At 59.8% G+C, this 115,343-nt stretch carries 95 protein-coding genes and 2 pseudogenes (2 of these 97 running past the window's edge); 39 read left to right on the forward strand and 58 right to left on the reverse strand.

The features are described from left to right. The 3 genes from B0G75_RS12025 to B0G75_RS12035 form a co-directional block, all read left to right on the forward strand. A protein-coding gene (locus B0G75_RS12025; RefSeq protein ID WP_106305006.1) for a xanthine dehydrogenase family protein subunit M crosses the window boundary here: on the forward strand, positions 1-890 show its 3' portion. The gene continues 112 nt to the left of window position 1, outside the view; only the last 890 of its 1,002 coding nucleotides appear in the window; its start codon lies off the left edge, out of view; its stop codon occupies positions 888-890. Beyond that, positions 887-3,109 (forward strand): xanthine dehydrogenase family protein molybdopterin-binding subunit, encoded by a 2,223-nt coding sequence (locus B0G75_RS12030; protein ID WP_106305009.1) that lies wholly within the window; start codon positions 887-889, stop codon positions 3,107-3,109. The genes B0G75_RS12025 and B0G75_RS12030 overlap by 4 nt, the downstream gene beginning before the upstream one ends. 124 nt (positions 3,110-3,233) lie before the next feature. After that, complete coding sequence (locus B0G75_RS12035; RefSeq protein WP_106305012.1) at positions 3,234-3,821, forward strand: NTP transferase domain-containing protein; 588 nt, start codon at positions 3,234-3,236, stop codon at positions 3,819-3,821. 102 nt (positions 3,822-3,923) lie between these two features. Here B0G75_RS12035 and B0G75_RS12040 read toward each other — a convergent pair whose 3' ends face one another. Continuing rightward, positions 3,924-4,469, reverse strand: coding sequence for a PaaI family thioesterase (locus B0G75_RS12040; protein ID WP_106305015.1), 546 nt, complete (start codon positions 4,467-4,469; stop codon positions 3,924-3,926). Between the two features lie 355 nt (positions 4,470-4,824). On the opposite strand from B0G75_RS12040, the gene B0G75_RS12045 reads away from it, so the two are divergent. From B0G75_RS12045 to B0G75_RS40600, 3 genes are all read left to right on the forward strand, one after another. Continuing rightward, entirely contained in the window at positions 4,825-6,465 is a 1,641-nt protein-coding gene (locus tag B0G75_RS12045; RefSeq protein ID WP_106305018.1) for a UdgX family uracil-DNA binding protein, read from the forward strand. Positions 6,466-6,934: 469 nt separating this feature from the next. Beyond that, the gene (locus B0G75_RS12050) at positions 6,935-7,639 is read left to right on the forward strand and encodes a PIG-L deacetylase family protein (RefSeq protein WP_106305021.1); all 705 of its coding nucleotides are present in this window, start codon (positions 6,935-6,937) and stop codon (positions 7,637-7,639) included. A gap of 100 nt (positions 7,640-7,739) precedes the next feature. Then, entirely contained in the window at positions 7,740-7,892 is a 153-nt protein-coding gene (locus B0G75_RS40600) for a hypothetical protein (protein WP_165614491.1), read from the forward strand. Between the two features lie 33 nt (positions 7,893-7,925). On the opposite strand, the gene B0G75_RS12060 is transcribed toward B0G75_RS40600, so the two are convergent. The 3 genes from B0G75_RS12060 to aepX are packed head-to-tail and all read right to left on the reverse strand — an operon-like array spanning position 7,926 to position 11,914. Continuing rightward, the gene (locus tag B0G75_RS12060; RefSeq protein ID WP_106305027.1) at positions 7,926-8,993 is read right to left on the reverse strand and encodes a 2-aminoethylphosphonate aminotransferase; all 1,068 of its coding nucleotides are present in this window, start codon (positions 8,991-8,993) and stop codon (positions 7,926-7,928) included. 15 nt (positions 8,994-9,008) lie between these two features. Then, positions 9,009-10,172, reverse strand: coding sequence for a phosphonopyruvate decarboxylase (gene aepY, locus B0G75_RS12065; RefSeq protein WP_106305030.1), 1,164 nt, complete (start codon positions 10,170-10,172; stop codon positions 9,009-9,011). Beyond that, complete coding sequence (gene aepX, locus B0G75_RS12070; RefSeq protein WP_106305033.1) at positions 10,169-11,914, reverse strand: phosphoenolpyruvate mutase; 1,746 nt, start codon at positions 11,912-11,914, stop codon at positions 10,169-10,171. Before aepX ends, aepY begins: the two co-directional genes overlap by 4 nt. A gap of 605 nt (positions 11,915-12,519) precedes the next feature. Between aepX and B0G75_RS12075 the strand changes: the two genes are divergently transcribed. The 3 genes from B0G75_RS12075 to B0G75_RS12085 all read left to right on the forward strand — a co-directional run bounded on the left by B0G75_RS12075 (position 12,520) and on the right by B0G75_RS12085 (position 16,857). Next, on the forward strand, positions 12,520-14,061 hold the full coding sequence (locus B0G75_RS12075; RefSeq protein WP_106305036.1) for a methyl-accepting chemotaxis protein: 1,542 nt from the start codon (positions 12,520-12,522) through the stop codon (positions 14,059-14,061). Between the two features lie 413 nt (positions 14,062-14,474). Further along, a complete protein-coding gene (locus B0G75_RS12080) occupies positions 14,475-15,098 on the forward strand; it encodes a trimeric intracellular cation channel family protein (RefSeq protein WP_106305039.1) in 624 nt (207 codons plus the stop codon). A 25-nt stretch (positions 15,099-15,123) separates the two neighbouring features. Continuing rightward, positions 15,124-16,857, forward strand: coding sequence for a penicillin-binding protein 2 (locus tag B0G75_RS12085; protein WP_106305042.1), 1,734 nt, complete (start codon positions 15,124-15,126; stop codon positions 16,855-16,857). A gap of 181 nt (positions 16,858-17,038) precedes the next feature. Here the strand turns inward: B0G75_RS12085 and B0G75_RS12090 are convergent, their stop codons facing one another. Next, positions 17,039-18,154, reverse strand: a complete 1,116-nt coding sequence (locus B0G75_RS12090) for a diguanylate cyclase (RefSeq protein WP_106305045.1) — start codon at positions 18,152-18,154, stop codon at positions 17,039-17,041. 274 nt (positions 18,155-18,428) lie between these two features. Between B0G75_RS12090 and B0G75_RS12095 the strand changes: the two genes are divergently transcribed. Next, positions 18,429-18,686: a DUF2866 domain-containing protein gene (locus tag B0G75_RS12095; RefSeq protein ID WP_012427844.1), complete on the forward strand. Its 258-nt coding sequence runs from the start codon at positions 18,429-18,431 to the stop codon at positions 18,684-18,686. Between the two features lie 39 nt (positions 18,687-18,725). Here the strand turns inward: B0G75_RS12095 and B0G75_RS12100 are convergent, their stop codons facing one another. Continuing rightward, positions 18,726-19,364, reverse strand: a complete 639-nt coding sequence (locus tag B0G75_RS12100; protein ID WP_106305048.1) for a 2-hydroxychromene-2-carboxylate isomerase — start codon at positions 19,362-19,364, stop codon at positions 18,726-18,728. Positions 19,365-19,673: 309 nt separating this feature from the next. Between B0G75_RS12100 and B0G75_RS12105 the strand changes: the two genes are divergently transcribed. Then, positions 19,674-20,042: a hypothetical protein gene (locus tag B0G75_RS12105; protein ID WP_106305051.1), complete on the forward strand. Its 369-nt coding sequence runs from the start codon at positions 19,674-19,676 to the stop codon at positions 20,040-20,042. 51 nt (positions 20,043-20,093) lie between these two features. Here the strand turns inward: B0G75_RS12105 and B0G75_RS12110 are convergent, their stop codons facing one another. Beyond that, positions 20,094-20,720: a LysE family translocator gene (locus B0G75_RS12110; RefSeq protein ID WP_106305054.1), complete on the reverse strand. Its 627-nt coding sequence runs from the start codon at positions 20,718-20,720 to the stop codon at positions 20,094-20,096. A 298-nt stretch (positions 20,721-21,018) separates the two neighbouring features. Between B0G75_RS12110 and B0G75_RS12115 the strand changes: the two genes are divergently transcribed. From B0G75_RS12115 to B0G75_RS12125, 3 genes are all read left to right on the forward strand, one after another. Further along, complete coding sequence (locus tag B0G75_RS12115; protein ID WP_106305057.1) at positions 21,019-21,603, forward strand: YigZ family protein; 585 nt, start codon at positions 21,019-21,021, stop codon at positions 21,601-21,603. A gap of 266 nt (positions 21,604-21,869) precedes the next feature. Next, the gene (locus B0G75_RS12120; protein WP_106305664.1) at positions 21,870-22,373 is read left to right on the forward strand and encodes a hypothetical protein; all 504 of its coding nucleotides are present in this window, start codon (positions 21,870-21,872) and stop codon (positions 22,371-22,373) included. A 113-nt stretch (positions 22,374-22,486) separates the two neighbouring features. After that, the gene (locus B0G75_RS12125) at positions 22,487-23,107 is read left to right on the forward strand and encodes a LysE family translocator (RefSeq protein WP_012427851.1); all 621 of its coding nucleotides are present in this window, start codon (positions 22,487-22,489) and stop codon (positions 23,105-23,107) included. Between the two features lie 13 nt (positions 23,108-23,120). On the opposite strand, the gene B0G75_RS12130 is transcribed toward B0G75_RS12125, so the two are convergent. From B0G75_RS12130 to B0G75_RS12185, 12 genes are all read right to left on the reverse strand, one after another. Beyond that, on the reverse strand, positions 23,121-23,540 hold the full coding sequence (locus B0G75_RS12130) for a serine O-acetyltransferase (RefSeq protein ID WP_106305059.1): 420 nt from the start codon (positions 23,538-23,540) through the stop codon (positions 23,121-23,123). Positions 23,541-23,584: 44 nt separating this feature from the next. Then, positions 23,585-24,319 (reverse strand): WecB/TagA/CpsF family glycosyltransferase, encoded by a 735-nt coding sequence (locus tag B0G75_RS12135; protein ID WP_181309232.1) that lies wholly within the window; start codon positions 24,317-24,319, stop codon positions 23,585-23,587. A gap of 61 nt (positions 24,320-24,380) precedes the next feature. After that, positions 24,381-25,082 (reverse strand): polysaccharide lyase, encoded by a 702-nt coding sequence (locus B0G75_RS12140; RefSeq protein WP_258194399.1) that lies wholly within the window; start codon positions 25,080-25,082, stop codon positions 24,381-24,383. A 101-nt stretch (positions 25,083-25,183) separates the two neighbouring features. Next, entirely contained in the window at positions 25,184-26,350 is a 1,167-nt protein-coding gene (locus tag B0G75_RS12145) for a glycosyltransferase family 4 protein (protein WP_258194400.1), read from the reverse strand. Beyond that, positions 26,340-27,647, reverse strand: coding sequence for an O-antigen ligase family protein (locus tag B0G75_RS12150; protein WP_106305068.1), 1,308 nt, complete (start codon positions 27,645-27,647; stop codon positions 26,340-26,342). Before B0G75_RS12150 ends, B0G75_RS12145 begins: the two co-directional genes overlap by 11 nt. Next, the gene (locus B0G75_RS12155; RefSeq protein WP_106305071.1) at positions 27,640-28,467 is read right to left on the reverse strand and encodes a glycosyltransferase family 25 protein; all 828 of its coding nucleotides are present in this window, start codon (positions 28,465-28,467) and stop codon (positions 27,640-27,642) included. The genes B0G75_RS12150 and B0G75_RS12155 overlap by 8 nt, the downstream gene beginning before the upstream one ends. Next, positions 28,464-29,738, reverse strand: coding sequence for a flippase (locus B0G75_RS12160; RefSeq protein ID WP_258194401.1), 1,275 nt, complete (start codon positions 29,736-29,738; stop codon positions 28,464-28,466). Before B0G75_RS12160 ends, B0G75_RS12155 begins: the two co-directional genes overlap by 4 nt. Positions 29,739-29,803: 65 nt before the next feature. After that, positions 29,804-31,048 (reverse strand): UDP-N-acetyl-D-mannosamine dehydrogenase, encoded by a 1,245-nt coding sequence (wecC, locus tag B0G75_RS12165; protein WP_106305074.1) that lies wholly within the window; start codon positions 31,046-31,048, stop codon positions 29,804-29,806. 139 nt (positions 31,049-31,187) lie between these two features. Then, complete coding sequence (locus tag B0G75_RS12170) at positions 31,188-33,398, reverse strand: polysaccharide biosynthesis tyrosine autokinase (RefSeq protein ID WP_106305077.1); 2,211 nt, start codon at positions 33,396-33,398, stop codon at positions 31,188-31,190. Between the two features lie 3 nt (positions 33,399-33,401). Then, complete coding sequence (locus B0G75_RS12175; protein ID WP_106305080.1) at positions 33,402-33,839, reverse strand: low molecular weight protein-tyrosine-phosphatase; 438 nt, start codon at positions 33,837-33,839, stop codon at positions 33,402-33,404. Continuing rightward, positions 33,836-34,990 carry a polysaccharide biosynthesis/export family protein gene (locus B0G75_RS12180; protein ID WP_106305083.1) on the reverse strand — a complete coding sequence of 385 codons (1,155 nt, stop codon included), beginning with the start codon at positions 34,988-34,990 and terminating at the stop codon, positions 33,836-33,838. Before B0G75_RS12180 ends, B0G75_RS12175 begins: the two co-directional genes overlap by 4 nt. Before the next feature lie 200 nt (positions 34,991-35,190). Further along, the gene (locus tag B0G75_RS12185) at positions 35,191-36,606 is read right to left on the reverse strand and encodes an undecaprenyl-phosphate glucose phosphotransferase (protein ID WP_106305086.1); all 1,416 of its coding nucleotides are present in this window, start codon (positions 36,604-36,606) and stop codon (positions 35,191-35,193) included. Between the two features lie 445 nt (positions 36,607-37,051). Between B0G75_RS12185 and B0G75_RS12190 the strand changes: the two genes are divergently transcribed. Then, positions 37,052-38,029 (forward strand): 2-dehydropantoate 2-reductase, encoded by a 978-nt coding sequence (locus B0G75_RS12190; RefSeq protein WP_106305089.1) that lies wholly within the window; start codon positions 37,052-37,054, stop codon positions 38,027-38,029. Positions 38,030-38,135: 106 nt separating this feature from the next. Here the strand turns inward: B0G75_RS12190 and B0G75_RS12195 are convergent, their stop codons facing one another. From B0G75_RS12195 to oxlT, 3 genes are all read right to left on the reverse strand, one after another. Then, entirely contained in the window at positions 38,136-39,587 is a 1,452-nt protein-coding gene (locus B0G75_RS12195; protein ID WP_106305092.1) for an aldehyde dehydrogenase family protein, read from the reverse strand. Between the two features lie 66 nt (positions 39,588-39,653). Continuing rightward, a complete protein-coding gene (locus tag B0G75_RS12200; protein WP_106305095.1) occupies positions 39,654-40,625 on the reverse strand; it encodes a LysR family transcriptional regulator in 972 nt (323 codons plus the stop codon). Between the two features lie 29 nt (positions 40,626-40,654). Next, positions 40,655-41,998 carry an oxalate/formate MFS antiporter gene (gene oxlT / locus B0G75_RS12205; RefSeq protein ID WP_106305098.1) on the reverse strand — a complete coding sequence of 448 codons (1,344 nt, stop codon included), beginning with the start codon at positions 41,996-41,998 and terminating at the stop codon, positions 40,655-40,657. 407 nt (positions 41,999-42,405) lie between these two features. On the opposite strand from oxlT, the gene B0G75_RS12210 reads away from it, so the two are divergent. Further along, entirely contained in the window at positions 42,406-43,353 is a 948-nt protein-coding gene (locus B0G75_RS12210; protein ID WP_012427868.1) for a LysR family transcriptional regulator, read from the forward strand. 96 nt (positions 43,354-43,449) lie between these two features. Next, positions 43,450-43,755, forward strand: a complete 306-nt coding sequence (locus tag B0G75_RS12215) for a hypothetical protein (protein ID WP_106305101.1) — start codon at positions 43,450-43,452, stop codon at positions 43,753-43,755. Positions 43,756-43,817: 62 nt separating this feature from the next. Here B0G75_RS12215 and B0G75_RS12220 read toward each other — a convergent pair whose 3' ends face one another. From B0G75_RS12220 to B0G75_RS12240, 5 genes are all read right to left on the reverse strand, one after another. Further along, positions 43,818-44,729, reverse strand: a complete 912-nt coding sequence (locus tag B0G75_RS12220) for an NAD(P)(+) transhydrogenase (Re/Si-specific) subunit beta (RefSeq protein ID WP_106305104.1) — start codon at positions 44,727-44,729, stop codon at positions 43,818-43,820. A 64-nt stretch (positions 44,730-44,793) separates the two neighbouring features. Then, complete coding sequence (locus B0G75_RS12225; protein WP_106305107.1) at positions 44,794-45,612, reverse strand: fumarylacetoacetate hydrolase family protein; 819 nt, start codon at positions 45,610-45,612, stop codon at positions 44,794-44,796. Positions 45,613-45,640: 28 nt separating this feature from the next. Further along, positions 45,641-46,888 carry a formyl-CoA transferase gene (gene frc / locus B0G75_RS12230; RefSeq protein ID WP_106305111.1) on the reverse strand — a complete coding sequence of 416 codons (1,248 nt, stop codon included), beginning with the start codon at positions 46,886-46,888 and terminating at the stop codon, positions 45,641-45,643. Positions 46,889-47,272: 384 nt separating this feature from the next. Continuing rightward, on the reverse strand, positions 47,273-47,992 hold the full coding sequence (locus B0G75_RS12235; protein ID WP_012427873.1) for a GntR family transcriptional regulator: 720 nt from the start codon (positions 47,990-47,992) through the stop codon (positions 47,273-47,275). Beyond that, positions 47,970-48,188 (reverse strand): hypothetical protein, encoded by a 219-nt coding sequence (locus B0G75_RS12240; protein ID WP_106305114.1) that lies wholly within the window; start codon positions 48,186-48,188, stop codon positions 47,970-47,972. Before B0G75_RS12240 ends, B0G75_RS12235 begins: the two co-directional genes overlap by 23 nt. A gap of 365 nt (positions 48,189-48,553) precedes the next feature. On the opposite strand from B0G75_RS12240, the gene shiA reads away from it, so the two are divergent. The 3 genes from shiA (at position 48,554) to B0G75_RS12255 (ending at position 51,770) form a co-directional block, all read left to right on the forward strand. Beyond that, positions 48,554-49,873, forward strand: coding sequence for a shikimate transporter (gene shiA, locus B0G75_RS12245; protein WP_106305117.1), 1,320 nt, complete (start codon positions 48,554-48,556; stop codon positions 49,871-49,873). Between the two features lie 354 nt (positions 49,874-50,227). Further along, a complete protein-coding gene (locus tag B0G75_RS12250; protein ID WP_106305120.1) occupies positions 50,228-51,631 on the forward strand; it encodes an OFA family MFS transporter in 1,404 nt (467 codons plus the stop codon). Between the two features lie 10 nt (positions 51,632-51,641). Beyond that, entirely contained in the window at positions 51,642-51,770 is a 129-nt protein-coding gene (locus tag B0G75_RS12255) for an oxalate:formate antiporter (RefSeq protein ID WP_106282486.1), read from the forward strand. 110 nt (positions 51,771-51,880) lie between these two features. Here the strand turns inward: B0G75_RS12255 and B0G75_RS12260 are convergent, their stop codons facing one another. The 4 genes from B0G75_RS12260 to B0G75_RS12275 all read right to left on the reverse strand — a co-directional run bounded on the left by B0G75_RS12260 (position 51,881) and on the right by B0G75_RS12275 (position 58,525). After that, complete coding sequence (locus tag B0G75_RS12260) at positions 51,881-54,772, reverse strand: YadA-like family protein (RefSeq protein ID WP_374956891.1); 2,892 nt, start codon at positions 54,770-54,772, stop codon at positions 51,881-51,883. Between the two features lie 433 nt (positions 54,773-55,205). Then, positions 55,206-56,426: a sensor histidine kinase gene (locus B0G75_RS12265; RefSeq protein WP_106305126.1), complete on the reverse strand. Its 1,221-nt coding sequence runs from the start codon at positions 56,424-56,426 to the stop codon at positions 55,206-55,208. Positions 56,427-56,709: 283 nt separating this feature from the next. After that, positions 56,710-57,135, reverse strand: a complete 426-nt coding sequence (locus B0G75_RS12270; protein ID WP_106305129.1) for a DUF3830 family protein — start codon at positions 57,133-57,135, stop codon at positions 56,710-56,712. A 478-nt stretch (positions 57,136-57,613) separates the two neighbouring features. Then, entirely contained in the window at positions 57,614-58,525 is a 912-nt protein-coding gene (locus B0G75_RS12275) for a helix-turn-helix domain-containing protein (protein ID WP_106305673.1), read from the reverse strand. A 182-nt stretch (positions 58,526-58,707) separates the two neighbouring features. Here B0G75_RS12275 and B0G75_RS12280 point away from each other — a divergent pair, with 182 nt between their 5' ends. After that, on the forward strand, positions 58,708-59,709 hold the full coding sequence (locus tag B0G75_RS12280) for a LuxR family transcriptional regulator (protein WP_106305676.1): 1,002 nt from the start codon (positions 58,708-58,710) through the stop codon (positions 59,707-59,709). Between the two features lie 131 nt (positions 59,710-59,840). Here the strand turns inward: B0G75_RS12280 and B0G75_RS12285 are convergent, their stop codons facing one another. The 3 genes from B0G75_RS12285 to B0G75_RS12295 all read right to left on the reverse strand — a co-directional run bounded on the left by B0G75_RS12285 (position 59,841) and on the right by B0G75_RS12295 (position 62,259). Beyond that, positions 59,841-60,446, reverse strand: a complete 606-nt coding sequence (locus B0G75_RS12285; RefSeq protein ID WP_258194443.1) for an amidase family protein — start codon at positions 60,444-60,446, stop codon at positions 59,841-59,843. 128 nt (positions 60,447-60,574) lie between these two features. After that, on the reverse strand, positions 60,575-61,336 hold the full coding sequence (locus B0G75_RS12290) for an ABC transporter permease (RefSeq protein WP_012427884.1): 762 nt from the start codon (positions 61,334-61,336) through the stop codon (positions 60,575-60,577). Further along, entirely contained in the window at positions 61,333-62,259 is a 927-nt protein-coding gene (locus B0G75_RS12295) for an ABC transporter ATP-binding protein (protein WP_106305679.1), read from the reverse strand. The genes B0G75_RS12290 and B0G75_RS12295 overlap by 4 nt, the downstream gene beginning before the upstream one ends. A gap of 389 nt (positions 62,260-62,648) precedes the next feature. On the opposite strand from B0G75_RS12295, the gene B0G75_RS40605 reads away from it, so the two are divergent. Further along, positions 62,649-63,065, forward strand: coding sequence for a hypothetical protein (locus B0G75_RS40605; protein WP_181309235.1), 417 nt, complete (start codon positions 62,649-62,651; stop codon positions 63,063-63,065). 170 nt (positions 63,066-63,235) lie between these two features. Here B0G75_RS40605 and B0G75_RS12310 read toward each other — a convergent pair whose 3' ends face one another. The 3 genes from B0G75_RS12310 to B0G75_RS41255 all read right to left on the reverse strand — a co-directional run bounded on the left by B0G75_RS12310 (position 63,236) and on the right by B0G75_RS41255 (position 66,356). Next, positions 63,236-64,837, reverse strand: a complete 1,602-nt coding sequence (locus B0G75_RS12310) for a tannase/feruloyl esterase family alpha/beta hydrolase (protein ID WP_258194444.1) — start codon at positions 64,835-64,837, stop codon at positions 63,236-63,238. 65 nt (positions 64,838-64,902) lie between these two features. Further along, entirely contained in the window at positions 64,903-66,036 is a 1,134-nt protein-coding gene (locus B0G75_RS12315; RefSeq protein ID WP_106305142.1) for an OpgC domain-containing protein, read from the reverse strand. A gap of 191 nt (positions 66,037-66,227) precedes the next feature. Beyond that, complete coding sequence (locus B0G75_RS41255; RefSeq protein WP_258194404.1) at positions 66,228-66,356, reverse strand: hypothetical protein; 129 nt, start codon at positions 66,354-66,356, stop codon at positions 66,228-66,230. Between the two features lie 232 nt (positions 66,357-66,588). On the opposite strand from B0G75_RS41255, the gene B0G75_RS12325 reads away from it, so the two are divergent. The 6 genes from B0G75_RS12325 (at position 66,589) to B0G75_RS12350 (ending at position 75,702) form a co-directional block, all read left to right on the forward strand. Then, entirely contained in the window at positions 66,589-67,779 is a 1,191-nt protein-coding gene (locus B0G75_RS12325; RefSeq protein WP_106305682.1) for an acyltransferase, read from the forward strand. A gap of 206 nt (positions 67,780-67,985) precedes the next feature. Beyond that, positions 67,986-68,117 carry a hypothetical protein gene (locus B0G75_RS12330; RefSeq protein ID WP_258194405.1) on the forward strand — a complete coding sequence of 44 codons (132 nt, stop codon included), beginning with the start codon at positions 67,986-67,988 and terminating at the stop codon, positions 68,115-68,117. 1,587 nt (positions 68,118-69,704) lie between these two features. Continuing rightward, positions 69,705-70,970, forward strand: a complete 1,266-nt coding sequence (locus B0G75_RS12335; protein WP_106305148.1) for a tyrosine-type recombinase/integrase — start codon at positions 69,705-69,707, stop codon at positions 70,968-70,970. Further along, a complete protein-coding gene (locus tag B0G75_RS12340; protein WP_106305151.1) occupies positions 70,963-73,266 on the forward strand; it encodes a hypothetical protein in 2,304 nt (767 codons plus the stop codon). The genes B0G75_RS12335 and B0G75_RS12340 overlap by 8 nt, the downstream gene beginning before the upstream one ends. Beyond that, the gene (locus B0G75_RS12345) at positions 73,266-75,296 is read left to right on the forward strand and encodes a hypothetical protein (RefSeq protein ID WP_106305154.1); all 2,031 of its coding nucleotides are present in this window, start codon (positions 73,266-73,268) and stop codon (positions 75,294-75,296) included. The genes B0G75_RS12340 and B0G75_RS12345 overlap by 1 nt, the downstream gene beginning before the upstream one ends. Beyond that, a complete protein-coding gene (locus B0G75_RS12350) occupies positions 75,280-75,702 on the forward strand; it encodes a hypothetical protein (RefSeq protein WP_106305157.1) in 423 nt (140 codons plus the stop codon). The genes B0G75_RS12345 and B0G75_RS12350 overlap by 17 nt, the downstream gene beginning before the upstream one ends. Positions 75,703-76,267: 565 nt before the next feature. On the opposite strand, the gene B0G75_RS12355 is transcribed toward B0G75_RS12350, so the two are convergent. From B0G75_RS12355 to B0G75_RS42010, 6 genes and pseudogenes are all read right to left on the reverse strand, one after another. Further along, a complete protein-coding gene (locus B0G75_RS12355) occupies positions 76,268-79,324 on the reverse strand; it encodes a TrlF family AAA-like ATPase (protein ID WP_106305160.1) in 3,057 nt (1,018 codons plus the stop codon). 280 nt (positions 79,325-79,604) lie between these two features. Further along, positions 79,605-81,356, reverse strand: coding sequence for a DUF4236 domain-containing protein (locus B0G75_RS12360; protein ID WP_106305163.1), 1,752 nt, complete (start codon positions 81,354-81,356; stop codon positions 79,605-79,607). 111 nt (positions 81,357-81,467) lie between these two features. After that, on the reverse strand, positions 81,468-88,094 hold the full coding sequence (locus B0G75_RS12365; RefSeq protein WP_106305166.1) for a DUF3320 domain-containing protein: 6,627 nt from the start codon (positions 88,092-88,094) through the stop codon (positions 81,468-81,470). Positions 88,095-88,457: 363 nt separating this feature from the next. After that, on the reverse strand, positions 88,458-88,805 hold the full coding sequence (locus B0G75_RS12370) for a hypothetical protein (protein ID WP_106305169.1): 348 nt from the start codon (positions 88,803-88,805) through the stop codon (positions 88,458-88,460). Between the two features lie 603 nt (positions 88,806-89,408). Continuing rightward, positions 89,409-90,590 (reverse strand): hypothetical protein, encoded by a 1,182-nt coding sequence (locus B0G75_RS12375; RefSeq protein WP_106305172.1) that lies wholly within the window; start codon positions 90,588-90,590, stop codon positions 89,409-89,411. A gap of 96 nt (positions 90,591-90,686) precedes the next feature. Continuing rightward, positions 90,687-90,836 (reverse strand): annotated as a pseudogene (locus B0G75_RS42010) (competence protein CoiA family protein); the annotation flags it as partial. 534 nt (positions 90,837-91,370) lie between these two features. Between B0G75_RS42010 and B0G75_RS12380 the strand changes: the two are divergent. Together B0G75_RS12380 and B0G75_RS41260 are read left to right on the forward strand one after the other, a co-directional pair. After that, positions 91,371-91,679, forward strand: a complete 309-nt coding sequence (locus tag B0G75_RS12380; protein WP_106305175.1) for a hypothetical protein — start codon at positions 91,371-91,373, stop codon at positions 91,677-91,679. 53 nt (positions 91,680-91,732) lie between these two features. Continuing rightward, complete coding sequence (locus tag B0G75_RS41260) at positions 91,733-91,969, forward strand: hypothetical protein (protein WP_106305178.1); 237 nt, start codon at positions 91,733-91,735, stop codon at positions 91,967-91,969. A 187-nt stretch (positions 91,970-92,156) separates the two neighbouring features. Here the strand turns inward: B0G75_RS41260 and B0G75_RS41850 are convergent, their stop codons facing one another. Both B0G75_RS41850 and B0G75_RS12395 read right to left on the reverse strand, forming a co-directional pair. Next, positions 92,157-92,702 carry an H-NS family nucleoid-associated regulatory protein gene (locus tag B0G75_RS41850; protein ID WP_308705799.1) on the reverse strand — a complete coding sequence of 182 codons (546 nt, stop codon included), beginning with the start codon at positions 92,700-92,702 and terminating at the stop codon, positions 92,157-92,159. Further along, entirely contained in the window at positions 92,605-93,051 is a 447-nt protein-coding gene (locus B0G75_RS12395) for an Rrf2 family transcriptional regulator (protein WP_106305182.1), read from the reverse strand. Before B0G75_RS12395 ends, B0G75_RS41850 begins: the two co-directional genes overlap by 98 nt. Positions 93,052-93,203: 152 nt before the next feature. On the opposite strand from B0G75_RS12395, the gene B0G75_RS12400 reads away from it, so the two are divergent. The 3 genes from B0G75_RS12400 to B0G75_RS12410 all read left to right on the forward strand — a co-directional run bounded on the left by B0G75_RS12400 (position 93,204) and on the right by B0G75_RS12410 (position 94,962). Next, positions 93,204-94,109, forward strand: a complete 906-nt coding sequence (locus B0G75_RS12400) for an NAD(P)/FAD-dependent oxidoreductase (protein ID WP_106305685.1) — start codon at positions 93,204-93,206, stop codon at positions 94,107-94,109. Between the two features lie 228 nt (positions 94,110-94,337). Further along, positions 94,338-94,649 (forward strand): hypothetical protein, encoded by a 312-nt coding sequence (locus tag B0G75_RS12405; RefSeq protein ID WP_106305185.1) that lies wholly within the window; start codon positions 94,338-94,340, stop codon positions 94,647-94,649. Between the two features lie 52 nt (positions 94,650-94,701). Next, positions 94,702-94,962 (forward strand): hypothetical protein, encoded by a 261-nt coding sequence (locus B0G75_RS12410; RefSeq protein ID WP_106305189.1) that lies wholly within the window; start codon positions 94,702-94,704, stop codon positions 94,960-94,962. 438 nt (positions 94,963-95,400) lie between these two features. On the opposite strand, the gene B0G75_RS12415 is transcribed toward B0G75_RS12410, so the two are convergent. The 6 genes from B0G75_RS12415 to B0G75_RS12440 all read right to left on the reverse strand — a co-directional run bounded on the left by B0G75_RS12415 (position 95,401) and on the right by B0G75_RS12440 (position 103,004). Continuing rightward, positions 95,401-97,020: a hypothetical protein gene (locus B0G75_RS12415; RefSeq protein WP_106305192.1), complete on the reverse strand. Its 1,620-nt coding sequence runs from the start codon at positions 97,018-97,020 to the stop codon at positions 95,401-95,403. 373 nt (positions 97,021-97,393) lie between these two features. Continuing rightward, complete coding sequence (locus B0G75_RS12420; protein ID WP_106305195.1) at positions 97,394-98,479, reverse strand: porin; 1,086 nt, start codon at positions 98,477-98,479, stop codon at positions 97,394-97,396. Between the two features lie 94 nt (positions 98,480-98,573). After that, positions 98,574-99,824: a nitrate/nitrite transporter gene (locus B0G75_RS12425; RefSeq protein WP_106305198.1), complete on the reverse strand. Its 1,251-nt coding sequence runs from the start codon at positions 99,822-99,824 to the stop codon at positions 98,574-98,576. A gap of 100 nt (positions 99,825-99,924) precedes the next feature. Then, on the reverse strand, positions 99,925-100,881 hold the full coding sequence (locus B0G75_RS12430) for a PDR/VanB family oxidoreductase (RefSeq protein ID WP_106305688.1): 957 nt from the start codon (positions 100,879-100,881) through the stop codon (positions 99,925-99,927). 11 nt (positions 100,882-100,892) lie between these two features. Then, positions 100,893-101,672 carry an SDR family NAD(P)-dependent oxidoreductase gene (locus B0G75_RS12435; RefSeq protein WP_027803806.1) on the reverse strand — a complete coding sequence of 260 codons (780 nt, stop codon included), beginning with the start codon at positions 101,670-101,672 and terminating at the stop codon, positions 100,893-100,895. A gap of 60 nt (positions 101,673-101,732) precedes the next feature. Next, positions 101,733-103,004, reverse strand: coding sequence for an aromatic ring-hydroxylating dioxygenase subunit alpha (locus B0G75_RS12440; RefSeq protein WP_106305201.1), 1,272 nt, complete (start codon positions 103,002-103,004; stop codon positions 101,733-101,735). A 149-nt stretch (positions 103,005-103,153) separates the two neighbouring features. Here B0G75_RS12440 and B0G75_RS12445 point away from each other — a divergent pair, with 149 nt between their 5' ends. Next, complete coding sequence (locus B0G75_RS12445) at positions 103,154-103,912, forward strand: IclR family transcriptional regulator (protein ID WP_106305204.1); 759 nt, start codon at positions 103,154-103,156, stop codon at positions 103,910-103,912. Between the two features lie 384 nt (positions 103,913-104,296). Here the strand turns inward: B0G75_RS12445 and B0G75_RS12455 are convergent, their stop codons facing one another. Continuing rightward, a complete protein-coding gene (locus B0G75_RS12455) occupies positions 104,297-105,559 on the reverse strand; it encodes a putative Na+/H+ antiporter (protein ID WP_106305207.1) in 1,263 nt (420 codons plus the stop codon). 149 nt (positions 105,560-105,708) lie between these two features. On the opposite strand from B0G75_RS12455, the gene B0G75_RS12460 reads away from it, so the two are divergent. Further along, positions 105,709-106,173, forward strand: coding sequence for an RDD family protein (locus B0G75_RS12460; protein ID WP_258194409.1), 465 nt, complete (start codon positions 105,709-105,711; stop codon positions 106,171-106,173). 743 nt (positions 106,174-106,916) lie between these two features. Here B0G75_RS12460 and B0G75_RS12465 read toward each other — a convergent pair. Continuing rightward, complete coding sequence (locus B0G75_RS12465; protein ID WP_106305691.1) at positions 106,917-107,492, reverse strand: TetR/AcrR family transcriptional regulator; 576 nt, start codon at positions 107,490-107,492, stop codon at positions 106,917-106,919. A gap of 198 nt (positions 107,493-107,690) precedes the next feature. Here B0G75_RS12465 and B0G75_RS12470 point away from each other — a divergent pair, with 198 nt between their 5' ends. The 4 genes and pseudogenes from B0G75_RS12470 to B0G75_RS12485 all read left to right on the forward strand — a co-directional run bounded on the left by B0G75_RS12470 (position 107,691) and on the right by B0G75_RS12485 (position 111,283). After that, positions 107,691-108,395, forward strand: a complete 705-nt coding sequence (locus B0G75_RS12470; protein WP_106305213.1) for a glutathione S-transferase family protein — start codon at positions 107,691-107,693, stop codon at positions 108,393-108,395. A 108-nt stretch (positions 108,396-108,503) separates the two neighbouring features. After that, a pseudogene (locus tag B0G75_RS12475) lies at positions 108,504-109,100 on the forward strand (glutathione S-transferase family protein); the annotation flags it as partial. 315 nt (positions 109,101-109,415) lie between these two features. Next, positions 109,416-110,885: an NAD-dependent succinate-semialdehyde dehydrogenase gene (locus B0G75_RS12480; protein WP_106305218.1), complete on the forward strand. Its 1,470-nt coding sequence runs from the start codon at positions 109,416-109,418 to the stop codon at positions 110,883-110,885. Positions 110,886-111,064: 179 nt separating this feature from the next. Further along, entirely contained in the window at positions 111,065-111,283 is a 219-nt protein-coding gene (locus tag B0G75_RS12485; RefSeq protein ID WP_106305221.1) for a hypothetical protein, read from the forward strand. A 91-nt stretch (positions 111,284-111,374) separates the two neighbouring features. On the opposite strand, the gene B0G75_RS12490 is transcribed toward B0G75_RS12485, so the two are convergent. The 5 genes from B0G75_RS12490 to B0G75_RS12510 all read right to left on the reverse strand — a co-directional run. Next, a complete protein-coding gene (locus tag B0G75_RS12490) occupies positions 111,375-111,878 on the reverse strand; it encodes a hypothetical protein (RefSeq protein ID WP_106305224.1) in 504 nt (167 codons plus the stop codon). A 473-nt stretch (positions 111,879-112,351) separates the two neighbouring features. Continuing rightward, the gene (locus B0G75_RS12495) at positions 112,352-112,825 is read right to left on the reverse strand and encodes a benzoate/H(+) symporter BenE family transporter (protein ID WP_106305227.1); all 474 of its coding nucleotides are present in this window, start codon (positions 112,823-112,825) and stop codon (positions 112,352-112,354) included. A gap of 402 nt (positions 112,826-113,227) precedes the next feature. Further along, on the reverse strand, positions 113,228-114,460 hold the full coding sequence (locus tag B0G75_RS12500) for an FAD-binding oxidoreductase (RefSeq protein WP_106305230.1): 1,233 nt from the start codon (positions 114,458-114,460) through the stop codon (positions 113,228-113,230). Positions 114,461-114,520: 60 nt separating this feature from the next. After that, positions 114,521-114,874, reverse strand: a complete 354-nt coding sequence (locus B0G75_RS12505) for a RidA family protein (protein ID WP_106305233.1) — start codon at positions 114,872-114,874, stop codon at positions 114,521-114,523. 2 nt (positions 114,875-114,876) lie between these two features. Continuing rightward, on the reverse strand, positions 114,877-115,343 hold the final stretch of the coding sequence (locus B0G75_RS12510) for an amidase (RefSeq protein ID WP_106305236.1). Its footprint extends 1,063 nt past the window's final position; the window shows 467 of its 1,530 coding nt (coding positions 1,064-1,530); the start codon falls outside the window, past its right edge — the gene reads right to left on this strand; its stop codon occupies positions 114,877-114,879.

Consider the following 115,343-nt stretch of genomic DNA (forward strand, 5'->3'; position numbering starts at 1 on the left):
AGGGCGGCGTAGCGCGGCCGATGCGGCTGATCGATATCACGCATATCAGCGGACTCGATACGGTCACGACGCTGCCTGACGGCGGCATCCGGCTCGGCGCGCTGGTGCGCAATAGCGATGCGGCCAACCACGCGCTGGTGCGCGAGCAATACCCGTTGCTCTCGCAAGCATTTCTGGCGGGCGCGTCGTCGCAACTGCGCAATATGGCGACGGTCGGCGGCAATCTGCTGCAACGCACGCGTTGCGGCTATTTCTACGATACTGCCTTCACGCAGTGCAACAAGCGCTCGCCGGGCAGCGGCTGCGCGGCGCTCGAGGGCCACAATCGCACTCATGCGATTCTCGGCGCGAGTCCGCAATGCATCGCCGTGAATCCGTCGGATATGAGCGTGGCGCTTGCCGCACTCGATGGCGCGGTGCGCGTGAGCGGGCCAGCCGGCGAGCGGACCATTGCGTTCGCCGACTTTCACCGGCTTCCCGGTGACCGGCCCGATGTCGATACCACGTTGCAACCCGGCGAACTGATCACCGCCGTCGATTTGCCGCCGCCGCTCTTCAGCGCGAACTCCCATTATCTGAAAGTGCGTGACCGCGCCAGTTACGCATTCGCGCTGGTCTCGGTTGCCGCCGCCTTGCAGATGGACGGCGGCCGCGTGAAGACCGCGCGCATCGCGTTGGGCGGTGTCGCGCATAAACCGTGGCGCGCGAGCGTCGCGGAACAGATGCTCAACGGTCAGCCGCTCACGCAAGCGACACTGAGCAACGCCGCTGCGGCCGCGTTACGCGAAGCGCGGCCGCAGCACGAGAATCGTTTCAAGGTGCAGCTCGCGCAACGCGCGATCGTGCGCGCCGTGAACCAGGCCGCCGGCCGCGCGGGAGGTGTCGCATGAATCTGATCGGTCAAGCCGTCGACCGCACCGACGGTCTGCTGAAAGTCACCGGCGAAGCGCGCTATGCCGCCGAATTTCCGGAAGCGCGTCTCGCGCATGCGGTGCTCGTCACCAGCACGATTGCGAGCGGCACCATCGCCTCGATCGATGCGAGCCGCTCGCAGTCACTGCCCGGCGTGCTGCTCGTGATGACGTATCAGAACGCGCCGCGTCTGCCGAACGGCGGCAAGCCCGCGTTGGCGCCGCCGGCCGGACGCCGCCTGTCGCTGCTGCAGGACAATCGGATTCACTACAGCAACGAACCGGTCGCCGTGGTGGTGGCCGACACGCTCGAACACGCCATCGACGCCGCGCGTCAATTACGCATTACGTATCAGAGCAGCGCCGCGACCGTGGACTTCACGCGAGCCAAGCCGAACGCGCATGCGCCGGACAAACCGCAAGGCCGGCAGACCGACACGCAACGCGGCAGCTTCGACGACGGTCTGCAAAGCGGCGCAGTGCACGTGGACGCGACGTACACCACGCCGATCGAACATCACAATCCGATGGAGCCGCACGCCACGATGGCGCGCTGGGACGGTCCGCAACTCACGCTCTACGATTCGACGCAGGGTGTCAGCGGCGCGGCGCAGGCGATCGCGAAGACGTTCGGCATGTCACCGTCGGACGTGCGCGTCATTTCGCCGTTCCTGGGCGGCGGTTTCGGTTGCAAGGGGTCGTCGTGGTCGCACGTGTCATTGTGCGCGATGGCGGCGAAGCAGACCGGCCGCCCCGTGCGGCTCGTACTCGAACGGCCGCAGATGTTCGGGCCGGTCGGCGCGCGACCGCGCACCGAACAGCACTTCGTGCTCGCCGCCCGCCACGACGGCACGCTGACCGCGATGCGCCACGACAGCATCTCGAACACCTCGGTGATCGAAGATTGGACGGAGACCTGCTGCATGGTCACGCGCATGCTGTATGCGGTGCCGAACCAGGTCACCACGCACCGCCTCGTGCCGCTCAATCTCGGCACGCCGACCTTCACGCGCGCGCCGGGCGAAACGACCGGTTCGTTCGCGCTCGAATCGGCCATGGACGAACTCGCCGCGGCCTTGAAGATGGACCCGCTCGCGCTGCGTATCAAGAATTACGCCGAGGCCGACCCGCAGGAAAACAAGCCGTGGTCGGGCAAGTCCCTGCGCGAGTGTTATCAGATCGGCGCCGGGAAATTCGGCTGGTCGCGGCGCACGTCCGCGCCTCGCTCGATGCGCAACGGCGGCACGCTGATCGGCATGGGCATGGCGACCGCGACCTATCCGGCCAATCGCAGCGAGGCCAGCGCCATCGCGCGGATTTTGCCGGACGGCACCGCGGTGGTCGCTTCCGGCACGCAGGATCTCGGCACCGGCACCTACACCGTGATGACTCAAGTGGCCGCCGACGCGCTCGGCTTCGCGCCGGAAAACATTCACTTCGCGCTCGGCGATTCGTCGTTGCCCAGAGCGCCGGGGTCGGGCGGCTCGCAATCGGCGGCGAGCGTCTCGCCGGCCGTGCGCGACGCGGCGAACCAGGCGCGCAGCCAGCTGATCGCGCTGGCGCTCGCCGATCAGGCTTCACCCGTGCACGGTATCGCGCTGGACGACATCACCGTGGAAAACGGCTGGGTGATGAGCCGCTCGCAACCGGGCAAGCGCGATCCGGCGGCGGCGATCATCGCGCGCTCGGGCGGCAAGCCGATAGAGGCGAGTGCGACCGTCAAGCCTGGCGACGAAAAGCAGAAGTACTCGTTTCACTCGTTCGGCGCGGTGTTCGCGGAGGTGCATGTCGATGCCGATCTCGGCACGATTCGCGTGGCGCGCGTGGTCGGCGTGTACGACGTGGGGCGCGTGCTCAACCAGAAGACGGCGCGCAGCCAGTTGATGGGCGGCATTGTCTGGGGCATCGGGGCGGCGCTGCAGGAAGAGACTTCGCTCGATACGCGCTACGGCCGCTTCACCAATGCGAATCTCGCCGAGTATCACGTGCCGGTGAATGCCGATATCGGCTCGCTCGACATTACCTTTATTGACCGGCCGGATCCGTATATCAACTCGCTCGGGGTGCGAGGTATCGGCGAAATCGGCATTACCGGCGTGCCGGCGGCGATCGCGAACGCTGTCTATCACGCCACCGGCGTGCGCGTGCGCGATCTGCCCGTCGCGCTCGATAAGATGATGGGCGCGATGCAGGTTTGATGAGGGCGCTTTTGCGGTCGCGGCGCGCATTGAAGGCGGCAAGCGCCGCGCATTTATATTGGCGCTTGCCTGTGGCCGCGTTGCATCGCACAATCGACCTCATCCCTTCTACCGGTGCCCGCCCATGGCCTACGCCTCGCTCGCCACTGGCGTGTTGCTCGCTGCAGGCTTCGGTTCGCGCTTCGACCCGGACGGCCTGCACAATAAACTGCTGGCACGCATGCCCGACGGCACGCCGGTGGCACATGAAGCCGCGCATCGGCTGCTGCGGGTCGTCACTCAGGTGGTGGCCGTGGTGCGGCCGGGTTCGGAAGCGCTCGCGCGACTGCTCAACGACGCCGGCTGCGACGTGGTGTTCGCGGCCGAAGCCGAACGCGGCATGGGTGCTAGCCTCGCCGCCGGCGTCGAGGCTAGCGCGGAGGCCGAAGGCTGGATCGTCGCGCTCGCCGACATGCCGCGCATCGCCACCACCACGATCGAAGAGGTGGCGCGCGCGCTAGATAGTGGAGCTTCGCTGGTCGCGCCGTTTTACCGGGGGCAGCGCGGGCATCCGGTCGGCTTCGGCATCGAGCACCGCGACGCGCTGCTGGCGCTCGACGGCGATACCGGCGCCAGATCCTTGTTCATGTCGCAGCAGGTGACGCGGCTCGACGTCGACGATGCGGGTATTTTGCGCGACGTTGATACGCCTGAAGATTTGCGCGAGCTGTAGGCCGGTCGATTGCGCGAAGGTCGAAGCGCGGGACGCGCGTGGCGATGAAGTGAGCTACGCGACCGACGATCTGACGGGCAGCGGGCCGCGTGAAATCCCGACTTATCGGTTAGGTAACTCGAACACAAGGCAGGTCGTCGTGGCATGGGCGTAAAGCGTGCCGTCGGGGCCGACCAGACGCGCTTCCGCGGTCGCCAGTTGACGGCCGCAGTGGATCACTTTGCCTTCGGCGCGGACACGCTGCAGGCGCGGTGTCACCGCTTTCACGTAGTTCACGCTCAGTTCGGCGGTCGTATAGCCACGCCCAGGCGGCATCATCGTGTGCACGGAGCAGCCAAGCGCGGAGTCGAGCAGCGTCGCCATCCAGCCGCCGTGAACTGTGCCCAGCGGATTCAGATGCTGGGCGAGTGGCGTGCCCTGGAACACCGCGTGTCCCGCAGCGACTTCCATGAGGGTGAAGTCGAGCGTCTTTGCGATCGCGGCGTAGGGCAATTCGCCCGCGACGATCGCTTGCAATACTTCCAGTCCCGACTTGCCCGCAATCTGCTCCGGACTCGCCAGACCGGGTCCCGGCCCGGCATTGATTTTGGCAAGCACGTCCCGTTCTTCTGCAATCCAGCGTTCAAGGGTTGGTTCTTCGTTAGCCAATGCAGGTGTCCCCGGTGAATGAAAAGAGAGTGAGGCCGCCAATTACATCATCAATCGGCGACGGATGCTGCTTGCTTTATCGGGCGTAAGGCTGTGGGCGCCGCTTTGGCGAACGTTGGAAGGTTTGGTTTGCAGAAGGTCGATCGGCCAATGGCCGCTATCGGGCATGGTTCGATCATGAAGCGCCATTGGCCGTGACCTGGTTTCAGTGGAGGTATCCCGCTCACGAATTTCGTTTCCCTGCGGTGACACGCTTGATCTGGACCGACATTCAGGCGCATACTGTATATCCATACAGTATTTTCAGTCCGCACGGATTCATGCGCTTAGCTACGCAGAGCCGCGGCGCGTCCGCATGAAACGCATTTCTATCGAACCGTCTTTTGCCGCCTGGCGCCATGCGGCGCGGGAACTGCTGCGGCAAGGGGTCGAGCCGGAGCGGATCGAGTGGGTTGAATGCGATTCGTGCGATTCGGCCAGCTCGGATAGCGGCAACGCAAGCGCTCAACCAGGTTCCGCCACCGCTCCGGCCGCTCCCACGCCCGCCATTCCTCGTGAACTGCTCGCCTGGCTGAAAACGGCGGCCTGCTATTACGCGCCGGACCGCTGGTCCCTGCTTTATCGCATCCTGTGGCGTTGGACACACGGCGAACGCCACGTTCTCGATCCACAAGACGCCGACGGCGCGTTGCTCGATCAGCGCATCCAGTCGGTCGAGCATGAAACCAGTGATCTGGTGGCGCTCACCCTCTTCAGGCGACGCGATCCGTCCATGGGACCGCCGGAATTCGTCGGCTGGTACGAGCCGCATCATGATCTGCTGGCGCAGGCCGCCGAGCGTTTTGCCGAGCGCATGGGCGATTCAACGTGGATGCTGGCGACGCCGCAAGGCGCGGTGTTCTGGAACGGCATGTTGCTGCAAATCAGCCGGCCGGCAACGGAAGAAAACGGGCACGTCACACACGCTTTGCCGGCCGGTGAGTTGAACGAGCCAGCCACGCCATCATTACCGCCAGGCCAACGGAACGGGCCGACCACGCCAGCATTGCCGTCGAGCCAGCGGAACGGGCCGACCACGCCGACATTACCGCCGAGCCAGCGGAACGGGCCGACCACGCCAGCATTGCCGCCGAGCCAGCGGAAGGAGTCAACCACTCCGACATTGCCCTCCGCCGCCATGGCCGGCGAAGCCACGACCAGTGAACCCACCGAGGCGCTCTGGCTCGCCTACTACGCCAGCGTATTCAATGGCGCGCCGGCGCCCGTGCCGCTGCGTTACTGGAAATCGCCCCCCGCTGGTCCGCCGCTGCCAGCGCAACTCGCGCGCGAACGGAGCCGTCTCGGCGCGCAGAGTGGCACTGTCACCGTTCCGGCAATGCCGCCGCTCGAATATTCAGCGATGACGCCACCGCTGCGCGAGCCCACCGGCCCGCTGCCCACCTGCCGACGCTGCGCGTTGTGGCGCAACGCGAAGCAGGCCGTCGCGGGCGCCGGTCCGGCTCGGGCCGCGCTCATGGTAGTCGGCGAACAACCCGGCGAGCATGAGAACCAGCACGGCGTGCCATTCGTGGGCCCCGCCGGTCAACTACTCGACACGGTGCTCGCCCGCGCCGGCCTCGAACGCTCGGCGCTCTATCTGACCTATGCCGTCAAGCATTACAAGTGGGAAACGCTGGAACAGCAACGCGTGCACCGCACGCCCGCGCGGCGCGAGGTCGAGGCTTGCCAGTATTGGCTGGACCACGAGCTCGCGCAGGTCGCGCCGCGCGTGGTCGTTACGCTCGGCGCGACGGCGCTGAAGGCGTTGACGGGCGCGCACGTCAATCTGTCCGAATATCTCGGGCAGACCATCGATCACGGCGGCCGGCTGATCGTGCCAACGTGGCATCCGTCATATGCGCTGAAAATGGCCGATGGACGGTTGCGCGAGGATATTGTCACGGGCATGGTGGCAGCGTTCAGGCACGCGGCGGGGTTGGTGGCGGAAAGGGCGTAGCTTTTTTGCCTCGAATACCAAACGCTCGCCCGTTGAGATAATCCGCCCAACCGCTCACATGTGACTCCTTATGACGCTTTATCGCTCACATGTGCACGACTCACCCGAGTGGGGGCGCCGCTCAAAGGAAGCATCGCCCAGTCGCGCCAAGCGTTCCCACACGGGAGAGTCCCGCTAGCGTTTCTTGCGTGCGACAGCCGTCGGACCCCGAACAGCGGCGTTCGCATTTCAGTCTCAGCAAAGGTGAGCAAGTTCAGGAGCTGACAGTGCCATCACGGTGAGCTTCTCCGGGAACGCGCCACCAGGCGGCACCTTCAGGCACGCTGCTTGCACGTCACAAACCCGCCGCGCAAGCCGCGACGATTCCGCCTAAGCTGATGTGACGCCGCATTTTTCCATGCATCGGCGCGACACTCGGCCTCTACCCGCTTCGTCCACGGCCCGCGCGTCGCGAACCAACACACGCCCCATGAGCGAAACCAGCCCACGCCTTTTCATTGTCTCGCCCCATTTCGACGACGCCGTCTTCAGTTGCGGCGCATTGCTCGCCGCCCATCCCGACGCGGCGGTCTGCACCGTATTCGCCGCGCCGCCCGAGCACACGATGCATACCGAATGGGATAAAAAGTCGGGCTTTACGAACGCCCATCAGGCCATCCACGAACGCACGCTGGAAGACAACCGCGCACTCGAAGTGCTCGACGCAATTCCGCTGCGCATGCCGTTTCGCGACAGTCAGTACCTGGACTCGCCCTCGATCAGCAAAATGGCGGCGGCGCTCGAAGAAACCATCTACCGCACTACAGCCAACACCTTGCTGATGCCGCTCGGCCTATATCACGACGATCACGTGCGAGTGTTCGAAGCCTGCTGTGAAATCCTGCCGCGCCTGTCGCATCTGACCTGGTTCGGCTACGAGGAAGCAATTCACCGGCGCACGCCCGGCGTGGTGCAGGCGCGGCTCGCCGATCTCGCGCAGCGCGGCGTCGTCGCGACGCCGGCCAGTCCGAGCGCCGGCCACACCATCGACACGCAGCGCCGCGCGCAACTCAAACGCGAGGCGGTCTATGCTTATGAGAGCCAGTTGCGAGCGTTCGGCGCGGGCAATTACGACGACGTCTTCGCGACCGAGCGTTACTGGCAACTCAGCGTGGGCCGTCGCGTCAAAAAGTAGGAGACGCGGTGTGCCGGAAAGGCCTACGCTTGAAGAGAACGGCCGGCGTGAGTTCGACGCCGTCGCCGCACCGGCCTCTTCTCCACTCAAAGGTGCTGCCATGAGCTACGACATGCATACCAGTCCGATTCCCGACCCCAACGCCGATCCAAATCGCGACCCGGAAGCCGATCCGCTAGTGCCGCCGTCGCCTGGCCATCACACCGAGGAACCGCAGCGCCCCGATGGGCCGCCGGACAAAGACCCGGTGTGACCGCGTTGCGCGGCCAGCCACCAGAAGCGCGAATCAGTGCATCAGTTCGGTAAAGCCTTGCAACAGACGGTCGATGTCGGCGGCGTGAATGTTGCCCATCGTCGAGATGCGGAACAGTTCGGCCGATAAGCCGCCTTGCCCTGCATAGATGACGAAGCCGCGCGCCTTCAGCGCGTCGTGCAGTCGCGGATACGCAATGCCTTCCGGCAAGCGGTACGCGCGCAATACCACCGACGACTCTTCCGGCGGCAACACACTGCCGATACCGCGCTCGGCAAGGCCCGCCCGCGCCTGTTCGGCCAGCGCCGCGTAGCGTGCGTGACGCGCGCGCCAGCCGCCCTCGTCGGCGAGTTCGCGCAACGCTTCGACAAGTGCGTAATACGCATGCACCGACGGCGTGAACGGCGTGTTGCGCTGGTCCTGCAACTTCGCGAGACGGCCGAGATCCAGGTAATACGTGCGACTCGCCGCCTGCGCGAGCGCCGCGCGGCGCACCAGCACGAACGACGCGCCCGGCACGCCATGCAGACATTTGTTCGCCGTGGCGGCCACCGCGTCGAGACTGGCGTCGGCGAAATCGATCGTTTCCGCGCCGAAGCTGCTCACGCCGTCCACCAGCAGACGCAGTCCGCGCGCGCGGCACAATGCCCCGAGCGCCGCCAGATCGTTTAGACGGCCGGTGGTGGTTTCGTGATGAATCACGGCGACGTGCGTGAACGCTTTGTCCGCGTCGAGGCGTTCGGCGATCTTCGCGAGATCGGGCGCCTGCATCCAGTCGTGCTTCAGCGATTCATGCGCGATACCGTACTGCGCGGCGATCTGCGAAATACGCTCGCCGTACACGCCGTTTTCCACCACGAGCAGCTTGCCGTTCTGCGGCACCAGCGCGGCGGTCATGCTTTCGACAGCCGCCGTGCCGGAGCCGGTCATCAACACGGCCTGCCATTCGCCGGCGTCGAGACCGTACAGATCGACGAGGCGCGTGCGCGCCTCTTCCTGCAGATCGAAAAACTCGCTTTCGCGGTGGCACAGATCCGTCTGCAACAGGCTGTTGCGAACGCGCTCGGTGAGCGTCACCGGACCGGGATTGAGCAGCAGCATGAGCGTTCCTTGAGTTTAAGCAGCGCCGATGTGGCGCATCAGACGCGTCTTCACATCCGGCGGCGTGATGGTGGGACGCGGCAGCCCGTCGGGCGTGCCGCGGCGGATGGCCAGACGCACGAAGCGCGGGCCGTCGAGCGGCGCCGCTTCGAACAGGGCGTCGATCACGTTCACGTCGTCGCTTTCGACTGCCGACGCATAACCGCAAGCCGCGGCCACGCCCGCAAACGAAACCTGCGACGACACCGTCGCCTGACCGCCGGTCGAATCGTGCGCGCCGTTATCGAGCAGCACGTGCGTGAGATTCGACGGCCCGTACGCGCCGATGGTGGCGAACGCGCCCATACGCATCAGCGCGGCGCCGTCGCCGTCGAGCGCGACCACATGCAGGTCGGGACGCGACAATGCGAGACCCAGCGCGAACGGCGTCACGCAACCCATCGAGCCGACCATGTACAACTGGTTCGCACGGTCGTCGATCGCGTAGAGTTCGCGCCCGCAAAAGCCGGTCGACGCGAGCACCACCGTCGATTCGGGCGGCGTGTGCGCGATCACCTTGTTCAGCGCGTCGTGACGCGACGCCAGTTCGCTCGCCGCCACATTCGTGAATTGCGATTGCGGCGCGACGGGCGCGCGGCGTTCGTTCGCGCCGCTGTCCTTCAATTCATACGGCGCCACGCTGCCCTTCTGCATCACGAGCGCGTACGGGCGGCCAGTTTCATCCATATGTGCGATGGCGCGATCGAGCGCCAGGCCAATGGCGTCGGCTTCGGTCGGGAAGGTTTCCCACGGAATCTCCATGGTGTCGAGCATCGCGGGCGTGATCGGGCCCATCAGCGCGTGCTGCGGTTCGTCGGCGACGCCGGGTTGGCCGCGCCACGTGACGATCAGCAATTGCGGCAAACGGAAGGTCCACGTGAGCGAAGTCAACGGGCTGACGGCGTTGCCGAGCCCGGAGTTCTGCATCATGGTGATGCCGCGCCGACCGTTTTGCGCGCCGAGCGTGACGCCCGCGATCAACGCGACGGCGTCGCCTTCATTGGCCGCCGACACGTAATGCAGCGATTCGTCCTGCAACACGTAGTTGATGAACGGCGTCAGATACGAGCACGGCACGCCCGCATACCAGTCGAAGCCGCGCTCGCGCGCCGCCTCGACGAACTGTGCTGCCTCGATCATTGCGCGGCTCCGCTGGCAGCGTTCGTCGCGCCGTTGGCCGCCCCTTTATCCGCCGCACCGGCAGCGGCCGCGAACGGCGCCTGCGCATGCGCGAAGTCGCCCGCGCGACGGAAGTCTTCCAGATCGTTCACGCCGCGCCAGTGGCCGTGCACGTATTGCACTTCGATCGATTCGCCCGCTTCGATCAGCGCATTCAGCAACGCGGGCATGTCGAGCGACGCGAAATCCGCGCGCGCCTGCAACTGCTTCATCACGCCCTGCAAACGCCCACGGCCTTCGCCGCGCACGTTCAGCAAACCGACCCAGCGGCCATGCGGTGTTTGCGACGCGATCGCCGAGGATGCATCCTGCCCGCTCGACACATGACGCAGCACGACCTTATTGCCGAACAAACCACGGTCGTCGGCGGCCGAACACCATGCGAAGTCACGCACGCTGGCGTTTTCCGCGTCGGTCAACGACGAATCGACCACCACGCTGAACGCCGCTTCGCTCTCCACGAGATCGCGCAGAATGTAGCTGCGGAACAGCAGGTCGCCATACGACACCACCGTGTCGCCGGCCAGCTTATCGATCGCACAGGCGAGCGACGCGAGTTCGCCGGTTTGCGCATGCTGTTCATTGACGACGAGCTTGATGCCGGCCGTGTCGATCGCATCGGCGCGATAGCCGCCGACCACGGTAATGTCGTTCACGCCCTGCTTCTTGAACGCATCGACGAGCCAACGCAGCAGCGGCTTGCCGGCGATCGGCAGCATCACCTTCGGACGGTCTTCGGTGACGGCTTCAAGGCCCTTGCCGCGGCTTGCCGCGAGCACGACCGCGGAACCGGCCGCACGGCCGCTCGACAGATAACGGTCTTCCGCTTCCGAGTATTCGTCGGCGTCTTGCAGGCGGAAAATTTCGTTGACAGCGGCAATGCTGTCTTCCACATTGACGAGCGTTTCGCTCGTGTGGATTTCCTTGGCGACGGCTTGCATCGCCGAGGTCGCCGCGCGAATCAGATGGTTCGCCCAGATCACCGTGCTGATGCCGGCTTCGCGGAACACTTCGGTCGGCGTGCTGTAGTACTTGGTCGGCACGATCACGAGCGGGCCGCGGCCAGCCCATTCGCGCGCGAATTCGAGAATTTCGTCCGGACGCGACAGCTTGCTGTGAATCAGGATCGCATCCGCGCCGGCCCGGCGATAAGCCTCCGCGCGACGCAGCGCCTCGTCCATGCCCCAGCCGGCGATCAACGCTTCAACCCGCGCGACGATCGAAAAGTTCTCGTCGGACTGCGAGTCTTTACCGGCCTTGATCTTGCCGCAGAACTCATCCATATCGGCGAGCGGCTGCGCTTCGCCGTTGATGAAGCTGTTGGTCTTGGGGAATTGCTTGTCTTCGATACACACGCCGGCAATGCCGCGCTGCTCCAGTTTGCGCACGAGGCGGCGCACGTTGTTGAAGTTGCCGTAGCCGGTATCGCCGTCGAGCAGGATCGGCAGATCGCTGGCGTCGGCCATGAATTCGAGCGTGTCGACCACTTGCGTCCAGCTTGCTTCGTTGTTGTCGCGCACGCCGTATTGCGCGGAGATCGCGAGGCCCGAACCCCAGATGGCCTTGAAGCCGGCTTCGCGGACGATGCGGGCGGACAGGCCGTTATGGGCCTCCATCATGAATTCGAGTTCGTTGCTGACGAGCATCTGGCGCAGGCGCGCGCTACGGGAAGCGGAGACGAAAGCGGGTTCGCGGGCGTTCATTTTATGTACTCCTTGTGCCGGGCTTATTGATGCTCTTGTATTGCCCGACTGGCGTCTGGAAAATGGCGACTATAGCGGAATTTTTATTTATTTGTCTTTTTCGTGACAGCGGCTTCCTCCATTTGCGGATAAGTGGAAAAATGTGTCGTTTTTTGCAATCCGATAATGCCATAAACCGCTTGGATTTTATTGGCGTTTTGTGGAATCCTGACGCAACCGCATGGCCACGCTTCGATGGGCGGCGCCTCCGTTCGTTTTTGTCATCAGGCGATTGTGGCGATGTTGAGGTTTTAATATCCGTTTTTATTTACAGAAAACCTTAGCGCTTAATATCGATTCGCCAATCACTGCCATTTTTATACTGGCAATAAAGGGAAAGCCCAATTTAATCAACATGAAATAAATAAGCCAGTGCGAACGCAACATAAAAACGCCCTCACGACGAAAAAAAGCCTATTTGGTCAGACGAATAAAAATATCCGATAGCGGGTTTCCCCTGCCCTGCGCAGCCTCTGCCGCCGCGCCGTAAACACAGTCAGCGACAAGCCACTCGCCGCAAGCGAATCCAATCCCTGACCGACCACTGTGCGAAAGCAGAAACCGCTATGACTCTGAACAAAAAACTGGCCTCGATGATCGCCGTCCTCTGGATCGGCCTGATCCTGATCGGCGGCTTCGGCGCATGGCAAAACCGTGCCTCGATGATCTCGGATCGCCGCGATCAGTTGAAATCGCTGATCGACCAGGCCAACCACATCGTCGAGCGTTACTACACGCTCGCCCAGCAGCACACGATCACCGAAGAGGAAGCCAGAAAGCAGGCGCTCGATTCCCTCAAGGCGATGCGTTACGGCACCGATGGCTACATCTCCGTCAACAATTCGCAGCCCGTCATGCTGATGCATCCGTTCAAGCCGGCGATGATCGGCAAGGACCTGACGCAATTCACCGATCCGGCGGGCAACCATCTGTTCGTCGATATCGTCAACGCGGGCAATCGCGACGGCGGCGGCTTCGTCGACTATCTGTGGGCCAAGCCGGGCAGCGACAAACCCGTGGCCAAAACCAGCTATTCGCGTCACTTCACGCCATGGGACTGGTATATCGTCACCGGCATGTACATGGACGATGTGCAAAGCGCGTTCTACGCTAATCTGCTGCGCTGGCTCGTCATTACCGTCGCGCTCGGCGCCATCGCCACCGCCGTCATGCTGCTGGTGCTGCGCAGTATTCGCCGCACGCTCGGCGGCGATCTCGAAGTGGCCGTCGAACACGCGCAGTTGATGGCGCGCGGCGATCTGGCCACGCGCGTGCCGGTCCAGGCGGACGACGCCGGCAGCCTGCTGCATGCGCTTCAGACGATGCAGGCCGGTCTCGTCGAGACGGTGTCGCGCGTGCGTCTCGGCACGGAGAACATCAACATCGGCGCGACCGAAATCGCCGCCGGCAACACGGATCTCTCGCAACGCACGGAAGAACAGGCCGCCGCGCTCGTCGAAACGGCGTCGAGTATGGACCAGATGACGGTCAACGTGAAGCAGAACGCGGACAGCGCGCTGCAGGCCGCGCATCTCGCCGGCCAGGCCGCGGACGTCGCCACGCGCGGCAGCCGGGTGGTCGACGACGTGGTTCGCACGATGGGCGAGATCACCAACAGTTCGCGGCAGATCGGCGACATCATCGGCGTGATCGATGGCATTGCTTTCCAGACCAACATCCTGGCGCTCAACGCCGCCGTCGAAGCGGCCCGCGCGGGCGAACAGGGACGCGGCTTCGCGGTGGTCGCCGCCGAAGTGCGCAGCCTCGCGCAACGCTCGGCAACCGCGGCGAAGGAAATCAAGGCGCTGATCGAAACCTCGACGAACACGGTGGAAGCCGGCGCGTCGCTGGTCGCCAACGCCGGTTCGACGATGGGCGAGATCGTGCAGTCGGTGCGTCGCGTGAACGAGATTCTCGAAGAGATCAGCAATGCTTCGCGCGAACAGAGCGCGGGGATCGAGCAGGTCAATCGCGCGGTCGGCGAAATGGATCAGGTCACGCAGCAGAATGCGGCACTGGTTGAACAGGCTGCGGCCGCGGCGCATTCGCTGAAGGATCAGGTGGGTGTGCTGCGCGAAGCGATTTCGAGCTTCGCACTGCCGGCCTGAGCGTTTTTTGCGCCGCCTGACACCAACAGCGGAAAACAGCAGAAGCAGCCCACAAAAAAAGAAGGCGCTCAACAGGCAGGGAGCGCCTCTTTAACACGCCGCGTCGGAGTCGACGCATTAATCGAACGAAACAGCCGCGCGGATTTTTGAAGTCCGCGCGGTTTTTTTACGCCCGCGCGCTCCGTCTACCTCGGACCACCGCTTCCACGACATCTGGCGTCGGCTTGCTCAGCAAACGCTTACCAAGCGCCTAACCGCAACCAGCTTAAGCCGAATTTGGCATCGCCGAATTTTGCTTAAGGCATTTTCATGCTAACGGCACGCTTACGATAATGGCCGCTTTTTAACGCACGCCGCGCGGATGCGCTCCACGCCGGAGCCGTTCGCGAGCGCCGTTCCAGAGGCTCGCCGTCATGCTGCTCCATCTCCTCTACCTGCTCGCGATCGTCGCGGAAGCCATGTCCGGTGCGCTCATGGGCATGCGTCGCGGCATGGATCGCTTCGGCTTGTGCCTCGTCGGCACCGTCACCGCGCTCGGCGGCGGCACGGTGCGCGACGTCCTGCTCGGTCACTACCCTCTTGCGTGGATCTCGCATCCAGATTACGTTCTCATTACAATCGGGGCGGCGTCGGTTGCCGCGGCGTGCGCGAAGTGGCTGCGCAACTGGCAAAGGCTCTTCGTCACGGTCGACGCGATCGGCCTGATCGCCTTTACGGTGATCGGCTGCGACGTGGCCGCGACGATGGGCGTGAGCCCCGCCATTGTCGTGCTGGCCGGCGCGATCACCGGCGTGTGCGGCGGCATGTTGCGCGACGTGCTGTGCAATCAGATGCCGCTGGTGTTGCGTCAGGAGTTATACGCCAGCATCGCGCTCGGCGCCGGCGCCGCGTATGTAGCCTTGCAGGCGTGCGGCGTGGCGCCTGGACCGGCTTCGGTCGGCGTGCTCGCAGGCGGTTTCGCGGTGCGCATGCTGGCCGTGCGTTTCCGCTGGCATCTCAAAGTGTTCACCGCCGCCGATTCGGGCGGCGCAAGTTAATCGAGCTGTTCGTTATGCGCATCCAATGATCCAGAAGAAGAAATCGCAGTCGCACGATCCCTACGCGCCCGTCGCGAAGCACCCGTTGCTGGCCGCGCGCCTGCCGATGTGGCGTTCGAAATTCATCGTTCTGCTGGTGTTCGGCGCGTTCGCCTCGCTCGCGGGACGCGCGTTCTGGGTACAGGTGGTGAACCAGGACTTCTACGTCGATCAAGGGCAAAAGCGCTATCAGCGCACCATCGAGCTCGACGCGACGCGCGGGCGGATCGTCGATCGCAACGGCTCGATGCTCGCTGTCAGTCTCGCAACCTACGAGATCTGGGCTTCGCCCAAGCTGATCGACGAAGCCGCTGTCGCGCCGCTCTCCAGGCTGCTCGACCTGCCGCTCGCGGAACTGCGCCGGCGTCTGAACGGTAACAAGACCTTCGTCCTGCTCAAGCGTCAGGTGGATGCAGAGACCGCCGGGCATCTGTCGAAACTGGGCCTCGCGGGTATCACGCAGATCGCGGATTCGAAGCGCTTTTATCCTGAAGGCGAGTCGGCGGCGCACGTTGTGGGCTTTACCGATATCGAAGACAACGGCCAGGAGGGCGTCGAACTCGCCGCCAATGAGCAACTGCTGGGCGTGCCCGGCCAGCGCGAAGTGATCCGCGACCGGCTGGGCCGCGTGGTGTCCGAGACGCGGCCGCTCGTGCCCGCGCAAAACGGCGAAACCATCCACCTGACGATCGACCGGCGGATTCAGCAGCTCGCTTATGCGCAGCTCAAGGAAGCGATCGCCAGACATCACGCCGAAGCCGGCAGCGTGGTGGTGCTCGACGCGCGCAACGGCGAGATTCTCGCGCTCGCCAACTACCCGAGCTTCGATCCGAACGACCGCGCCCGCCTGACCGGCCGCCAGTTGCGCAATCGCGCGGTGGTCGATACCTTCGAGCCGGGCTCGACGATCAAGCCGGTAGTCGTCGCGCTCTCGATCGACGAGGGCAAGGTGCGGCCGCAGAGCGTGATCGATACCGCGCCCGGCTGGTACAAGATCGGGCCAGCAGTCATTCACGACACCTCCAATCATGGCGTGATGACCGTCGCCGAAGCCGTGCAGAAGTCGAGCAACATCGCGCTCGCCAAGCTCGCGCTGAATCTGCCGGCTGAGAAGATCTGGACCAAGTATCAGGAATACGGACTCGGTTTGCGCCCGGAACTGACGTTTCCGGGCGTGGCATCCGGCAAGGTGCGTCCGTACAAACGCTGGCGCCCGATCGAACAGGCGACCATGGCGTATGGCTACGGGCTGTCCACGTCGCTATTGCAGATGGCGCAGGTCTACACGGCCTATGCCGGCGACGGTACGATGCATCGCGTGAGTCTGTTGCGCAACGGAGCGGACGCGGCCGCGCCATCCGGCGACAAGGGCCACGCGGTCACGACGCCGGCCACCGCGCGCGCCATCCGCTCGATGCTGGAAATGGCGACCGGCGTGGGCGGCACGGGCCGCGCGGCGACGGTGGAAGGCTACCGGATCGGCGGCAAGACCGGCACGGCGCGCAAACAGGTCGGCGCGACATACGCGAAAAACCGCTACCGCGCGCTGTTCGTCGGCATGGCGCCGATGAGCGATCCGCGCCTGATCGTTGCGGTGATGATCGACGATCCGGCGGGCAAGGCGTTTTATGGCGGGACGGTGGCCGGCCCGGTTTTCAGCGGCGTGACGGGCGGAGCGCTGCAGTTGCTGGGTGTGCCGCCGGATGCGCCGGGCACTTGAACGCGACCTTCAAGCGGCATATGGGGAGCCAGGCGAGGCCCGCAGTTTCTTGCGCATGCCGTGCGGAAGATTGCCGCGTTGAGTTGCCAGTTGCGTCCAATTGCGTCCAAATTTCGTCCATCAGGCCGGTCATCCAGTCGCGCCGGTCAAGCGAACTCGGCGCGAGCTTCAGCGCCTCAGATCAACGTGCCGTTTCCGCATCGCCCGCTTTAACCAGCGCTTCGATGCGATTGCGGCCGTTGCGTTTGGCCTGATACATCGCGCGATCGGCTTCTTCCATCAGCGCGCCGCCCAGTCTGGCCGCCTCGGTCGGCGTACCGCTGATCGTGCGCGCCGCCACGCCGATCGACACCGTCAGGACGATGCGTTCGCCATGATCGTCCTGCAAAGCCAGCCGTTCGACCGCCAGCCGCACACGCTCGGCGACGGTAAGCGCGTCGGCCCGGTCGCCTTGCAGCAGCGCCGCGAATTCTTCGCCGCCATAACGCGCCACGGTATCGCCGAGACGCACCTGGTGCCGCACGCAAGCGGCCACCGCCGCCAACGCGCGGTCGCCGGTTTGATGGCCGTAGGTGTCGTTGATCCGCTTGAAGCTGTCGATATCGATGAACAGACACGCCACCGGCACGCCGTACCGACAGGCGCGCATGATCTCCTCACGCATCCGCTCGTCGAAATAGCGACGATTGGCGAGGCCCGTCAACGAATCGGTCATGCCCAGTTGCTTGAGCCGCTCGCGATGCGCGACGTTGTCGAGGCTCGCCGTCACGATGCTCGCGAAGCGCTCCAGAATGTCGGTGGCCATGCCCTCGGCGAAACGCGCCGGGTCGTCGCTGCCGAGACAGAGATAACCGCTCACGGCATCGCCCGCGGCAAGCGGCAGCACGATTGCGCTCGCGGGTGTTGCGCCGGCGCCGAAGAACGCACGCCGCGCCGAATCGCCCATGCCGTGCAGATTGCCGAGCCAAGGCCGCCCCTCTTCGCATAAGCCTTGCGCGGCAAGGCCGCCTTCTCGCGAGACCAGCAGCTTCCACTGATCGAGTGCGCGCAACGCGGCCGGCTCGAGCAGTTCGCGCAGCATCGGCGCGCGGTCGTCGAGCCAGAGCGTCACGCCCGTCAGCGCAAATTCGCGTGGTAATTCGGTGAACAGCGTCTCGAGAAACGATGCGAAGTCCTGAGCACCGATCAAACGCAACTCGACGTTCTGGAAGCGCCGCAGCGTGCGCTCGTTGTGCTGCACGGTAGCGACGAGCGAACGAAGGCGCTCGGAAAGCGGCGTTTGGGCGAGGTTCGTCACGTTATCAGGGGCGTGCCCGAAGGCGAAGCGGGGTTGGCGACCCCAATCGCTGTAATAACGGCGGATTTTGCGAGGGCTTGAGGGTCTGATCGCGGCAACTACGTTTTTACGCGATCCGCTTTTTGCGTTCTTAAGTCTGGCTTAATTCTTTGCTGCAACCATGAGGCACAACATCCCCTGTTGAAGCCGCCAGAACATCGGCGGCGCTTTTCCCCCCGGGTGTCGACAACGCGCCAGAAGATGGGCTGCAGGCCCGCGAAGAAGGAGTCAAACCATGGTTGAAGACACGGTATTCGAGCATCTGCGCGCCATGCCCGGCAACGAGTGGGTCAGCCAGATTCATTCATGCAAGGTATCGGACCCGCTCCAGCATCCTTGGGGCCGCTCGTACCGGCTCGTCGAATGGACCATGAAGCACACGCCCGAATCGAGCCGCCGGGTGGTGCCCGCAGAGAGCACGCCGTTAGAGATCGCGCAGGCTGTCGTGTCGCACGTGCCGGGCCGCCGGTTTTGCCAGGACGGCAACGAATAACACAGCGGGGCGCCGATCGCGCGCCGCGCATTCGACACCCTAGCCGCTCGCGGCGACCGACGCGCAGTAGTCCAACGCATCCTCCAGCCGGTCGTTGCCCCAGAACATTTCATCGCCGACAAAAAACGTCGGCGCGCCAAAAATGCCGCGAGCCGCGGCCGCCGCGGTCTGTTCACGCAAGCGCAGTTTGTTCGCGTCGCTTTGCGCTTCGGCGATGATCTCCCCCGCCGGCAAACCCAACTCATCGAGCGCTCCGCTCACCACTTCCATCGAACCGATATCGCGGTCATGCGCGAAGTTCAGCTGCATGATCTCGCGGCAGTAGGCGGCGATCCATTCCCGTTGCGCGCCGAGCAGCGCCACGCGCATCGCAAGAAGCGCGGCACGCGGGAACGTGGTGGGACGCTTCAGGGCAATGCCGTATTTGCGGCATTGCCGTTCCATGTCCTTCCACACGTACGCGCCCTTCTCCTTCTGAAGCACGAACGGCGAATTGTCGAAACCGAGGTCGCGAAACACCGGCCCCAGCAGGAACGGACGCCAGTGAATCTGCACGCCTCGCGCCGCGGCCTCCGCTTCGATGCGCATGACGCTGAGGTAGCTGTAGTTGCTGCCGAAGTCGAACCAGAAATCGATTTCCCGTGCATGCGTGGGCACGCACGTTGCTGTCCCGTTCATCTTTGCCCTCCAGTCATAGGTAGCCGGACCTCGTTTATGTCTTGCAAAGCTTAACAGTCGGACAGCGCACCTATCCCTATGATGGCCCTTCACACCGCTACGTCAGATGCTCATAACATGAACTATCCGTACGACATTCTCACCGCCGCGTGTCTTTTCATCATCGTGGTTTCCACGTCAATCATGCTCGCGCTGTCCTGAGCGATACACACCTCTTCCACCGCGCCGATGAACTGGGAACGCGCTCTACGCGTTCCCGTAAAAAGACGGGATATACTGTACATATATACAGTACTTTTTGTCTGAGCAATGCGCCTTCCACCTTTCGAACCTCCCACGCTCGCCGAGCTGCGCGCCTGGTGGCGCACGCGCGACGAGCAGGCCGTGCAGCGGCTCATCCTCGAAATCCAGCGGCAGCGGCTCACGCTGCTGGAACTGCGCAACCTGATCGACGGCGGCGTCCAGCAGGCGCGCGCCGCGGACCGCGCGCTGGTCGAGCGCGGCGAACCGTTGATGACACTGCGCATCAGAATCGCCCAGGAAGTGCTGCGGGTCGGCGAGATCGACGATACGCGGCAAATGAGCCGCGCCGAGCAGGAAAGGCTTGCGGTTCGCACCGAAGGCCAGATGGAATACGCGCGCGAAGGCCGCCTCAGGCGACAACGCCGCAATATCTAGCGCGGACGCACCCTCGCTGCCGTTGCGATTAAGCGAGGCCGCGCCATTCGATCAACGCGTTTGCGTGGCCACGCGCAGGCCGAGCGAAATGAACAGCACGCCGATGATCTTGTTCTGCCAGCGCGTCAGCCACGTCAGACGCTTGACGAATTTGCCCAGCGGACGAATCGTCAACACGATCAGCGTCGTATAGAGCGCGCTCATGCCGACAAAAATCAGCCCGAGCGTGGTGAACTGCAGAAACGTGGAACCGTGTTCGGGACGGACGAACTGCGGCAGAAACGCGAGAAAAAACAGCGCGGTCTTGGGATTCAATACTTCGGCGGGAATGGCCTGAAAGAACGCTTTCGAGGCGGACACCGGCGCGACGGCCGGCATATGCGCGCTGGCCTGTTTCTCGCGCAACGCTCGAACGCCCAGATAAACCAGGTAGGCGGCGCCGACGAACTTGACCGCGTTGAAGGCCAGCGCCGAAGTCATCAGCAGCGCCGAGAGGCCGACCGATGCGCCCAGCGTATGAATGAAATCGCCAACCGCAATGCCCAGGCCGGTGAGAATGCCGGCCTTGCGGCCGCCATGCACGGTGCGCGTCAACACCAGCAGCACGGCCGGACCCGGAATCAGAAAGAGCCCGAGAACAACCGCAACGAAAGTCCCTAACGTGGATAGGTCAAGCATGTTTGTTGTCTCCTCGATGACGCGCTGGTTTCAGCAAACAGGCACGCGCGTTCAGCGGAAGATTGTAGACGAATGGGTGATTTCTGATCGGCGCGCGCCGTGCCTTCCGCCCACGCATTGCCACGACTTACACGATGAACGTGCGACGAGCGGGCCGGCACAATGGACGCCGCTAACCCAGGCGCAGAGGCCGCGCAGGGTCGTCCCGGCGAGACTCCGTCGGCGGCCGCCGATCCGTTACCATGGCGGGCACGACGCCGCGTGCGGCCTGCATTTTTTATCAACCGAACTCCTTGCCTTGCCCACTTACACCCTGCCCGCGGCGTTGAGCGCGGAACTCGAGATACGCAAGAGCCGATTTATAGCGTACGCGATACCGGTTGCCGACCGCGACGCCGCGATGGCCGAATTGCGGCGCCTGCGCGACGAGCATCCTGCCGCCACGCACGTCTGCTGGGCGCTGCTGGCCGGCGGCCAGTCAGGCATGTCCGACGACGGCGAGCCCTCCGGCACCGCCGGCCGGCCGATTCTCGAAGTGCTGCGGCATCACGACCTGGACGGCGTGCTGGCCGCCGTCGTGCGCTACTACGGCGGCGTGAAGCTCGGCGCCGGCGGCCTCGTGCGCGCGTACACCGATGCGATCGCTTCGGCGCTGCTGGATGCGCCGCGTGTCGAGCGTATCGCGCAGATTTCGCTGACCGTCGAGGTCAGTTACGCCGACGAGGCGAAAGTGCGCCGATGGATCGATGCCGAAGGCTATGCGCTCGTGGACAGCGCCTACGCGATGCTGGTGAAGATGACGATCCGCTTGCCCATCAACGCAGTGGACGATGCGCAGCGAGCGTTGGTGGATATGACTCAGGGAAAAGCCGGCTTCTTCTGACGGCGTGGCGTGCCTCGCCCTTGGGAGGAGCCGAGTGCTACCCGATTAAGAGATGCCAGGGTCCGGGCCGCTGTTACCATGTCGGTTATTCCCCCGGAATGACTCAATCTAATAGGGTAACTCCTCTGACCTCGACCGCCGCTTTTTCCAGCACAGCGCCTGAGTCGCCGCATCGGAGCGCGTCTGTGCCGCAGTCGCTCAATGCCACGCGTTCACCGTTGAGCTCGACCGTCCTCAAGGGATGCGGCACGATCGCGCTGCCGTTGATGCTCTCCGCCTGCTCATGGTCGTGGTTCGGCCTGAATAGCTCGGCACGCGCGGTAGCGCATCCGACCGGCTGGCTTAGCGTCGCCCCTGCAAGTGACTTCGCCTACATGCCCGCTCGCAGCGGACAAGTTTCGCCGAACCGCATCGAAAACACGGCGATGACGGGCATCGTGCTCAAGAACGACATCAATGAAACCGTGCGCAACGGCATTGTGAAGAGCCTGCGGGTCGCCGGTTTTCATCTCGACGAGGGCAAGCGGGTCCTCAGCGGCAGCATCGAGAATTTCACGGTGGACGACGCGCGCTCGCCGGCGTTCTGGACATTGAAAATGCGTTATGTGGTGACCGACGCCGCGACCCAGAAGGTTGTGTTCTCAACCACCAAGACGGTCAAGCAAAAATCGCCGAAGTTCACCAGTAGCACCATCGCCATTGAAGATACGGTCAAGCTGAGCGTCGACGCGTTGATCGGCGATCCGGGATTTGTCAAAGCGGTGAATTAAGCGCACCTTCGACATCGGCATCACCAGCTTCGCTACAATCGCATGAGGGTGTCGCGCGCGCCGTCTTGCCGGGCGACTCGTCGCAATTGCGTTCTTTCTACTTGCGAGCCGTCATGTCCATTACCGCCTGGCTGTTCTTTCTGCCCGCCTGCTTCGCGATCAATCTCGCGCCCGGGCCCAATAACCTGCTGTCGATCAATGTGGCGGCGCGTCATGGTTTCATGACTGCGTTCGTCGGCGGCACGGGGCGTCTGGTTGCATTCGCGATGATGCTCGTGCTTGCCGCAACCGGTCTCGCCGTCGTGTTGCACGCATCGGAGTGGTTCTTTCTCGCGATCAAACTGGCTGGCGCCGGTTATCTGATCTGGTTGGCCATTCAGTTGTGGCGCAGCGATGCGCCCACGATCGACACGACGCAGCAGGAAGATGCCTCGCTCGCGCGGGTCGCACGGAGAGAGTTCCTCGTGGCTGCCGGTAACCCGAAAGCCATTCTGGTGTTCACCGCGTTTCTGCCGCAGTTTGTCGATATCGCGAAGCCGATGTTGCCGCAGTTTGCGGTGCTGGGGGCGAGTTTTCTGGTGTTGGAGTGGTTCGCTATCGCGTTGTATTCGTGGGCGGGGATGTATCTCGGGAAGTGGCTGGTGCGCGCGAGAGTCAGGCGGTGGTTCAATCGGTGCTGTGGGGGTTTTCTGGCGGCGATTGGGGTGGGGTTTTTGATGGTGAGGCGGGGGTGACGAACTCCGAAATTCAGACGCTTGGCCGCGGCTGGACAATTCGCGCCGGCACGCCCACTACGGTCACGTCCGGCGGCACATCGAACGTGACCACAGCATTCGCACCGATCTTCACGTTCCGCCCAATCGTCACCGGGCCCAGTATGCACGCGCCCGCGCCGATCAAAACGTTGTCTCCGATCACGGGCGCACCGGGCTGGCCACGGCCTCCAATTACAACGTTGGGCGAAATCACAATATCGCTACCTAGCACCGCTTGCCGGTGCACAACGATACCAAGCCCCTGATAACCGAAAACCACGTTGCGCCCAACTGTCACCGACGGCGGCAGCGATACGGAAAACACTACCCGGTTAAAAACCTTCAGCGCCCACGGTAGAAAAGGCACGCGCAATCGATGAAGCAAATGCGCGATGCGATAGATGTGCAGCATGAAGAACTTCCTTCCAATATAGCCGGCGCGCTCGGCCGTCCCCGCTACCGCGGAACCAACAAGGCCTTACCCAACATAACTGCGAACTTGCTGTTCGTGACAAGATAGCGGCGCCACATGCGACGCGGTTCTTGCAGAACACGAAAGAGCCACTCCAAACCTGCCGTTTGCATCCAGCGAGGCGCACGACTGACTTTCCCCGCTACCACATCGAAGGTCCCGCCCACGCCCATCACAAAATCGACGCCGAGCGATTCCCGCCATCGGTTAATGAAATTTTCTTTGGTCGGTGATGTGATGGCCACGAACAACAGCCGTGCGCCGGATTCGCGGATCTGGTCAACCACACCTTGGTGGTCGTCGCCGAAATAACCGTGGTGGTAACCGGCAATCCTAAGACCGGGATACCAGTCTGCGCATAGCATGGCCACGCGTGCCACAACCTCCTCGGTCGCGCCTAGCAGATACACGGGAAACTCCTGCCTTGCGGCTTCCGCCAGCAGTCTGTTGAATAGATCGACGCCTGCGACGCGTTCTGGCACAGCATGTCCAAGCACCCGGGCAGCCCACACGATGCCCATTCCATCAATACTAATCATGTCGCAGCAACGGACCGATTTTGCAAGTTCAGTGTCTGTCTGCATATGCACGAGTTTTGCGACATTGACCGCCACGTGCTGAGTGAACTTCCTTGCAGCAATGCGAGTTGAAATCTCGGCGACCGTTTCATCCATTGTCGCCGCGTCCATTGGACATCCGAATACTTCAATGCGCTTCATACAAACCATTCTCTATGTTCGTTTGCACCCGCCCGCGAATCGCACGCAGCAGATGCTGCGTTCATTTCTTCGATACGAAGACTGGTCCGAAGAAAAACGTAATCTCACCGACGTCGGATGGAGAACTTTTCCACGCCGATTTGTACAGCCCCATTTTCAGGTAGGCATCCTGAACACCAGGATAGGCATTGGGTATGCCCTGCAATGCAAACACTGAACGCCCGTCCTTCCACAGTTGAGTCGAAGCATGGTGACCGGAATCGTCGGCGATATAGCGCAGCGACCAGTTCACCCACTTGCCCTGGTCCGCGTCGGCGCAGCACAGCCATTTCCCTGCGGAAACGGTCGAAGTATTCGCCCCGCCGCGCTCGGAAATGGCATACCGATTGCCCTGCAGACTCAAAGCGATTGTTGGACCGCCCGTCCGCTCGCCCTGGTGCACCTGAGTAATGATGACCGCCTGTTTGTTATCGAAGGCGGCCCCGGCGGGTATGAACGTACTCCATCGCAGCAGATAATCCGGTCCCTGCGCAAAGCTCACTGCCGCGGGAAAAATCATCTCTGCCCGGGGAACACCGTTCGCGATCTTTGAAAAGTCTTCGGCTCGGTTCATATGAACACGCACGGCTTTTCGTCCGGCTACGACTGGATCATCGACCACGGTAATATCGCCGGCATTCGCCTGAATGGCAATGCCGGCATCAATGCCGCCGTTCCATTCCGTCGAGAACAGACTGTCGTACGTGCTCGCCAGCGCAGTCATTTTCGGCTCGGTCCAGGTAACGCTCACATCTTGCGCGACGGCAATACTACATACGATTCCCAAAAGACAAGTCAGTGTCCAGCGATACATCGGCATACAGCTCATATAACTGAATCTCCTTTAGATTTGCTCACTTTTCGATAACAGTGAACATACTGTCCGACGACTGCGTCGACGGAATAGCGACTCAGAGCTCTCGCGACGCCTTGCCGCCCCATCGTACGTGCGAGTTCGGGACTTTCCACGAGGTTGCGGATCCTCTCCGCAAGTTCGGCAACGTCCTCGCATGGGACAAGATAGCCAGTCACGCCCTCTTCCACCAGATCAAGGAATCCACCAATGCGCGTGCCGACCACGGGTCGACCGATAAACATTGCCTCGAGCGTCGAAATCCCGAATGCTTCGAAATGGCTCGGCATACAAAATAGTGCGGCGTCGCGATAGAACGCGAGCTTGGCGTCGCCCTGCAGCCACCCGACAAAGCTGACCTGGTCGCCAACGCCGTGTTCGATCGCTGCGCGCGCCCATCTATCCGTGTCGCCGGCTCCGGCCAGTCTCAGTTGAATCGTCAGGCCTTGCCGGTTCAGCAGCGCCGTCGCACGAAGCAATTCGTCGAGCCCCTTGCCTTCTGTAAATCTGCCGGCAAACGCGACGTATGGCGCCATGTCTGCGGCCTTCGCGTCGGAAGCCTCGCGCAAAGCCGCGCCTGCCGCCACCTCGGCGCTATACGCCGTGTTCCCGATCACATACAGATTGCGCGTAATGCCATGACTGCCTCGAAGTTCCGCCGCAATTGCCGACGAGACAGCTACTACGGCATCCGCTCCTCGAACGAAGCCATCCACCGCTTTGCGAGTAATCGATCCGCTGCCGACGTAAAACTTCAGGAAGTTGCCGGCGTGAAGATGAAAAATCGTTTTCTTACGGACAAGCCGAGCGAGAAGATACAGCGTAAATTTTCGATAAAACGACCCGCGAACCGACACATGGAAATGAATCAGGTCGATACCCGTAAGCAGCGCGAACAGAAAGCGTGGAATGTCGAGTAGCAGAAAGCACAACAGCGATCTCGCGCTCTGAAAACCATGCGTTTCGAAGATCGCTACCGCTATGCCTGCACGCTGGAACCTCGCTCGTTGCGCATCAAGTTCCACGAGAACGGATGCAATGCCGCCTCGCTGACCTTGTCCCGGCCCCACGTGCAGCACACGTAACGGCAGTGCGTCATAAGTCGCCTGCGTCGCTCTGTTTTCGCGCTTACTCATCATGTGGTCCTTCTATAAGATAGCGACGATTGTGCGCAGCACGCTTGATGAGTACGGCGATCATGGCCAGATATGGACTAACAATTGCGGACACCAGGATGTGCCCAGCCGTGCAAGCCGTTGCCATCAAGACGATAAAGAACCACTTGCCAAAGCGCGACTCAGCCCCGCCTTCACCGCAGACAAACGCCTTCCCTAAGTCCCCCAAGTAAAAGACACAAACGGGTAATCCCATTGCCAACACAAGATCCGGCACGTCAATTTCGACCAGATACCGCACCACCGGATAGCCACCGGTGAGCAGTGGGACATAGCCATCCTTCGCCACCTCGTCCCACACGTTCAAAAACTTGACATCGCGCCCGGACAAGACCATCGTGAGTATCCCGCCACTGTTCACGTGGTCATGCTGGTACATGAAATATTGAAAGCTGAGATCGGCGGCGCTTTGCACCCCCGGCAGTGAGAGATACGCAGCCGCCGCGAGGACAGCCAGCAGCCCAAGAAAGGTCAACGCACGCACGGTTGCTTGAGGGACGTTATGCCGGCAAAAGAAGTACGAACAGATCATTGCAATGGTTCCGCCCATTGCGGCTTTCGTGCCGACTAGACAGGAAGCCAGCACGATCGTTCCTACCAGCACGCCACTCCATGCCGACCAGCCGAACTTCAACACTCGCAGCAATCCGTAAGCCAGGCCCACGATCATGAGGGCAGACGCTTCGTTCTGCGCGTACACGATACCTTTGTAGCCGGACCGGATCTGCGTGTCGGCCCAGTAGCTGCGAAACAGGTCGATCGAAAATACCGCGCCCGTCACGATCGCCACCGCGTATGCCAACAGCGTGAGCCGCATAAATGGTTCGAGTTTCTCAAGTTGCCTGGCGCCCATTCCCGATAGGGCCGCAAGGCAAACAAAGAATGAGAACACCTTCAGGACGAAAACCGCCTGCTGCGCAAACTCTACGCTCGACATATCGGCGAACGCATATGTCGCGGCCGATGCCGTGATTGCCACCATCGCCAGAAGCGCCGTGCGCCAACTCGACAACCGGATCCGCCCACTCACCAATAGAAGCAGCAGCAGTCCGGCTACCATGGTTCCGCGCACGACCAGCGAGAAACGTGCGTCCCCACCCTCAGAGTCGAATCCATGCGCAGCCCTGACCGACAGGAAATCCGCGAGAGGTGACAGCGCGAGACCGCCGGCGAATAAAGCCCATGTGATTGAGGTTGAACTCTGAAGCGCCCACCGCGCTGTCGAAGCGCTCAGCCGCCGCGCAATAACGACGTTACTCATGACGTGCTCTCACCACATCGCTGCCAGATGAAAGCCGCTGCAATGCAACTACACCCCAGCGAACCGCTGTACGCACGAGACGGAGAGGCCAAAGTGCCACGACGTGCAGGGACGCGCGTGGCTTTATGCGTGCCTTGCGTTCTTGCTCGATACTGCTTGGTAGCCGCTCGAAGTCTTCCCACACTGCATAGGGACGCAATTCGGCGACGCGGGCGCCGCCCTCATCGCGATGCCACGGCCAGTCATCGAGCAATGCGCCGATTGCGCCTTCGCTGTATGCGAGAGCCTGGCGAGCGGCCTGCGCGGATATCCAGTAGCCCACGGACCCAGACGTCCATTGTTTGAACGGAACGCCGACCCGCAATCCGCCAACTCTCGCGCGCCACCTGAGCGGTTCATTGAGGTAGGTCCAAAATGACGCAGCGCGGCGCAACTTGGACCGCCCCAGCAGCACAATGCCAGCGACAGCCGCCAACTGAGACTCATCGGCATGCAACACACGTTCAAAAAAAGCCGGTTCGAGAATCGCGTCGTCCTCGAGGATCACTGCGGCGCATCCGTTGTCCACAATCTTTCGCCACACTGACCGATGACTCATGAAGCACGCTACCTCAGCGCTAGTCATCGAACGTCCGTAGCGGCGGCGAGCCGCGGTGTCGTCGTAGACTGCATTCAGTTCGCTATGCGTGAGCAAACGCCCATCGACTGCATCCTCGATACGAAATGCGACGCCGCGGCCGGACAACAATGCCGCGATCGCACCCCGGCGCCCCGAGCGAGGCAGAGATATGACGTGAACGGGTACCAGACTTTCCATCATCGATTCAGCAATTGTGTAAAGTGGTGGCGCAAAGCCGGCTTGCTCAGGATCATCGACACGTACGCGACCAGCAACATCGCCTCTGCGACAAGCAGCGATACCGCCGCGCCTTGAGCGCCGAAGCGCGGCGTCAGAACGATCGCCAGCCCGACGTTCAGCACACCTGCTGCCAGCATCGACAGCGACCGGATACGAGCGTTGCCGAACGGCACCAGTACTTGCAATCCCAGGAAATAAGCCAGATTGCCGAAGACAGTCGCAAGGCAAAGCATATTTAGGAGCGACGCGGCACCTGTATAGCCGCCGCCCAATATCAAGGTAGTAAGCGGTGCCGAAACGCGGCCGACAACGACCAGTCCGGCAAGCGTGACCAATACTGTGGCGAGCGCGCCGACCACCGTCAGCCGGGCGGCGGACCTGGGCTGCGCACTGAACAACGAAGTGATACGCGGGTAGCAAACCGTATTGATTTGAGCGGGCACCATGTTGGCGACGGTCTTGAGCTTGTCGGCGGCCGTATAGATACCCACCTGATATGGTGTCGTCATTGAAGCGAGGATGACCGCATTCGTCACGCCGAAAAGACTCACGGACGCCGACGAAACGAACATGTCGGCACTTTCCTTGATGCGCTGCATGACCGAGCGCGCCGAAACGGAAGGCCGTCGCAACACGCCCAGGCGCCGGGCGGCGACTAGCGAGAAGACGCCGGTGAAAACCGCCGCCCCTCCCTGGATTCCGGCTGCGAAAGCGACATCGTCACTGTGACGCACGAAGATGAATGTCAGCGGTAAAGCCGCGAAACGGCCAGCCAGTGCTACTGTCGCGAAGACCGGGAAGCGCTCCAACCCCTGCAATAGCCAGTTCAATGTAAAGACATTGCCGATGACCATCGGCCAGGCTGCGAGTACCACAGGAAATACCGAAGCCAGCTTGCGATCGTAGTGCGCAACGACAAGCAGCACGGAAAACGCGATCACACACAGACTCGCCTTCGCGGCCATCGTCGACCATACAAGTTCGTTCAGCGCCTCCGGATGCCCCCGGCGCTCGACCACCGCTTTGGGACCACTGAGGAAAAATCCCCATTCCGTCACGAGCATGCCGTATGTAGCAATCGCCGTCGCATAGCCAAGCATGCCGAAATTTTCGGCCCCAAGCACACGCGTCAGATACGGGAAGGACACAAGCGGTACGAGATAGTTGCCGATCTGCCAGACCATCATCGCGACGAAGTTCGTGCGGATACGGCGCGCGTTTGGCACCTGCATGTTGCCCCCAGCACCCCGATCACTCACGAACGGCCCCAATGGAGCTCGACGAGCGGAGCGGTCGATCACGCATGCGCCAGCACCCCACGCGTGTCGATCACCACCTTCGCCTGAAAGCGAACCGGGTCCACGCGCCGGAACTGCGCATGGTCGACCAGAATGACAATGATGTCCGCCTCCAGCAACGCTTCGTTCAATTCACAGAGACGGGCCCTGCCATCGAGCGAGGCCGGCAACGTTCTCACATTCGGTTCGACCACCACCACCTGGCCTGCGAATCTTTCCGCCAGTTCGGCGGCGATTTCGACGGCCGGGCTTTCGCGCAGGTCATCGATATTCGCTTTGAACGCTAACCCGAGACACGCAATCACCGGATCCTTGAAGCGCCGCGCCGCGCGTTCCACGCGGTCGACCACATAGCCCGGCTTTGCGTCGTTGACCGTTCGCGCGGTGCGAATCAGGCGAGCCTGGTCCGGCGCAGAGTCCACGATGAACCAGGGATCGACGGCGATGCAGTGCCCCCCCACTCCCGGACCCGGCTGCAGGATGCTCACCCGCGGATGGCGGTTCGCAAGACGGATCAGCTCCCACACGTTGATATCGAGCTTGTCGCAGATGATCGAAAGTTCATTCGCAAAGGCGATATTGACGTCACGGAATGAGTTCTCCGTCAGTTTGCACATCTCCGCTGTACGAGCATCAGTCAGGATGCATTCGCCTCGCACGAAGCTTTGATAGAGTTCACGCGCCAGTTCGCTACAGCGCGGCGTCATGCCGCCGATTACGCGATCGTTCTCGACCAGTTCGCGAATCACGTGGCCAGGCAGCACGCGCTCAGGACAATGCGCGATGCGGATCTCCGACTGCTCGCCCGCCTGTTGCGGGAAGGTGAGATCGGGACGGAGCTGTGCCATCCACGCTGCCATCTGCTCAGTTGTGCCGACCGGCGAAGTCGATTCGAGGACGACAAGGTCGCCCTTCTTGAGCACCGGCGCGATCGCGTGACTCGCTGCTTCGATGAAGCGGAGATCCGGCTTGTAGCCATCGGAGAAAGGCGTCGGCACAGCGATCAGAAACGCGTCCGCAGGCTCAGGCGTGATCGTTGCGCGAAGGTAGCCTTGCGTGACTGCCGCGTGTACCAGCATATCGAGCTCCGGCTCGACAATATGAATGGCACCACGATTGATGGTGTCGACCGCATGCTGACTGACGTCCACGCCAATGACATGTTTGCGGCGCGCCGCAAACACGGCCGCCGTGGGAAGCCCAATGTAGCCGAGGCCTATCACCGAAACAGTTTCAAAATCCATTTCTTTTCTATATCCGTAAACTGGGTGTGTTCGCTCAGACTGTCAGAGCCGGACCGAAACGTTCTTTTTAACTAGCACGCTCGCAATGCGAGCGCAGGAATGGCCGTCGCGTGGCGCCGTGACTAAATGCTGCAATCCGTCATGAGGATTTCTCAGCCCCGTATTCGGAGAACGCGCCGTACGCACTGGCCCGCTGCGGAACATCGTTCAGCAGAACGCCGTCGACGGCATGGCCGGCGCTACTCAGCTGACGCACGCTTTCCTGGAGTTCGGCGGCAGAGTGCCGCCCGTGACGACTCACGAGCAACGTCAGGCCCGCGTGCTTGCCGATCAGTACCGGGTCGGTCACGGCCAACACCGGCGGCGAATCAACGATGACCACGTCATACTGCTTGCTGAACTGTGCGAGCAAGCTCCCGAAGGAATCGCTCATCAGCATTTCGGCCGGACTCGAGGCAACGCTGCCACTCATCAGTACGTCGAGGTTGGGCAAGACCTGGTAGTGCACCGCGCTTGACGGTTCGACTCCGCCGATCACGTCGGACAAGCCCGGTTTACTCGGGAGCGAAAAGTATCTGTGCACGTCGCCTCGGCGCATGTCCGAGTCGACTAGCAACACACGTTTACCGCCAGCCGACAGCACTGTGGCCAGATTCACCGAGAGAAACGACTTGCCGACGTCCGGCCGTGGCCCCGTCAGCATCACGATATTGTTGTGCGATTTGAGCAAGCCGAACTGCAACGCCGTTCTCAAACTGCGGATGCCTTCCACTGCCACGTCATCGGGTTGAGCCACCGCGAGCACGTTCAGCCCAGACCCGCCGCTACGAGCCGACTGCTGCAAGGTCCGCTGCCGCGCGCTTCGAGACACGATCGCATACACCGGCACGCCGACCGCTCCTTCGATTTCCGATGGCGTCTCGAGTCCACGATTCAAAGTACTGCGCACAAATGCGATAGCGCATCCAAGCAGCACACCGATCAGGCCTGAGAGCGCGATCACCAGCGCTTTCTTCGGTTTGACCGGTTTTTCGGCCACCTCCGCGTAGTCGACCGTGTGGACGTTGCCCAGCTGGCCCGCTTTAAGCACACGCAACTGCTGCGTGCTATCCAACAGCTTGGTGTACAGGTCGGTGTCGACCCGCACGTCACGCATGAGACGCAGCGCCTGTTGCTGTATGTTCGGCAACGCCGCCACTTTCGCGCCGAAGGAGCGTTGTTGTTCCTGCAATTCGCCGATCTGGGCATCAATCGCCTGGATAGAGGGGTGTTCCACCGTGTATCGCTGCGCGAGCGCGGAGCGTTGCTGCTGCAACTCGATCAGTTTAGTTTTGCTGTCGACAATCGATTGCAACAGGAGCTTGCCTTCTGTTTCCAGATCGACAGTGCCGTTCTGCGTGCGGAACGCGTTATATTTGGCTTCAGCGTCGTCGAGGTCCGCGCGCAGTTGGGGAAGTTGGTCAGCGAGGAACTGCAGCATTTGCTGCGCTTGCGCGGACTTGCGGTCTACATTTCGCTGAACGTAAATGCTCGCCACACGGTTCACGGTAGCTGCGGTCCTCGCAGCATCCTCGCCTTCGAGCGAGACTGCGACTATGCCCGACTGTTTGGCCTTCTCGCTGATATTGAGCGCGCTTTGCAGATCCGCTGTCGTCAGTTGCGTCGAAGATTTCCTCAGATTGAACGATGTGCCGGCGCGCGCAATCATATGGTCCACTCTCAACCGCACCGCACCAAACCGTGTGACGCCCTGCTCCGCAATGCCCACGTGGCCGCACAGCACCGTATGGCCGTCTGCATCGCGCAATTCGAACGCCTGCCCCGCGCCGACCATCAATTTAAAAGGCTGATCGTAGAGCGCCGCGGGAACGTCGAATTGGGCCACGCCCAAAGTCTCTCCGCCCCAGGCGAAACTGTTTAGTCCCAGGAATGGACTCGCGGGACTGCCCACGAGTGCCTGCCGTGCGATCAGCGCGCCAATCAGCGGAAATCGGTGTGGCGTTGCGTTGACGTCGAGCTGCAAACTCCGGACAGTTTCTTCGACTACCATTCGCGAACGGATCAGTTCAATCTCCGCGTCGGTGGATGCCTTGCTTTGGAACAACGACGCGAGGTCGCCGAGCTTGTCGTTGAGCGTGTCGCTGCCGGAGTTGCTGTCGACCTGAATCATTACATCGGCTTTGTACAAAGGCGTGCCGAGAAATGCATAGGCAATGCCAAGAAATAGCATTGCCGCAGTGGTCAACGCGATCAAAAGCCGATTCTCGCTCAACAATGCGATGACCTCGGACAGCGTGATTTCCTTTTCGCCCAGCGCGTCGGCCGAGCGTTCCCGATCAAGTAATTTCATGATTCAGTGCATCAGCCCGACAATGTCATCGCACCATTTCAAAACGCCGTGCTCGATTTGCGTGAAGGCCAGTTCAAAAATGACACGATGCCGCTGATATGGATCCACAATATCGAACTGTTCGTGTTCGCCCAGACGAAAAACCTTTCCCCTTGCGGAAGGAAACCGATCAAGAATCAACGTGCGCTGGGTATTCGTCATGGCCAGCACGACATCCGCCGCGCGCACGTGTTCGTTGCCAAGCGCCTCGGCTACATGAGCACTGATGTCCATGCCGTGCTGGCATGCAACCTGAATTGCGAGTGGATCCGCGTGCCTGCCAACGAGTGCCCGCGTACCCGCGGAACTCACTGAGACAGCAGGCAGCGTCCGTTCAAGAATGGCCCGCGCAATCGGACTCCGACAAACGTTCCCCTCACACACCATCAAAACGCTAGTCATTTCGCAATGACTCCCGCCGTCAGACCAGTGTTAATCAACGGCATCAACAAACTCAGCACACGATTGAAGCGAACCAGACCGCTACCATCCACGTACACCACGTCCTTCGGCTGCAATTCGAAATCCTTCGCAAGCAGCATCGCGACCGGTGAATGACCATCGAGGTGAAACACCTGCGGCGTCCCGGTCAGTGAACCGCGGATCACGAACATCTGAGCGGCATCGGCAGTCGAGGCATTCACGCTGCCGGCCTGCAAAAGTGCGTCGGCCAATGTCATGCGGCCCGTTCGGCGCGGAATAGCCGAAACCGGTTTGTTCACTTCGCCCATCACATACGCATCGTTTTCATCACGCGAGACGACACGCAGCAGATCACCGGGGTTCAGATAGAGCCGCGACGGGCTTAATCCCTGAGCGAGCATCTGCGTCAGATTCACGCGATAAAAGTGATCGCCACGCACCAGAACGAGATCGCTCTGGTCGGCCGTTTCACTGAAACCACCCGCGCGGCTAACTGCTTCGTAAAGGGTCATGGGCACGTCGTTGACGGCCAATGCACCAGGACTACGCACTTCGCCGTCGACGTAGACCTGGTGCGCGCGATAGGACGCCATTCGGACGGTGACTTGCGGCTTGACGAAATATGTTGCGAGCGCGCTGCTCAGCCGTTGCTGAATCTCTTCGATACGCAGGCCCGCCACGTGTAGCGTGCCCGCATACGGAAACGTCAACCCACCGTTCTGGTCAACCACGAATCCAGACAGCGGGTCTCCCGGCTTCGTCGACGATTGTGTCTGCGAAGAGCCGAGTGCGGCAGCGAATTCCGGATGATCCCAAACGACAATTTGCAGCACATCACCGGGCCCGACAGCGTAGGGCTGCGGCACTCCGGAGAGCAATCGAGACAGCTCGTTCTGCTGCTGTTTTCCACGTTGTGCCAACTGCGAAATCAGCGCCGCGTCGACCTCTGTTATGGCGATGTCCGGCGTGCCATTCGTTGCACTTGCCCGTTCGCTGGCCACGCCTTCGCCGGCTTCTCCAGCAACGCTCGAAGCATTGGACGCACCCGTCATATTCTGCACGCGAGACGTCTCCATCCGCATCCCCGGCGCCACAGCGCACGCACTCGCCAACAAACTCACCGCCGTCATCAACACTCCAAGCCTGAAAGCCGGCCTGGTTAAAAATACCGCTAACATCGTGTTCAACCTATTCAAGCAAACGTGCCGAAGCGACGCTCTCGCTACCCGACATTGGGCAAATTTGATCCGTGTTCCATTCGGACACGCGCCTGTTCACGCGGAATACTGCATTACAAACAATTTGCTTGAAGTCAGTTATAGACCGCATTTCAATACGCATTTCGATGCAGCAACCCCTTCACCACCGTCGCCAGCACAATCCGCATATCCAACCCAAACGACCAGTTCCGCAAGTAGTACAAATCGTGCTCAACCCGCGCCTGCATCTTCTCAACCCGATCCGTCTCACCACGAAAACCATTCACCTGAGCCCACCCGGTAATACCCGGCTTGATCCGGTATCGATGGATATACCCATCGACAACGCCCCGATACTCATCATCATGTTCGATCGCATGCGGCCGCGGCCCAACCACCGACATTTCCCCACGCAACACATTCAGAAACTGCGGCAACTCATCGAGACTCGTGCGACGTAAAAACGCACCGACACGAGTCACGCGCGGATCTCCACGCCTCGCCTGCAGAACTACACCTGGCCGCGCCACGTGCTCACGCATCGAACGAAACTTGTAAATGCGAAAGACGCGCCCATCCGCACCCTTGCGCCGTTGGGTAAACAACACCGGCCCCTTCGAAGTCACTTTGACGGCCACTGCAATCGACAACATCACCGGCAACAAAGCCAACAGCGCCACACTCGCGAACAACCGGTCGAAGACCGCTTTCTGAACCAGCGCGTACGGCGTCATCGGCGAGGCCATCACATTGATGGCCGGCGCGCCGATCAGATCGATCACGTTGCGATCGAACATCGCGAGACTGCGCACATCAGGAATGAAACGCAAATTAACCAGGTCGCGACTGAATTCGTCGAGGACCCTCAGCACGGTCTCCTCTTCGGACATCGCCAGCGCAAGCCATACCTCTTCGATCCGTTCGCGGCGCACCCAGTCCGCGAATTCGCGGAACCTCTCGAACGACGGCAAGCCATTCAACTCAGACTCGCCATCCCGGCGCGTGTTAAAAGTGGCGACCGCCCGGAAGCCTGCATCCGGTGAACTCATGATGTTGGCCACCACCGCGTCGCGATGCGCGCCGGCGCCTACCACGGCAACCATTCGCAAGTTCCGGCCGCCGCGTCTCATCCGGCTGAGTACCGCATGCACCGCCCACCGCGACGAAACGAGCGCCACTGCCGCGATCACGGTCCAACTCACGCACCAAAGCCGGGACACCGACGCAGCGCGATGAAGCAGAAACAACATGGCAAGCCCACAGACCTGCACCGCGATCCAGCCGAACATCAGATTGACACTCAGACGCCATTTCGAGCGGCCACGCCACGAGTCATATACGCCGAACCACGGCAGCAGCAATACCGCGAACGCCATATCGAGCGCGACGAAAGCGCCTTCGAGAATCGAATGCCCCGAGCCGGGCACGAATAGCAGTTCGGCCAGCGCCGCCGACAACGCGATCAACATCGCGTCGAGCAGGCGCGCCAGGACGCTCTCCATCTCCGCCAAATCCCGGCCAGCGGTTTTACGAATCACCGTGTGCATGAGGTGTGGCCTAGCGCTGAACCGTCGATCCGACGCCACGCAACTCACACATAGATGCCACACGCAAGAACACGACGGGATAGCTCACATCAACCTTTGATTTCATGGCAGCACTCTCAATATCCTTTTTTGCGATGCCGCCCGTATGCGTAACTTCTTAAAGAGGCCGCATTCTGCGCCTACGACGATCGGGCAGGCCTGAGACATTTCCCAATCGATCGCCGCATTCGTCCCTCTTTCCACTTTGGCCTCCAATTCAGTCCAGTCCTATTCCCATGTTTCTCGGACGCCGCCTCATCCATAACCAATCCCTAATGCACCTCTCCACAAACTTTAACTATCTGCAATCCTCCCGCCCCCGTATGCTCGAACAATGACCCGCAAACCGTGCACGACGAGACACGGCATCGGGCAAGCGACTATTCATCGTCAGAGGAGGGGCATCATGAAGATCTGTGTCTTCGGAGCGGGAGCGATCGGCGGCTTGATGGGCGTGCAACTCGCACGCGCCGGTGCGGATGTGAGTTTCGTCGCGCGCGGTCCGCATCTCGCGGCAATGCGCGAGCACGGCGCGCGTCTGATCATGGACGGCGAGACGTTCAGCGCGCCTGTGCGCTGCACGTCCGACCCGCGCGAGCTCGGCGTGCAGGACTTCGTGATCATTACGCTCAAGGCACATTCGCTGCCCGGCGTAGTGGAAGCAATGCAGCCGCTGCTCGGCAAGCACACGGCCGTCGTCACGGGCGTCAACGGGATTCCGTATTGGTACTTCTATCAGCACGGCGGCCGCTTCGCCGGCACGCGTCTCGCGAGCGTCGACCCGGACGGCAGTCAATGGACCAAGCTCGGCCCCGAACGGGCGATCGGCTGCGTGCTCTATCCGGCTGCCGAAATCGTCGAGCCCGGCGTCATCAAGCACGTGTACGGCAAGAAATTCCCGATCGGAGAGCCGAGCGGAGAACGCACGCCGCGCATTCAACAGTTGCACGAAATCATGCAGGCGGCAGGTTTCGAAGCGCCGATCCGCGACAATATCCGCGACGAAATCTGGCTCAAGCTATGGGGCAACCTATGCTTCAACCCGATCAGCGCATTGACGCACGCCACGCTCGACGTGCTCACCAGCGATCCCGGCACGCGCGCGGTATCGCGCACGATGATGCTCGAGGCCAAGCGCATCGCGGAGCAATTCGGCGTGCACTTTCGCGTCGACGTCGAAAAGCGCATCGATGGCGCGGGCGCGGTCGGCGCGCACAAGACCTCGACGCTGGTCGATCTCGAGAATCGTCGACCGATGGAAATCGATCCGCTGTTGACGGTCGTGCAGGAAATGGGCCACCTCGTCGCCGAGCCGACGCCGACTATCGATGTCGTGCTGGCGCTCATCAAACTGCGTGAACGGATGGCATTGCAGGGAGATTGAGACTCCAGAGAGAGCGCACGATCAGAAACTCGTTCGCTCTCCCCCATATCGGCAAGCGCAAACATCAAAGGATCGAACGCCAACGCGTTCGATCCTTTTTTTAACGCTACTGATCGATGGCAAGCCACACAGCCTTAGGCTCGGTGAAGTTCTCGATCGCAACGTCACCGTGTTCGCGGCCGAACCCCGAGTCGCCGGATCCTCCCCAAGGCAGGCGCACATCGGTGTAGCCGTACGTGTTGATCCACACGGTCCCCGCCTTCAGATCGCGCGCAACCCGATGCACCCGGCCGATGTCCGCGCTCCACACGCCCGCCGCAAGGCTATACAACGTGCCGTTGGCAATCCGTATCGCGTCGGCTTCGTCGTTGAAGCGAATCACGCTCGCCACCGGCCCGAAGATCTCCTCCTGTGAAATGCGCATTTCATGCTCGACGTCGGCAAACACGGTCGGCTCGACAAAGAAACCACGGTCGCCCACCCGCGCGCCGCCGGTTACGAGCGACGCCCCTTCGGCGCGACCTGTCTCGACATAGCCCAGCACCGTCTTCATCTGCGCCGCGGAGATGAGCGGGCCCATCGACGTTTCGCGCGACGACGGATCGCCGACCTTGATCGATTTCGCACGCGCGGCGAGGCGCTCGACCACTTCGTCGTACACATCGCGATGGGCCAGAATGCGCGAACCCGCCGAACACACCTGCCCTGTATTGAAGAAAATGCCCGACGCCGCGGCGCGCACCGCGTTGTCGAGATTGGCATCCGGGAAAATCAGGTTGGCCGATTTGCCGCCGAGCTCCAGCGTGACGCGCTTGAAATTGCCGGCGGCGCCTTGCAGAATGCCGCGCCCCACGGAGGGCGAGCCGGTGAACGTCACCTTGTCGATGCCGGGATGCGCGACCAACGCATCGCCAACCACCCGTCCCTTGCCGGTGACGATATTCAGCACGCCCGGCGGCACACCCGCTTCGAGTGCAAGTTCGCCGATGCGCAACGCGGTCAGCGGCGTAATCTCCGCGGGCTTGACGATCAGCGTACAACCGCACGCGAGCGCCGGCGCGATCTTCCACATGCCGATCATCAGCGGAAAATTCCACGGCACGATCGCGGCGACCACGCCGACCGGTTCACGCAACGTGTAAGTCAATGCATCGGGGCGCACCGGCACGACCTGACCGTTGATCTTGTCGCACCAGCCTGCGTAGTATTCGAGCGTATCGATCGCGGCTGGAATATCCTGGCGCATCACGGCTGCGATCGGCTTGCCGGCGTCGAGACTTTCGAGTGCGGCCAGTTCCTCGAGATTCGCGCGCATCAGGCCGGCGAGGCGCATCAGGATGCGCGCCCGCTCGGCGGTCCGAATGCCGTTCCATACTTTCAATGCAGCGCGCGCGGCGCGCACGGCGGTATCCACGTCGGCGGCACTGCCTTGCGCAACCAGCGCGATCGGTTCTTCGGTGGCGGGGTTGATATCGACGGAATATTCGCCGGTGCCGGGCGGCAAGCGTTTGCCGTCGATCAGCAGATCATGGCGCCTGAGGTCGGTTTCAGTTTCCATCTTGAAGCTCCTTGCTTGGATGTTGCGTGGGCTGAATGCGTGCGAGCCGTTTTGGGGTAAAGGGCGTTAGGGCTCGTGGAGAACCGCGCCGTTGCGCGCAACGGTCGGCTTCGCCTGTATCTGCGAAGCGGACGGCGACACGTCGGTGGTCTGTGAAGTAGTGGAGAACTGTGCCCAGGCTGCTGCGGCGTTGGGTCGGAGGGAACGGTTGCGGCGATGCACGAGCAGTGTCGCCAGATTCATCACGGGCGCAAGCGGCCGGCTGACCAATGATGCGCCGATTGCAGGCCAATGCGTGTCGATGGGCAATATGCCGACGCCGAGCCCCAGTTCGACCATGCGCAGCACCGCCGCGACATGTCCGAGTTCCTGCACCGGCCGTCGTTTCACGCCGTTCGCATTGAAGGCGAGTTCGAGCGCCGCGCGCACACCCGTGTCGGCGTTCAGCGTGATGAGCGCCCATTCATGCAGCTCGCTCCATGTGACACTCGCGTGGCGGGCAAGCGGATGAGAAGGCGGCATTACTGCATGGAGGGGCGTCGTGAAAACCAGTTGCGCGTGCAACAGGTCGCCGGCAAACGGCTCGGCCGTCGAGACCACGCCGAAGTCCACCTCGCCTTGTTCGACGCTCGCGAGCACGCCGCTTTGCGGCTGATCCCTGACGCAGACGGCTAGCTCAGGAAAAGCCGCCGCGCAACGCGCGAGTCCCTGCGCCACCCAACCCGACGACAACACCGGATTGCTGGCGAGCACCACCACGCCGGTATGGCCGTCGTAAGCGGCCCGCTCTTCGCGCAGCGTGAGTTCGATTTCATCGAGCAGCCGGCCGATTCTTCGCTCGAGGCTCGCGCCCGCATGCGTCAGTTCGACCTGGCGCGTGGTGCGGTCGAACAGTTTCAATTCCACGGCTTCTTCGAGTTCGCGCACGCAACGACTCACCGCGGATTGCGTCAAGTCGAACTCACGCGCCGCGCGCGTAAAACTCCGCTCACGCGCGACGGCGACAAACACCTTGAGTTGCTGCAACGAAACATTCATGACGTCACTGCCGGGTGTAGGCCATTCGCCTATTCTCCCGTCTGCTCAGGCCAATGGCTCAAGCGCGAAGCCTTGCCGTTGCCGGCAACGGCAAGCACACCTTGCGGCTCGTTGTGCGTTTCGATCCAGCGCGAGCGCATCGGCGCGAGTACGAACTTCGCGGCGACGCCCGCGGCGATCGTCACGACCGCTGAGACGATGAACACGAGATTCCATCCGCCCGTCGCGGACAGTACCGACGCAATCGGCACCAGCAGTGAGGCTGTTCCCTTGGCGGTGTACAAGGTGCCCGCGTTGGCCGCGGCATATTTGCTGCCGAAAGTATCGGCACAGATCGCCGGGAAGATTGAAAAGATTTCGCCCCAGAACAGGAAGATCAGTGCAGCGAACGTCATGAACGCGTACGGGTTAGTGCCGTATTGCATCAGACCGAGCAACGCCAGGCCCTCGCCGATAAAGATCACGAACATCGTGTTTTCACGGCCGAGCTTGTCGGAGATGAAGCCGCACAGCGGACGCGTGAAACCGTTGCAGACGTTGTCGATGGAAAGCGTGGCCGTCAGCAGCGGCAAGGTCATGCCGAAGATCGTCATCGGGATGCGCGCGAGGCCCCAGTCTTTCGCGATCGGACCGATCTGCGCGGTCGCCATCAAACCGCCCGCAGCCACGGCGACGAACGATACGTAGATCACCCAGAAGACCGGCGTCTTGATCATCTGACCCGGCGTGAAGTCGACCTTCGACACGGCGAATTTCTTCTTCGGCGCCGCTTGCGAGCGCAGGTTCGGCTTCTTCAACAGCAGCGCGAGCGCGAGAATGCATCCGCCTTGCAGGATGCCGAAGAAGAAGAACGTATGCTCATAACCCGAACGCGTGATCATGTTGGCGATTGGAATCACCGTCACCGCGGCGCCTGCGCCGAAACCCGCAGCGGTAAGACCCGCGGCAAGTCCGCGCTTGTCGGGAAACCATTTCAACGCATTGCCCACGCATGTGCCGTACACACCGCCCGCACCGATGCCGGCGATGACCGCGGAGACGTACAGCATCGGCAGGGTCGTGATGTACGAGTTCATCACCCACGCAATGCCCGCGCAGATCGCGCCGCCCGCGACCACGGGCCGGGGTCCGAACCTGTCGACGAGCCAGCCTTCGAGCGGCACGAGCCACGTTTCAGTGAGGATGAAAATCGCGAACGCAAGTTGAATGGACGCTTCGCCCCAGTGATGGCGCGCGTTCATCGGCGTGACGAACAGCGTCCACGCATATTGAAGATTGGCCACGAGAGCCATGCACACCATGCCGATGACGAGTTGCCACCAACGGTTGCCCCAAAATGCGCGGCTCGTAGTCTGCTGACTGATATCGTCCATTCGCTTGTCTCCACTATTTATCTGGTGCAGCCGGCTAGCGTCCCGAAGGAAGTCGTCTCGGCGACGCGCCGCGCTGTATACGTCCCACCTTATGGTTATGACCCGAAAAGCCGTGCTCTTCGGGAATATTTGATATTTGCGTCTTTAATTCGCTGCTTTAAAAATAGACCCGCTTAAATCATCGCTTTTTGGGAAGCGCTTTATTCCGATCATTTAGCGCTTTTTAACCATGAGGCGTCGGCTGCTTCGTCCATCAGGCCTCAAATCCAAGCGTTAACCCGAGTTTTTCGCCAGGCGCTCCGGCGACAATTGCGCTTTCTTATATAGAACCATGCTAGGGTCATTGCTGAATTACTAATAATTAAAGTTTGTTATTATGTTGATTCACATTTGCTTATACATCGGTCATGACGATGCGGAATGCGACTCTGCGGCAACTGAAGGTTTTCGAAACGGTGGCACGCCACCTGAGCTTCTCGCGCGCCGCCGAGGAATTGCACCTCACGCAGCCGGCCGTTTCCACTCAGGTCCGGCAACTCGAAGAACACGCCGGGTTGCCGCTGTTCGAACAACTCGGCAAAAAAATCTATCTGACGCCGGCCGGCACCGAAATGCTTCACTACAGCCGCGCGATCATTCAACAGTTCCACGAAGTCGACGAGGCGATGAGTCAGCTCAAAGGCGTCTCCGGCGGCAAGCTGAATGTCGCGGTGATCAGCGCCGGCGACTACTTCTTTCCGCGGCTGCTGGCCGAATTCACGCGCCGCTACTCGGGTGTCGTGCTCAATCTCGCCGTGCACAATCGCGAGGAATTGCTGCATCAACTCGCCACCAACCAGACCGATCTCGCGGTGATGGTGCGTCCGCCCCACGAGACCGACGCGACCAACGAGCCGTTTGCACCGCACCCCTATGTGATCGTGGCGGCGCCCACGCATCCGCTCGCCAATAAGCGCAACATCAAGTTCAGCCAGTTGGCGAACGAAGCGTTTATCGTGCGGGAGCGCGGCTCGGACACGTGGAATTCGATGGAAGAAGGCTTCGCCGGGCGGCTTGCAAACCTCAAGATCGCCATGGAGATCAAGAGCACCGAGACAATCAAGCAGGCCGTGATCGCGGGCATGGGTATCGCCTTTCTGTCCGCGCATACCATCAGCCTCGAATTGCAACTCGGCCACCTGGTCGTGCTCGATGTCGAGAGCTTTCCGGTCATGCTCAACTGGTACGTGGTGCATCGAAAGAACAAGCGACTGCCGCCGGTCGCCGTCGCTTTCAAACGCTTCCTGATGGAGGAAGGCGCGAATCTGATCGAGAAGATCACGCGCGTCAAGGAATTGAGCGTGTATAAGCAGTAGGCTATGGAGATCCAATGAAACTTTAACTATTGCGGATTCTTCAGGACTTCTATGCTGCAAGCGAGTTCCATCACTCGTCTGCCCAGGAGGCCGATCATGAATCACGCTTCGGTTGAGTTTCAGCCCAGCGCGCACACTGCTCGCGTTGCCGCAATCCATCCCGACGACGCCCACCTGAGCGCGTATAACGCCGCCTTCAGCGACCTCGGCCTGCGCTTCCGCTGGGATCGCGCCACGCTCGACGTGCTCAAGGAATTCAGCAGCGAGGCGGCTCGAATTACTGCCTACATCGAGCGCTTTCACGCCCATCTGCATAGCGCGTACGACGCCGACTTTCTCGCGCAAATGATTCTGCACAAGAAGGCGCAGTACTTCAGCGAGTTCGCGTCGGCGGGCGAGTGAGTGTATTCGCGGGATCACGGTCCCGCGACACGTCATACCAGCCCACCTGAATGTGCGAGCACTCATAGCGTGCGCCGTGTCGTAGCGCGAGCCGGCCGGTGGCGGTCGCACGCACGTTGCCGCACTTGAGCGCTCACACCATTGCCGCCGTTTCGACGATACGGGTAGGCCGCCGTACGCACACAGTCTGTTGTGACGTCGCGCAGCATCCAGCCCTGCTCTTCTCCACCGCGCCATTCGATTCGTGCCAACAGCCCCTGCTTGCCCATCGTCAGGCTATGGCAACGCGCGGCAAAGGCGAGTGTGCCTGGAGCGTGACCATGCTCGTGGCCGTCGGAATACTCGCGGCTGAGCATCAGATGCACGCCCATCGCACAAGCCAGCGCGGTCATCGCGAGGAGCGCGGCGAGTCCGAATGGCTGCGCCGGTTCCGTCACGAATCCATAGCCGAGCCAGCCGCACAGCAACAGTGCGAACAGGTTGACGATGCCGTGCCCTGGGCGCGCCACCACGCCGATCTGCAGTACACCACGCAGTTTGCAGAACGCAATGGCCGAGGTGGCAAAGATCAACGCGCCGATGAACACGGCGGCATAGAGTTCGACGCGTTCGACATTCGCCTGCGCCGCCGACGACATATAACGCGCGAAGCCGCCCGCCATAACAGCGAGCCCCATGCTGCTGCCCAACAGCGCAACGAGGCGCGGGCGCCGCGCCAAATTGCGCCGGCGCACCAGCCACGCGCCGAGCACCGCGCCCGCTACCGCGGCGCCGACCACGCCGGCGCTTGCACCTATGCCGGCCGCGAAAAGGCCTGCGAGCGCGGCGGCCAATGCCCCGGCGTGCCAGTCAGGACGGCGCTTCAGTCGCCGTTCGAGCGGCAGTTGTCCGACTGCGGCAAGCGCAACGGCCAACACGCAAGCAAACACCACGGCCAGCCAACACCAGACGGTACTGTCATACGCTAGCGGCATGCGCGCTCCTCCGTACCGGAATGCATGGGCGCGATCCCAACGGATCGCGCAATCGGTCAACCGTTCAGACAGCACCTGCCGCGACCGGCTCCGCGCCCGCGGCGGCGCCCGCGCGCGCCGCGCTCAAGGTGTTGCTCAGCGTGCCGATCCCGTCGATCGTGACCGTTACTGTCGCGCCATCCTTGATCGAGCCGACGCCGACCGACGTTCCGCACGCAATCACATCGCCCGGCTCGAGCGTGAGATCCTGCGAGATCAGACTCACCTGCTCGGCGGGCGAGAAAACCATATCGGCGAGCGGATAGTTCTGCCGCTCCACGCCATCGAGCATGGTGACAAGATGCGCTTGCTGCCAGTCGAAACCGGAGACGATCGCCGGTCCGACACAGCAGAACGTATCGAAGCCCTTCGCGCGGCACCATTGCGGAAAGTGCGGATTCTCGTTCAGCAGATCGGCAGCGGTGACGTCGTTGACGAGCGTGTAGCCGAAAATCGCTTCGGCCGCCTCTTCAACGCTCGCATCACGGCAGCGCCGTCCGATCACAATGCCGAGCTCGCCTTCATAGGCGATCTTGCCCGTATAGCTGAGCGGCCGCCTGATCGGCTCACCCGATCCGATCACCGAACCCGCGGGCTTCAACAGAAAAAGCGGATGTGCGGGCACCGGTTTGTCGAGCTTCGCCGCCAGCGCGTGAAAGTTGTTCCACAGCGCGACGACCTTGCCGGGCGCGCACGGCGCGAGCGGCGTCAGCGCGCGCGTCGACAGCACGGTGCCGGTCGGCACGGGGTGCTCCAGACCTTCATACTCGTGCAGATAGCCACCTTCCACACGGCCGAACACAACGCCGCCATCGCTAGACATGAACCGCATCCATGTATCCATACGTCGCTCCCTGTTTACGTGGATCGGCCTAGATCGCGCCGGCAGTGCGCAATGCACTGACCTGCTCGGGTGAATAGCCCAGCTCGGCCATGACTTCGTCGGTATGTTCACCCAGCAACGGCGAGCGCGTGACCTCGGTCGGACTGTCGGACAGTTTGATAGGATTACCAACCGTCAGATACTTGCCGCGAGTCGGATGATCCACTTCGACAATCGTGCCGGTTTTGCGCAGCGACGGTTCTTCGGCAATTTCCTTCATCGACAGAATCGGTCCGCACGGAATGTCGTACTTGTTCAGAATCTGCATGGCCTCGAATTTGGTCTTCGTCATGGTCCAGCGCTCGATCTCGGCGAAGATGTCCTTCAGGTGCGGCAAACGCGCGGCGGGTGTCGCGTAGTTGGGATCCGTGGCCCACTCCTCCTTGCCGATCACGTTGCAGATCTTGGCCCACACCGGCGCCTGCGTGATGAAGTAGATATAAGCGTTGGGGTCCGTTTCCCAGCCCTTGCACTTCAGGATCCAGCCCGGCTGACCGCCGCCCGACGCATTGCCCGCACGCGGCACCGCTTCGCCGAACTTTCCGTTCGGATATTGCGGATACTCTTTCATCACGCCGGTGCGTTCGAGCCGCTGCTGGTCGCGCAGTTTCACGCGGCACAGGTTGAGCACGCCGTCCTGCATCGCGGCGAGTACGCGCTGACCGCGTCCGCTGTGCGTGCGCTGATACAGCGCCGTGACGATGCCGAGCGCCAGATGCAGGCCGGTGCCGCTGTCGCCGATCTGCGCGCCTGTCACGACCGGCGGGCCATCGTCGAAGCCGGTGGTCGAGGCCGCGCCGCCCGCACATTGCGCGACGTTCTCGTAGACCTTGCAGTCCTCGTACGGCCCAGGACCGAAACCCTTGACTGACGCGACGATCATGCGCGGATTCAGTTCCTGAATCCGTTCCCACGTGAAGCCCATGCGGTCCAGCGCGCCCGGTGCGAAGTTCTCTACCAGCACGTCGCATTTCTGGATCAGCGCCTCGAGCACCTGCTTGCCTTCAGGATTCTTCGTATCGATCGTGACGGAGCGCTTGTTGTGGTTGAGCATCGTGAAGTAGAGGCTGTCCACATCGGGAATATCGCGCAACTGTTCGCGCGTGATGTCTCCCGCGCCCGCCCGCTCCACTTTGATGACATCCGCGCCGAACCATGCAAGCAGTTGCGTGCAGGTGGGCCCGGATTGCACATGCGTGAAGTCGAGAATGCGCACACCGTCGAGTGCTTTGCTCATGTCCTGTCTCCTGTGTCGACCAGGGCTTGCGCTTTAGCGCCGTACTCTGGTCACGAGCAACGTAGTTGTTGAAAGGGCGTCTACTTGTAATTTCCTGGCAAATTCGGTGCGTGCTCCGCCGCATCGGCTACGCGGCTCGTCCTCGCGGCAAAACGTTAGGGCCGTCGCTCGGTGCGAGGGAACACCGGCGTCAACCTTCGGTTCGCGTCTTTTGATATATCACATACCATATTTTTCAGACCGTCAAGCGAGGTTTATCCCGCACTGCCCGGGAAGCCACGCGCCGTCGGCGTCCGCCGCAAACAAAAAGGCCCGCCGGTGTCTCCACCGCGGGCCCTTCCTGTCCTACCCAACCATCAAACGCCGCTCAGGCTGGCAGCCGCGTCAATCCAGAAAATCGCAATTCGCCTCGACGAACGCCGCCAGATCGAGCGAATGCTGACGCGTGAGACGCTCGGCCAGCTCAGTATCGCGCTTCTCCAGCGCCTCGATAATGCGCAAATGATCGACGATCGAGCGCGACGCGCGGTCGCTCTGCGAAATGGTCATGCGGCGAATCGCGCGCACATGGATGAAGATGTTCTTGATCGTGTCGAGAATGATCTGCGACTTGGACAACTCGACGATCGCCTGGTGAAACGCGATGTTGGCGTCGGAATACTCGGCAATGTGTTCAGCCGGCGTCGCGTCGCGGAAGTTGTCGAACATGTGGCGCAGACGGGCGATTTCCTCGTCCGTGGCGTGCAGCGTGGCAAGACGCGCCGCCATGCTTTCGAGCGCGGCCCACATCTGGATCATCTCGACGATTTCACGCTTGCTCTTGCGCACGATATAGATGCCGCGGCGCGGCACCATGCGCAGAAAACCTTCCTGCTCGAGCAGCGTCATGGCCTCACGCACTGGCGTGCGGCTAACGCCGAGCGACTCGCTCAGCACCCGCTCGTCGAGACGGATTTCTTCACGGTTCTGGTAGATGTCCGCGTCGGCGATGGCCTGGCGGAGCATGGCATACGCCTGATCGCGCAAGCTCGCGCTCGCGCCGATCGGCTGCAATGACAACGTCAACGGTGTGGCCACTGCTTCAGTTTGAAGTTCTGACGACATTCATCGCCTCTTGTTGAACATGCGCACGATACGGTCTTGCCACTGCCGCGCGTTGCTCGCCCAGACCGACGAAGCGGCCATGTTGCGCTGCAAGCTGCGCGACCGGCTGCGGAATCCAGCGGGTCAACAGCACAGTGGCGGCAGAGCCTAAACCAACAACAGCAACGGCGAGCAGCGAGAGAGGAACAACTTCCATTTGTAGCTCCGGATGATTGAGTGAAGGAATGACTCAATCATATGCTGCAATGCCGCAAAAATCAATATTCCGTATGTAGTATATCAGTCGTTGTTGTTTTCAGGATTACGCCCTCACGGTAGCACGGGCCGCTTTGCGGTAGTTCATTGCAATGCGCGCGAGCGCGCGACACTCGGTGTAAACGCGCAAAACGCGCGCTATTCGCGCAGTCGTGTTCGATGATCGCGCAATGTCACGCGGATGTGGATTGTGGGATTGACTCCGCATCATTAATCTTCGCAGGTCCTGCAAACGATCGCGAGCGGCCACAGTCCTGTGTCCGCCGCACGATCCCGGCAGCCCGAGCGTTTCAAGGAGACAATTTCATGAGCACCACCATCCCGACGGCCGCCACGGTCGACAGCCGCAAAGCGCGCAGCCAGGCTCGCCAGGCGGCGCTCGGCAGCTTTGTCGGCGCCGTGGTCGACTGGTACGACTTCCTCCTGTACGGCATCGTCGCCGCGCTCGTTTTCAATGCCGAGTTTTTCCCAAAAGTCAGCCCGGCGATGGGGACGCTCGCCGCGTTCGCCACCTTCGGCGTCGGCTTTCTGTTCCGCCCGCTCGGCGGCTTCGTGTTCGGACACTACGGCGACCGGCTCGGACGCAAGCGCATGCTGGTGCTCACGGTAATGATGATGGGTCTGTCGACCGCCGCCATCGGCCTGCTGCCGTCGTTCGCCAGCATCGGCTGGTGGGCGCCGGCGCTGCTCGTGAGTCTGCGCGCGATCCAGGGCTTTGCGGTGGGCGGCGAATGGGGCGGCGCGGCGTTGATGGCAGTCGAAAGTGCGCCCGAGAAAAAGAAAGCGTTCTACAGCAGCGGCGTGCAGGTCGGCTACGGCGTGGGCCTCGTGCTTTCGACCGGACTGATTGCGCTGATCAGCCGTTCCATGGACAACGCCTCGTTCCTGAGCTGGGGCTGGCGCCTGCCCTTCCTGTTCAGCGTGGTGCTGGTGCTGATCGCGCTGTGGATCCGCTCGAGCATGGAGGAGTCGAAGGAATTCGTCGAGAAAGTCGGCAAGCACGGTGAACGCAGCGTTCGCCTGCCGATCGTCGAAGCCTTGCTGCGGCATCCGAAGGCGTTCCTGTTGATCATCGCGCTGCGTCTTGCCGAGTTGTTCACGATGTATATCGTGACCGCCTTCGCACTGAACTACTCGACGGCGAATCTGCACATGCCGCGCGAGTTCTTCCTCACCATCGGTCTGCTGGTGGGCGCGCTGAGTTGCGTGACGATTCCGTGCTTCGCGTTGCTGGCGGATCGTTTCGGCCGCCGCCGCGTGTATATTGCCGGCGCGCTGGTCGGCATGCTGAGCGCGGTGCCGTTCTTCCTCGCGCTCGAAGCACGCGCGACGGTGTGGATCGTGGTGTTCGCCGTCATGCTCGCCAACGTTGCGCACGACATGGTGGTGAGCGTGCAGCAACCCATGTTCACCGAACTGTTCGGCACCGAGTATCGCTACAGCGGTGCGGGCGTGGGCTATCAGGTGGCCAGTGTAGTCGGCGGCGGCTTCACGCCGTTTATCGCGGTTGCGCTGGTCAACTTTGCCGGCGGCTCGTGGCATCCGGTGGCTGCTTATCTGGCCGTTGGCTGCCTGATCTCGGTGCTGGTGGCGGCGAAGATGAAGACCAGGCGTACCGTCGCCTGAGTTTCCCGATCGCGGTCAAGCGGGCCGGCGTGGCGAAAGATGCCACTGCCGGCCCGCTTTGCTTTGGGCACTCGGTAGTTTATTTCGGACAACAGCACCACCAGGCCGCGATTCGACAGATTACGGTCGTGTTTCGCCAGGCAAACATCTTATGTATTTGCATCTCATATTGCCAAGGCCATGATCCCGCCCTATCGTTCGACGCAGTTGATTTCGTCGCGAGTTCCAGCACGCCATATGCAGTCGAAATACATATATAGGCGGCATCGAAAAGCACAATTTTTTTAGCCGCGAGACCTAAAGCATTGGTGTGCCGCGCCGATAACAACTAATTCGTCACCCCGGAGACCGACCATGAGCAGTATCACCGAGCCGAGCGGGAATTCAGGCTCCGCCCCCTTCTTTTCCAAACAGGCCACCGTTGCGAAGCCAGGTTTTTCGCGCTGGATGGTCCCGCCCGCGGCCCTTGCCGTCCACCTCTGTATCGGCCAGGCGTACGCCTTTTCCGTGTTCAACGGCCCGCTGACCAAGGTCATCGGCATTACTCAATCCAGCGCGGATGACTGGTCGCTGACCTCGCTCGGCTGGATCTTTTCGCTGGCGATCGTGTTCCTCGGTTTGTCGGCGGCCTTCGCCGGCAAGTGGCTCGAACGCGTCGGCCCGCGCCGCACGATGTTTACCGCCGCATGCTGCTTCGGCGGCGGCTTCCTGGTTTCCGCGCTCGGCGTGCATCTGCATCAGATCGCGCTGCTCTATCTCGGCTACGGCGTGATCGGCGGAATCGGACTGGGCCTCGGCTACGTGTCGCCGGTGTCCACGCTGATCCGCTGGTTCCCTGACCGCCGCGGCATGGCGACCGGCATGGCGATCATGGGCTTCGGCGGTGGCGCGATGATCGCCGCACCGCTGTCCGTGGCGTTGATGAACCACTTCCGCAGCGCGACCAGCATCGGCGTGGCCGAAACGTTCGTCGTGCTCGGCATCGCCTACTTCATCTCGATGACGATCGGCGCGCTCGCGATCCGCGTGCCGCCGGCGGACTGGAAGCCGGCCGGCTGGACGCCCAGCGCCACCGGCCAGAACAAAATGATCTCGCGCAATCACGTGCATATCGATCAGGCGCTGAAGACGCCGCAGTTCTATCTGATCTGGCTCGTGCTGTTCCTGAACGTGACGGCCGGCATCGGCATTCTCGGCCAGGCCTCGGTGATGATCCAGGAGAGCTTCAAGGACACTGTGACGGCAGCTGCGGCGGCCGGCTTCGTCGGCCTGTTGTCGCTCTTCAACATGGGCGGCCGTTTCGTGTGGGCGTCGGCGTCGGACTGGATCGGCCGTAAGAACACCTACTTCATCTTCTTCGCCCTTGGTGCGGTGCTGTATTACCTCGTGCCGGGTTTCGCGGCGTCGGGTCATATCGCCCTCTTCGTGCTCTCTTACTGCGTGATCCTGACGATGTACGGCGGCGGCTTCTCCACCGTGCCGGCCTATCTCGCCGACATGTTCGGCACGGCGTTCGTCGGCGGCATTCACGGGCGTCTGCTGACGGCGTGGGCCGCGGCGGGCGTCGCCGGTCCGGTGCTGGTGAACTACATTCGCGCCTATGAAGTCGCGCAGGGCGTCGCCAAGGCGGACGCCTACACGATGACCGTTCACATCATGGCCGTGCTGCTGGTAGTCGGCTTCGTCTGCAACCTGCTGATCAAGCGTGTGGACGACAAGCACCACATGTCCGACGCACAACTCGCCAAAGGCGCTTAAGGAGACTCGCATGTCGACCATTCAAGCAGTGAATCAGACCAGCAAGGTCAAACTCGCAGTCTTCTGGCTGTATGTGACGCTGCCGCTCGCATGGGGCGTGGTCAATACGCTCTCGCAGGCGATGAAGCTCTTTAAGTAAATGTCGTTCGGCACCCCGCGCGTTCAGACGTGCGGGGTGCCTCTGCAGCGAGTGTCACTCGCCGACTGTCTACCGGCGCATTTCAAGCGCGCCGATTTCCCGCCTTCCCGCTACCACTGATACGCCGCGCCGGCCGTGACCGCGGTCGTGGCGGAACTGATGCCCGCGCCGAGTTTCACCTTCAAACTCTGCGTGACGCGCGCCGACAACCCCACCGCCACCGCCTGATAGCCCTTGTAACCAGCCGTTCCGACGCCGATTGCGAGGTTCTTCGTGGCGTCGACTTCGGGGATCGACGTCAGCGCCAGCGCCGATGCCGTTCCGGAGTACGCATTGCGCGCCATGTCGCTCAAGCCGCCCTGGAACTGCTGCATGTTGACGGCGTCGGTCGGCCCCTGCCCGGCCGCGACGTTGGTGATGCGGCGCTCGCTGCCGGACGCGCCTACCGAAACCGTGTTCGTCACATCGGCCACCGAGCCTTCGCCGATCGCCACCGAATTCGGCGCCGATGCCTTGGAGCCGCCGCCGATCGCTACAGAACCGTTGCCGATTGCCTGCGCCGCTGTACCGGAACTGTTGACGGCAACGTAGGGACTGCCGGTGGTCTGGTTGTTCCGCACCACGTTGATCTGCTGGCTAAGCGTGCTGACAGTCTGGTTGGTGTTCCAGAGTTGCGCTCCCGTCACTGCGTCGGTACTGGTGGCCGATAGCGTGCCGTCCTGCAGATTAGTCAGTTGGACTTTCGGCGCATTGGCCGCCGCGCCGCCGAGCGTGATCCTGTCGTGCGCCGAGCCGTCGTACTGCACCGCATTCGCAACCGCGCCGCCAAGGTTGCCGACGGTGGTCTGCAGACCGGCAATATCGCTGCTGTTCTGCGTCACACGGCCATCGAGGTTCGTGATCGCGCCGCCGACATTGTTCACGACCGTCCCGCCCACGCTATACGACGGCGCTGAGACCGAACCGTCCGCGTTGACGGTCGCCCCGCCGCCGAGCGCCACCGCCGTGCTCGCCGCCTGCGCATACAGTTGCGAGCCGTTGACCGCGTCGCTGCTGGCCGGACCAAGCACGCCCGCTGCCACGCCTGTGATGACGCGATGGCCCGCGGTGCCGGCCATATTGACCAGCTTACCGTCCGTCACTGCACCGACATTGATGACGCGCGACACGGGATCCTGCGTGACCATGCCGATACCGCCGGTCTCCATGCTCTGCTGCAAGGAGCTGAGGCCATTGTCGAGCGAGCCGAGCGCGTCGCCGACGGTGGTTTGCGTGCCACCCTGCACGTGATAGCTGGGGCCGGTCAGCGAGCCATCGGCGTTGATCTGCGCGCCGCCGCCCAGCGCGGCCACCATCGGCTTGAACTGGCCGAGATTGACCGCGGACGCGTCCGCTGTGCCCGCCGCAATGCCCGTCAACTCGCGTGCGCCGCCGGTGCCGGTGAAATCGACGCGGGCACCGTCCGTGTCTTTCGCCACGGTGAGATTACGCGAGGTCTGATCCTGTTGAACGAGCCCGATCTCACCATTGTTGATCTGGTTCGTGATGTTGCTCACGTCGCCTTCGATCGTCGTGGTGCGCTGATCGAGGTTGCTGATGCTTGTCGTGTTGTCGGTGACGCGCCGATCGAGGTTGCTGATGTTCGTCGTGTTGTCCGTGACGCGCTGATCGAGATTGCTGATGTTCGTCGTGTTGTCGGTGACGCGCTGATCGAGGTTGCTGATGTTCGTCGTGTTGTCCGTGACGCGCCGATCGAGGTTGCTGATGTTCGTCGTATTGTCCGTAACGCGCTGATCCAGGTTCGTGATGCTGCCGGTGTTCTGCGCCACGGCCTGATTGGTGGCGAACAGTTGCGCGCCGTTAACGGCGTCCGAACTGCCGGCAGCGAGAGTCGCGGCGCGCACATTGGTGAGCCGAACCGGCGCGGCAGCGCTGCCTAACGTGACGCTATCGTGCGAGCTCGAATCGTACTGAACGGAATCGGCGCTGGCTTGAGTGCTGGTCGTGACGACGGCTGCGAGCGCGGAGCCGACATCGTTGTATATCCTCCCACCGACCTTATAGACGGGTTTCGCGATCGTTCCGTCAGCGGCAACGTCGGTGCCGCCTCCAAGCACGCCCGCCATGCCCTTCAACTGCGAGACTGTAACGGCATCGCTGCCCTGGGTGCCGGCCGCGACATTGGCGATCTGACGTTGCAGCGTGGCGCTGCCGACCGAGACGGTATTTGCCCGGTCCGCAGAGGAATCCGCACCCAGCGCGACCGAGCCCGCTGCCGTGGCCGTCGCACCGGAACCAAACGCGATTGCCTTCGTCGCGGCCCCCGTGATAAGGGCGCCGCTACCCGCTGCGATCGAGTTCGCCGCGTCCGTCTGGACGTTCGTTCCGATAGCCAGCGCATTGACGTTCTGAACGGCTGCGTTATAGCCGATAGCAACACCGTTCTCCGCAAAATAGTTGCTTGTCGCGCCGGCGCCCACCACCGTCGCATTGGGTGCCAGCGCAGCGGCTCCCGCGCCGACGGCCGTCGTATTGACACGCGCAGCGCCGGAACTCGTGCCGATTGCGAGCGCGTTATCGTCGATGGCCATCGCACCGACGCCGATCGCCATTGCGTTTTCGCCTCCCGACGCGGAGGTCGTCAAAGCGGGTGTGGTGAACGGACTGACGGCAATGAACTGGGTGACGGGTACTGGATCGGTCAACGCGGCAGTTGCAAGCGTCAGCGTTTTTGAACTGCTCACGTTGGATTGGGCCGTTTGGCGGACAGTCGCCAGATCGGCGACATCCCATTCGACAGGCGCATTCATGATCGGGTTGGGCGACTCCGCGGCCGCTCTCGCAGGCAAAGCCATCACCAACGTCCCAAACAGACTGGTACCTGCGGCTACCAGCGCGCCATAGCCCGCAACCCCTCGCCCACCACGGCTCTTCGCCACCTCGAACGCCGCCGCGTACGTGCGGGTCGTGCTATTCCATTCGGTCTTAAAAGACTTGTTCAACATTCCTCCCAATCTTTTTATAGAAGATCCATGCACTAGGATTTTTACTATGTCATCCTAATTATTTAACGCGATCCGATAGAAACTTAAGACGGCGTGACTACCTCGCCACGACACAAAGTCGCCGAACACAAATATACCGTGTAAAGCGATTTTTTAGCTTATATTGGAAAAAAGGCATAACCCGTTTAAGACTTAAAATGCCAAACGTCTTATATCGCGTTCGTTATTTTTAGGCATTTCTAAGCAGCAGTTTTGACTTTTCCGAAATCAGCGCACGAGACACTGATAATTCCTGTCGAAGTTCTCAAACGAGACGAACGTCGACCAAAATGAGTCTACTTTCGGCAGTCAAACGGAGGTCATACAGGAGAACTACACGTGAAGAGACGTGAACTGATACAGCGGACCGTGCCGCGGCCAAGCAGATCGATCAGCCGTTCTCGGTCGCCAGGCGCATCGGAAAACTGATCTCGAAGATCGTCTCCTCGCCCTCCTGCGAGTCGAAACGAATCTCGCCCTGCAGCACCCGGCACAATTCCTTGACGATCGCGAGGCCCAGGCCCGCGCCTGGAATGTCCTCATCCGTGGCGCGCTCGAACTCCTTGAATACGCGCTCGCGGTCCGACGCGCCGATGCCCACGCCCGTGTCCGACACGCGCAGGCGCCAGCGATCGTTTTCCGTCGCCGTCATGCTCAATTCGACCTGGCCCGCCTTGGTATATTTGGCCGCGTTGGTCAACAGGTTGAGCGCGACCTGTTTGAGTTTGAGACGGTTGGAGACGACCACGTCCAGCGCGCCGTCGAAGGCGGTCAGAAGCCGCAGCCCTTTCGCTTCGATCGCGCTTTCGCACGAAATCACCAGTTCGTCGAACAACTCCCGCAGCGCGAAGCTTTCCAGCACGAGCGGACTGTCGTCGCCGAGCACCACCGAGTATTCGACCAGTTCGTCGACCAGCGTTTTCATATCGGCCGCCTGACGGTTCGCCAGCGCGAGCGCCGTCTCGACTTTGGCCGGCGCGCGGCTGATCAGCTGCAGCGCCATTGAAAACACGTTGAGAAAGTTGCGCAAATCGTGCACGACGCTGCGCGTGATCTGCATGCGCGACTCGTACAGATCGCCGACCAGCCGTTGCTTGAGCGTCAGTTCGTGATTGGCGCGCTCGAGGCGCCCGGTGTAGTCGTCGATCTTGCGGTCGCGCTCGTTGACGACCTCGCGGATCGACGTCAGCGTGACAAAGCTCACGGCTTCGTCGATGAAATGCCGCGCCCGCTCCTCATGACGCCGCGTGAAAAACGGCCGCGCCTCGCTGAATTCGACGATCGCGCCGGTCAGCATCTGCCGGAACAGGTCGAGCTCGTGCACCAGTTCGTCGATCCGGTAGCCCTGCTTCCAGCGCAATTTGCCGTGCAGGCGCGCGTCGCGTTCAATCGCGCTCTCGACCTGGTCCAGATCCTGGCTCTCCAGCACGCTGCAGATTTCGTCGAGGATGTTCGGGACGTGATCGGCCAGTTGCTCGTAAGTTAGCCGGTCGGATTCGGTCAATTCTGCGTCGTGAAAAACAGCCTTCATCCAGCGTTCGGTCAGTTCGACCTGTTGCAGGCGCAACTGTTTGGCGAAAGCGGCGAGCGGCAGTACGTGCGAGTCTGTCATGTGGGAGACCTGGCGCCGCATGGCGGCGAAAGTAGGTGTTCCGCGCCGCCCCCAAGGAGACTTCCTTCGGGACGCACTCAACGCGACCGCATGGACTGCAAACCGCGCTCAGGAGGCAAATGGTGAGCGCTGCGCAAGCCGCCCGGGCGCCTCCAGTATGCGCGATTTACGGAACAAAAATTAACCAGGGTTAGGACCTGTCCGAACCGGCGCGTCCCGCAGAAAGAACTCCGCGTGAACACCGCCCGCGCGCAATCCCCTTGCGCGACACCGCGCCACGGCTTCAGATCTTCTCGAACAGCACGTCCTGCGCGCCTTCCCACAACACCTTGGTGCCGAGCTCGCGCAGCTTCTCCTTGCCTTCGACGATCGTCAGGAAGTGGTTGCCCGCGAGTTGCCCCATCTTGCTCGCGAAGCAGCACGAACCGTACGCGAGAATGATCTCGGTTTCGCTGTAGCCGCCGGGATAAAACAGAATGTCGCCGACCGACGGATGGCTCGTGTGATTCTCGAAGCCGACCGCCGCGCCGTCGTTCTCGAGCTTGAAGTCGCCAAGCGGCACCCAGCAGCCTTCGCCGCTCCAGCGCACATGAATGAGCTTTTGCCGGTACGGCAGGAGCTTCAGGAAGGCGGCCACGGTTTGCGGCGCGTCCGGATGGGTTTCGGCGGTAAAGACATGGCCGCAGGAGGTGATTCGGAGTCGGGTCATCGCCAGGTTTCCAGTGTGAGAGTGAATGGAATGGTCGGTCGGAGATTTGACGCAGGCGGGAGCCAGGCCGCAGGCACATGATTCTGTCGTCCGATGCAAGGCTTCGACAGATACAGTTCCGGCTCGGCTGGTCAGGCCAGTTGGACCAGTGCCGGTGTTTTGGGCAAACAACGCCCGGCAAGCCAGATCGGCACGTCCATGCCAGGTCCAACCGCCTGGCCGCCACGAAACTTCGTAGTTTGCAAGCCGCGCAATGCGCAGCACACTGCGCGATGTGCGTGATTCCCCCAAGGCGGCTCATCGGACTGTACATTCCCGCGAGCCAGCCCTGCATGCGGTCGGAGGCAGGGCGGCAGCACTGCCCGGTGGCGCAAGCGGCGAGGCTCCGCGGCCCTCATGCGGCTGCCTCGAACCGTTAGTCGTCGTCCCGCCACTGCCTGCTGACCAGCCGGCCACTTCCAGCCGCGCAATCCGTACTTCAGCCGCGCAGCCGGTAAGCGAGCGGCGTCACGCCGTAGCCACGCTTGAACTGCACGGAGAAATGACTGGCATTCTCGAAACCAACCGCGATCGCAATCTGCAGCACGGTCTGATCGGTGGCACGCAATAGCCGCGCAGCTTCCTCGAGCCGCAATCGCGACACGTACTGATGCGGCGTCTCGCCGGTCTCGCGGCGAAACACCCGCGCAAAATGGAAACTGCTTAGCCCCGCCTGTGCGGCCAGTTCGCTGATCGCCAGATCACCGTCGAGATTGGCGCGGATGTAATCGGTTACACGGTGGATCCGGCGCGGCACGAGGCGTTCCGGGCGCGCCGGCGTTCCGGTCGACGCAGGGCGGCCACGCGCATAGTGCTGCAACAGATGCGCGGTGAGCGCGTGAACCAGCGCATCGACATACAGACGCGAGTCGGAGGGATCGGCGGCGGCGCGATGCAATGCGGCAAGCATTGCGGCGATCAGCGGATCACGAAACTGCATCGCGTCGCCGAGCGACAGCTCGCGGGAGCCGCCAAGCTCCATCTGGTCGGCGACGCTGTCGATCAGGCTGCGCTCGATGTGCAAATGGACGGTCGACAGCGGCTCATCGCTGATCGAACGCCAACGCCACGAGATCGGCGCGGGCGGCACGAACCAGAGGTCGCTCACGCGCAGATCGGCGCTTTCCCAGCGCCCGTTCAGGTTGCGCTCGAGATGCTCGGCGCCGCTCGCGAGCGTCATCAGCGTGAGGTCCTGCAAGCCGGGCGCTTCCAGCAGTTCCTGCTCGGCCGGTTCGAGATACGAGCGCAGCACCAGGTGCCGCCACGGGCGATTCACGCTCGACACCAGTTTCTGGCCCGCCATGTAGCGGTCGTAGGCGAGCGTCGTTGTGAGTTTTGGAATTCGTACCATCACGTCCATTCCCAGGGAGGTGCCATATGAAGAGTGAACCCTGCCATGCCCGCGTTGCCGATCCTCTGTCGGAGCAAGAACTCAAAAATGATAGCAAGGAACCGGCTACCGCAATTTCTGGAAATAGCTAATCATTCAGGTTGTCGTCTTTCACGCGTTTCGAACGCCGGAGCTACCGTTTCATGGAACACGAATGCGATACGCTGCCGCACTGGTTGACCGGTTCGCCGCAAGGCGAAGCCGGGCACGCGTCGGCAGCATACAACTCGGCGGTTGCCGCCCAACCGGCTTACCCGGCCGGCACGCGGCAACTCGAGAAATCAGCCCACGCGGCTGAAGCATCCAGGGCACCCAACCGCACCGCAACAAGCGCGGCGCCCACAGGCTTTCTCACGCTCTTCACCGAGGAGGAAATCGGCACGCCCTCGCCCGCCGCGCGGCGCGCCGCACCTGTCATCAGTCCGCTGGTGCGCTTTGGCAGCGCGCAGGACCGCATCGAATTCGTGCGGCAGCGCATCAAGCAACTGGGCTTCGACTCGTTCAGCTATTCGGCCACGCGCACGTCGGCGCATCACAAGACGATGTTCGTGCTGACCAGCTACGAGTCGCATAGCTGGCTCACGCGTTATTTCCGCGAGCGTTATTTCGAGCTCGACCCGCGTGTGGCGCTCGCGTCGCCCACCGGCCTGCCGTTTCTCTGGAATACGGCCGACATGCGCGCCGACCTGCCGCGTGCGCAAATGCGCAGCGAACGTCTCGGCGGGCTGATCGACATGCTGGAAGTGACCGGGCGCAAAAGCGGCATTCTCACGCAAATGCCGCTGCCGGAACCGGAGTTGAGCGCGAGCCTGTGCTTCAACTCCGAGATCGGCAATCCGCGCTGGATGACCGAGTCGATCGTGGCGGAGACGCTCATGTTCGCGCACACGATCCACGAATTCATCTGGACGCACGCGAAGAGCGTGATCGGCATCGCGCCCGCGCAGCAGCAGCGCGTCACGCTGAGCGAATTGCAGCATGCGGTGCTGAAGGCGGTCGTGCAGGGTCAGCGGGACAAGGAGATTGCCTACTTTCTCGGGCTGTCGCCGCATAACGTCGATTACCACTTGCGCCGTCTGCGGCAGTTGTTCAACGTGCGCAACCGCGTGCAGTTGATCAATGTCGCCCAGGCTTATGTGACGTAGAGGCTGGTGTCGTGGCCGGCACGCCCGTCGCGGTGCCGGCCACGATGTGAGCTTCGCGTGCCCCTTTGCGCGCGCCTACGCCGCTGTCCGCACACGGCTCATCACGCTTCGCATCGCGCGCGGGTTGACGTTCACAAGACTTGAGGCTTGCCCGTGGCCCAGGTGCCGATGATCTCTTCGATTGCGCGCGCCGCGCAAAGCAACGCCGCCTCGCCACGCGGTTTGCCGACTATCTGAATACCGACAGGCAGCCCGCTCGCGCTCATGCCGCACGGAATCGCGATCACCGGCATGCCGGTGAGCGTCAGCGCATACGTGATGGCGAGCCAGTCGATGTAAGTCTCGAAGTGCTGGCCGACCGCGTCGCGGATATCGCGAGCTTCGACCGGGAATGGCAGCACGATCGAGGCCGGACAGATCAGCACGTCGTAGCGCCGCAACAGCGCATTCAGCTTGTAGAAGAGTTCTGCGCGCGTGCGCTGCGCCGAGCGCATCGCGCGGTTATCCAACTGCAGACCGAACTCGATATTCCAGATCACGTTGGGATTCAGCACGTCGCGGTGCTGCGCCAGCACGTCTTCGTAGTTCGTCGCGTAGGCAATGCCGCGTAGCGTGTGGAACGCCTGCGTCGCCGCGCTCAGGTCGAGATCGCTTTCCTCGACGCTGACGCCATCCGTCGACAGCCGTTCCATTGTCTTGCGGCAGATCGCCAGAATTTCCGGCTCGACGGTGGCGATGCCGAGCCTTCACGCAACAGATCGACGACTTCGCACGCGCTTCGCTCAATCAGACTGAGATCGACGGACATAATGGCTACCGGCTCCGTGTTGGGGACGTCCGGCAGTTTCGCACGACACGCGCCCTGTCAGGACTTGAGCCGATAACCCGTCTTGAAGATCCACGCAACGATCAACAGAAACACCGCCAGAAAAAGCGCCGTCATGCCGAGGCTCACCTCGACATTCACATCGGCGAGACCATAGAAGCTCCAGCGAAAGCCGCTAACCAGATAGACGATCGGATTGAACAGCGTCACGACCTTCCAGAACGGCGGCAGCATATTGACCGCATAGAAACTGCCGCCCAGAAAAGTCAGCGGCGTGATGATCAGGAGCGGCACGAGTTGCAACTTCTCGAAGCTATCCGCCCAGATGCCGATAATGAAACCGAGCAGACTGAATGTGACCGCCGTGAGCACGAGAAACAGGATCATCCAGAACGGATGCTGCACTTGCAGCGGCACGAACAAGCCCGCGGTCGCGAGAATGATCAGCCCGAGCAAGATTGATTTGGTGGCCGCAGCGCCCACATAACTCACGACGATTTCCAGATACGAGACCGGCGCCGACAACAACTCGTAGATGGTGCCCGTAAAGCGCGGAAAGTAAATCCCGAACGACGCATTCGAAATGCTTTGCGACAACAGCGACAGCATGATCAAACCCGGCACGATGAACGCGCCGTAACTGATGCCGTCCACTTCCTTGATGCGCGAACCGATCGCCGCGCCGAACACGACGAAGTAAAGCGAAGTCGAAATCACCGGCGCGATGATGCTCTGCATCAGAGTGCGCCACGTGCGCGCCATCTCGAACTTGTAGATCGCGCGAATCGCGTAGATGTTCATTGGTTACCTCGGAGCAGACTGACGAAGATGTCTTCGAGCGAACTTTGAGTGGTGTGCAGATCCTTGAAGCGGATGCCCGCGTCGTCGAGCGCCTTGAGCAGCGCGATGATGTCAGTGCGTCCGCCGTCGCCTTCGTAGGTGTAGATCAGCTCGTTACCGCCCTTCGCGACGTCGAGCCCGTAGCCCGCGAGCGAGGGCGGCACTTGCGCGAGCGGGCTCTCCAGTTGCAGCGTCAACTGTTTCTTGCCGAGCTTGCGCATCAACTCCGTTTTCTCTTCGACCAGCATGATTTCACCCCCGCTGATCACGCCGATGCGGTCGGCCATTTCCTCCGCCTCGTCGATATAGTGCGTCGTGAGGATGATCGTCACGCCGCTCGCGGCGAGCGAGCGCACCAGCTTCCACATATCGCGGCGCAGTTCCACGTCCACGCCGGCGGTCGGTTCGTCGAGGAACAGCACACGCGGCTCGTGCGAGAGCGCCTTGGCGATCAGCACGCGCCGTTTCATGCCGCCCGAGAGCGTGATGATCTTGCTATCGCGCTTTTCCCACAGCGACAGGTCGCGCAACACCTTTTCGACATAAACCGGATTTTTCGGCTTGCCGAACAGCCCGCGGCTGAACGAGACGGTGGCCCAAACGGTTTCGAAGGAGTCGGTGGTCAACTCCTGCGGCACGAGGCCGATCAGCGAGCGAGCGCCGCGATAGTCGGTCGCGATGTCGCGGCCGTCCACCGTCACGCTGCCGGCGCTGGCGTTGACAATGCCGCAAATGATGCTGATCAGGGTCGTTTTGCCCGCGCCGTTCGGCCCGAGCAAAGCAAAGATTTCCCCGCGGTTGATCGCCAGATTGATGTTTTTAAGGGCATGAAAACCGGTGGCATAGGTTTTCGACAGGTTCGTGACTGAGACGATTGGCTGCATGGAATCGACGATGGCAGACACCGTTGTTTGATTAGAGGGAGCGATGTTAAAGCGCAATCGCACCCGCAATGTAAAGGAAAGTGGGAAAGCGTGCAGCGTATCGCGGCAGTGCGCCGGGAACGCGTAGGGTCGCGCCGGGAACTAGGCCCGCCGTAGCGGCACGGCAAAACGCGCAAGCCGCCCGGTTTCGCTGCAGTGCAAAATAGTTCGGGTTCCAAATCGGTTTGGTCACGCGACGCCGGGAACGCCTCATGCTCGACTCCCAGCATGCTGCCGCGTCCGTCTCGGTCAAGCGAAAGGCTTACGCGAGGCACACCGCTTGCGCAGTCCAATACATGCGAGCGACAAGCGCTTGCGTGACATCAAACCGACTCTATGGAGGTTGAACCATGAAACGCATTACCAGGACTATTTTCGCTTCGGCGCTTGTGATGGCTTTGTCGGGCGGCGCGTATGCGCAAGCTGGCGGTGGCGCCGGCGGTGCGGGTGGCGGCGCGGGCGGTGGCGGCACCGGTGTGGGTGCGGGCGGCGGCACGACCGGCGGCGCTGGTGGTACAGCCACACCGGGCGTGGGCTCCGGGTCGATGAAGACCCCAAGCGAGTCGGGCTACGGCTCGCCGGGTGTGACCGGCACCGGCGGCGGTATGGGCACCGGCACTGGCGCGACACCCAATAGCTCGTCGCTGAACCGCTCCAACAGCGGCACGGGTAACGGCTTGAACAAAGGCACGAGCAAAGGCATGAGCAACGGGACCAACAATGGCATGAACAACGGTGCCGGCGGCACGACGCAGAACGGCCAGTAAAACAGGCTGGTGTCGAATTGACTGGTTCAGTTTCGACCGGGGCGGCGGCGCCGATGCAAGGCATCGCCGCCCTCTTTTTTTGAAACAGAAATCATGCGTTCATCCACCCGCGGCTCCGATCAAGCACGCGAGTCATTCCCCTTGCGAGGCATTTTTCCAACAACTACCGCTTACGGTTCCGCGCAAGCAAAGCTACTGGCCAGATTCACATTGCCCTTGCCGATGTAGCGCGGAAACAGCGGATAGCGGCACAGCGGACGTGAGCGCCCGTTGGTCGCCGCCGCAATATCGGTTGCCGTCAAGGTCTCCGGCGATGCCCCGCGCGTCACCCAGTTATCGAGCGCGCCCAGCAGATCGACCGCTGGAATGAACACGCCGCTGCCGTGCTGGAATCCCGGCACCATGTACAAGCGCATGAAATTATTGACCTGGTCGATGCCGAACCGCTCGACCAGTTTGTCGTAATAGGCAATGGTCTGGTTCGGGCTGATGACTTCGTCGGCGAGGCCTTGCAGCGTGATGAGCTTGCCGCCGCGCGCGATGTAGCGCGTGAGGTCGGGGTTCATCGCGCCGATCGTCTGCGACAGCGCGACGAGTTGCGCGCGATATTTGCCGGGGCGTTGCGGATCGAACCCGAGCGAGTCGAAGCCGGCGTCCCGCGCGACGAAGTAGCGGATATAGCCGTCGCCTTGCGCGAACAGGTAGCCGTTGGCGAAGAAAGTCGGCACCTGCAAGCGCTCCGGCTGATGCCCAAGGCCGAGTAGCCCGGTCAGATGCGTGCCCTGAAAAATGTTATAGCCGCGGTAGCCATCGACATCCCACGCCAGACGGTAGGGCAACGAGAGCCCGTCGCGCATCACGAGCAAGGTGGAAAGCTGCGTGTTCGTAAGGCATTCATCGTGCGAAGGCGTGCGTCCGCCGCAGCGCAGCGAGTCGATGATCTCTGCCTCGCGCTCACGGCATCCGGCGACATCGCTGACAATGCCGTCCGCCGCGCCGTCGAGCCGGTCGCATGTGGCGAGCGTGCGTTGATAGACGTGTTCGAGCAGCATCGGTGGAATGAAGCCGCCGGGCGTGCCGTATTCCGCTTGCCCGAGTTTCACGCCCAGCAGGCGCACGCCGGTAAAATTGAGCGCGGGCGAATTGGCGATCACGCCGTCGTAGTCGTCGGGATAGCGCTGCATCACCGTGTAGCCTTCGCGGCCGCCGGTCGAACCGCCGGCGAAATACATGCGCTGCGGCGGCCGGCCGTAAGCGCGGGCAATCAGCGCAAGCGCGGCATCGTGCGTTTTCTTCAGATGCGCAAAGCCGAAGTTCGTGACCGCCTCATCGACGAGGCCGAAAACCGCGACCGATGAATCGCCGACATGCCCCGAGTCGTCGCCGAACGTCGCGTAGCCTTGCGCGAGCGGCGCGCGGTTCGGCGAGAACGGCATCACGCCCGTGCCGCTCACCACCACGCCGTTATAACCGCCACCGCCGATCTGCAGCACGCGGCCGTTCCAGCGGCGCGGCAAATTCAGATCGAAACGAATATCGGGCGTGGTGGCGTTGAACCCTTTGATGCGGCCGGTAATGCGGCAATACTCGCCGCCTTGCTGATTGCCGGGCGCGGTCGCGCTCACCATCGCCGCGCTCTCGATCTGCACGCCGGCGGTCGGCAGCGCAATGAGTTCCGGCTGCAAAACGGCGCCCGCCAATTCCGCGCAGCGCATGGCGAGGGGCGCTTCCTTGAGCGCGGCGTGCGCCGGGTGAGCGGCAAGCCACAACATCGCGCCAACAACGTGGATGACCGCGCGCGAATCTCGCGCGACACGCGCACGGCGCGGGAGCGACCTCATCCGTAACCCGCGCCATTGGCGACCGCAGCCGACTTCTGCCCTTTCCAGCCGTTCCAGCCGCGCGCGATCATCAGTACGGCGCCGATAGCGACGAGATCGCCGCCCAGTCCGATCAGCACGCCGCGAAAGCCATGAAACACATGCGGCGTCGCCGTATCGACGATCAGCGAAACCAGTGTGCCCGCAACGAAACACACGAGCCCCGTGCGGCCGACAGTGACCACGGCAGGCAGCCGCCGCGCGAGCCACGCGATGCTGCCCATGCGCACGAACTGCGCGGCGAGCCAGGCAATGACGATGAAGTTGATCACGCGGTCAGGAGACAGATTCTGTTTAAACGTGCCGGGCAAAGGTTGCGTCAGCACGAAAAGTTTGACGACAGCGAACGCCAGCACAGCGACCACGGCGACTCGCGTAAACCAGCGCGCGGTACGGGTTGCGTGGAAGCGCTCGCTGATGGGCTGCACCCGGCAAACAATCCCGAGTACGAACATCAGTTGCCATGCAAACGGATTAAAAGCCCAGTCGGCCACGTCGTCAATGCTGAATAATGCGGCCAACGGCCGGGCCAGTACCCAGATCAGCAAGCTCAGGCTTACCGCCATGAGCGACGAACGCCGCGCCAGCGGCACCGCGAACGGCACGCTGAGCGCGAAGATCACGTACATGGGCAACACGCTCGACAGATAGGGCTGGCGCCGCAGCAGCATGATATCGAAAGCTTCGCGCAGCGGCTGAACCGCGAAAGGCGGCCAGCCGGTCAGGTCGACCATGGGACGGTTCAGATTCAGCGTGGCGAGAATGGCGCCGGACAGCAGCGTCAACACCGCCGTCAACAGATAGGCGCGGTAGATTTCCCAGCAGCGCCTGACAAAGCGCATCTTCGCCGCGTTCTCGCCGCGCCCCGCGAGCACCGCCGTGTACGCCGCCGCCGACGCATAGCCGCCGAGAAACACGAACACTTCCGCTGAATCGCACAACGCGTAGGCATGCAGCATCAGATGCGACAACGCGCTGCCGGGAATGTGGTCCAGCACGATGACGATCAGCACGACGCCGCGGAAGAAGTCCACTTCGATCGAACGCCCTCCAGGGAGACTTCCACCGGGGCGGCCGCGACGGGTTTCCATTCAGGTTCTCGCAGGAGAGACGCACGCATGCCGCGCGTCGTTTTTCGTAGGAACACCATGACGATAAAACGTTTTCAGCGAGGCTGCGCGGTCCGGCCGCGCGCGCTGACAACCCGCCTCTAATTTCAAGTCACGTGGCGGCGATTTGAAATTCCATTGTCGGCATGCGGTAATACTGAGTCATCGCGTCTTCAGTTCGCGGCAAGATTTGCGGCATTAATTCGCGGCACGCGCATGCGATCGGTAATCAGCCCGGAAAATAAATCGCTGAAGGCGATGCGCGATTTTTTTTGCTTTTTTTCATCGTAGGATGGTTTCATGCACGCCCGTCGGACCTCGCGCGTTTCGCGCGATGCCACCTTTCGACGGCGGCCACTCATGTGGACCGGACACGCGGCCGGCCGATCCGCGATCGGCCGGCACGCCGAGCGTCATTGCGACGCCTTCTATTCGCCACGGCCGACCCGAGAGTCGCCGATGCGCGCCGGTCCTTCCACTACCGCCCAGAACGGCTGCGCTGCGCGCGCCGCCTTCGCACTGGAAGACGACCACATGAACAACAGAATTGCCGGCTTCGACGGATTGCGCGCGATCGCAGTCCTGATGGTATTTTTTCAGCACCGCCTGTTCGGCGACATCGGCGAGATCGGTCATCTTGGCGTATGGATCTTTTTCGCGCTGAGCGGTTTCCTGATCATCGGCATTCTTGCTGCACAACGCACGCGCATTGAAAGCGGCGCCAGCCGATTCGGCGCTGAATTAAAGCGCTTTCTGTTTCGCCGGACCCTGCGCATTTTTCCGATTTACTACCTGATGCTGGTGGTGATGTGTGTGCTGATGGCATTCGGCATCGCGAGTCCCGAACTGGCCAGCGGCATGCCGTTTCATTTCGCCTATCTGTCGAACATCTGGATCGGCTCCGTGCTGCACTATTGGCCAGGGCGCTACTCGCATTTGTGGAGCCTCGCGATCGAAGAGCAGTTTTATCTCCTGTTCGCGCCGCTCCTGCTGCTGCTTGCCACACGCCGGCATCGCGCGGTGTGTCTCGCGATCGTCGCGACCGGGCTTGTTTCGCTGCTCGCCATGCGCGCAGCACATTGGCAGGAAATCACCGTTTACACGCACCCGCTGACGAACTTCTGGTTGCTGGCGTTGGGCGGCATTGGCGGCTTGATGATCGCGGGGCAAACGAGCCGCTTGCGAGGCTGGCTCGGGCACGGCGTGACGCTCTTCGCGCTGAGTCTCGCGCTGGTGAGCTTCTGCGCGACCGAGCCGATGTGGAGCGAGGTGGACAGCCCACTGCTGTTCACTGCTGTCAGTGCCTCGTACGGTGTGTGCATCGCGGCGCTGGTGTGCTCGATTGCCTGTTGCCGCAACGCCGTCGTGATTGGCCTGCTCGAAACAGGCTGGCTGGTGAGCTTCGGGCGAATCAGCTATGGCTTTTACCTCTATCACAACCTGATCCCCGACCTGACTCGCAACCATCACGCCGCGGCGCTCTTCGGCGGGACGGTGCCGGTGTGGGCGCACGTCGTGGGCATCGCCGGGTCGTTTGTGATTTCGCTCGGCATGGCGATGCTGTCGTGGCGGCTGATCGAAGAGCCGATCCTTCGTTTGAAGACGCGGCGTGCGCCGGCGGCCGCCACGACGCCCACTTCCGCGTACACGTCGGCGCCGCCGTCGCGTCGTGAGCGGGCGGAGCATTCGTCAAGGAATGAGGGCGCCGCATCGGATGCGGTCTGACGCCACGCACGCATTACGTTTTGCCTGCATGCGGCGCAAGCGAGAGCACGGTATCATGCGGCCTCAATGAGCCGGCTGCTTCCGATCTTGCGTGACACGCGGACACCGAACTGGCCGAACGATAACAACAAATCACCGCCCACGCGCTATCCGGTCGATCCGACTTACGCGGCCGGCTCGCAGTTTCCAAAACGCGCTGTCCAACCATGTCTCATTTCACTTTCGCCGGCGGCGTGCTTGGCGCGGGCTTGCAGGCGCTCAACCTCTACGCGTTGCTCGGCATCGTTGCCGCGCTCCTGCTGGGCGGAATGGTCAAAGGCGTGGTCACCCCGATTTAAGAGATATGGACATGCTACCCCGATGTTGCTTTTGGTATGGACGACGCTCATTTCATTTGGCGCGACATCCTTTGCGAATTTAGTTACGCTCAGAGAAGAAAATATTCAGTCTGGGAACGTCTGATTTTGTCGCTTAGGCCGCCGCAGACGACCGCCTTTTTTTGGAGGCCGCGATGCCCTCGACCGCAGCGTTGAGTGCATCGGCACGAGCCGTGAGACCTGGCATCAAACCGCATGGGAGCACGTGCCCGGCACCTTCCGCCAAGTTATTCTTGATGCGCCCCATGCGAACTGTGGTTGTCGGCCGCATCGAAGGTCGGCGCTTGAGTCGGCCACAGGGTGACAGTTCGGCCGGTTTGAAATACCTCGAACAATTTGACAAGGGCTTGAAGCGGAGCCGTTCTTGCCAAGCAGCTTGCGCCGCGAGTGCCGTAATGAATCGAAGACGTCCGGCGCAGCCCTGTAACATTGGAAGCCCAATAACCTAAGGATTAGGTGTTCAACTGATTCTCTCTTAACTGCGCCTTTCCACGAGGCCCAACGGACGCGACAGCATCGGGATGCATGTGTCCGCCTCCTCTCGGTGATTAGACCATCGACGAGTAAGCGAATGAATCCAGTCCTCAGCCGATTTGACCGTTGTGAAGAATCAAAGGACGGTCGACAGTGCTGCAGGCGCCAATCATAAGCGCTCAGGCGCTCCTGAGCGACTTCCTATGCGTCGTACCTGCTATTTGAGGCCCGCAAACATCTTCCGGTTCCGCGAGTCGCGCCTTGAGGCATGGGCCAAGTCGCGACGCGCGAGTTCACTAACGTCGGTCGCCACCTCAAACGGCCACACCGAATTGCGTTCATTTTCCGAGCTGTGAAGGCTCCCGTCATGGTAACCGCCTCGTTCCCATGTCGGGATGCTACGTGGCGCAATAGAAGAGATTTTAGATTTGCACGTTTTAGGTCTCAATACGGCACCCATCTAAAACGCTATCGCCATCAATTTTAGATAGTTTATGCAAATTGATAACGTGCGATTGATTATTACTATCAAATGGAAGTTCTGCTCGCATCCAGCCGACTTAGCGCACTTCTTGGTCACTTGCAAATGGCAAATGAGACGATGGTGTAGCCGGGTGATTTCGTGGTGAGTCGGTCGATGGAGAGCCCTAAAAGCACCATCCTCTGGCGCGCCCCTGCCAGCTTTGGCGGTAACTAGCCAACGCTTCGATACCATTCAAGACGAGATGAACCGTTTTAAAAATAGGACTACTTATATGTTTTGTTTCAGGCTTGAGGAAACAGTTTCGTTCTCAGACGACAATGGATTGATACGATATTGCCTCTCCTGGAACACCAAGGTTTCGTCTCGAGAAAACCACTTCGGAATTGAATGCAACTTCTCTACCGGTTCGTTGAAAAAGCTCGCGACAGCGGCAGCCTCTCTCAGTTTGCGCAAACCGAATGTTTTTGGCGGAGGCATGCTTCGCACTATTTGTGCACGCAACCGCTCAGCGTCCCAATTAACAGGCCGGCTACCAGTATCCGCCAAGCTCTTCACCCTCCCCTCCGACGCGACCAATCGAGGAGCACGAGATGGCTTGGCTTGAATACATCTCATACCAATTTACCGAACATTCCCTTGATGTCAACAACGACTTGATGGAGGCATCGACCCAACGTGCACCAATCGAGGATTTACCACAAATTTTCTGGGAGGACGGGACGCCTTGGGACGAAGCAAATGTCTGGGGGCTGGAAAGGGCTACCTCGTCCGGACTCGATATTGAAACCGTCCATCGAACAATGAAGCATTTGTGTAGTTATGCAAATTATCTTGAAGGTGCAAACCTAGATTGGCGGCACTTTCCAGTTCGCAAAGATGAGAGGGTTCTCACAAAATTCAAAGGTTATCTCATCAAGGAACGCGACGACGGCATTATCGCAGACAGCACCGCATCTGCTTGCATGAGCGCGGCAATCATGTTTTATCGCTTCGCTGATTTGCACGATATGGTCGGCGCGGTAGGGCCAATGTGGGTGGAAAAATCAGTGAACATCGCGATAAACGACAGACTCGGCTTCAAACGAGCCTTGGTCAGAATCACTACGGACTTGAAGATTAAGAATACCAAAAGGGTTGAGGGAGTCCGACTAGAAGAAGGTCTTCTGCCGCTCCTCGCCGCCGACATGATGCAACTGCTCGCTTACTGCGCGGACAAATGTACTTTGGAATTGCACATGATGTTGAGCGTGGGCTTCTTCACCGGCGCGCGAGTCGGCACGGTTGTCACGCTGACCGTGACCAGTTTGTACACCGCACGTGAAAGCCCCGAGTGGCCTGGTGTCTTCTTACTGCCGGTGGGACCTGGAACCGGTGTTTCGACCAAATTATCGGTCAAAGGAAATATTCTTGTGCCTCGTGCGTTGCTCAACGACTTGAAAATTTACGCTACATCACCCACTCGACTCAAACGCGAGGTTAAGGCGGACTCTACCTCCAAGGACGTGCTGTTTCTTACACGTTCCGGCCGCCCCTACTCAGTCGCCGATGTCGGAGCACTAGTACGTGCGCTCCGGACGGAGGCAACTGCCGAAGGGATGCACTTCATGGAACGCTTCAAGTTCCACGACTCTCGAGCGACATTCGGCACGAGCCTAACGTCAATCTTGCTGGCGCATTTAAATCCAGCCGAAGCACTTGGGATAGTCCGGGACGCACTGCTGCACAAAGATGAGCGGACCACGTTCGACTACATCCGGTTCCGTGAGAGGTCCGACGCGAAGGAGCAAGTCGCGACGGACTACCACGAGGCATTTACAGGCTTTCGGCACAGAGATTGGAACAAGCTCGATGCATAACAGCAACCTGCCTCCCCAAGACCTCGGCTTTCCATCTCTTGGAGCCGACGCGAACTCGTGGTTCAAGAATCTGGGCGTCTTGCTTTACCAAGGCGGAGCGTCCAAGGACCCGAGTAGCTTCCCTCGTCGAATAGCGAGAGACGAAATGGGTCCTCCGCAGTTGGAGCGCTTACCTCTCGTCCAAGCGCTTCACCGCGCGCTGTCTGCCGCTCTTGACTCTGGTCTGCCCGAAGTCATGCTACAACAAAGACTCTCTGCCTTGAAGATGCTCTATCGCTTCGCCGAGCGCACGGGAAAATCAATGACCTTAGATAGCGTCGTTGACGTCTTTTGCGCGTGGACTGACTTTATGATTCAGCGCACTGAACTTGCAGAGGATAACGGAGAACCCTTTGAGCGCGATTGTGGTCCCATTTCCTACTCAGCTGGGTATGAATACTGTATGAAGGCCTCACGCGTTCTCGACGTCGCCTTGGGGAGGCATGATGGTCTGATGGTATTGACCAAGATGAGACCTCCCCGTCAGCATCAATCAAACGTCGGCAAGCCAAAGCATGATTCGACGACGCACATCACGACCGAGCGAGAATCGATTGCGATAGTACGGACGCAGTGTAATCATGAATCAATACCCGATTTGACCGTTAGCAGCTCGGCGCTGGCAGAAAAATATGAGCCGCTTAACCTCAACATTCTTCTCTATCTTGGCGGCTCTGCGGCAGCAGCAAGAAAAGTTCAAAGTCAAATAGCTATAGGCGTGCTTGGCCTGCCGCTGCGAGACCGGTTAGACGTTGTATGCAGCTTTCATGAAGAACTTAGTACGCGGACCGTAGCCGGTGACAGTCCACATTCTATCGCCAATAACATGAAGGCATTGAGGAAAATTTACGGATTTGCTGACGAGCATGGTCTGCCAATGACTAGAGACGCAATCGTAGGCACCTATTGTTCGTGGATTAATTCACTGCTCCATCGAACCAGAATCTCTACAAAAATCTCGCAAAAAAATGGACAGAATAGCAATAGCCGATTAAAAAACAGCACGGCTTACACATTCGGCACTACGGTAGGAAAACTCATAAATGTCGCCCTCGAGCGACACACCAACATAATCGAACTAACAGGACTGCAGAAGAAAAATAAAAGGCCGACAGCCATTGGCGTCGAGGCGGAAAAACAAAATCTAAGTGAGACGTTCGCATTTGGCCACATGCTTCAAGACGTCTGCGACGCATTAACCACTAAGACTGTCAAGTTCGCGTCATTACCCGTTTTAGTGACGCTTAGAAACGGCAAGACCTTGACCCTTCGCGAGTCCGTGGCATGGACAAAAATGGACCAGACCTCGGGTCTGGGGAAGCGCTACTCTCTTGCGAATGCTCGCATCGAAGCCGAACTAAGCATGTTCATCGGACAGACTGGCATGAATTTGGCGCAAGCGTATGACCTTTCCCTCCGCCGTTTCTTCTACACTGGACACCACGACGGATACCAAGTGCGGGACCATAAAGAGCGCCGAGGCGGCCCTGTTCTCTTCGAAGTATTCAAAGAGTATAAATCCCATTTTGAGCGCTATCTTGAATGGCGCCGAGCCTTTTTTCCGGGGGTCAGTTTGCTATTCCCACTAATAAAAGAAGTAGGAAAAAAGCAAACTGGCAAGTTCCACGCGAATTTCCTTAGGGTGGCATGCGAACAAGCGAACATCACGTATGTCCCGCCACGGTCACTACGGGGCACGAGAGTAAACTGGCTTCTGAGACGAACCGCGGACCCAGACTTAACGGCTGAAATAGGGCAGCATGCAAGGGAAACGTTGCTGAACGTCTATCACCGTCCTAGCTACCAACGCGCCCTCGGGGAGACGATTAACTTCTGGAGCATTGCGGACCCGACCTTGGTCCCAACTCAAGCAGTGGCTCCTGGGCAGTGTGAAGGAAAGCCCGAACAGGTCGCGCTCGCTCCTAGAGGCGCACCAAGTCCGGATTGCGCAAGAGCATCTGGATGCTTGTGGTGTGTTAATCATAAAGATGTCGATTCTCTCGATTACGTTTGGGCATTAGTCACGTTCAAAAATCTTAAGATTATTGAATTGAGCAAGGGCCCTTCGCCCAAGAACCATGGAGATATACCTCCAGCAAAGCTGGTCATTGACCGGCTGGACGAAAAATTGAAAGCATTTGAAGAATCGAGCGATTTACGTCGCGACTGGGTGCTAGAGGCGAAATTGCGCGCGGAAGAAGAAGATTTTCACCCCTCCTTCGGGGACGAAATTGTCGAGTTACAGGATAAAGTGTGATGGAATTGCTACCAAACCTTTCACTCAAGCTTAACGTTCCTACGGCAGCAGAGATTAGCCACTGCCATCAACCTCCATCGTGGCCGCCTCTCCCGGATTGGGTCATCTCTCTTAATGCGAATTGCAACCCAGTATCCAAGTGGGGTGATGCCGTATGGGATTTTTCTGCTTGGGCAGGCAAAGTTTTCAAGCTCTACTTCGCTAAGCAGCCGCGTACGGCCGATTCTGGGCTCGGCCAACAGAACCAGAACGTGCTCAGAATGTGCATGTCATGGTTGATATGGGGTCCACAGGGCTATACGTCATGGCAAACCCTGAAAAACGACTTTAACACCTTTCGGCGCGTCGTGCTTCTCTGTGAAAAAAACGGAATCGTCGCTAGCGACCTTGCTAGATTTCCACAAGTTGTACGTCTCATTGGCGCTACGATTAAACGCAAAAGCCACCGCGACAATCTTCTAGTCATACTCGACCGCCTATTTCGAGCACGTGAAGAACTTGACTTTACGCTCCTGGACGAATCGGGCATGCGTTCACTTGCTGAGGAATTCTCCATCACCAAACACAGAGACATCGTGCAAACCGCCTATATTCCGCCAAGAATTTGGGTGTATCAAGTCACACGCCTTCGAGAAGGTCTAGATGATTTCTTAGTCCATCAGAAGGCAGTGGAGAATTTCTATGAGTTTTGCCTTGGTGCGTACACCAGGAACTATGAATTGCTTGCCGCGGCTGGCGCGCCGATAAGGGATGTCAGTCCTTTCACTCTCACACGGCGCAAACCAGCCCGCGAGTACCACGGGTCATTCGAGGAGAATGCCAAACGGTTTGGAATTGATTTGCTCCTTCGTAAATGGGTTGCGACTGACCGCGGACATCTCAACATCTCGCAGCTCTCAACGTATTTCTCACTGGTTCAATTCGCCGGATTGGCATACATCGCAAATTTCACCCTTCAACGTTCGGAGGAATTTGCCGGTTTGCGTTCTGATTGCCTCATCTGGGAAGAAGACCCCACATTCGGTCGAATCCCAACAATCTGTGGTGAAACCACTAAAACAGACCCTGACAGTGATGCGCGATGGCCCACAAGTCCCAGCGTTGAAGTGGCGGTGAACGCGCTAACCCAGGTGGCGACGATGCGTGTTAACGCTGCTCTTGCTTCCCCTGAGGTTAATTGGACCGCCGACGACGTGAAAAATCCTTTTCTTCTGTCCGGCGCGAATGAGCCATGGGCTCAGGGGGACCAAGACAGGGATTACGCAGTGCGGCCACTTCTTGCGCGCTATTGGGTAGCCATTAGAAGATTTCCGCGACTGTTTGACCGCGAGGCGCTTCGGATTACGCAAGAGGACTATGAGACGGCCAGGCTCTTCACTCCCAACCTTGGAGAATCTCCAAAATTTAAAGTAGGAGAAATTTGGCCTCTCGCATTCCATCAACTCCGCCGAACCGGAGCAATTAACATGTTCGCCAGTGGCATATTAAGCGACACCTCGATTCAATTCCTTATGAAGCATCTAACACTGCTTCAAACCCGTTACTACGGAAAGAACTTTAGTCGGCTCAAGTTCAATTCCGAATGGGATGGCATGACAGTCACAGCGCGCTACGAAGTCATGGCCAAACAACTTCAAGCTATTACGGACGAGCGCTATGTATCACCGTATGGCGAAGAACGGAAGAAACAAATTGTCCTTGATTTCGTTGGTGCAAAGGATTTCGCCAGTCTGGTTAAAGAAGGGCAGAAGGGAAATGTATCGTTCCGCGCTATTCGGCTAGGTGGGTGCACAAACCGGGAACACTGCGAATATGGAGGAATAGAGTCAATCTCCCGATGTGCCGGTGGCGACGGCGGCAAACCGTGTCATCAAGTGGTTTACGACAAGCGGAAGCGCTCATCAGCTGAACGGCAACTCAAAAGTGTAGAACAAAAAATCGTCAGCGCCGAAGCAAATAGTCCCCGCGCACGGGCCCTACAAGCGGAAGCTCAAGGCTTAAGGAATTTTCTCCATGACACAAAACACTGAAACAGCAGAGGATAACTATCGCGCTGCGTTCGAAAGGCTCAAACAAGGTCAGTCAAACGTCGTTCCGCGCGGAACACCCGTGACCCAAAATAACGTCGCGCGAGAAGCCGGAAGGGAGCCAGACGCGTTCAAGAAAACGCGTTACCCGGCACTGATTCGTGAGATTCAAGCGCACATCGAAATCAGTGCTCAACATAAGGAAATCAAAAATAAGCGGCGGGAGCGTAGACATGAACGACAGGACTTAGTGACCAAAGCCCAAAGGTACAAGAAACAGCGTGACGAAGCACAGTCGAGATTAGTTAGCGCTCACCGAGCGGTTCTCACCCTCCTCCGCGAAAAGGCCGAGTTGCAACGCAGGTTGGACGAGTATCTTCCACCGCTCTCACCATTGTGGAACTCCTAGGCTCACCATATGTTTCGTGCAATTCCCCAGAATCCAACGCCCCCCATTCGGCCCTCCAAGGCTGCGATTGCTTCCTTGTGACGGCCCATCGAGCTCGGCCCTACAAGCAAACTCCTCACGTCCTGGCTTCGACGTGGCACATGTGTCTGCGTGCTCGACACCGAGCAATACCGCAGTCAACAACCCGCCTTGCGGCTTGTCAGCCACGTGGGCGGACACCTCTGCTAGCCGGCCTTACTCGCCTGCATAAACTCGCGAAACTGCGTATGATGATACGTCCCCTCCCTGAGCCACTACGACTCGCCAGTCACTTTCGACCTGTTCGCCGATGCAGTGACTGCCGCAACAAAGCCTTCCTCGGTCGGCGGTTCTAGTACGCTCAACGAGAACTCTCCGCGCGGTTGAAGCGAAGACGCCGTGTATCGGCGTCTTCGCTGCTTTCCACGGCACACGCCGCAGTCGCGCAAGCGTGACACCTGTAGCGAGCTACCTCTTTCGCAATCACACAACCAAGCTTTGACGCCAGTTCACGCGCACAGAACCGGGCTCGCAATCTTCCGAGGTCCTACGCGTACTTCCGACTTCGATTGTCGAACGCTCGCTTTGTACCTTCCAAAACATCAACGACCACTCTGTTCATTTGTAACTCTTCGATAGCGCCGGCCTGATATGTAATCCGGCTCTGTCCTTCGCGGTCCATATCGCAGCAGATTATCTGCTCGGCGTCACAGGCCACTGCCAAGTTTGCGTTGTGCGTAATCATGATGACCTGACGATTTTGCTTCGCCTTATTGATGACATTCACCAAGAGCCGGAAGACAGTCTCGTTGTCCAGATTCTCTTCTGGCTGGTCCAGCACGATTGGAATCCGGTCGCGGTCTACCAACAGGTAGAAAATGAGAAGCAAAGCACCTCGCTGTCCAGGCGACAAGCGCTCAAGGGAGACACCGCTCATGCTCAACCCATACGCGAGCTGTACATATTCGAGTTGATAGAGGTAGTTGAATAGATTCTCTGGCTTCTTGTCGCTACGAAGGATGCTGTCCAAGCTCACTGGTCGCCGCTCACTGCCGCGAACATCCTCTGAAAGCGCTGTCTCAATGTCAGCAAGAAAGCGCTCCAAGCCGTCTTCGGTCGTCAAGTCATTCGCGCTTAGAATTCGATTCACGAGCGCCTTGGATTCACTCGACCCGACGAACGAACCCGCACTTTGCTTCACATAGTCAAAGATTCCTATTGCGAACGCCTCGAACGACAAATTAACCGAAAATTCTACGTGCAAGTGCTCACGAATATCTGCGTCACTGTCTACCAACTGTTGGACGGGCCGATACAGGGCTGCCCGAACCGCTGCAATCTCTTGAATAGCTCCAAGGATTTGCTTTGCCTGCGTAACGCGCGTGCGTCGCAGGTCATTAAGCTGCACCTCAAGCAAGGGTAGCGCCTCAAGCTCCCACCAAATCGACCAGAAAGTTCCTGGCGTTTCAGAGTCACCCAATAAATCAGACCAAGCGTCTTTCCACTGACTGTGCGCAAGTAACCCCTGTTGATACTGGCTGTTCGGCTCGTCGAGCTTGCCCTTCAACTCTGCGAGCTCTTTTTGAGTCGCTAATCGCGTGGCGTGGACCGAGGTTTCGCCCTCCGCTGCGAGAAGACCATTCAGTTCCGCATGGACCGTCTTGGTATCGACCTCGAGCTGCTCAATGGTGGAAAGGTCCACACCGAACTGGACAATCTGGTCAAAATGCATGCCCAACTCGCCCAGACTTGCGCTCATCTGCCTTTTGAAGTTGTCAACGCCTTCTGCGAACGATGACACCCGAGCTCGGACGTCTTCGATGCGTCTGAGTTTGAGACGCACCGCCTCAAGTTCCTGCTGCTTTTCGCTGATGTTCTTTTCAATTGCACCGAGCTTCTCGCCCACAACCGCAATCCGCAAATTGAGCTGCGTGACTGTGGGGTCGTCAGTGTTCGGGGGCGTTGGAAGAGTCGGCTCCTGGCCCTTCAACGTCCGGAGTTTTTCCATCAGCAAATCAAGCTGCCTCCGAAGATATTGAGCATGTTCGTGGCTCGCGCGTTCAGATAGCATTCCGATTCGTGAGCTCACGTGAGCCACTTCCTCCCGGCTACGTTGCAGCTTCTCATTGATGACAGATGTTCGAATTTCGATGAGCTCGTCGAGGGACCGGGCGCCCTCCCGCTCAGTGGGCGAAAGATGGGAGAAGATGACAGTTTGCAGTTCGCGTTGCAGGAGGTCGTCCTTGCCTTCGACGTGGTCATTGCAGAGCTCTTCGAAGTATCGTTGCGGCAGATATTTCACCCGCTCGACGGCAGTCGATTCCGTATCTGCCGACAACGACCGGAATTCCACGTCGCTCGCACCCTCAGCCCATTTGAGGCGACCTTCGAACGCGGCGGCCTTGTTATCTCGCGCGAGTCTGAATCTTGTCGGAGATAAAAATGAGAAGTGCTCGCTGTTTGGTGTATCGCCGAGGAAGCCGATAACGTCAGCCAGTGCGCTCTTACCACTGCCCTTCCGGCCGATAATTGCAACAAGGTCGTCGCTAAACCCAAGGTTCGTTTTATCAAACCATACGCCCGGTTCTTTGCTTTCCGTAAGTTTCCTGATTTCGATACCGCGTACGAATAGCTGCGGGTTCCTACGAACGAACTCCAGCTTCGGGGGCTCGGCGCCAATGTAAGACCGGTTGGCTGGTTCCTTACATGCCTGCAATAAGCCCGCGAACGTTGGTGCTGCTTTCAGCCAGGTGTTCTTTTCGCCTGGGAACTTGCCATAGTCGGAAAGCCGGTGCGCATCGCTACCGCGGACTGCGAGTTTCGGGTGCTGGATGGCCGCCTGAAAATCTTTGAAGAATTTCTGGTTATCCTCGGTCGAAATCCCGACGAACGCGTCGCGCGTCGGCAGGTGACTCACCTCAAAGATGGCCTCCATCGCCAGCAATTCGCGAGGGAAGTTATAGTGCTCTCGAAACTGAACCTTCTTCAGCCCGTCATTGGTGTCAAACGGAATCAACAAGATTGCGTCTTCGTGACCGAATGTCTTCAGCGCGTCACGAACCGAATCTGGGCTCACTTCAATCGTCTTCGAAGCAGCGATTAGCGCTGCAGCGTCGCTACCGAGAACTTTGTCCTTTGATAGTCCTAGGTCTGCGAGTCGGGCATCCGTAACTCGCGTCCGCCCGTACTCCACAAGATTCGCGTCGACGAGAGGCTTGTCAAAATTCGCTATCCGCAATTGTGCTTTAAACGCGTCTAATTGGTCATCCAGCAGCCGAGGATTCAAAAGAACATGCATGTTCAGCCGGAAGTCCCCCGGGGAAACCATCCGAAGCTCGATGCCGGGAAACAACGTCGGCCGCAGCTCTTCGGCACCAGGCTTGCGGAGGTAGGTGCGAAGAGCCTTGACGCCCTCGAAAGTCCAATAGTCCATCACACCGACGGCGACGCAATCGGACGCGTTCATTGCGGAGACCACGTCCTTCAAAAGTGCGTCCCGTTCAGCTTCGTCGTGGATGTCCCTCAGCCGCCTTCCATTCCACTCGTAAGACGCTGGAGTATGAATGTGCAGGTCCCACTTGCCCCACGTTGACCCTCGATACATAGATTTTCCTTTTAATTTATGAACAACTTTGTCTGTGCATAACGTCCTACAGGAGAGGGCCGAACGTACCGCCGCGAAGTTCTAATGGATAATAGGAGCCACCTAGCTTCCGTTTGAAGTCACGGTGCCCGCACTTCCACTCTGCTCCGACAATGAAGCATCCGCTCTGCGTAGCATCCGCGCCGAAATAAATGTTCCGTTGCCCGGTCCCTAGCCAAGCGATGCCCCTATTGTGGCCGGTCCCGGTCATCAAGAATCGCATACAACGCCCGTACTCTTCTCACGGTCGAACTACCTTGCCGGTCTCGGCAATCGCAGCAAGCACAATCTTCTGGTCGGCATACCACCGAACGAGACATTCGCGGTCATGACATTGCTGCTCACGGTAATTCCACTGAGCCCGGGTCTGCGCCTTAAACGCAACTGGGTCATCCACTGCCGCTTTTGCCTTGCCATAGATTGCCGCCAGTTGAACGTCGTCCGAAGCCAACTCGACATCACTGCAAATGATGCGCTCTGCATCGGAATGAGCCTTCGAGCAATCAAAGCTGGTCTGCTGGAAAGAAGCCGCCTGAGCCGAAGGCGCAGTATCTGTGACTGCCGATTCTCCCTCAACGGCGTTTGCCCCCTTTTTCTGCGCCCAGCTTGATAGCGGTGTCACACGAACGGGCAAGTCGGGCCACTGGTATGCCTTTATCGAGGGGGCGTCCGACGGTTTTACGGTTTGCTTGACGAGGGCAACGCCTTTGCCGGTCGTTTCATTGATGGCAAAAGCGGCTTGCTCGGTACTGCACTCATGTTCCTTGCAGCCTTCCGCGACGAGATAGCCGTCTTGCGGCTGGATACCCGATGAGTTGGTCACGGCAAGCCGTTCCGTGATTTGTTTCCAGTCGGCTCGCGAGATGCCGTTAAATGCAGAACGGAATCGTTTGTCATTCACGACATCAGAAGGATACTTACCAACAAGCCAGCTAAAGTCCGGAACCGGATGAACTGTATTCAGTGTCCTGGCAGTAGCGGCAGCCGGCACAACGCCATTCGAACCGACTGAGGTTGTGTCGGCTTGATGCGTCGCCAGTTCACCATTGCCATTCGACGCGAGGTGGTGAGGATAGACGATGATGGTGTAGATGACCGCCGCGGCGGTGACTGTTGCGGATGCCGCCGCCTTGAGGGCAACATAGTCATTACTCGAACGGATGGCTGGTCGCGGCGTGACCTCCACAGTTAGTTTGGATTGAAACCACTCGTGCGCCTCCTTGATGGCTTGAGAGGAAACGGCCTTCTTACGCATGAAACTGAAGGTCTTGTATCCACCGTAGGCAAACGCGAATCCAGTTAAAGCGAGCCCCACGGGCACGCTAAGCACAGCCATGAGGAAGCAACCCAACAGCGCAGCAAACAGAGGACCAACAAATCCAGGAGCACGCGGCCAAGCCCGCACCCTGGCCATCAAAGCGCTCGCGGCTGTCTGCAGCTCACCGCGAGGTCCTTGCGCAGCAGCACACTTGTGCTCCATCTCGTAGACCGCCAGCATCGCCTTTTCTTTTTCTGCGAGCGAGACCGTACCGATGTCTACGGCTAGCTTGATAGCTTTAGTTGTGAGCGCCAGGTCGTGCGCGAGCGTATTGAGAAACGGTTGAAACGCTTCGAGCTTGACCGCTTCGCTGATGTCATCGTCTTCGACATAAACACCATGGGAAATAAAATACTGTCGTAGGGCATTCGTTGTGCGTGACTGCACCTTGTAGACGAAGTCCTGCGTTGCCTGCTCTCTCTTTGATAGGTTCTCAGTATTCATATGTTCAGTACCGATGCTCTCAGACGTGCCGTGACCGTCCCGACGGCTCGAGTCCCTGCCCTTCAAATTTGTCGAATATCTGATTCCGGTTCCCGGAATGCTTGTGGTGATGCGGCCACGGGTGTTGTACGTGAAGCCCTTTCCACCAATGGATGTGCTGATTCCGCTCTTGCTGAGATTTATTCGGATACCGGGCGCAACCTTTATGCTTTTCCTGAAGCCCCAACCCATGCCGTCCCCCCAGTACCTTCGCCAGCGAACCAATGTCGCCTGTTCGGCAAGGAAATTTGCTGCCGGTTGCGCAGACGGCCGGACATCTACCGTGCCGACCCTCGTGCTGTTTTAGTCTTCGGCGTCAACGTTCCGAAAAGCGGTCTTCGTCGCATCCGACCAAGCCATTTCAAGACGCGTTCTGCTGCCTGCGTTTAGTTTGCGAAGACCCACTTCACGGGCCATCGCCGGCACCCCAGACTCTTCGTCATGCCCTGCCTGCATCATGTCGAACGCGAGTGCTCGGAGTTCGGAAAGAGAGATTTCATCGACTGACCGTGCAGTGCCATCAATGGGCCGCCGGAATTGAATCTGCATATCAGCAGGTTCACCTTTAGGTCGGAAAAACGTCCCCACATCCTCTGGGTCGCCGTTGAAGTGTTGCGACGCCAGCCGTACGACCCGGTCCTGGATTTTTGCGCCTGTCCGAACCCAGCCATGCGCCCGCGCAATGCGACGCGCCAGGACTTCGTCCCGAACCGGTCCTTCCACGCGTACGACGTGCTCAATCAAACGCAGAAGCGTTGGGTTATAGACGACGTCGAAGAACGCGTTGGCATCGACCGCGTATCCCTCAAGCGTCAAATCGACCTCCGTGAAGCGTCCCTCAATTAGCTTGCTAGAATGGGCAACGGCGGCGTTCCGGGCATAGGTAACAGGAAGTGTGGGAGCGTCCGCCGCTACTTCGACACCGCTCGATGGTTGGGTTGTCGCACCTGCCGACTGGTCCACTGGCTCAACCGGCATCGCCATTATGTCCGCGACAACCTGCTCCGCAAGGACTGTCGCCTCCTGCTCGGTCTGCGCTCGCTTCGCCCGCTGTCCGGCGAGCAACTCCTCGAGCTGACGATGAATCTTCTCGACGGTACCCTGCATGTCAATCCACCAATCGGTCGACCAGATACGCAAAATGTCCCAGCCTAGCCCACGTAAGACCTGCTCACGCAACTTGTCGCGGTCGCGGGCTGTTGCAGAACGATGATAGGTCGCACCATCACACTCAACGCCGGCAAGGTAACGTCCAGGTGCGTCCGGGTCGACTACACCGAGGTCAATGCGGAAAGCCGACACACCGACCTGCGGATGCAAAGTCCAGCCTCTATCGGTGAGCGCGTTCGATACAGCTTTTTCAAACGGGCTCTCGAAGTCTCCGACGCTACCTGTAACCGCTTCGCCAAGCGCGCGTGCGCCGCGGTCCGCAAACTCCAGAAAGTGCTTCAAGTCACGCACTCCGAGCGCCTGAGTTCTCGCCAAGTCCATCTGCTCTGGACGGAAACTACCGAAAACTCGCAGCTCCTGCCTCGCACGGGTAATGGCAACGTTCAGACGACGCTCCCCACCCTGCTGGTTCATCGGGCCGAAATTCATTGGCATGGTGCCGTCAACCCCCGGGCCGTAGGTGGTTGAAAAATACATGATGTCCCGCTCATCACCCTGCGCGCTCTCCAGGTTCTTTACAAACACGGGTTCAAGCTGCGTTTCCAGGAAGAAATGCTCAATGGATGGGTCTTTACGACGTTCTTCGTCGAGCAAGTCTTCGATGAGAGATTGCTGTTCAGAGTTGAACGTCACCACGCCGATGGTCAACCCACTGTCGCGGAAGCCGGGCGTTTTCATTTTGCCGACCAGGTCGGCCACCAGCGCTTTCGCTTCTGGCTTATTTGTTCGCGCCCCGCCGCGCTCGTATTGGCCATTGGCAACGTGATTGAAGCTGACGGCACGGTCGTTCGTAACCGGACTTGGGAACGTCACCAGGTCCCCGTCGTAATAACGATGATTCGAGAATGCAATCAGACTTTCATGGCGGCTACGATAGTGCCACGATAGCTTCATCGTCGGCAGGTTGGCGCCGATACACTCCTCAAGAATGCTCTCGAGCTCAGTCTCGACATCAGTGTCATCAATGTCCGATTCCGCGCGGTCGAAGAAACTTGTCGGTGGCAACTGTTTCGGGTCACCAACCATGATGACCTGTTTTGCACGCGCCATTGCGCCAATGGCGTCCCACACTGGAATCTGTGATGCCTCGTCGAAGATGACGACATCAAAGTTCGCCGTCTCGGCCGGCAGATATTGTGCAATCGACAGCGGGCTCATCAGAAGGCACGGCGTCAGGCGCATCACGGCGCTCGAAGCTTGAGACATCAACTCGCGAAGAGGCAGATGGCGAGTCTTCTTTTGCATTTCGTATCGCAGCACGCCCCATTCAGAGCCTCGTGAGACACGGTCAGGAGAGGGATGCCCGGCCGAAAGCTGTGCACGCACCCAGGCTTGTGTCAAGCCGATGAACCGTTCGTCAAGCTCCCGGAAATCGCGAATGCGTTTCTCGTGCTCTGCGGAAACAAAGGTGCGCAACACGTCGTCCACATCGACAACTGCATTCAACCACCAGCGACAATAGCAGGTCTCGAACGCTTCTTTTACGCGTCCGAGCTGGATTGCGCCCTGCTCAACGCCAGCGACGAGGGGAGCAAGCCCCAACGCAAGAGCCGCCGCGCGGGTCTTGCGCCACGCACACCAAGCATTCAGCCGATTCGAGCTAGCCAGGACGTCGCTTGCACGTCCGGCCAGTGCGGCAGGGAGAAGTGCACCCAGAGTCGTGACATCAGAGCTCGGCAAGCCGCTCGCGACCGTGAATTGCGTCACTGCCTGATTAAACGCCTGTAGTGCGTCGGCATACATACGCCCGGAACCCGCAATCGCGCCCGTCGGCTCAAGCAGAACATTGCTATCGCCCAACAGCAAAGCAATCGGGCTCTTTACCGCCACCAGTGCCTCAGGCGAATTTGCCATCAATGCGAGCGAGCCCGACAGCGCCTCGAAGAAATCAAGCGCTGGTTCGATTGCCTCCAGTTTTGTCTGCAAACCGTTCCAGAGTCCGCCGGTCTTCGCGGGGAGGTCATCAAACTCCTTGAGACGAACACCGAGCGCAACCAGCTCGCGCATCTTCTTGAGGTCCGCCGACGCGACGGCCCCCCCGCTGCCGCGTTCGATAACGCTGAAGCCCTCGTCCTGCCAATAACTGCTGGCCACTGCTGCTGCCAGCGCACCCTGAAAGACGACGTACGTCTTCGCGACAGCCAAATCCGTTTTATATCCAACCCATACGCCGTCTGTCTCTTCTTCGAGTCCTGAAAGGCGATTGATAACCTGGTCAATCTGACGAAGTTCTCTGATGCGAGCGAGGTCTTCACGCGCCGTCTCGCCACACTGCCCTCGGCTAACCGGGTCAAGGCCAACATCTTCCCAAACCGCCCGTACGCGAGCCTGTTCGAGGGCGGTTTGGAAACCAAGAGAAGCCCGCGCGACATCAAGCTCGGTCTTCAATCCCAGCCACGCGTTCGATGTCGGCAGCGATAGGTCGTCGAGCGTTTTGATTTCTTCCTGAAGTGATTCAATCTGCTTGAGACGTTCGATGTCACCGCCAATGTCTGGCTCGCCTCCGCCGGTTGACAGGTCCACGAGCTTCTTCGAAAGCGAGCGGCGGCGCATCGTGCTCATCGGCCAGGACGAATCCTGCAACTCCCGCCAATCGAGCTGGAGTTGCTGAACCGTTGCCGTCGAAATACCGTCTTTGTATTTGAGCGACAGTTGGTTAACCACGTCCTGGCGCTTTCGTAGCAGCTCAATTCCAGCGGAAAGCCGTGACCTTAGCGATTCGTTCCACGGCTGGGAAAGCTGCGAATGAAGTTCGTGATAACGAGTGAGCTGAACGATACCTTGTCGCACATCCTCCAAAACTTGGTTGCCCCGCGGCGCTGAAAGTGAAGCGTGCAGCTCGCGGTGTCGTTCGACCAATGGTTTCGCAACGCGCAGGTTATCTGCAATTGTTTTTGCATCCGGACGCAGAACGAACTGCCAATCGTGCCCAGACGCTGACGGTAAAGTCGCAGCCAGGAGACGCAGGCCTTCCCTAACACGCGCGTCGAAAACAGATGACGGCAGACCGACGGCCGCACGCAGTTGCTCAGTTGCTGCTTCAAAACGAGCTACCACTGGGCCAATAGCGCGTGCCGAATCGAGCAACGCGGCTTGCCAAAGCGGCGACCATTCGGTTTGAACCACGTGAGCGAGCGGACTGGACGTCAGCTGCCCCTCTCCCATCACTTTCGCGTGAACATCTAGCAGCTCGGCCGTCTCGCGCAGCGTTCGCATGGCCACTGAATCGTGAACCCGAGCGGACGGCCATGACACCTGCAGGACGGGCAAGTCAAGCCCGGCGACAACGCGACCGATGGCCTCATATACGCTCAGCCCGTTCGGGTACCTCAGATGCAGACGTTCAACATACCCATTCAACTGGTTGCGCAATCCCTCCAGTCGAGCGGCTTCCGCATGCCATTCGTCGGGTTCCATGGCCGCGGCGGAATCCCACGAAGTGCGGAGCTGCTCGAGCACTTCAGTCTTACGTGCTTTGCTGGAATGCATTTCGAGACAGAAATTGCCAAGACCAACATCGGCGAGGCGCCGGTACACGACATCGAGTGCTGCCATCTTCTCTGAAACGAATAGCACACGCTTCCTTTCCGCCAGACACTGCGCAATCAGATTCGAGATGGTCTGGCTCTTCCCGGTTCCCGGGGGCCCAATTAGGACGAAGTCTTTTCCTTTGCTTCCCGCCACGACCGCGGAAAGCTGCGACGAATCGGCCGGCAATGGGCAGAAGGTGTTCTTCACCGGGAGTTCTACGTCGAGCCTCCTAGCGTCAGGAAACTCAATCGTGCTCTCATAGGAATCGCGCGGCGTTTCAATGAGGTGCCGCACGACCGCATTCTGTTTGAGCTGCTCGGTTCGCTCAGTCAAGTCCTTCCACATCAAATACTTCGCGAACGAGAACGTCGCGAGAACGACTTCTTCGACTACCTCCCAACCCTTGATGTCCTTGACTGCACTGGATATGGTTTTCCAGATTCCCGCGACATCCAAGCCCGAATCATCCTTCGGCAGCTCGGTGTCTTGGATACCCAGCTCCAGTTCGAAATCCTGGCGAAGCATTTCAATCAGCGTCGGATTGAAGCGCGGTTCGTCATCGTGCAAAGTCAGGCTGAACCCCGAGCGCGCGCTTCGCCGCTCAAGCGACACAGGTACTAGAATGAGTGGCGCGCGATACTTCTTGTCGTCCTTCGCTTCACGTGTCCAGGAAAGAAAGCCCAGCGCCAGATACAAGGTGTTGGAACCACCCTCCTGCAGGTTTGTGCGTGAGGTCCGAAAGAGCTCGACCAGCCGAGCATCCATCTCGTCTTGCGAGAGTCCGACGAAAACTTCTTTTCGCTTCAATGCGTCAATCGCATGGGAACGACGAATGTTTTCGCGCTCCCGAGCTTCATGAATTGCCTGGCTACGCGGGTCGTCGCCGTCCATAAGGTCGGGACGCGTGAGCAGCTTGATGGCGTGCCCCTCCGACAGAATATCTTCCAGTTGGCCGGGGTCCGGCGCTTCTAGCTTCAGCGATTTCTTGCCGGCCTTGAAACTGAGCAGATTATTGCGAAGCGACAGGTCGAGGAGTTTCCGTTGCCAACGGGTCAGCCGGTCCTCCGGGCGTTCGACAGCCTTATCTTCCGAGGAGCGTTCCAGTTCTTCTGGCAATTCCGGAGCGCCCTCGAACCCTCTCTCGAGATTGACTTCTTCCGTCCCGACAGTCCCACGTTCAATCGCCTGCTCGCTGGCAAGCGGCTTGATACGCTGCATTCGCGCGCGGCGGATGTCGATAGCCAAATGGAATTTTCGCTCCGCCTCTTCGGAAATCTGCTCCTCGCCGTTCGCAATAGCAAAGCTGAATGCCGGATGGGGGCGATGCGTGAGCATCGTCGACTCAAACAGCACCAACTCCTTCAATTTCACACGTTTCCGGAGCGCCGTAACATCGTCGATAACGGACGTCGAGAATTCTTCGCGTTTGAGCCAGACGCCTGGGAATGCGTGTCCATCCGTGAAAATGAGCACAGCGTTGAGACCGGCCTGTTCGAGCGCGGCACACACAAACAAAGCGAGGTCGAGACAGGTCCCAAGGCCCGAGTCGGCTATCTGGCTGGGGCTACGCACCTTCTGCCCGGACTGTTCGAAACTTGCCGGCGGCACCGCATAGTCAATGCCCATCGAGCCGATGGCATTCCAGATGGCGGATGCCAATTCCCAAGCTCGCTTTGCACCTTCCTGATACCCGTTGATAGCCCCTGACTTGCCTGCTTTGTGAAGGACGTCCGCGGCCTTCTTCAAGACCCGCTCCACCGCCTGTTCGTTCGGCTGAATGAATGCCGCGACCATATCGGGGAGAGCCGATAAACCGCCCCACTGGTTACGTGGCAATAATTCGACGGTTGTCTCGGATGAAGCAAGTTCAATGGGATTTTCCAACCCCGCCGTCAGCTTGAAAGTGATGAGTGCCCTTTCCGACTCGGTCAGTCGGCCGAGAAGCGCTCCGTCCAGCGACAGGTCGAGGTCGCTAATGCGTATATCTTTTCCGGTCGCGATGTGGTCTAGGTGCCACGTCTTCGGCTTGAAAAATGACGGCTCGGAGGATGCGATAAGCCTCAACTCCTTGACGTCATCGGTCGTCTCGTTGGTAAGCGAAAGTTCGTGGACAACCGGAATGGCATTCTGGAAATCGGCCAGATTTATTTTGCCAGCGAGCGTAGCTTTAATCTGCACGCAACGTGGCTCCTCCGGCGTTTCCGCCGGCTCAACAATAGTCTCGTCCATCTGGCCCCCAAAGCCTTTCGCTTGTACGTCTTCTCTCAATTTGATTATGCCGCCGACCTACCACGTTCCATCCGCCGAAAAGGCAGTGAGAATACAGGCTCTTTGAGGAATGAACGTATGCCCTTACCGCGACGGTCGCGCCCCGCCACATAATCTCACAACGACATGGTGGAGAGTGATAGTGCGCGCCAAATATTCACAGAGCCATCGGCGAGAAGCGTGGGGCTTTAAACGCGCTGAATGCTGGCGGACCGGGTATCAGAAAATCGAATGGCAGCGGATGGCAAACGATTGCGAGCATCGGGACAGCCGCAGGCGACCTCAGGGACGCTGGCTTTATGCATAACGCATAGACCACAGACCTTATCGTAGAAAGGCCCGGACTGTGCGCCCGAGCGAGGACTGATTCATGAGCGTTCCACTAGTAGGCTGCGGGGGCTGGCAGGCCACACGCACCCTGCTCGTTCCGCGCGGTGACTTATTCGAAGCTGCTTTCGTCTTGACCGCACTTGGTTCGCCGGTCTGCTTGAACATCTTGCCCATCAAACCCTGAACCACGCCGTCGGCATTCGGAAACTGATGTAACACGGAATTCTTCCAGTGCCCGGATGCGATAAGACCGCCGCTCGGCGCCTTGTAGAAGCGAATGTCCATAGCGCGCAGATACATGATGATGTCCCAGTACCAACTGTCGGTGTAGGTGACGTTCATGTCCGCTTTGTCGCATGCGCGTGCAACCGATACCGATACACCATAATTTTCCCGTTGCGCTGAATTGCTGCATCCATGTCGGCGGACCTGCCACCGTGGGCGGTGAAGCACGCTGATGTCATCGGCAAGCCTTTCGCCTGCGGAGCAGCAGTGACACTTTGAGTTGCGGAGCACCCAGGAAGAACGGCCAGCGTCGACACAGCGGCGACAAGCGATACCAGAGTGCGCATTTTATTTTTTCCTGTGTGAATGCAAGACGGCACTCTGAATATCGCCGTCTACGTCACGAACTTGAGCAAGCGGAAGGAACACCATCCGGCCGTCGTTAGGCGGAATGCGCACCATCACACGCTTCGCGTCACACTGCGCCTGCGCTCGATTGCCCCCATGGCATGCAGCCAATATGCGCCCAGCGCGTTAAAAATAACCGTGCCACTTTCAATGTTCTTCGCGTCCATAGGCCCCGCCCTGGATGACAAGCACATAGCGCACCGTATCCGTCGGAACGTTTCTCCCGCGCAGTCCCGCTTCGAGAGCTTTCGGCGCTTAGCCGTCTGTCAGGAAGGCTCCAAAAGCCAGTTTCTCGAAAGTAATGAGACGAGGCTAGGTACACCGCCATGGGGGCTCGACACCTCCTCGCAGCATCCGCCAAGACTCTTCCACCACGCCGATGTCCTTCAACAGGTCGAAGGTAGCATCCGCGATGCCACCACACTGGGTGACCAGTGTTTTAACGGCAGTCTCGGAAGGCTCGATTGACATGCTGTACAGCATATCCACGAACAGTTGAGCGTTGAACTGGGCGCCCGCATATCGGACGGCCGCATCACTTGCGCGTAAGAGCGCAACGTCTTCCGACGGCCATCGCTCCCGCCACGTCCACTCTCGCCGTAGAGCCACGACCGTAGGCTTGCTTACAGCTCGGGCCGGTGTCGAGGCTTTCGCGGGATGCACAGGCGGTTCCGGCCGCGCCGGCGGCCAGAGGCTCCCGTGAACAACGGAAAATGCGTCGCCGTTACGCTCGAGAAATCCGCATTTCGCAAGATACCCGAGGAAAAGTCTCAGCGCCGCCGACACCTGATGCCGGACCAGTTCCGAGGTGCCGAATCTGCCACTGACCCAGTCGTAAACATGCGACAGAGAAAACCGCTTCGTCTCTTCACGACCGCCGATGGGGTCATAGATGAACCGGACAAAGATAGCGCCTTGCCATACATCAATGGGAAAGGGTATGGCCTGCGCTCCTTCCCGGACAGATACCTGCAGATGCCGTGGCCAGCGTGCACCGTTTGCCAGCCCGAGCACGATGCGCAATTCAAGACGCTTTATCTCATCCGGTAGAGCCTGATACCGCGCGTTAGCCTCGTCGGCCTTGCTCGGCTGCTTCGGCGGTTCAGGCTGGTGACGCGGGACACCTGCGACCTCGCTTCTTTTGCGCGCAATCCAGGCTTGGTATTCTGCAAGCAGTTCCGCCTCGATTTCAGCGTAGGCGCTGTTGCTGACCCAGCTGCGATTGGTCCCGCATTCGAGTACGTGCCATGCGAGCTCCTGCAGTGTGAGCGACTCCTCCAACAGTGGGAGCAGGTCAATCTCGATGCACGGCACGCGGCGCGCACGAAGATACTTCGCTTTCTCCGGTTCAACCTCGTGTCGGACTTTCACTTCGACGATGACCTCGGTCCTGTCGTCCAGATGTCCCGCGACATCGGCGATGTACGTTCCGATGCGCGACTCCGCGCGAGCTTCGCTCAATCGCCAAACTTTCTCCGGCAGCTCAACGGTCATCGAGCGCTCGAAGAGACCGAACCTCGGGTGCAGTCTTTTGAAATTGACCAAGAGCGGTGGAAGCGCGACAGCGCGATGCTCGAGTATCAGACATTTCGCAGCAAGGTGCAGAGCGGTCTCTGGGCCACCGACACACTCGGCTCCGGACGCGTGCGAGAAATACCACGCCCGAATTTGCCCCTGCTTTGCTAAAAGGCGGCCGCCGCACCCCGGACAAACGCAACCGCACGCTAGGCCCTGAGGCACTGAGTGTATGTCGACAAGCCCGCCTTGACGGTCGAGCGCAAAAACGATGCGGTGGATGCATAAAGTCCGATGCAGGTCTCGTTGACTGAATGGCTGCCGATTCTAACTGTTCCGTCGGGTGGCTTGATAGGCGGACCGAACGGTTGCTCCTGGCCGGGTCCACGAATGCGTGCGCCTGAATACGGGGGGAGACGATGACGCAAAGCTTATTTTCATTCGCACATTTGCGAGCTCACGCTGACGAATTCGTCGAGACCGCCCACGTCAATCGCGGTGTCATAGTCACCACAGCCAACGGTGACTCAACGACGCACTGCAAATGTGCGCTCTTTCGAGTCTATTCATCGTGCGGTTACGTTCTCTGGGACATACGATTCGAGCGCAGACGTTAATTCTCAGGCGCATGCGGTACGCCGACGCCGGTAATGCCGTGTTACCAATCTCGCACTGCCGTTTCACATGTGTCCAATTTCGCCTCCTACACTCCGAGCCATAGTCAGTGACATTGCACTCAATGTGCGAGGAGTAGCGAAGATGAACAAGAAAATTCTCGGCGCAGCGCTCGGTGTGGCAGTACTGGCAGCATCATCGGCAGCATCGGCACACGTCGACGTCGCCATCGGATTGGGCATCCCCGGAGTCGTATATGCGCCGGCAGAGCCAGTGTACGCACCGCCGCCTCCCGTCGTGTATGCTCCCGCACCTGTTGCCGTTGCGTATGGCGGTGACGACTGGCGAGCCCGCGAATGGCGCGAACGTCGCGAGTGGCGTGAACGTGAATGGCGCCGCCAGGAATGGCGTCAGCACGAGTGGCGTGAGCGCGGTCGCTGGGGTGGCTATTGAAACGACGCCGGAACGACCCACGTCCCCAAAATGCAATCTCAGAGCACTTTCGAATGAAAGCTAGCCCGTTAAAAATAGCCTTGATTGCAACGACGCTGGCCTTGGCAACGATAGGAACGTCGAACGCCGCCGGCTGCCTCAAAGGCGCGGTCGTCGGCGGAGTGGCCGGTCACTATGCTGGACACCACGCGGTCGTCGGTGCAGTTGGCGGCTGCGTGGTCGGCAGACACCTTGCGAAGCAGCACGCTCAACAGCAAGCCGCACACCGTCAGGCAGCACAGGCGCAATAAAAAGCCGTCGGCTTGACGTCTCGGTGGAATCAGATAATCGCTCTTCCACGGGTACCTGACAACTACGTTTAGGTCGTCAAGTCAGTACCAGACTCGACTGCCGCCCCCGGAGTGGGCACGGCAGCAGTCTTGCGCGGCGCATTCTTTGCAGACGCTTTCTTGACTGCACCCGGCACCGTGCTCTTCGCTACTGCTTTCTTAGCCCGCACTTCGCGCTCACGGCCTTCTTGGCAGCAGTTTTCTTTGCCGCCGGAGCGTTCTTCGCAACAGCCTTCGTGACCGCCGGTTTTGCGTCGACCGCCACGGCACCGTCAATGAGGAACCGCGTCCGGTCTTTGGAACCAGACAGCCACGTCGGAGCCGGACCGCGCCCGCCCCAAGTTGCACCGGACTTCGGGTCACGGTAAAGCGCCGGTTGCGGACCTTTCCGCTGCCCCTTGCCCGCAGTCGCACTGACCGACCTCGACGTCTTTTTGACCGCAGTCCTTGACTTGCTCGCACCACCCACGCTCGTCGCAGCGGTCGCTTCAGCACCATCTGCAATCAGGAATTTGCTGCGGTCCTTGACGTTAGCAAGCCAAGCCGGCGGACGGGCATGACTGTCGCGCGACTCCTCGCAGTTGCTCTCGCTAGCATCAACGTTGGGGACTCTTCCCCTTTCCCGTTGACGCCTCCTTAAATCCGGAAGATAGCATTGCAAGAGTGACTTTTTCGAATTTGGCCAGCAGCGCACTTTGAGCGTCCCGCAGGGTCGCGGAGAGGTGCGCGTTCACTGCTCGCTCAATCAGACACTCGGGACGGTCTTCCGACACGAGGTGGGAAAACAAGGGGGGCTCGCCCACCGCCCGATAGACGTCCAGCAGCGTAATTTCCTCAAGCGGCGTGGCCAGGACCCAGCCGCCGCCGTGCCCCTTTTCCGACTGCACGTATCCAGCATCCCGCAATCCGCCAAACATACGCCGAACTACAACCGCGTTCGTGGCGAGCATTTCCGCCAGCGCCTCCGACGTCAGTGGCCCATCGGCGCGTTCCATGTGAATCAACGCGTGCAGCGTCCGCGACATCCGGCTATCAGTCCTCATCCAGGTCGCCCCATTTCATGAAACACGTGAAGTTGCGTAACAGCATACCACACGGGTATCATGCAACTTGATGTGTTACTTGTATTCCTCGAGCAGGACTGCTGCGGTCACAAGCGGTGCTGTCCACCTGGCCTCACAATGGGAGAATCGTCGTGCGTTCGCAATTTGATGTCATCGTTGTCGGCGGGAGCTTTGCCGGATTGTCTGCCGCCATGCAACTTGCGCGGGCAAGACGCCGTGTGCTTGTCGTCGACGGAAGAAAGCCTCGCAACCGATTTACCGCCCATTCACATGGTTTCTTCGGGCAGGATGGCAACAGCCCGGCGGAAATTATTGGCGAAGCAACGGCCCAGTTGGGCCGGTATCCGACCGTCGATATCGTGACGACTGAAGCAGATACCGCCATGCGAGCCGATGGTAGTTTCGTCGTCACGCTAACCGACGGACGGTCGTTCGATGCGGACAGGATAGTGCTTGCAACGGGCGTGCGGGATGAGCTGCCCCCGTTGCCGGGGCTTGAAGAGCGCTGGGGCGTCAGCGTGCTTCACTGTCCGTATTGCCACGGATATGAAGTTGCCGACAAAAGGCTCGGCGTCCTTGCGACGAACGCGTTGTCAATCCATCAGGCGTTACTGATACCCGATTGGGGGCCAACGACGTGGTTCACGCAAGGCATCGCGGAAGCAACATCGCAAGAGGCGGCGCTCCTTGCTGCGCGCAACGTGCGAGTTGAGCGTGCCCCAGTCGTGGAAGTCCTCGGAAATGCGCCGGAAATTGCGGGAGTGCGTCTTGCCGATGGCCGGGTCGTCGCAATCGACGCCCTGTTCGTCGGCCCACACACTCACATGGCCAGCAATCTCGCGTTGCAGCTCGGATGCGAATTCGACGATGGACCAGTGGGGTCGACGATTCGAGTCAACGAGTCGAAGCAGACTAGCATTCCGGGAGTCTTCGCGGCAGGTGATGCTGCTAGTGCGTGGACGAACGCGACGTTCGCTGCTGCTGCAGGAGTTGCCGCCGGCGTTGCTGCTCACCGGTCGCTCATCTTTGGGTTGTAACGCTCTGCCACACGCGTAAGCAGTGCGGGCGTTTGCACTTGCGTATCTGGATTCATCTACCGCATGGTGAACGTTCAGCCACTGACCAGGTACGCCGCGCGATGCGCCGACGCGAGTAATGCCGTGTTACCCATCTCGCACCGTCGTTTCACAAGTGTCCGACGCCGCCTCCTACACTCCGAAGCGTAGTCACTCACATTGCACTCGAATGTGCGAGGAGTAGCGAAGATGAACAAGAAGATTCTTGGCGCAGTACTCGGTCTGGCAGTACTGGCAGCATCAACGGCAGCATCGGCACACGTCGACGTCGTCATCGGATTGGGCATCCCTGGAGCCGTGTATGCGCCGGCAGAGCCAGTGTACGCACCGCCGTCTCCCGTCGTGTACGCTCCCGCACCGGTCGCCGTCGCTTACGGTGGTGACGACGACTGGCGAGCCCGCGATTGCCGCGAACGCCGCGAGTGGCGTGAACATGAATGGCGCCGTCAGGAATGGCGTGAGCACGAGTGGCGCGAGCGTCGTGATTGGCGCGGGTATTGAATCGACGCCGGAAGGCGCCACATCGACCAATCCAATCTCCGAGTATCGTCGAATGAAAGCTAGCCCGATAAGAACCGCCTTGATTGCAACGACGCTGGTCTTCGCGACAGCAGGCACGGCAAACGCCGCAGGTTGCATCAAGGGCGCGGTGGTCGGCGGGGTCGCTGGGCATTACGCGCGGCACCGCGCTGTAGTTGGCGCGGTCGGTGGCTGCATGGTCGGCAGACACCTTGCGAAGCAGCACCCTCAACAACAAGCCGAGCAGCAAGCACAACAGCAGGCTGCGCAACGTCAGGCAGCACAGCCCCAATAAGTCGTCGTCGGCTTGGCGTACCGGTGGAAACAGAAAATCGCTGGTCCACCGGGCACCTGACAACTACGTTTAGGTCGTCAACTCGGCGTCAGATTCGACTGAGGCCACCGGAGCGGGCACGGCCACGCTACGCGGCGCTCTTTTTCCAGGCGCCTTCGTAGCCGGCAACTTCCCGCTCACGGCCTCCCTGGCAATCACCTTCTTCACAGCAACCTTCTTCGTCGGTGCGCTCTTTGTCGCTGCGACCTTCTTGACGACGGCATTCTTGGCAACTGTCTTTTTGGCCGCCGCGCTGGCGCCAACAATTAGAAACTTGCCGCTGATTAGCGATATCGAGTATTCGACTGCTGGTGCCGGTCACCGTGTCCCGACAGCGTGTTATCCCCAGAGTTGATGGTAACTCCCCGAGGACATCGGCCGACATGCAATAGAATGGGACTACTTGTCAGGCATTTCAGGCTCCGCTAACCGGCAGCCGTGTCGGCAAAGCAGCGCGAACTCATTCGGTGTCAGTTTGTCTCTGACGAATTTCCGGACCCGTTCAAACTCATCGAGTTCCTTAATATCCCTAATCATGAAACACTCAGACGCTGTTGCGGACGAAGTCGGCGAAGGGAAACCCCCGTCTGCAGCAACAGTTTGCCCAATCGATGTCTGCGGCGATTGTTCACCTGGTAGAGTTGATACGCCGGCTGGGACTGTCGGTGCATGTTGACTAGGGCCGGAAGGCGAGCCCACGGCTTGCCGAGCCGACGGGGGAGCGTCAAAGGGTGAGACCGTCGAGCACACCTCCCAAAGTGCCTCAAAGAGGCGCTTTCTGTTTACTATGTCTTCCCGCGTCACTTCCCCCGCCATCACGCGCAACGCGCCCTGATTATTAAAATCTCCTTCGAAAAGCAGCACTTTCTTTTTGCCCAAGTAAAATGCGCCAAAATACGTGCGCTGAAGGTTCTCCGCACTGACGCCTGACTGTTGAAGCGCATAGTGAAATTTTTCGAGCTTTTCTGAATTTTCGCCAGACGCCTCAAGGACTTCCTTTGTCAGATACCTAAACTCGACTGAACCAGCCGTGCCGGGCGTGTCAGAATCTTCATCTGGAAAAGGACCTGTATTCCCCACACATATTGAGGCGCGTTGCAGACCAATTACAGCTTGGGCATGCCGGCACTCTGCCGAGCGCGGCATAGCCAAATCATAACCAGAGAGATTGAATATACGGCGGACGCTGACTCCTTTCCTTGCAATCATGAATGTCGTCGCCTGTATGTATTCATCGTTCGGGTCGTCGTTGTACAGCCGAACGTTTGCGAGTGAGTCATACCGGTCACCGAGCGAGAGGCTTCGAATCTGGGCTTTCAGCAGATGCCGGTACTGTACATAACGGTCTGGAGGTGTGAAGCAGACCAGGCAGTCTCCATGTCGATGTAGCGCACTGATGAGTCGAGCCATTTGTCCGGCGACATCCGAAACGAAGCAATCGGTTGTCCAGGCCAAAAAACTCATGATATGCCGGACCTCCGTTGTGGGTTTTGCTTCGGATAGCCTCCTAATCTCGTCCATGTTACTGATTGCTTGCAGCAGATTGCGTACGATGTAGTGGTACTTGTCGCCCGAAAATAGTAAGGGCAGAGCTCCTTGGATGACCTCGAAAGGTTCTGTGCGGATAACCTGCCCGTGGGCCATCACTTCGAGCATCTTCAAATGTTCGTCATATTCAACTTCTTTCTTGAACTTGCCAACAGATAGGGTGTAAACCTCAACGCCAATGCCTACAACGCCTGCAATCATGAGCGCCATTCCAAACTCGTGCAAAAGGTGCTGAAAAGGCACGGTCCATGCCCAGCTCGACGTTTCGGCATACGTTGAAAACAGCCCTAGCAGAATAAGAGCGAGTGCAACGGCCAATCCACGGCTGCGGTAGACGAACCATTTCCTGAAGAGTTCTTCCTTGGTGAAAGGCTGGGGATAAACCCGGCCCTTTGGCGGCGCGTCAGCTTTCAAAGCGGGGGCGGCATCCGTTCTCGCCAGCCCGTTTCTCATCCACAGTGGCATCCGCATGGCTACTCCTCGTTGCCGACTTATGCGCCGCGCATTATGTTAGCGTAGGTGGTCTAAAGAGACGGGGCTAAATAGCGTAAACCCTTGAACTGGAAAAAATGGGATTCGTCCGGTGGAATAACCGGAACCTGCGGGACGGACTAAACAGCGCTGCCCCGCTCATCCAGTCCTAGGACGATGACGCATTGGTCGCGCAGACCCGATGCCCGCACCATGCCATGCGCAAGACGCAGTGCGCTAGTTTTGGCTGGAGAACGGAAAGGACATGCTGCGCCGAGCTAAGCGGACAGAAGTTGTTCGCAAGCGGACGCGCGGCGGCAGTCGAAGTGCTTGCTTCCTGCACAATCCGTGACGTCCTGCTGATGCTTGCGACTCAGAACGTATGCGCAATGCCGACCACCACCGCGAGTTGGTTCGCGCCGGTCGCGACTGGAGTGGTCGAGCCTGTCGCACTCAAAGCAGACTTCGTGCTGTTGATGACGTACGTGACATCCGCGTACAGCGTGGTGCGCTTGGATAATAAATAGTCTGCGTTGACGCCTGTGCTTATGGCATGTGCCGAAACCGTCCGAAATATGTGATAGTAGGAAGCGGCCGAAACCTGGAACGCAGGCGTTACCTTATACCGAAGGCCTCCGAATGCCATGGTCTGCGGTGGGGACGCCGTGAGCGTAGCGACAATGTCGTTCAGAAGGAGTTCGTAACCAGCGTACAGGGTCGCATTGCCGATGGCCCACGAACCGCCCGCCAGATACCGCCGTTCGCTGTCGCCAGACGAGGCCACACTTGTACCTCGGCGTTGCTCATATACCAGGGTCAAGTTAAATGGTCCTTGGCGATACCGCCCACCGATATCAAATTGCTTCCCAACCCGGAACTCTCCCGGCACCTGACCACCGTTCGCAATCGTCGAATCGTAGCCAAAACTATAGAGAGCGTTCAACTCGAACGGACCGACGTGCCCCAGATATTCGAGCGCGTTATCAGCGCGTCCAACAAACTGTGCATCCTGGGCGGACAAGCCATAGCTTGAGTAGTTCAGAGGGTCGAGAGCAAGGGAAAAGCGATACATCGGTGTCATCTGGCGGCCAGCCATCACCGCACCAAACTTGTCGCTTTCGAGGCCAACGAACGCCTGGCGGCCGAACAGCCGTCCGCCCTGCTGTGAGGTACCGTTATTTGTCGCGAAGCCCGATTCGAGTGTGAATATCGAGCGCAGACCTTCGCCCAGGTCTTCCTTGCCCGTGAAACCCCAACGCGAATTGATGCGATTGCCGGTGTTTACACGAAACAGGTTGCCGGAGCCTTGCCTGGCTGCGTGAGTGACGTACTCAACGCCAGAGTCGAGAATGCCATAGAGCGTTACCGATGACTGAGCGTGAGCTGCAAATGTTGCCAACGAGCATAGCGTAGCGGCGAATACAGTCCTCACCAGTCGCGTAGCGTGATTCGATTTCAAGCTTGTCTCCTTACCTTATGTTGGTAGTCGTACTAATTTAATGTTACAGCGAAGAGCGTCGATTCTTCGTCCTGCGTTCGACGCTGCAGGATGCTCAAACTTGAGCGATGCGTTTGCTCACGAACAACATCGCTACAAGACCGATGACCGGCCCGATGGCCAGCGTAAGCACGGCTAGCACGACGGAATGTGTTCCGCCATAGACATGTCCAACGGCCAGTGGAGACACCGCACTTCCCATCTGCCAGATGGCGTTTGTCCAGCCAGCGCTCGCTCCCGCCAGCCGCTTACCGGATGCATCGCTCACCTGTGCCATCAACACCGGCAGGTAGCCATAGGAAAATGCGCCCAGAATCGGCGCGACGATATAGAACTGCGTGACGGTCGAGCACATGCCGAAAACAATCAGTGTGATAGCGAACGCGACGAGAACCAGGATGGACATGAGCCGACGCGAGATGCCCGGCAGGTCGGAAATCCATCCGAGTGTAGGTTTCGCAACGACCGCGCCGATGCCGAAGGACGCGATAATCGACCCGGCCACGACAGGAGAGATGCCGTATTGGCGCGTCATCAGCGCATTCCCCCATGCGCCGAAGCCAACAGTCGCCCACAGACCACCACAACCTGCAATGGAAAGGAATATCAGATTGCGATTGCGCAAGAGGCCAAGCATCTCTTTCGCACTGTTGCGAGCCGGAGCTCGCTCTCCACCCGGGCGATTCTTGAGAAACAGCAAGGAGACGATACCCCAGGCGAACGTGGCGACACCGAGCATGCGAAACGCACTCGACCAGCCGTACTGTGCGGAAATTGTGGGCACAATCGCATTGGCAAGCACCACCGCGAGCGATGTCGCCGTGGTGTAAATCCCCATCGCTCGACCGCGGTCTCGCGTGAACCACGCAGGAATCACCTTCATCCCGGCCGAATAGTCAGCGCCCGCGGCAAAGCCCATCGCCAGTTGAATCAGAATGCCCACCGTCAACGAGGTCGTTTCACCAAAGAAGAATGTGAAGACCCCGAGTGGAAGCAAGGCAAGCGTCATCATGGCCCGACCGCCGAGAAAGTCGGTCAGCATGCCTCCGATGATGTTCGCAACGACATACCCCGCATAGAACGCCGTGACAAAGGCACCAAGCAGCGACACCTTGATACCGAGCGAGGCGCCGACAGGCGCTGCGACCGTGCTCCATGCGACGCGGTCTACGTAGCTGAGAAGAAATGCTGCCCACACGATGAACAGAGCAACCCAGCGGTAGGGGCTAGCCTCCGTTTCACCGGCGCTTGACGCGGCCCGGTCCGCGCGCGATACGTCACCCGGTGACGTCAGGTTTTTTTCCATGACTCCTCCATGCGTGGCGTGCTTACGCCGCCCTTGTTCTTCTTCGGTTTTGACATCCGGCACGCAGTGTGCACCGGGCGTGTATTGCAGGATTACGGCGTTACAGGTCCAGCACAAGTCTCCTTGACTTCGAGCGGGAGCAGCATGGCAGGAACTGGTCGTTGCGCGACTGCTCTTCCGGGGATAGAAACAGGTCGCGGTGTTCCGGCTCACCGTCGAGCACGCGGGTAACGCAGGTTCCGCAGATGCCCTGCTCGCATGAGACCGGCACTTCTACACCAGCGTCCGCGAGCGTTTGGGTCACCGTGCGGTCTGCGGGGATGGTTACTGTCTTTCCGGTGCGCGCGAGGCACACTTCAAAGGCGCCATCGGACGACGTATCGACGGCAGTGCCCGAGAAGAACTCGTAATGCAGCCGACTCTCTGGCCACCCGTTCGCCCGCGCAGCATCAAGCACCGCAGTCATGAAGCCTTGTGGTCCGCAGACATACAGGTGCGTTTCCGGGATGACTTCGTTCAACAGAGCATCAAGATGAAGTCGTTGCTCGTCGTCAAAGTGATATTTAACGCGTTCCGACCATGGCGCATTCGCAAGCCGCTCCAGGAACGCCGCACGGGAACGGGAGCGTGCGCAGTAATGCAGTTCGAATTCTTCGCAGGCGTGGTCGAGGTGTTGTGCCATGCAAAGAAGCGGAGTCAGCCCAATGCCTCCGGCTACCAACAGGTGCTTCACAGCATCCGGCGCGAGGGCAAAGTGGTTCCGGGGCATGCTCACGCGCAGTTCATCACCTTCTTTAACTGCGTCGTGCATACCTGCCGAACCACCTCGCGATTGAGCTTCGCGTAACACGGCAATTTGGTAGCGTGACCGCTGGTGCGGCGCGCTGCAAATTGAATACTGCCGCACATGCCCCGTTGGCAAGTGAACATCGACGTGTGAACCTGCATCGAACGCCGGCAAATCACAACCGTCTGGACTCGCAAGCTCGAAACTGACGATTCCGTCAGCCTCGATATTGCGCCGTGCGACGCGCACGGTCATTGTGGAATCGTTCATGGTCAGCACCGTTACATAATCGACAAGCCACCGTCGACCATCAGCGTCGTGCCGGTGATAAACGATGCCTCGTCGCTCGCCAGCCATAGAATCGGCCAGGCGACCTCCTCGGGAGACGCCCATCGTCCTATCAACGAGGTGTCTTGCCTCTGCGTCCTGAGCACTTCTACGCTTTTCCCAGCGGCCTGCGCGCGGTTAACGTGAAAATCAGTCAGCGTCGAGCCGGGGCATATTGCGTTGGCGCGCACGCCATGCGCCGCCTCCTCAAACGCAAGCGTGCGGGTCATGGCAAGCATGCCGGCTTTAGTTGCGTCGTAAAGGCCCATCCCTTTGCGGCCGGTAACCGCGTAACAGGACGATACGTTGACGATGCTTCCCGCCCCCGCCTGCCGTAGAAACGGCAAGGCCGCCTTGCAGTAGTTTGAGGTGCCCACCAGGTTCACCGACACCATGCTTTGCCATTCTTCCGGCGTCGCGTCGGCGAGGGCGCTGTAGTTGCGCATCGCGGCGTTGTTGACGAGCACGTCAAGCCGCCCAAAGCTACTTACCGCGAGCTCCGCCGCCGCAGCCGCCTGGGCTGCGTTGGCGACGTCAGCGACATGCGTTTGAACCTGTGCAGCCGGGTCACGGCTGAGCAGCTCGTCGACGACGTTCGCGAGGGCTTGTGAATTTGCGTCGACGAGGATGACTGCCGCACCTTCGTCGCAGAACACGCGTGCGGTTGCGGCCCCAATGCCGCCTCCGCCGCCGGTAATCAGCGCGACTTTCTCTCTTAGTCTTGAACCTTGCATCTCGCGCCGGCGTGGTGCCGGCCTCCTTATACAGAGAAGATTGGGGAGCGTTAAGCTCGCTCAGATGGAGTAAATCGGCTGACCCTTGCCATCCGAGAGATGGATGACCGCCCACTCTTGCGGTTTCTGGTCGCGCGGGAGCAATGCGCCGGCCGCGCGCACGCGCTGCTGGTCTGCATCGATTGCGGGCGGGTCAGTGTCAAGCTGCAAAGCAGTAGCTGCCTCATAGAGCATGCGTCGAGCCATTACGATGGCGCGGTCCGTCGGCAGCAGCTTCTCTTTGCTGTGGTCCTGAATGGCACCCATGCTTTCCTGCAGCGACGCGTCCTGCATCGCGAAACCGAAGACGCCGGAATAGGCGCGCTTGTCCTTCTGGGCCTGACGGTCAATCAGATAGTCGTTGTCCTTGTTCGCCTTCGGACGGAACGTGCCTGGCTCATATTCGCAGTGAATGCCCCTACCTGCGTTCAGGTCGCTCATCTCTTCCTCGGACAGCGGACGGTCCGGACGGAAATTGATACTCCACGCCCAGCAGGTATGGTCGTCAATTGGCACCCAGACGTGGCCCGCCAGCGAGTGGTCGCCAAATGGCGGAATGAGCGTGTACCACGGGAACAGGTACTGCGTGATGCGCCAGTAGTAAGAATCCGGCTCACCATTGCGACGTCCGAACAGCGTGAGTCCGAAAGGCTGCTTCTCGATTTCGAAGATGACGTTGCCGTCCGCCTTGATGTATTCGAGCGCTTTCGTGCCCTGATGCATTGGGTCTTCGTCGACCTCATAGCGGTGCACATATGAGACGTGGCTCGTGTCGATGCCGCCTTCCATAGCCTGCAGGTAGTTGGACTCCTGCAGACGCTTTGATACGAACACGTGGTCCGGCGGCAAGTTGCACCACTCGAGGTCCGGCGGTGCCGGTTGCTTGTCTTTGGGGCCCATGTACGCCCAGACAATACCGGCGCGCTCGATACACGGGTAGGCAGTGATGCTCATGTGCTTGCAGGCCTGCGGCGCAGACGGCACTTCGACGCAGTTGCCGTTCCTGTCAAATTTGAGACCGTGGTACGAGCAGCGGATGCCGTTTTCCTCGTTGCGCCCGAAATAGAGCGAGACACCGCGATGCGAGCAGAACTCGTCAATCAGCGCAGCGTTGCCATCCGAATCCCGGAATGCCAGCAACTTTTCGCCGAGGATTTGCACGCGCACCGGTGGGCAATCCGGCTCGGCGATTTCGCTCACGAGCAGTATCGGTACCCAATAGCGCCGCATCAGATTGCCCATCGCCGTGCCCGGGCCGGTGCGCACGAGCGTTTCCGACATGTTCTTGTCCATGCTCCAACTCCAATTCGTATGTGACGTTTGTCCGTCTGGTGAGAATGTGATTTCATTGTACGGACACCAACTGGAAAGCTCAAGTGTTGGGACATAGGGGATTTTCTCTACAATGGCGCTGACAACACCGCCCAAAAGGACCGTAGAAAATGGAAGAAAAGAAGGCGCACGAGAGCGTTCGCGCGGTTGAGCGGGCATTGGACATTCTTTTGGCGTTCAGACCGGGGGACAAATCGCTGACGGTCGCGGAACTGCTCGCGCGGGTCAATCTCAGCCGCCCGACCCTGTATCGACTGCTCAATACGCTAGAGCAGGCGGGCTTTCTGGCGTCGTCAGGCGAGCCACAGCGATTCAACCTGGGAAGCTCCGTCGCCCAATTGGCTCACGTATGGTTGAGCGACCATCGAATTGCCGAACTAGCACTGCCGGTGCTGCGAAACCTCAGAGACGCGACGTCCGAAACCGTCGCCCTATTCGTACCCGACGACACCTATCGGCTCTGCGTAGCCGAACTGGAGAGCATCCACCCGCTCAGTTTTCGGCGCGGCGTTGGATACCGTGAAAAACTGGTGCGTGGAGCGAGTGGGCGCACCATCCTTTCGCAGATGCAACTCGGGCCGGAAGAACTTCGGCGCTACCTCGTCGACCCCAGCCAGGACATATCAGCGCTGATGAACGACATTGAAGAAATCCGAGTCAAGGGTTTCGGTACCAGTCATCACGAACTGATTGAGGGCGCTGTGGCTGTGGCAGCACCGTTCTTCAACGGCGCTAATCAGGTCGCCGGTTCGCTTTGCATTTTTGGCCCGAGCATCCGGGTCAATGAGCAGCGTGTAGAGCAGTTCGCTGAACTGCTAAAGCATGCGACCGCAGATTTGTCTCAACTGCTCGGACATCGGAATGCCTAACAACCAATGGCGCGCAACACTCGAGACATTGCCTTGACAATAAACGGCGGCGTCTCGTCATCTTGAGTAAAGTTCGCCAGGCTACCTATCGGTCGCACGCCTGCAAAGCGATGCTCAACAGTTTGAGGGATATTTGTCGGCGTAATCACAACGACCGACGAGCAGAGGCCGACGGCCGACGGCCGACGCCGGCAACAGCTTATGAAAGTGCATGATGGAGTGGCACGCGCTGCGCATGTCCTGCCGGAGGTCGTGATGCAAGACAGCGCTCAGTTTGCCGCCACGCAGCAAGTCAACGTTATCCTTGTCAAGGTCATGCCCGATGAAACATTTCGGCGACTGACCCAGCGCGCCGAGGCAATGCCAATCAACCACCGAACCTGCCTATAAAACCAGAAAGGCTAGGCCTGCGATTATGGTTGGCATGAGCGCGGCGCCGAGGAGTTTCATCGGACTGACTGCGCCTCCCTCAAACCGGTTTCCAAGTATCGCGAGGCCGGCCGGGTTCGGAGCATTTGCAATCACCGTCAATCCTCCGCCCGTCACCGCTCCTGCCACGAGCAGGTACTTTGCGCTGTCTGATAAGCCAGGTATGAGCGACCCGAGATACGTGATGGCAGCGTTGTCCATGACTGCCGTCAGACCTGTGGCGCCGAAATACAGTGTCAACGCATCCATGGAACGCACTATCGGCTGAAGCCACCATTGCTGTAGGCCGCCGAGTACAACCAGGCCGCCAAGGAAGAAAGCGACCAGAAGGCTTTCGCGCAGCATGAGAGGCGACTGGTGGCGCTCGTAAGCGTGCGTGTACCCCAGGAAAAAGAGGAACGCCCCGACGAACACGACAGCGTGATGCGAGTTGATGACGACAAGCGCGAGAAACCCGAGATGGACTAGCGTGACGCCAACCGGAACGTGTTGGGACGGTGAGGTTATATCACCCTCGCTCCCTCGGGACGTCGGCACGCTCCTGGCAATCAGGGCGACGAAAGCCGTAGCATTGAAAACGACTGCAAGCGCCGCTTTCCATCCGAAGGTGGCTGCCATAAATCCGGTGCTCCAACCCCAGGCACTCGCGACCATCAACACCGGCGGTGCTGCATACGCCGTCATGACCCCACCGATGGACACATTCACAAAAAGCAACGCCAGGCCGAAATACTTCACCCGCTCGGAACTTCGCGCGGAGAACAGCGTATCGCGCAGCAATAGCGCAGCGAGTGTCATCGCCGCAGGTTCAGTGATGATAGAGCCCAGGAGGGGAACGGCAGACAGGGAGAACCAGATAACGGCAACTTCAGTGCGCACAGGCAGAAACCGCGCGAGCCGCATCACAATCGTCGTTACCAGTACGAGAATGGGTCGACTCGCGGCGACCACCATAATGACAAAGACGAACAGCGCCTCCGTAAACTCACGATGCTCCAGGTACTCGATGGTCATGTGTGACCCGACGAGCGCCCACATCACGAGACACAGAATCAGCGCCCAGAATCCGAAGACGACCTCCACCTCCGCGAGGAAGTGGAAGACACCCGCATGCCGCGGGAAACGGTGCGAGAGCTTCTCAATGCGTGCTACGGCGAACGTATGAATGAGCGCAAGGGCAAAGATAACGGCGGCAGAAATTTCAACAGAATTGGGCATTGAACAGGGTGCTGGAGACGCTTTCGTTTTGACGACTCCGCCATAATATTACAAACACCCTACGCGCCGATTGTTTCGGCGACGATGACGTTACATCCGCGGCACCTGCTCAGGCTAAGCTGAAACGCTGGACGAAGGCCAACTGACTGATGCTGCAATCGCCTGGAGAATCCGGCATTACCATGCGCTACGCCACCTATTCCCAGCGCGCCCGTGCCTTGTTCATTGATTCGCTTTGGTGGACCGTCATCGTGCTCTTTGTGCCTCTCGGACCGTCAACTCAAGACCTGTTGCTGGCCCCTGACGCCTTTGCTTCGACCCTTGTCTTATGGCTGCTGGTAGGCCAGTGTGTCCCGATTCTCGTGACTGGCATTCTTTGGGCCGTATGGGGCACGTATCCCGGTAAGCGCGTCTTGCGATTGCGAATCGTGGATGCGGATACAGGTCAGGCAATGACGGTCAGGCAAGCTTTCTTGCGCACAGCGGGCTACATGCTTACCTTCGCAACGTGCGGAGCGGGATTTCTATGGGTTCCGTTCAATCCGCGAAGGCAGGCGCTGCATGACCGAATGGCAAACACTGTTGTCGTTAACGAATACCTTGTTTCATCATAGACTATCAACCCGTCGCATCTTGATTCCCTATGGCAAAGCACCCCCGTTCTTTTGCTGGCCGATAGGAAAGCAAACCAGCCCTCCGACGTCCACTTGCACGTTGCTCGCTGGTTTCGCACCTCTTCAAATTCCGTAGAGCTTTCCTCCATCGCCTGCTCGCCGCAGGTCCGCCTGAATTTTTTTTTCAGCCAAATCTCTAATGCTCGCAGCCACAATTCGGAGTGCGTCCTTCCCATGCGAAATCATCACCCCTGTTGCGCGGTATACATGCTGCTGCCCGTTCCGCGGTGCAGCCGCGCGACTGGTCGGACATCAACGGCAGCGGTCGCGGGACAACCGGTACTGTGGGATAGCCTTGAGACACCGGACAAGGTGGCGAAGTTAGCGCCCTGAGGCGAACGGCTGACGGGCGACGCTGGCTCCGAGGGGCATCTCATGATGCTGTGGAACGTGTCTGAAGGCCTCGCTTAGGATAAGGCGGCGCTCAACTTCACCAAGGGGCATTCACAAAAACAAGAGATATACGCTAGAGCGAACTCTGAGACGTCGCAAGGTGCTGCATTAGCCAGATTGAAAGCACCATTGGCGAATGGCGTCGGACAGTTCGGAACCATTATTCTGGCGCATTTGCGCCACCGATGTCCGCGCCGGCCTCGGACGACACCGTTCACGTTCAGATGCGGTTTTAGTGCATCCCGGAATGATTGGACTTGTCGCTCGTGGTGCGCGGGTCGAACAAGCCGCTAGCTTGGAAGAAGACCAGCTTTACGATAGTCCTCAACCAGCGAATCGTAGGCCGCTATATCAGCGCGGCCCCTCGCCATGAGTTGCGCGCCAGAAATGGCGGCGTAAATGGCGCGCGCGCGGCCTGCGCTTTCCTCGGGCTTCACCACCCCGGCGGCAACGAGCACTTTCGCCAGCCAACTGATGTTCACATCGGCGAACCTCTGAACTTCCTTTTTCACCATGTCCGGCAAGTCATCATATTCAGCGGCCATGAAGCTGCATAGACACATGCGATTATCGTTCTGCAGCGCCGTCCTGAATGTATCAGGGTATCCGCGCAAGCTGAGACTCGGGTCGCCCGTGGCAGACAGTCGCGCGTCGAGCATCACGGCAAACTGCTCCGCATAACGTTTAGCCACTTCGGCGCCCAGCTCGGCCTTTGTGGGGAAGTGATGGTAGATGCTGGCGGCCTTGATACCGACTTCCGCCGCGATGTCACGAAAGTTCAGCCCGCCATACCCGTGCGCCCCCGCAACCTTAGTCGCCGCAGCAAGGATGTTCTCCCTCGAATTTGAACCGCCTTCCGTTTTCACCGGTGCTACCTCTTTTTGCAAATGGTCTTGACAGGCTCAATTCTATCTCATAAAGTTCATCCTACCAAGTGGCAGGTAGGAACACTTGGAAGTGACCACCCGGCAACGCAAGTTGCTTTTTTTACAACGCGTCGGCCTACCAAGTGGCAGGTAGCCTGCGTGGTAGAGATAAGCCTTCTTAACCTCAGGAGTCGCACCATGTCGTCCAAATTTCAAGTCTTCACTTCGCCCTCCGCATTCCCCAATCCGCAGCGCTTGCGGCTCTTCATGTACGAGAAAGGCATCGCCGAGCATTTCGACGAGACCATCTACAACATGACCCCAGTTGGCGAACAACGTGGCTGGCGGCACCTGAAGATGAATCCGTGGGGCGAAACGCCGACGCTACAGCTAGCCGACGGCAGCTTTATTTCGGAGACGGCGGCCGTAGTTCGTTATCTCGACCAGACCTTCCCGGGCCGCAAGATTATGGGCGAGACCCCGCTGGAGCAGGGTCTCGACAACATGTGGGACAACCGCATCTGGGTTCACATCCTGTACCGAATTGTCACGGCCTTCCACGTGCTGCATAGCGGCCTCGGTTTCAAACTTGAACTGACGAAGAACGAGGCATGGGGTGAGCACAGCCGCAAGGAGGCAATCGCCCATGCGGCCCTGGTCAACCAACATCTGTCGGATGGACGCGACTGGCTGCTGGGCGGCGACGAACCCACCTTCGCAGACATCACGCTGGCAACTGCAATCGCGTTCTCCAAGTTCCCGGTGAACGCCACTCCGCTTGACGAGCGTTTTGAGTTCCTGGACGCCTACTGGAAGCGTTGGCAGCAACGCCCGAGCTTCAAGGCTGCCTATGCAGACCGTCAAAGCGGCATTCCAGAGCTCGACAATCCCCAAGACCTTTAAATCGATTCCGCACCAAGGCAGGTCGCTTTTTTCTTCTGCCAATACTCTACCAAGTGGTTGGTAGCCTATTTGTGAAGTCACAATTCCCTTAATCGTAGGAGCCGCACCATGTCATCCACTTCTTCCAAACTTCGAGTCTTCACTTCGCCCTCCGCATTCCCCAATCCGCAGCGCTTGCGGCTCTTCATGTACGAGAAAGGTATCGTGGAGCAGTTCGACGAGACGATTTACGACATGACGCCGGTTGGCGAGCAGCGCGGCTGGCGTCACCTGAAGATGAATCCGTGGGGCGAAACGCCGACGCTCCAGCTGGCCGACGGCAGCTTTATTTCGGAGACAGCCGCTGTGGTTCGCTATCTCGACCAGACTTTCCCGGGCCGGAAGATTATGGGCGAGACCCCGCTGGAACAGGGCCTCGACAACATGTGGGATAACCGCATCTGGGTTCATATCCTCTATCGAATAGTCACGGCTTTCCACGTGCTGCACACCGGTCTCGGTTTCAAGCTCGAACTGACAAAAAACGAGGCATGGGGGGAACACAGCCGCAAGGAAGCACTAGCCCATGCGGCACTGGTCAACAAGCACCTCTCGGACGGACGCGAATGGTTGCTCGGCGGTGACGAACCCACCTTCGCAGACATCACGCTGGCAACTGCAATCGCGTTCTCCAAGTTCCCGGTGAACGCCACTCCGCTTGACGAGCGTTTTGAGTTCCTCGATGCGTACTGGAAACGCTGGCAACAACGCCCGAGCTTCAAGGCGGCATACGCTGACCGTCAGAGTGGTATCCCGGAACTGGACAATCCACAAGGTAAGTAAGGCAAACAGCTGGGAAGGAGCTCTCCGGAATAGCTACAAAAACAATAGAAGCAGTGTGTCCTGCTAAATCAGAGATGCTCCAACCAGCACGCGTCACGCGTATGTATGCACGATTTTTTACAGCAAGAGATACCTCCTTCTAACCAGGGCATGGGCTCCCCTCAGCCTTGCTCCTGAATCCGAAAACGGATATACGCCATGAACACGTTCACGTTGGATGACATCAAGGTCGCTGGCTGGCTAAAGGAAGCGAACTACGTTGCCGGGAACTGGGTGGGTGCCGACGACGGCAGCACTTATGATGTCGAGGACCCGGCAAGCGGCACACGCGTCGGTACCATTCCCTGGGTTTCCGGTGCTGAGACGGGCCGTGCCGTCGACGCAGCACAAGAAGCCTTTCTCACCTGGTCAATGACGACGGCAGCGGAGCGGGCCGAGAAGCTTCAACGCATGGCGCAACTCGTCCGAGACAATCTGGACATCCTCGCAACGATGCTGACGCTTGAGCAGGGGAAACCCCTCGCCGAAGCGCGTGGAGAGATGAAGCTCGGTGCGGACTACATCCAGTGGTTCGCCGAAGAAGCGCGTCGCATCAATGGCGAAATCATCCCTTCGCCGTGGAAAGACCGGCAGATTCTGGTGACGCGCGAGCCTGTTGGAGTGGTGGGCGCGATTTCACCGTGGAACTTCCCGTTTTCGATGCTCTCCCGCAAAGTCGCGCCGGCGCTCGCCGCTGGTTGCACTATCGTCATCAAGCCATCGGAATTTACTCCGTACTGTGGCCTGCTTTACGCGGTACTGGCTGAAAGAGCTGGCATTCCAGCAGGCGTCGTCAACGTCGTCACGGGCGACGGCGCTGCGGTGGGCGGCGAACTTACCCGGAATCCGTTGGTTCGCAAGATAACGTTCACGGGCTCAACCCGTGTCGGAAAGCTGCTCTATAAGCAATCTGCTGACAGCATGAAGAAACTGTCGATGGAGTTAGGTGGCAATGCACCAACTATCGTTTTCGACGATGCCGACCTTGACCTCGCTGTCGAGACCGCTGTGGCAGGCAAATTCCGAAACAGCGGACAGACATGCGTATGCACGAACCGCTTCTACGTGCAGGATGGCATTTACGATGAGTTTGCGCGTCGGCTGACGGACCGCGTCAAGAAGCTGAAGGTCGCCAATGGTTTAATGGAGGGTGCCGACCAGGGACCTCTCATTAACCTGGCTGCGGTTGAGAAAGTTGAATCGCAAGTCGAGGATGCCAAGGCGAAAGGTGGCCGCGTGTTGCTGGGCGGAAAGCGCCACGAGCTTGGCGCTACATTCTTTGAGCCGACCGTCATCGCTGACGCCACCCAGGACATGCTGATTGCAAGTGAGGAGACCTTTGGTCCCGTCGCCGCGCTGTTCCGCTTCAAGGAAGAGCATGAAGCAGTCGAGGCGGCGAATGCGACGGAATTTGGTCTCGCCGCCTACTTTTATACTCGAGACCTGGCACGTACTTTCCGCGTGTCGCGGGCGATTCAAAGTGGCATGATTGGAATCAATGCCGGGGTCATTACGACAGCCGAAGCACCATTTGGTGGTGTGAAGGACAGTGGTCTCGGTCGAGAGGGCTCGGCGCACGGCATCGAAGAGTACCTCAACTTGAAATATCTCAGCCTCGCCGGTCTGTAAGCGGCCCAGACGATGGTGCCAAGGTCCTGAAGATGGAGAGCGCATGTCCAGGGCGGGCATGCGCTCGCTGATGTATGAAGCTTCCTGCAGCGCCGGGCTTGAGTGCCGCCCGATGTGGGCGATGGCCGCGTTACCCGCGTGAAATCCCAGTAGCGGGTTGCAAAGGAGGCCGTCGATAGATGCAGACTGACAAATACCGTGGATACACCCTGTGGGGCCATGCCATCCTTCAGCAGGATGACATCTTGCGACCGGAGCGCTTCGCCAGCAGTGCCACAATTATGCTCGACTCGAAGGTAGTGGCGGCGTCTGGGGTGCTCGACGCATTCGATACTGATGAAGCGGCAGAAACAGCAGGTCTTTCGTGGTGTCGCGCGTGGGTCGATAGCCACGGGTAGTGAGGGGCAAGGCGCTTCGCCGTCGATTGCGTCAGCTAACGTAGGGCGACACATAGAGCGGGCCCGACGCCGCATTGCCGTGTCGCATTTGTCACCGGGTTTGCTGAGCGAATGGGTTGATGGGGTACACCTTCTCGGGTTCCTTGACCCGTTCGAGCATCTGGACCTTAGACCAGTCCGCCACCTTTGCCTCCAGGCCCCGCACCACATTGGTTTCCAGCGGCTGTATTCCAGCGTCACCGTTGAAGTTGGCACTGAACGCTGAGTGAAACCGATACTGAAAGTATCCTGAGACTTCGGCTATTCGCTCAGGCGTTTTTGAGTCCGTGTAGATGACGGACTCGGGCGAGAACGGGTCGTAGTAAATCACGTTCGGGTAGTCAGTGTTGACTGCAACGCGCGGCTCATCGCAGACCATCAGCGACCCAACTAGCTGAATTGAACCTTTCATGCCCTTCGGCGTCTTGAATACCCAGATTCGCTCAGGTAATCGTCCCGCGAGTTCCGAGAGCTTTGGGTTGTTGGAACCAAAGTACCCGACCTCACGGTTCTTGAGGTTGGTTTCGAGCTTTTGCCAGTAGTAGAAGATGTCCATTCAACGACGCTTGATTGTTCGGTTGGTTGATAGATAGATAGATAGATAGATACATGGTGATTTTACCAACTCGGTGATGCGGCCCGTCTGGCGCATGCCGCTCGTCAAGAGTAGGCGTATCGTTGGGTGTCAGCTGCAGACTCAAAATTTTTTTGCAGGCAAATCTCCCACGCACGCGGCCAGATTTCTGCTCGCAGCGTGTCCCATGCGAAATCATCACCCCTGTGGCGCGGTATATAGTGCTGCCCGTTCCGAGGTGCAGCCGCGCGACTGGTCGGACATCAACGGCAGCGGTCGCAGGATAGCCGGTACTGTGGGATAGCCTTGAGACACCGGACAGGGTGGCGAAGTTAGCGCCCTGAGGCGAACGGCTGACGGGCGACGCTGGCTCCGGGGGGCCTCTCATGATGCTTTGGAACGTGTCTGAAGGCCTCGCTTAGGATATGGCGGCGCTCAACTCCACCAAGGGGCATTCACAAAAACAAGAGATATACGCTAGAGGAAAATAACAGCAAAAAGAAGAAGCAAGATTGAGCGATGGTAGGCGAGAGAAGATAGCTCGACGTCCTCAACGCGGACATCCCGAGCGGCACGTGTCGCAGGCGAGGCGCCCCCCTAAGAAGGTAACGATGGTCGCGGCTTTCATTTGAATTCGCGACGACCGTCATTTCAACGCGTCGGGCGAGATGGGCAGCCGTCCCGAGGACGGTTCCCCAGAGCGCCGAACCAAGTCCTAGGAAACTCATGTTGGACACGGTCGCGATGACTATGATGAACGCCGCCTGCAGATGAGACTCGTCGTGAACTACTCGAATGTCGCCAGCTACGAGAAGAAAGATTAACGGCGACCAAGTGGTCATCGACCACACGTTGCGCGACGATGCTGCCCACTCTGGGGCCTGCACCGTCGTCCGCAGCCACAAGCCCGAAGCGAACACGTTTGCCATTCACGGTTATGTTCCTGGCGTTGAGCGCGTCAATGGCCAACTCCTCACTATTCTGTACGTCTCTGCCCAAGCTTGCCCATTGGCCAGTGGCCGGCCCAGCGACGGCAATTGCTGACACCAAATCATCTGCGTGTGAATTCGTTGACGCAAATGCGAATAAGGCGGCGACACACGTACCAGCGAGTGATGTTTAAATTTGAGTTCGGTGAGACATGTCGTTTCTCCAAGGGTTCTAGCCGTTTCAATTGACACATGCGCGATGGAGCCGTTGGGTATCCTTAATTTTAAGTCCGCGGTCACCCTCGGTTATTGACTTGCCGCCCGCGCCCTTACGTGAAAATTGTCATATCCGAGTCCGAATGAATTCTTATATATGAGAAAAGTGCTAGCTGCCCCGGGCACCTAGAATCGGTCCGCTCGAAACGGGGTTAAGTCTACGGTCGGGTGAACGCCCAGAATCGATTCCGCAATTAAACGCCCAGTGATGGGGCCCAGCGTCAACCCGTGGTGCGCGTGCCCAAACGCGAACCACAGGTTCTTGTGACGGGGTGCAGGCCCAATGACAGGCATCATGTCTGGAGTGCACGGACGGCGGCCTAGCCACGGTTCCGAATCGACTCGTTCTCCCAGAGGAAAGACTTCGCGGGCGACAGGTTCGACCGCTTCCAATTGCACGGGCGTCTTCGGCGAATCCCGGAAGCCAAGTTCTACGCCTGTCGTCAGTCGAATTCCTCGAGCCATGGGCGTAATCATGTAACCAACTTCGGCATCCAAGACGGGCTGGTTGAGTGTTGCCCCATTCTTGGTCGCGTAGTGCATGTGGTAACCACGCTTGACCTCCAATGGCAGCGAATAGCCAAGCCGTGTTGTCACGTCGCCGGACCACGGGCCCATGGCGATGACTGCAGTTTCCGCCTCTGCCACCCCGACCTCGGTTGGCACGCGCCAGCCATGCTCCAGCGTGGAAGCGTCACCGATGAGCACTTTGCCACCGAGTCGTTCAAAAAGCCTCGCGTACGCACCGACGAGGGCCGCCGGGTCCCTTACGGACTCAGACGCCGAGTAGCGGACCCCCGCGTGAAGCACGGGGTTCAACGATGGCTCGGCTTGTCTTAAAGCGTTGTCTTCAAGGACATCGAACTCGACTCCGTACTCTTCCTTCCACCGCGACGCTTCCGCGACCGCGCCGTCGAAGGCCTTTACTGTACGGAACGCTTTTATCCACCCGTTCTTTCTAAGCAGGGCTTGCGCTCCCGCAGCTTCAACAAGCTCCCGATGTTCCGACACGCAGTGCTCTATTAGCGTCGAATAGGCCCTCGCAATCTGTGCGTGACGGTCTGGCCGAGAGTTATGCCAGTACTTCACAAGAAACGACGTCAGTTTCGGCATTGCCGTTGGGTGATAGCGGACATCGGTCCCGCGGTTCCCAGCATAGTGCGCGAGTGACGCAAAGTCGCGAGGGAAGGCGTATGGATACACGCCTTCGCGCTGGATAAGTCCAGCATTGCCGAGCGAGGTCTCGTTGCCAGGCGCCTTGCGGTCGATGAGGGCCACGTTGAGGCCGCGGCGCTGCAACTGCAATGCTACAGATGTGCCAACGATGCCGCCGCCGAGGACCATTGCGTCAAACTTCATCTCGATATTCCTTCCGTACCCGCACCATACGAAGTGCCTGATTGACTGAGGGCCGACCAGTCAGGCGAGCGCCGTAACAGCAATCTCAACGTCAAGGCCCGGTTTCATGAGAATCGACGTGACGCAAGCACGCGTCGGAGCGTGCCCCTTTGCCACCCACTCGTCCCACACACCGTTGAATCCGTCGAAGTGCTTTGGGTCGCTCAACCAAACGTTGGCAGTCAGTAAGCGAGTCTTGTCGATTCCGGCTGACGCCAACAGATTGTCAATACGCGTGAGGATTTCAGTGGCTTGTACATCTATAGCGGCGCCAGCCGTATCAGGGACTTGGCCCGACAAGTACACAACACCGTTTGCCACGACGACCTGGCTCATGCGGGCATTGGTATGAAGGCGTTCAATGTGGTTATTCATGTTTAAACCATTGATAAACCGGAGGTACCGCTTCCGGATGCGGTGAAAATCGGAGGTGACGTGACGAGAGACTTCAGCGCCGGATTCACTGCGCGCAGGTGCGAAACGTTCGGTCGGGGCCGACGCAGGGTCGGCGAAACGGCAAAGGCTCGCTCGAAGGCATGCGAAACCGCCAATGTCTGCGAGTCGCCACGGAACGGCCCGACTATTTGCAGGCCAAAAGGCATGCCTGCTTCATCGACGCCACATGGTAGGGAGAGCGCGGGATGCGTCGTGAGCGTGACGACATAGGTGAGCGCAAGCCAACGATAGTAGTTTTCCTGCGGCCTCCCTTGTACAGTGGATGCATAGAGTTCGGTCCATGGGAACGGCGACACTGGAGTCGTGGGCGAGATTAGGATGTCGTACCGGGAGAATGCCGACTGGAAGCGCTGGAAGATTCGCGTCTGCTCTGACTGGGCCCATGCGG

It is taken from the genome of Paraburkholderia sp. BL18I3N2 (assembly GCF_003001875.1).
Taxonomy (GTDB): domain Bacteria; phylum Pseudomonadota; class Gammaproteobacteria; order Burkholderiales; family Burkholderiaceae; genus Paraburkholderia; species Paraburkholderia phytofirmans.

What these genes read in the sequence shown, in the direction of transcription:
- B0G75_RS12235 (WP_012427873.1), bottom strand. Translation starts at nt 47,992, where the DNA reads ATGTCGTCAGAACTTCAAACTGAAGCAGTGGCCACACCGTTGACGTTG.
- B0G75_RS12265 (WP_106305126.1), bottom strand. Translation starts at nt 56,426, where the DNA reads ATGACAGACTCGCACGTACTGCCGCTCGCCGCTTTCGCCAAACAGTTG.
- B0G75_RS12410 (WP_106305189.1), top strand. Translation starts at nt 94,702, where the DNA reads ATGAAAGCTAGCCCGATAAGAACCGCCTTGATTGCAACGACGCTGGTC.
- B0G75_RS12490 (WP_106305224.1), bottom strand. Translation starts at nt 111,878, where the DNA reads ATGGACATCTTCTACTACTGGCAAAAGCTCGAAACCAACCTCAAGAAC.
- B0G75_RS12060 (WP_106305027.1), bottom strand. Translation starts at nt 8,993, where the DNA reads ATGCTGCTGCTCAATCCCGGTCCGGTGACGCTCACCGAGCGCGTTCGC.
- B0G75_RS12340 (WP_106305151.1), top strand. Translation starts at nt 70,963, where the DNA reads ATGCATAACAGCAACCTGCCTCCCCAAGACCTCGGCTTTCCATCTCTT.
- B0G75_RS12335 (WP_106305148.1), top strand. Translation starts at nt 69,705, where the DNA reads ATGGCTTGGCTTGAATACATCTCATACCAATTTACCGAACATTCCCTT.
- B0G75_RS12315 (WP_106305142.1), bottom strand. Translation starts at nt 66,036, where the DNA reads ATGGAAACCCGTCGCGGCCGCCCCGGTGGAAGTCTCCCTGGAGGGCGT.
- B0G75_RS12455 (WP_106305207.1), bottom strand. Translation starts at nt 105,559, where the DNA reads ATGCCCAATTCTGTTGAAATTTCTGCCGCCGTTATCTTTGCCCTTGCG.
- B0G75_RS12495 (WP_106305227.1), bottom strand. Translation starts at nt 112,825, where the DNA reads ATGGCAAACGTGTTCGCTTCGGGCTTGTGGCTGCGGACGACGGTGCAG.
- B0G75_RS12150 (WP_106305068.1), bottom strand. Translation starts at nt 27,647, where the DNA reads ATGAGTAACGTCGTTATTGCGCGGCGGCTGAGCGCTTCGACAGCGCGG.
- B0G75_RS12480 (WP_106305218.1), top strand. Translation starts at nt 109,416, where the DNA reads ATGAACACGTTCACGTTGGATGACATCAAGGTCGCTGGCTGGCTAAAG.
- B0G75_RS12275 (WP_106305673.1), bottom strand. Translation starts at nt 58,525, where the DNA reads ATGGTACGAATTCCAAAACTCACAACGACGCTCGCCTACGACCGCTAC.
- B0G75_RS12160 (WP_258194401.1), bottom strand. Translation starts at nt 29,738, where the DNA reads ATGCAGGTGCCAAACGCGCGCCGTATCCGCACGAACTTCGTCGCGATG.
- B0G75_RS12185 (WP_106305086.1), bottom strand. Translation starts at nt 36,606, where the DNA reads ATGCACACGGTGATTCGTAAAACCGCTGGCCGGGATTTGGCGGAGATG.
- B0G75_RS12220 (WP_106305104.1), bottom strand. Translation starts at nt 44,729, where the DNA reads ATGCCGCTAGCGTATGACAGTACCGTCTGGTGTTGGCTGGCCGTGGTG.
- B0G75_RS12280 (WP_106305676.1), top strand. Translation starts at nt 58,708, where the DNA reads ATGGAACACGAATGCGATACGCTGCCGCACTGGTTGACCGGTTCGCCG.
- B0G75_RS12310 (WP_258194444.1), bottom strand. Translation starts at nt 64,837, where the DNA reads ATGTTGTGGCTTGCCGCTCACCCGGCGCACGCCGCGCTCAAGGAAGCG.
- B0G75_RS12140 (WP_258194399.1), bottom strand. Translation starts at nt 25,082, where the DNA reads ATGACTGCGCTGGCGAGCACGTACGACAGTCTGTTCTCGACGGAATGG.
- B0G75_RS12080 (WP_106305039.1), top strand. Translation starts at nt 14,475, where the DNA reads ATGCTGCTCCATCTCCTCTACCTGCTCGCGATCGTCGCGGAAGCCATG.
- B0G75_RS12345 (WP_106305154.1), top strand. Translation starts at nt 73,266, where the DNA reads ATGGAATTGCTACCAAACCTTTCACTCAAGCTTAACGTTCCTACGGCA.
- B0G75_RS41255 (WP_258194404.1), bottom strand. Translation starts at nt 66,356, where the DNA reads ATGAAACCATCCTACGATGAAAAAAAGCAAAAAAAATCGCGCATCGCC.
- B0G75_RS12435 (WP_027803806.1), bottom strand. Translation starts at nt 101,672, where the DNA reads ATGCAAGGTTCAAGACTAAGAGAGAAAGTCGCGCTGATTACCGGCGGC.
- B0G75_RS12405 (WP_106305185.1), top strand. Translation starts at nt 94,338, where the DNA reads ATGAACAAGAAGATTCTTGGCGCAGTACTCGGTCTGGCAGTACTGGCA.
- B0G75_RS12195 (WP_106305092.1), bottom strand. Translation starts at nt 39,587, where the DNA reads ATGGAAACTGAAACCGACCTCAGGCGCCATGATCTGCTGATCGACGGC.
- B0G75_RS12325 (WP_106305682.1), top strand. Translation starts at nt 66,589, where the DNA reads ATGAACAACAGAATTGCCGGCTTCGACGGATTGCGCGCGATCGCAGTC.
- shiA (WP_106305117.1), top strand. Translation starts at nt 48,554, where the DNA reads ATGAGCACCACCATCCCGACGGCCGCCACGGTCGACAGCCGCAAAGCG.
- B0G75_RS12250 (WP_106305120.1), top strand. Translation starts at nt 50,228, where the DNA reads ATGAGCAGTATCACCGAGCCGAGCGGGAATTCAGGCTCCGCCCCCTTC.
- B0G75_RS12175 (WP_106305080.1), bottom strand. Translation starts at nt 33,839, where the DNA reads ATGACTAGCGTTTTGATGGTGTGTGAGGGGAACGTTTGTCGGAGTCCG.
- B0G75_RS12460 (WP_258194409.1), top strand. Translation starts at nt 105,709, where the DNA reads ATGCTGCAATCGCCTGGAGAATCCGGCATTACCATGCGCTACGCCACC.
- B0G75_RS12045 (WP_106305018.1), top strand. Translation starts at nt 4,825, where the DNA reads ATGAAACGCATTTCTATCGAACCGTCTTTTGCCGCCTGGCGCCATGCG.
- frc (WP_106305111.1), bottom strand. Translation starts at nt 46,888, where the DNA reads ATGAGCAAAGCACTCGACGGTGTGCGCATTCTCGACTTCACGCATGTG.
- B0G75_RS41260 (WP_106305178.1), top strand. Translation starts at nt 91,733, where the DNA reads ATGAAAGCTAGCCCGTTAAAAATAGCCTTGATTGCAACGACGCTGGCC.
- B0G75_RS12200 (WP_106305095.1), bottom strand. Translation starts at nt 40,625, where the DNA reads ATGAATGTTTCGTTGCAGCAACTCAAGGTGTTTGTCGCCGTCGCGCGT.
- aepX (WP_106305033.1), bottom strand. Translation starts at nt 11,914, where the DNA reads ATGAACGCCCGCGAACCCGCTTTCGTCTCCGCTTCCCGTAGCGCGCGC.
- B0G75_RS12075 (WP_106305036.1), top strand. Translation starts at nt 12,520, where the DNA reads ATGACTCTGAACAAAAAACTGGCCTCGATGATCGCCGTCCTCTGGATC.
- B0G75_RS12295 (WP_106305679.1), bottom strand. Translation starts at nt 62,259, where the DNA reads ATGCAGCCAATCGTCTCAGTCACGAACCTGTCGAAAACCTATGCCACC.
- B0G75_RS12350 (WP_106305157.1), top strand. Translation starts at nt 75,280, where the DNA reads ATGACACAAAACACTGAAACAGCAGAGGATAACTATCGCGCTGCGTTC.
- B0G75_RS12225 (WP_106305107.1), bottom strand. Translation starts at nt 45,612, where the DNA reads ATGGATACATGGATGCGGTTCATGTCTAGCGATGGCGGCGTTGTGTTC.
- B0G75_RS12255 (WP_106282486.1), top strand. Translation starts at nt 51,642, where the DNA reads ATGTCGACCATTCAAGCAGTGAATCAGACCAGCAAGGTCAAACTCGCA.
- B0G75_RS12440 (WP_106305201.1), bottom strand. Translation starts at nt 103,004, where the DNA reads ATGGACAAGAACATGTCGGAAACGCTCGTGCGCACCGGCCCGGGCACG.
- wecC (WP_106305074.1), bottom strand. Translation starts at nt 31,048, where the DNA reads ATGGATTTTGAAACTGTTTCGGTGATAGGCCTCGGCTACATTGGGCTT.
- B0G75_RS12360 (WP_106305163.1), bottom strand. Translation starts at nt 81,356, where the DNA reads ATGGGTTGGGGCTTCAGGAAAAGCATAAAGGTTGCGCCCGGTATCCGA.
- oxlT (WP_106305098.1), bottom strand. Translation starts at nt 41,998, where the DNA reads ATGGACGATATCAGTCAGCAGACTACGAGCCGCGCATTTTGGGGCAAC.
- B0G75_RS12130 (WP_106305059.1), bottom strand. Translation starts at nt 23,540, where the DNA reads ATGCTGCACATCTATCGCATCGCGCATTTGCTTCATCGATTGCGCGTG.
- B0G75_RS12135 (WP_181309232.1), bottom strand. Translation starts at nt 24,319, where the DNA reads ATGAAGCGCATTGAAGTATTCGGATGTCCAATGGACGCGGCGACAATG.
- B0G75_RS12375 (WP_106305172.1), bottom strand. Translation starts at nt 90,590, where the DNA reads ATGACCGTTGAGCTGCCGGAGAAAGTTTGGCGATTGAGCGAAGCTCGC.
- B0G75_RS12290 (WP_012427884.1), bottom strand. Translation starts at nt 61,336, where the DNA reads ATGAACATCTACGCGATTCGCGCGATCTACAAGTTCGAGATGGCGCGC.
- B0G75_RS40600 (WP_165614491.1), top strand. Translation starts at nt 7,740, where the DNA reads ATGAGCTACGACATGCATACCAGTCCGATTCCCGACCCCAACGCCGAT.
- B0G75_RS12445 (WP_106305204.1), top strand. Translation starts at nt 103,154, where the DNA reads ATGGAAGAAAAGAAGGCGCACGAGAGCGTTCGCGCGGTTGAGCGGGCA.
- B0G75_RS12415 (WP_106305192.1), bottom strand. Translation starts at nt 97,020, where the DNA reads ATGCGGATGCCACTGTGGATGAGAAACGGGCTGGCGAGAACGGATGCC.
- B0G75_RS12110 (WP_106305054.1), bottom strand. Translation starts at nt 20,720, where the DNA reads ATGCTTGACCTATCCACGTTAGGGACTTTCGTTGCGGTTGTTCTCGGG.
- B0G75_RS12100 (WP_106305048.1), bottom strand. Translation starts at nt 19,364, where the DNA reads ATGAACGGGACAGCAACGTGCGTGCCCACGCATGCACGGGAAATCGAT.
- B0G75_RS12215 (WP_106305101.1), top strand. Translation starts at nt 43,450, where the DNA reads ATGAATCACGCTTCGGTTGAGTTTCAGCCCAGCGCGCACACTGCTCGC.
- B0G75_RS12380 (WP_106305175.1), top strand. Translation starts at nt 91,371, where the DNA reads ATGAACAAGAAAATTCTCGGCGCAGCGCTCGGTGTGGCAGTACTGGCA.
- B0G75_RS12035 (WP_106305012.1), top strand. Translation starts at nt 3,234, where the DNA reads ATGGCCTACGCCTCGCTCGCCACTGGCGTGTTGCTCGCTGCAGGCTTC.
- B0G75_RS12500 (WP_106305230.1), bottom strand. Translation starts at nt 114,460, where the DNA reads ATGAAGTTTGACGCAATGGTCCTCGGCGGCGGCATCGTTGGCACATCT.
- B0G75_RS12180 (WP_106305083.1), bottom strand. Translation starts at nt 34,990, where the DNA reads ATGACGGCGGTGAGTTTGTTGGCGAGTGCGTGCGCTGTGGCGCCGGGG.
- B0G75_RS12365 (WP_106305166.1), bottom strand. Translation starts at nt 88,094, where the DNA reads ATGGACGAGACTATTGTTGAGCCGGCGGAAACGCCGGAGGAGCCACGT.
- B0G75_RS12170 (WP_106305077.1), bottom strand. Translation starts at nt 33,398, where the DNA reads ATGAAATTACTTGATCGGGAACGCTCGGCCGACGCGCTGGGCGAAAAG.
- B0G75_RS12240 (WP_106305114.1), bottom strand. Translation starts at nt 48,188, where the DNA reads ATGGAAGTTGTTCCTCTCTCGCTGCTCGCCGTTGCTGTTGTTGGTTTA.
- B0G75_RS12210 (WP_012427868.1), top strand. Translation starts at nt 42,406, where the DNA reads ATGACGATGCGGAATGCGACTCTGCGGCAACTGAAGGTTTTCGAAACG.
- B0G75_RS12050 (WP_106305021.1), top strand. Translation starts at nt 6,935, where the DNA reads ATGAGCGAAACCAGCCCACGCCTTTTCATTGTCTCGCCCCATTTCGAC.
- B0G75_RS12470 (WP_106305213.1), top strand. Translation starts at nt 107,691, where the DNA reads ATGTCGTCCAAATTTCAAGTCTTCACTTCGCCCTCCGCATTCCCCAAT.
- B0G75_RS12425 (WP_106305198.1), bottom strand. Translation starts at nt 99,824, where the DNA reads ATGGAAAAAAACCTGACGTCACCGGGTGACGTATCGCGCGCGGACCGG.
- B0G75_RS12125 (WP_012427851.1), top strand. Translation starts at nt 22,487, where the DNA reads ATGTCCATTACCGCCTGGCTGTTCTTTCTGCCCGCCTGCTTCGCGATC.
- B0G75_RS12095 (WP_012427844.1), top strand. Translation starts at nt 18,429, where the DNA reads ATGGTTGAAGACACGGTATTCGAGCATCTGCGCGCCATGCCCGGCAAC.
- B0G75_RS12395 (WP_106305182.1), bottom strand. Translation starts at nt 93,051, where the DNA reads ATGAGGACTGATAGCCGGATGTCGCGGACGCTGCACGCGTTGATTCAC.
- B0G75_RS12485 (WP_106305221.1), top strand. Translation starts at nt 111,065, where the DNA reads ATGCAGACTGACAAATACCGTGGATACACCCTGTGGGGCCATGCCATC.
- B0G75_RS12085 (WP_106305042.1), top strand. Translation starts at nt 15,124, where the DNA reads ATGATCCAGAAGAAGAAATCGCAGTCGCACGATCCCTACGCGCCCGTC.
- B0G75_RS12430 (WP_106305688.1), bottom strand. Translation starts at nt 100,881, where the DNA reads ATGAACGATTCCACAATGACCGTGCGCGTCGCACGGCGCAATATCGAG.
- B0G75_RS12330 (WP_258194405.1), top strand. Translation starts at nt 67,986, where the DNA reads ATGTCTCATTTCACTTTCGCCGGCGGCGTGCTTGGCGCGGGCTTGCAG.
- B0G75_RS12145 (WP_258194400.1), bottom strand. Translation starts at nt 26,350, where the DNA reads ATGATGAGTAAGCGCGAAAACAGAGCGACGCAGGCGACTTATGACGCA.
- aepY (WP_106305030.1), bottom strand. Translation starts at nt 10,172, where the DNA reads ATGATCGAGGCAGCACAGTTCGTCGAGGCGGCGCGCGAGCGCGGCTTC.
- B0G75_RS12030 (WP_106305009.1), top strand. Translation starts at nt 887, where the DNA reads ATGAATCTGATCGGTCAAGCCGTCGACCGCACCGACGGTCTGCTGAAA.
- B0G75_RS12120 (WP_106305664.1), top strand. Translation starts at nt 21,870, where the DNA reads ATGCTCTCCGCCTGCTCATGGTCGTGGTTCGGCCTGAATAGCTCGGCA.
- B0G75_RS12190 (WP_106305089.1), top strand. Translation starts at nt 37,052, where the DNA reads ATGAAGATCTGTGTCTTCGGAGCGGGAGCGATCGGCGGCTTGATGGGC.
- B0G75_RS12105 (WP_106305051.1), top strand. Translation starts at nt 19,674, where the DNA reads ATGCGCCTTCCACCTTTCGAACCTCCCACGCTCGCCGAGCTGCGCGCC.
- B0G75_RS12270 (WP_106305129.1), bottom strand. Translation starts at nt 57,135, where the DNA reads ATGACCCGACTCCGAATCACCTCCTGCGGCCATGTCTTTACCGCCGAA.
- B0G75_RS40605 (WP_181309235.1), top strand. Translation starts at nt 62,649, where the DNA reads ATGAAACGCATTACCAGGACTATTTTCGCTTCGGCGCTTGTGATGGCT.
- B0G75_RS12370 (WP_106305169.1), bottom strand. Translation starts at nt 88,805, where the DNA reads ATGAACGTCACCTACACCGACAGTTGGTACTGGGACATCATCATGTAT.
- B0G75_RS12505 (WP_106305233.1), bottom strand. Translation starts at nt 114,874, where the DNA reads ATGAATAACCACATTGAACGCCTTCATACCAATGCCCGCATGAGCCAG.
- B0G75_RS12355 (WP_106305160.1), bottom strand. Translation starts at nt 79,324, where the DNA reads ATGTATCGAGGGTCAACGTGGGGCAAGTGGGACCTGCACATTCATACT.
- B0G75_RS12155 (WP_106305071.1), bottom strand. Translation starts at nt 28,467, where the DNA reads ATGATGGAAAGTCTGGTACCCGTTCACGTCATATCTCTGCCTCGCTCG.